This is a genomic window from Aquidulcibacter sp., assembly GCF_044346625.1.
In the GTDB taxonomy this organism is placed as follows: Bacteria; Pseudomonadota; Alphaproteobacteria; order Caulobacterales; family Aquidulcibacteraceae; genus Aquidulcibacter.
In genome coordinates this window covers 1-84,992 of record NZ_JBIIYV010000004.1, presented here as the reverse complement: position 1 = coordinate 84,992, position 84,992 = coordinate 1, and the positions used below count along the sequence as shown (strand labels likewise).

The 84,992-nt window shown below is 56.3% G+C and carries 77 protein-coding genes, 2 pseudogenes and 1 riboswitch; of the genes and pseudogenes, 43 read left to right on the top strand and 36 right to left on the bottom strand.

The features are described 5' to 3' along the window. The 5 genes and pseudogenes from ACIQ20_RS02800 to der all read left to right on the top strand — a co-directional run. Positions 1-226, top strand: a pseudogene (locus tag ACIQ20_RS02800) (dihydrolipoyl dehydrogenase); the annotation flags it as partial. Between the two features lie 96 nt (positions 227-322). Beyond that, positions 323-1,150 carry a 3-methyl-2-oxobutanoate hydroxymethyltransferase gene (gene panB, locus ACIQ20_RS02795; RefSeq protein ID WP_395630315.1) on the top strand — a complete coding sequence of 276 codons (828 nt, stop codon included), beginning with the start codon at positions 323-325 and terminating at the stop codon, positions 1,148-1,150. A gap of 136 nt (positions 1,151-1,286) precedes the next feature. Beyond that, positions 1,287-2,378 carry a tetratricopeptide repeat protein gene (locus tag ACIQ20_RS02790; protein ID WP_395777209.1) on the top strand — a complete coding sequence of 364 codons (1,092 nt, stop codon included), beginning with the start codon at positions 1,287-1,289 and terminating at the stop codon, positions 2,376-2,378. Beyond that, on the top strand, positions 2,375-3,775 hold the full coding sequence (locus ACIQ20_RS02785; RefSeq protein WP_395777207.1) for a PQQ-binding-like beta-propeller repeat protein: 1,401 nt from the start codon (positions 2,375-2,377) through the stop codon (positions 3,773-3,775). Before ACIQ20_RS02790 ends, ACIQ20_RS02785 begins: the two co-directional genes overlap by 4 nt. 3 nt (positions 3,776-3,778) lie before the next feature. After that, positions 3,779-5,434 (top strand): ribosome biogenesis GTPase Der, encoded by a 1,656-nt coding sequence (gene der, locus ACIQ20_RS02780; RefSeq protein ID WP_395777205.1) that lies wholly within the window; start codon positions 3,779-3,781, stop codon positions 5,432-5,434. A gap of 49 nt (positions 5,435-5,483) precedes the next feature. On the opposite strand, the gene ACIQ20_RS02775 is transcribed toward der, so the two are convergent. From ACIQ20_RS02775 to rpsF, 10 genes are all read right to left on the bottom strand, one after another. Further along, positions 5,484-6,233, bottom strand: a complete 750-nt coding sequence (locus ACIQ20_RS02775; protein WP_395777203.1) for an SDR family NAD(P)-dependent oxidoreductase — start codon at positions 6,231-6,233, stop codon at positions 5,484-5,486. A gap of 21 nt (positions 6,234-6,254) precedes the next feature. Next, positions 6,255-7,772, bottom strand: coding sequence for an amidophosphoribosyltransferase (gene purF, locus ACIQ20_RS02770; protein WP_395777201.1), 1,518 nt, complete (start codon positions 7,770-7,772; stop codon positions 6,255-6,257). Then, positions 7,769-8,434 (bottom strand): CvpA family protein, encoded by a 666-nt coding sequence (locus ACIQ20_RS02765; protein ID WP_395777199.1) that lies wholly within the window; start codon positions 8,432-8,434, stop codon positions 7,769-7,771. The genes purF and ACIQ20_RS02765 overlap by 4 nt, the downstream gene beginning before the upstream one ends. 20 nt (positions 8,435-8,454) lie before the next feature. After that, positions 8,455-9,882 carry a DNA repair protein RadA gene (gene radA / locus ACIQ20_RS02760; RefSeq protein WP_395777197.1) on the bottom strand — a complete coding sequence of 476 codons (1,428 nt, stop codon included), beginning with the start codon at positions 9,880-9,882 and terminating at the stop codon, positions 8,455-8,457. 6 nt (positions 9,883-9,888) lie between these two features. Further along, on the bottom strand, positions 9,889-10,977 hold the full coding sequence (gene alr / locus ACIQ20_RS02755) for an alanine racemase (RefSeq protein WP_395777194.1): 1,089 nt from the start codon (positions 10,975-10,977) through the stop codon (positions 9,889-9,891). After that, on the bottom strand, positions 10,970-12,460 hold the full coding sequence (locus tag ACIQ20_RS02750) for a replicative DNA helicase (RefSeq protein ID WP_395777192.1): 1,491 nt from the start codon (positions 12,458-12,460) through the stop codon (positions 10,970-10,972). Before ACIQ20_RS02750 ends, alr begins: the two co-directional genes overlap by 8 nt. A gap of 54 nt (positions 12,461-12,514) precedes the next feature. Continuing rightward, positions 12,515-14,377, bottom strand: a complete 1,863-nt coding sequence (locus ACIQ20_RS02745) for an ATP-binding protein (protein WP_395777190.1) — start codon at positions 14,375-14,377, stop codon at positions 12,515-12,517. A 136-nt stretch (positions 14,378-14,513) separates the two neighbouring features. Then, positions 14,514-15,089: a 50S ribosomal protein L9 gene (rplI, locus tag ACIQ20_RS02740; RefSeq protein ID WP_395777188.1), complete on the bottom strand. Its 576-nt coding sequence runs from the start codon at positions 15,087-15,089 to the stop codon at positions 14,514-14,516. A gap of 12 nt (positions 15,090-15,101) precedes the next feature. Beyond that, on the bottom strand, positions 15,102-15,359 hold the full coding sequence (gene rpsR / locus ACIQ20_RS02735) for a 30S ribosomal protein S18 (protein WP_395777186.1): 258 nt from the start codon (positions 15,357-15,359) through the stop codon (positions 15,102-15,104). Positions 15,360-15,361: 2 nt separating this feature from the next. Continuing rightward, positions 15,362-15,739, bottom strand: a complete 378-nt coding sequence (rpsF, locus tag ACIQ20_RS02730; RefSeq protein ID WP_313587367.1) for a 30S ribosomal protein S6 — start codon at positions 15,737-15,739, stop codon at positions 15,362-15,364. Positions 15,740-16,026: 287 nt separating this feature from the next. On the opposite strand from rpsF, the gene ACIQ20_RS02725 reads away from it, so the two are divergent. The 8 genes from ACIQ20_RS02725 (at position 16,027) to gmk (ending at position 22,664) form a co-directional block, all read left to right on the top strand. After that, entirely contained in the window at positions 16,027-16,671 is a 645-nt protein-coding gene (locus tag ACIQ20_RS02725; RefSeq protein ID WP_395777184.1) for a LysE family translocator, read from the top strand. A 51-nt stretch (positions 16,672-16,722) separates the two neighbouring features. Then, positions 16,723-17,667 (top strand): ACP S-malonyltransferase, encoded by a 945-nt coding sequence (gene fabD / locus ACIQ20_RS02720; RefSeq protein WP_395777215.1) that lies wholly within the window; start codon positions 16,723-16,725, stop codon positions 17,665-17,667. A gap of 20 nt (positions 17,668-17,687) precedes the next feature. Next, positions 17,688-18,422, top strand: coding sequence for a 3-oxoacyl-[acyl-carrier-protein] reductase (gene fabG, locus ACIQ20_RS02715; protein WP_395777182.1), 735 nt, complete (start codon positions 17,688-17,690; stop codon positions 18,420-18,422). A gap of 126 nt (positions 18,423-18,548) precedes the next feature. Beyond that, positions 18,549-18,785 carry an acyl carrier protein gene (locus tag ACIQ20_RS02710; protein ID WP_290806760.1) on the top strand — a complete coding sequence of 79 codons (237 nt, stop codon included), beginning with the start codon at positions 18,549-18,551 and terminating at the stop codon, positions 18,783-18,785. A 7-nt stretch (positions 18,786-18,792) separates the two neighbouring features. Then, positions 18,793-20,073 (top strand): beta-ketoacyl-ACP synthase II, encoded by a 1,281-nt coding sequence (gene fabF / locus ACIQ20_RS02705; protein WP_395777179.1) that lies wholly within the window; start codon positions 18,793-18,795, stop codon positions 20,071-20,073. Further along, positions 20,073-21,128 carry an endolytic transglycosylase MltG gene (gene mltG, locus ACIQ20_RS02700; protein WP_395777177.1) on the top strand — a complete coding sequence of 352 codons (1,056 nt, stop codon included), beginning with the start codon at positions 20,073-20,075 and terminating at the stop codon, positions 21,126-21,128. The genes fabF and mltG overlap by 1 nt, the downstream gene beginning before the upstream one ends. Next, positions 21,125-22,027 (top strand): YicC/YloC family endoribonuclease, encoded by a 903-nt coding sequence (locus tag ACIQ20_RS02695; protein ID WP_395777175.1) that lies wholly within the window; start codon positions 21,125-21,127, stop codon positions 22,025-22,027. The genes mltG and ACIQ20_RS02695 overlap by 4 nt, the downstream gene beginning before the upstream one ends. Continuing rightward, positions 22,017-22,664, top strand: coding sequence for a guanylate kinase (gene gmk / locus ACIQ20_RS02690; RefSeq protein ID WP_395777173.1), 648 nt, complete (start codon positions 22,017-22,019; stop codon positions 22,662-22,664). The genes ACIQ20_RS02695 and gmk overlap by 11 nt, the downstream gene beginning before the upstream one ends. An 86-nt stretch (positions 22,665-22,750) precedes the next feature. Here gmk and ACIQ20_RS02685 read toward each other — a convergent pair whose 3' ends face one another. The 4 genes from ACIQ20_RS02685 to ACIQ20_RS02670 all read right to left on the bottom strand — a co-directional run bounded on the left by ACIQ20_RS02685 (position 22,751) and on the right by ACIQ20_RS02670 (position 27,254). Next, a complete protein-coding gene (locus ACIQ20_RS02685) occupies positions 22,751-23,056 on the bottom strand; it encodes a TM2 domain-containing protein (protein WP_395777171.1) in 306 nt (101 codons plus the stop codon). 30 nt (positions 23,057-23,086) lie between these two features. Beyond that, positions 23,087-23,887 carry a pentapeptide repeat-containing protein gene (locus ACIQ20_RS02680; protein ID WP_395777169.1) on the bottom strand — a complete coding sequence of 267 codons (801 nt, stop codon included), beginning with the start codon at positions 23,885-23,887 and terminating at the stop codon, positions 23,087-23,089. An 84-nt stretch (positions 23,888-23,971) separates the two neighbouring features. After that, positions 23,972-24,460, bottom strand: coding sequence for a pentapeptide repeat-containing protein (locus ACIQ20_RS02675; protein ID WP_395777167.1), 489 nt, complete (start codon positions 24,458-24,460; stop codon positions 23,972-23,974). A gap of 76 nt (positions 24,461-24,536) precedes the next feature. Further along, complete coding sequence (locus ACIQ20_RS02670) at positions 24,537-27,254, bottom strand: hypothetical protein (protein WP_395777165.1); 2,718 nt, start codon at positions 27,252-27,254, stop codon at positions 24,537-24,539. 214 nt (positions 27,255-27,468) lie between these two features. Between ACIQ20_RS02670 and ACIQ20_RS02665 the strand changes: the two genes are divergently transcribed. Together ACIQ20_RS02665 and ACIQ20_RS02660 are read left to right on the top strand one after the other, a co-directional pair. After that, positions 27,469-27,858 (top strand): NADH:ubiquinone oxidoreductase subunit NDUFA12, encoded by a 390-nt coding sequence (locus tag ACIQ20_RS02665; RefSeq protein WP_395777163.1) that lies wholly within the window; start codon positions 27,469-27,471, stop codon positions 27,856-27,858. Beyond that, the gene (locus tag ACIQ20_RS02660; protein ID WP_395777161.1) at positions 27,858-28,901 is read left to right on the top strand and encodes a DUF2155 domain-containing protein; all 1,044 of its coding nucleotides are present in this window, start codon (positions 27,858-27,860) and stop codon (positions 28,899-28,901) included. Before ACIQ20_RS02665 ends, ACIQ20_RS02660 begins: the two co-directional genes overlap by 1 nt. Here the strand turns inward: ACIQ20_RS02660 and aat are convergent. From aat to aroQ, 4 genes and pseudogenes are all read right to left on the bottom strand, one after another. Further along, positions 28,882-29,472: pseudogene (gene aat, locus ACIQ20_RS02655) on the bottom strand (leucyl/phenylalanyl-tRNA--protein transferase); the annotation flags it as partial. The gene ACIQ20_RS02660 and the pseudogene aat sit on opposite strands and share 20 nt — an antisense overlap. Continuing rightward, on the bottom strand, positions 29,469-30,836 hold the full coding sequence (accC, locus tag ACIQ20_RS02650; RefSeq protein ID WP_395777159.1) for an acetyl-CoA carboxylase biotin carboxylase subunit: 1,368 nt from the start codon (positions 30,834-30,836) through the stop codon (positions 29,469-29,471). The pseudogene aat and the gene accC, both read right to left, overlap by 4 nt. A 15-nt stretch (positions 30,837-30,851) precedes the next feature. After that, the gene (gene accB / locus ACIQ20_RS02645; protein ID WP_395777157.1) at positions 30,852-31,337 is read right to left on the bottom strand and encodes an acetyl-CoA carboxylase biotin carboxyl carrier protein; all 486 of its coding nucleotides are present in this window, start codon (positions 31,335-31,337) and stop codon (positions 30,852-30,854) included. 51 nt (positions 31,338-31,388) lie between these two features. Next, a complete protein-coding gene (aroQ, locus tag ACIQ20_RS02640) occupies positions 31,389-31,835 on the bottom strand; it encodes a type II 3-dehydroquinate dehydratase (protein WP_395777155.1) in 447 nt (148 codons plus the stop codon). A gap of 137 nt (positions 31,836-31,972) precedes the next feature. Between aroQ and thiS the strand changes: the two genes are divergently transcribed. From thiS to ACIQ20_RS02610, 6 genes are all read left to right on the top strand, one after another. Beyond that, positions 31,973-32,173 (top strand): sulfur carrier protein ThiS, encoded by a 201-nt coding sequence (gene thiS / locus ACIQ20_RS02635; RefSeq protein WP_395777153.1) that lies wholly within the window; start codon positions 31,973-31,975, stop codon positions 32,171-32,173. A gap of 4 nt (positions 32,174-32,177) precedes the next feature. Beyond that, entirely contained in the window at positions 32,178-32,975 is a 798-nt protein-coding gene (locus ACIQ20_RS02630) for a thiazole synthase (protein WP_395777151.1), read from the top strand. A 51-nt stretch (positions 32,976-33,026) separates the two neighbouring features. Beyond that, positions 33,027-33,155: riboswitch (TPP riboswitch) on the top strand. Continuing rightward, entirely contained in the window at positions 33,147-35,264 is a 2,118-nt protein-coding gene (locus tag ACIQ20_RS02625; protein ID WP_395777149.1) for a TonB-dependent receptor, read from the top strand. (Overlaps the previous riboswitch by 9 nt.) A gap of 3 nt (positions 35,265-35,267) precedes the next feature. Continuing rightward, the gene (gene tenA, locus ACIQ20_RS02620) at positions 35,268-35,936 is read left to right on the top strand and encodes a thiaminase II (RefSeq protein WP_395777147.1); all 669 of its coding nucleotides are present in this window, start codon (positions 35,268-35,270) and stop codon (positions 35,934-35,936) included. Positions 35,937-36,062: 126 nt separating this feature from the next. After that, on the top strand, positions 36,063-37,856 hold the full coding sequence (locus ACIQ20_RS02615) for a long-chain-acyl-CoA synthetase (protein ID WP_395777145.1): 1,794 nt from the start codon (positions 36,063-36,065) through the stop codon (positions 37,854-37,856). A 46-nt stretch (positions 37,857-37,902) separates the two neighbouring features. Then, the gene (locus ACIQ20_RS02610) at positions 37,903-38,403 is read left to right on the top strand and encodes a hypothetical protein (RefSeq protein ID WP_395777143.1); all 501 of its coding nucleotides are present in this window, start codon (positions 37,903-37,905) and stop codon (positions 38,401-38,403) included. Positions 38,404-38,427: 24 nt separating this feature from the next. On the opposite strand, the gene ACIQ20_RS02605 is transcribed toward ACIQ20_RS02610, so the two are convergent. Continuing rightward, positions 38,428-39,363, bottom strand: coding sequence for a glutathione S-transferase family protein (locus tag ACIQ20_RS02605; protein ID WP_395777141.1), 936 nt, complete (start codon positions 39,361-39,363; stop codon positions 38,428-38,430). A gap of 168 nt (positions 39,364-39,531) precedes the next feature. On the opposite strand from ACIQ20_RS02605, the gene ACIQ20_RS02600 reads away from it, so the two are divergent. After that, complete coding sequence (locus ACIQ20_RS02600) at positions 39,532-41,100, top strand: long-chain-fatty-acid--CoA ligase (protein WP_395777139.1); 1,569 nt, start codon at positions 39,532-39,534, stop codon at positions 41,098-41,100. Positions 41,101-41,120: 20 nt separating this feature from the next. On the opposite strand, the gene ACIQ20_RS02595 is transcribed toward ACIQ20_RS02600, so the two are convergent. Together ACIQ20_RS02595 and pepN are read right to left on the bottom strand one after the other, a co-directional pair. Further along, a complete protein-coding gene (locus tag ACIQ20_RS02595; RefSeq protein WP_395777137.1) occupies positions 41,121-43,538 on the bottom strand; it encodes an ATP-binding protein in 2,418 nt (805 codons plus the stop codon). Between the two features lie 188 nt (positions 43,539-43,726). After that, positions 43,727-46,381 carry an aminopeptidase N gene (pepN, locus tag ACIQ20_RS02590; RefSeq protein WP_395777135.1) on the bottom strand — a complete coding sequence of 885 codons (2,655 nt, stop codon included), beginning with the start codon at positions 46,379-46,381 and terminating at the stop codon, positions 43,727-43,729. A 298-nt stretch (positions 46,382-46,679) separates the two neighbouring features. Here pepN and ACIQ20_RS02585 point away from each other — a divergent pair, with 298 nt between their 5' ends. From ACIQ20_RS02585 to ACIQ20_RS02560, 6 genes are all read left to right on the top strand, one after another. Next, on the top strand, positions 46,680-48,584 hold the full coding sequence (locus tag ACIQ20_RS02585) for an ATP-binding protein (protein ID WP_395777133.1): 1,905 nt from the start codon (positions 46,680-46,682) through the stop codon (positions 48,582-48,584). 142 nt (positions 48,585-48,726) lie between these two features. Next, positions 48,727-49,842 (top strand): acyl-CoA dehydrogenase family protein, encoded by a 1,116-nt coding sequence (locus ACIQ20_RS02580; protein WP_395777131.1) that lies wholly within the window; start codon positions 48,727-48,729, stop codon positions 49,840-49,842. 23 nt (positions 49,843-49,865) lie between these two features. Then, positions 49,866-51,098, top strand: a complete 1,233-nt coding sequence (locus ACIQ20_RS02575) for an acyl-CoA dehydrogenase family protein (RefSeq protein WP_395777129.1) — start codon at positions 49,866-49,868, stop codon at positions 51,096-51,098. Positions 51,099-51,221: 123 nt separating this feature from the next. Further along, a complete protein-coding gene (gene guaB / locus ACIQ20_RS02570) occupies positions 51,222-52,730 on the top strand; it encodes an IMP dehydrogenase (protein ID WP_395777127.1) in 1,509 nt (502 codons plus the stop codon). Positions 52,731-52,735: 5 nt separating this feature from the next. Continuing rightward, entirely contained in the window at positions 52,736-53,215 is a 480-nt protein-coding gene (locus tag ACIQ20_RS02565; RefSeq protein ID WP_395777125.1) for a GNAT family N-acetyltransferase, read from the top strand. 4 nt (positions 53,216-53,219) lie between these two features. Further along, positions 53,220-54,545 carry an RsmB/NOP family class I SAM-dependent RNA methyltransferase gene (locus ACIQ20_RS02560; protein WP_395777123.1) on the top strand — a complete coding sequence of 442 codons (1,326 nt, stop codon included), beginning with the start codon at positions 53,220-53,222 and terminating at the stop codon, positions 54,543-54,545. On the opposite strand, the gene ACIQ20_RS02555 is transcribed toward ACIQ20_RS02560, so the two are convergent. Further along, positions 54,517-55,761 (bottom strand): FAD-dependent oxidoreductase, encoded by a 1,245-nt coding sequence (locus ACIQ20_RS02555; RefSeq protein WP_395777121.1) that lies wholly within the window; start codon positions 55,759-55,761, stop codon positions 54,517-54,519. The genes ACIQ20_RS02560 and ACIQ20_RS02555 overlap by 29 nt on opposite strands. A 115-nt stretch (positions 55,762-55,876) precedes the next feature. On the opposite strand from ACIQ20_RS02555, the gene ACIQ20_RS02550 reads away from it, so the two are divergent. From ACIQ20_RS02550 to guaA, 3 genes are all read left to right on the top strand, one after another. Further along, positions 55,877-56,767, top strand: a complete 891-nt coding sequence (locus ACIQ20_RS02550) for a helix-turn-helix domain-containing protein (protein WP_395777119.1) — start codon at positions 55,877-55,879, stop codon at positions 56,765-56,767. 89 nt (positions 56,768-56,856) lie between these two features. Beyond that, the gene (locus ACIQ20_RS02545) at positions 56,857-57,348 is read left to right on the top strand and encodes an SgcJ/EcaC family oxidoreductase (protein WP_395777117.1); all 492 of its coding nucleotides are present in this window, start codon (positions 56,857-56,859) and stop codon (positions 57,346-57,348) included. Positions 57,349-57,410: 62 nt separating this feature from the next. Continuing rightward, on the top strand, positions 57,411-58,973 hold the full coding sequence (gene guaA, locus ACIQ20_RS02540; protein WP_395777115.1) for a glutamine-hydrolyzing GMP synthase: 1,563 nt from the start codon (positions 57,411-57,413) through the stop codon (positions 58,971-58,973). Positions 58,974-59,001: 28 nt separating this feature from the next. Here guaA and ACIQ20_RS02535 read toward each other — a convergent pair whose 3' ends face one another. Both ACIQ20_RS02535 and ACIQ20_RS02530 read right to left on the bottom strand, forming a co-directional pair. After that, the gene (locus tag ACIQ20_RS02535; RefSeq protein WP_395777113.1) at positions 59,002-60,735 is read right to left on the bottom strand and encodes a D-alanyl-D-alanine carboxypeptidase; all 1,734 of its coding nucleotides are present in this window, start codon (positions 60,733-60,735) and stop codon (positions 59,002-59,004) included. Between the two features lie 147 nt (positions 60,736-60,882). Then, a complete protein-coding gene (locus ACIQ20_RS02530; protein ID WP_395777111.1) occupies positions 60,883-61,257 on the bottom strand; it encodes a hypothetical protein in 375 nt (124 codons plus the stop codon). Positions 61,258-61,288: 31 nt separating this feature from the next. Between ACIQ20_RS02530 and ACIQ20_RS02525 the strand changes: the two genes are divergently transcribed. From ACIQ20_RS02525 to clpA, 3 genes are all read left to right on the top strand, one after another. After that, positions 61,289-61,705, top strand: coding sequence for a phasin family protein (locus ACIQ20_RS02525; protein ID WP_395777109.1), 417 nt, complete (start codon positions 61,289-61,291; stop codon positions 61,703-61,705). Positions 61,706-61,950: 245 nt separating this feature from the next. Further along, a complete protein-coding gene (clpS, locus tag ACIQ20_RS02520; RefSeq protein ID WP_346381923.1) occupies positions 61,951-62,292 on the top strand; it encodes an ATP-dependent Clp protease adapter ClpS in 342 nt (113 codons plus the stop codon). 3 nt (positions 62,293-62,295) lie between these two features. Continuing rightward, complete coding sequence (gene clpA, locus ACIQ20_RS02515) at positions 62,296-64,641, top strand: ATP-dependent Clp protease ATP-binding subunit ClpA (protein ID WP_395777107.1); 2,346 nt, start codon at positions 62,296-62,298, stop codon at positions 64,639-64,641. A 10-nt stretch (positions 64,642-64,651) separates the two neighbouring features. Here clpA and ACIQ20_RS02510 read toward each other — a convergent pair whose 3' ends face one another. The 5 genes from ACIQ20_RS02510 to ACIQ20_RS02490 all read right to left on the bottom strand — a co-directional run bounded on the left by ACIQ20_RS02510 (position 64,652) and on the right by ACIQ20_RS02490 (position 68,333). Next, positions 64,652-65,512, bottom strand: coding sequence for a hypothetical protein (locus ACIQ20_RS02510; protein ID WP_395777105.1), 861 nt, complete (start codon positions 65,510-65,512; stop codon positions 64,652-64,654). A gap of 99 nt (positions 65,513-65,611) precedes the next feature. Beyond that, positions 65,612-66,316 (bottom strand): hypothetical protein, encoded by a 705-nt coding sequence (locus ACIQ20_RS02505; protein ID WP_395777103.1) that lies wholly within the window; start codon positions 66,314-66,316, stop codon positions 65,612-65,614. An 11-nt stretch (positions 66,317-66,327) separates the two neighbouring features. Then, positions 66,328-66,759 (bottom strand): HIT family protein, encoded by a 432-nt coding sequence (locus tag ACIQ20_RS02500; RefSeq protein WP_395777101.1) that lies wholly within the window; start codon positions 66,757-66,759, stop codon positions 66,328-66,330. A gap of 80 nt (positions 66,760-66,839) precedes the next feature. Then, positions 66,840-67,040, bottom strand: coding sequence for a YdeI/OmpD-associated family protein (locus ACIQ20_RS02495; RefSeq protein WP_395777099.1), 201 nt, complete (start codon positions 67,038-67,040; stop codon positions 66,840-66,842). A gap of 87 nt (positions 67,041-67,127) precedes the next feature. After that, positions 67,128-68,333: a GNAT family N-acetyltransferase gene (locus ACIQ20_RS02490; RefSeq protein WP_395777097.1), complete on the bottom strand. Its 1,206-nt coding sequence runs from the start codon at positions 68,331-68,333 to the stop codon at positions 67,128-67,130. 104 nt (positions 68,334-68,437) lie between these two features. On the opposite strand from ACIQ20_RS02490, the gene ACIQ20_RS02485 reads away from it, so the two are divergent. Further along, positions 68,438-68,908, top strand: a complete 471-nt coding sequence (locus tag ACIQ20_RS02485) for a DUF2721 domain-containing protein (RefSeq protein ID WP_395777095.1) — start codon at positions 68,438-68,440, stop codon at positions 68,906-68,908. Between the two features lie 24 nt (positions 68,909-68,932). On the opposite strand, the gene ACIQ20_RS02480 is transcribed toward ACIQ20_RS02485, so the two are convergent. Together ACIQ20_RS02480 and ACIQ20_RS02475 are read right to left on the bottom strand one after the other, a co-directional pair. Then, positions 68,933-69,400: a RidA family protein gene (locus ACIQ20_RS02480; RefSeq protein WP_395777093.1), complete on the bottom strand. Its 468-nt coding sequence runs from the start codon at positions 69,398-69,400 to the stop codon at positions 68,933-68,935. A 112-nt stretch (positions 69,401-69,512) separates the two neighbouring features. Then, the gene (locus ACIQ20_RS02475; protein WP_346381847.1) at positions 69,513-69,962 is read right to left on the bottom strand and encodes a MaoC family dehydratase; all 450 of its coding nucleotides are present in this window, start codon (positions 69,960-69,962) and stop codon (positions 69,513-69,515) included. A gap of 80 nt (positions 69,963-70,042) precedes the next feature. Here ACIQ20_RS02475 and ACIQ20_RS02470 point away from each other — a divergent pair, with 80 nt between their 5' ends. After that, positions 70,043-70,492 carry a GNAT family N-acetyltransferase gene (locus ACIQ20_RS02470; RefSeq protein WP_395777090.1) on the top strand — a complete coding sequence of 150 codons (450 nt, stop codon included), beginning with the start codon at positions 70,043-70,045 and terminating at the stop codon, positions 70,490-70,492. Positions 70,493-71,360: 868 nt separating this feature from the next. On the opposite strand, the gene trpC is transcribed toward ACIQ20_RS02470, so the two are convergent. The 5 genes from trpC to ACIQ20_RS02445 are packed head-to-tail and all read right to left on the bottom strand — an operon-like array spanning position 71,361 to position 77,249. Beyond that, positions 71,361-72,152, bottom strand: coding sequence for an indole-3-glycerol phosphate synthase TrpC (gene trpC / locus ACIQ20_RS02465; RefSeq protein WP_395777088.1), 792 nt, complete (start codon positions 72,150-72,152; stop codon positions 71,361-71,363). Further along, positions 72,149-73,174, bottom strand: a complete 1,026-nt coding sequence (gene trpD / locus ACIQ20_RS02460) for an anthranilate phosphoribosyltransferase (protein ID WP_395777086.1) — start codon at positions 73,172-73,174, stop codon at positions 72,149-72,151. Before trpD ends, trpC begins: the two co-directional genes overlap by 4 nt. Then, positions 73,171-73,755, bottom strand: coding sequence for an anthranilate synthase component II (locus tag ACIQ20_RS02455; protein WP_395777084.1), 585 nt, complete (start codon positions 73,753-73,755; stop codon positions 73,171-73,173). Before ACIQ20_RS02455 ends, trpD begins: the two co-directional genes overlap by 4 nt. Beyond that, complete coding sequence (gene trpE, locus ACIQ20_RS02450; RefSeq protein WP_395777082.1) at positions 73,752-75,314, bottom strand: anthranilate synthase component I; 1,563 nt, start codon at positions 75,312-75,314, stop codon at positions 73,752-73,754. The genes ACIQ20_RS02455 and trpE overlap by 4 nt, the downstream gene beginning before the upstream one ends. Before the next feature lie 6 nt (positions 75,315-75,320). Next, positions 75,321-77,249 carry a SurA N-terminal domain-containing protein gene (locus tag ACIQ20_RS02445; protein WP_395777080.1) on the bottom strand — a complete coding sequence of 643 codons (1,929 nt, stop codon included), beginning with the start codon at positions 77,247-77,249 and terminating at the stop codon, positions 75,321-75,323. Between the two features lie 171 nt (positions 77,250-77,420). On the opposite strand from ACIQ20_RS02445, the gene tpiA reads away from it, so the two are divergent. The 7 genes from tpiA (at position 77,421) to ACIQ20_RS02410 (ending at position 84,948) form a co-directional block, all read left to right on the top strand. Continuing rightward, the gene (gene tpiA / locus ACIQ20_RS02440; protein ID WP_395777212.1) at positions 77,421-78,191 is read left to right on the top strand and encodes a triose-phosphate isomerase; all 771 of its coding nucleotides are present in this window, start codon (positions 77,421-77,423) and stop codon (positions 78,189-78,191) included. 71 nt (positions 78,192-78,262) lie between these two features. Continuing rightward, positions 78,263-79,243 carry a hypothetical protein gene (locus ACIQ20_RS02435; protein ID WP_395777078.1) on the top strand — a complete coding sequence of 327 codons (981 nt, stop codon included), beginning with the start codon at positions 78,263-78,265 and terminating at the stop codon, positions 79,241-79,243. A gap of 79 nt (positions 79,244-79,322) precedes the next feature. Beyond that, complete coding sequence (gene secG, locus ACIQ20_RS02430) at positions 79,323-79,781, top strand: preprotein translocase subunit SecG (RefSeq protein ID WP_395777076.1); 459 nt, start codon at positions 79,323-79,325, stop codon at positions 79,779-79,781. A 72-nt stretch (positions 79,782-79,853) separates the two neighbouring features. Further along, entirely contained in the window at positions 79,854-81,491 is a 1,638-nt protein-coding gene (locus ACIQ20_RS02425) for a CTP synthase (RefSeq protein WP_395777074.1), read from the top strand. A gap of 148 nt (positions 81,492-81,639) precedes the next feature. Further along, entirely contained in the window at positions 81,640-82,440 is an 801-nt protein-coding gene (locus ACIQ20_RS02420; RefSeq protein WP_395777072.1) for a hypothetical protein, read from the top strand. A 129-nt stretch (positions 82,441-82,569) separates the two neighbouring features. Beyond that, positions 82,570-82,752, top strand: a complete 183-nt coding sequence (rpmF, locus tag ACIQ20_RS02415) for a 50S ribosomal protein L32 (RefSeq protein ID WP_085340090.1) — start codon at positions 82,570-82,572, stop codon at positions 82,750-82,752. 132 nt (positions 82,753-82,884) lie between these two features. Beyond that, on the top strand, positions 82,885-84,948 hold the full coding sequence (locus ACIQ20_RS02410) for a prolyl oligopeptidase family serine peptidase (RefSeq protein ID WP_395777069.1): 2,064 nt from the start codon (positions 82,885-82,887) through the stop codon (positions 84,946-84,948). Positions 84,949-84,992: the final 44 nt, after the last annotated feature.

Here is an 84,992-nt window from a genome sequence, read left to right as displayed (position 1 = left end):
GCAGGAAGGCATGGTCAAAACCGTGTTTGACAAGAAAACCGGTGAGCTCTTGGGCGCGCACATGGTCGGCACAGAGGTGACAGAATTGATCCAAGGCTATGGCATTGCCATGACACTGGAGACCACCGAAGCCCAATTGATGGAAACCGTCTTCCCGCATCCAACCTTGTCGGAAATGATGCACGAGGCGGTGCTGGATGCCTATGGGCGTGTGATTCACGTCTAAATTGCACGCGGGCAGCTTTGGCGGCCTTCATGACAAATGCAGCAGATTAGGCGTGGCCCCTTTAGCCTGCGCGCGCCTCGGTGTAGAGACACGGCCATGAGTGCTCAAACCGAAACCACCAAACGCAAAACTGTGCGCGACATCGCAGGCAGCAAGGGCAAGGCTCCTGTCGTCTGTTTGACGGCCTATACGGCCCCGATGGCGCGCCTGCTTGACCCGCATGCTGATGTCCTTTTGGTTGGCGATAGTCTGGGCATGGTTGTGCACGGTCTAAGCTCCACGGTTGGGGTTACGCTGGATATGATGATCCTGCACGGCCGAGCCGTGATGCGCGGTTCCAATCAGGCACTGGTCGTCGTCGATTTGCCGTTTGGTTCTTACGAAGAAAGCCATGAAGTGGCGTGGCGGTCGGCCAGCCGCGTGATGATGGAGACCGGCTGTCAAGCTGTGAAAGTTGAGAGTGGCGAAGGCATTGCAGACACGATTGCTTTCTTGGTCGACCGTGGCGTCCCTGTCATGGGGCATGTCGGCTTGCGACCTCAAGCAATGAATGTCGATGGCGGGTTTCGCGCCAAAGGCCGCACAAAGGCAGAGCGGGACCGCGTGCTGCGCGAAGCCTTAGCGGCAGATCGGGCAGGGGCTTTTGCCATCGTGGTAGAAGGCGTCGCTGAAGATATCGCTGCTGAGGTCAGCTCGCTGGTTCGGGCACCGACAATCGGAATTGGCGCTTCTGCCCGATGTGACGGTCAGATCCTTGTAACCGATGACATGTTGGGCATGTTTCCTTGGACACCCAAGTTTGTGCGCCGCTATGCGGATCTTGGAACCGTCATTGATCAGGCTGCGGCCCATTATGCGCAAGATGTGCGGGAGCGGACATTTCCTGCCGAAGCGGAGACTTATGTGCTAAAACGCGCACCGTGAGTGCTTTTGCCCTCAAATCGTCGCAGTTTCGCGCGAGCCCAAACCTTGCCCTGTGTGACCACCACCTTTAGCGTCAACAGGTTATCCCACTAAGTCTCATGTCTGAGACGCCTTTAGAATCGATGGAGAAGTGAGCGTGTCTGATTTATTTCGCGAAGCCGAAGATGAGCTACGCAAAGAGACCGCAGAAAATCTCGCGAAGCGGGCAGCCCCGTTTGTGATTGGGGCCATTGTTTTGGGACTGGCTGGCAGTGCTGGTTGGCAATTCTGGCAGAGCGAGCAGGCCAAAGGCATTGATAAGGCAGGAATTGCCTATGATGCAGCGATGGCAAAACTGCAGGCTGGCGATTTGAACGGTGGCGCGCAGAGCCTCGCTGAGATTGGCAAAACAGGCCCAAGTGGCTTTGCTGCCCAAGCTTTGTTGCAGCGTGCGGCCGTGTTGCAAGAACAGTCAAAATCCGCTGAAGCACGGGTTGCTTACGAAGATGCAGCCAAAAAGATCGCCGATGTTGATTTGGCGGATCTGGCGCGTCTGCGCGCAGCCTATATCGCCGCAGATAGCGAAACGAAGGATCAGATGAATGCGCGCCTAAAGCCGATCATCGACCGCAAAGGCGCGTTTGCACCTTTGGCGCGTGAATTGGCTGCCGCGATTGCCTGGTCAGCGGGTGATGCCGCAGGTGCGCGCTCTAGCTACGCGTTGTTGCAGATGGACCCGCTAGCGCCCCAAGGCGTGCGCGCGCGTGCTGGGCAGGCGCTTGCTGTGATTGATGCCAAGGCAACTTCTTCCAAGATTCCGATGGTTATTCCTGAAGAAGCCGGCCAAGGCCAAGGTGGCATGACGCCAGAGCAAATGGCGCAAATGCAGGCCGCTCAAGCGCAAGCTCAAGCGGCACAAGGTCAAGCGCAAGGCGAAGGCACCCCTGAAAACCCGCGCATCGTTCGCTTGCCTCCCGGCGTAAAACTGCCACCCGGCACAAAGATTCCACCGAATGTTCGCGTCATCGAAACGCCTTTGCCAGCAGGCCAAGAGGCCGGTGGGGCGGTTTCCCCAGAAGTATTGGCGCAGATCGAGCGTGAGCGGCAGGCCAGCATGGCGCGCCAAAAAGCGATCACAGAAGCCCAACAGCGCCAGATCAAAGAAATTGAAAAGAACCGTGCAGCACCAGCGGCTGAACCTGCTGCACCGGCACCTAGCGAACAGCCTAAGTCTGGAGATGGACAATGACCTTTATGTCGCGCCGTCTACGCACCCTCGGCCTCGCCACCACCAGCGCGTTGGTGTTGGTTTCGGGCTGTGCCTCATTACAAGACCGGGCCTCAAGCCTGTGGCCATTTGGTGGAGATCGGGAAAAAACCGCCATTGCCGAAGATAAAGAGCGTATCTCGGTTCTGGGCCTTGAAGAACAACTCACCAAGGACCCCGCGCTCGAAAGCGTGGCTGTTACTGTGCCAGAGGCGCAGGACCTGCAGTCTTGGCCAAATGCAGGCGGTGTCGCCAGCAATGCGCCTCAAAACGTAGCTGGCAGTGGTCCATTGGCGATTGTCTGGCGCAAGAAAATTGGCCAAGGCGCTGGTGCCCGTGGTGCGATCACCGCGACGCCAATCGTCGCCGATGGTAAGCTATTTGTGTTCGATTCTAAAAGCACGGTCCATGCAGTGGATCAGGCCAATGGTCGCGAGCTTTGGCGCAAGTCGCTCGTGCCAGTTTCGAAGGCACGCGGTCGTTTCTTTAACCGCGATGAAAGCACCGCCATTGGCGGCGGCATCGCGTTTGGTGATGGCAAGGTCTTTGCGGCAACAGGGTTTGGCAATCTTGTCGCCCTTGATGCCAACACAGGCCAAGAAGCGTGGCGCATTGATGCGGGTTCCCCAATTCACGCCTCACCCTTGGTGGGTGGTGGCCGGGTATTTGTAACCAGCAACGACAGTGAGTTATTTGGTGTTGAAGCAGCGACAGGTCGCGTTCAATGGACTCAGTCGGCGATTGCAGAGCCTGCTCGCATGCTCTCAAGCCCAAGCCCAGCCTTGGTCGGTGAAACCCTTGTCGCGCCTTTTGCTTCGGGCGAAGTGATTGCTTATCTGGCAGCCAATGGCCGCAGACTTTGGTCTGAGGCCCTAACTCGCGCGGGCTCGTCCAACTCGCTTTCCACCATCAACGACATTGCTGGTCGGCCAGTTGTGGCAGGCGGCATCGTGTTTGCTGCTAGCCAATCGGGTACCTTTGCGGCCATCGAATTGCGCACAGGCACGCGGGTCTGGGAAAAGCCAATCGCCTCCATCCAAACGCCTTGGGTTGCTGGGGACTTCGTTTATGTCGTCTCAACGACGGGCGAATTGGTCGCGATGGATGTTAAAACGGGCGGGATCAAATGGACCCGCCAACTGCCCAGCTACCGGAATGAAAAGAGGAAAAAGAACCTGATCTCGTGGACCGGCCCTGTCATGGTGGGTGGACGTTTGGTTCTTGCCTCTTCTATGGGCAAGATTGAAGTGGTGAAGCCTGAAGACGGCACAACCCTGTTAACACGCGATGCCAAAGCTCCGATCTTTGTGCCGCCTGCCATCGCCAATGGGACTTTGTATTTCTATTCCCATGACGGCGTTGTCGTGGCTGTTAGATAAGTCGTGGCAGCACCCCTTAAAATAGCGGTCGTTGGTCGACCTAATGTTGGCAAGTCCACCCTGTTCAATCGCTTGGCAGGGCGCAAGCTAGCCATTGTCGATGATACACCAGGTGTCACACGCGATCGTCGCGAAGCAAGCGGACGGCTAGGCGATCTCGACCTGACTTTGATCGATACGGCCGGCTTTGAAACTGCGGCGGATGAAAGCCTTGAAGCGCGCATGCGACTTCAAACGGAAGCGGGTATTCAAGAGTCTGACTTGTGTTTGTTCCTGATCGACGCGCGGGCAGGGATCACGCCAATCGATGAAGTCTTTGCTGACATTTTGCGTCGATCTGGCAAGCCAGTCATTTTGGCGGCTAATAAGGCTGAGGGCAAACTGGCGGACGCGGGCGTGATCGAGGCCTATGGTCTGGGTCTGGGTGAGCCGATCCCCATCTCTGGCGAGCATGGCGAGGGTATGTCTGATCTTTATTCCGCAATCCTCGCCCTCATGGGAGATCGGGCCGCTGCGCCTGTGGTGCCTGATGAGTTTGAGGATGAGGAAGTGGCTGAAGACGAAATCCCCCATACGGGTGAATTTGTCGAAGATGATGAAGACCTGGAAGGCTTACGCTTTACCGATGTCGCAGCGAGCGAGAATAATCTGCCGCTCCGCATCGCAGTCATTGGTCGGCCTAATGCCGGTAAGTCTACTCTGGTCAATGCGCTGATTGGCGAAGAGCGCCTGTTGACGGGCCCAGAGGCCGGGATCACGCGCGACTCCATTGGTGTGGACTGGGTGTGGGACGGGCGGCCCGTGCGCTTGGTTGATACCGCCGGGATGCGGCGTAAGGCCAAAGTACAGGAAAAGCTTGAGACCCTTTCGGTCGCCGATACGCTGCGCGCCATTCGTTTTGCCGAGATCTGCCTCTTGGTGATGGATTCCGACGAGGCTTTTGAGAAGCAAGACTTGCAGATTGCCGATCTGGTCGCGCGCGAAGGCCGTGGCCTTGTCTATGTGTTGGCGAAATGGGACCGGGTTGAAGACACCCAAGCCCGCTTGGCCGTGTTGCAAGAGCGCGCTGATAAAGTCCTCCCACAAACGCGTGGGGCGCCACTGGTACCAATCTCGTCCTTATCCGGTCGCGGGCTTGAGAAGCTGATGCCCGCCGTGCTGGACGTGCATGAAGACTGGAATGCCCGTGTGAAGACACGCGACCTCAATGACTGGCTGAAGGAAGTGGTGACCAAACAACCGCCGCCCGCAGTCGACGGTCGGCGTGTGAAGCCGCGCTATATTGCCCAGATCAAGGCCCGCCCACCGACTTTTGTCTTGCTGGCAAGCCGCGCTGCGCAATTGCCCGATACCTATGTGCGCTATTTGGTCAATGGCATTCGCAAAGCGTTTGATATGCCAGCGGTACCCATCCGCTTCATGGTGCGCGCGCCGAAGAACCCGTATGCGGGTGATGAGAGCGGGCGGCCTAATTTGTCGCGCAAAAATCGTGAAGCTGCTTCTAAGCACGCCCAACAGTCTGACCGCACACCAAAGGCAGCTGAAAAGCCAAAACCAGCCAAGCCCAGAAGCGCTACCTTTGCACCAAAAGCCCGCATCCCGACCGGCGGTAAGAAGCTAGGCAAGAATGCCTCGCGGGCCAATAAGAAGACGCGCTAGCGCCGCGCGCACAAAATCTGAAATAGATTTTCGCGGCACGTTTTCTTCTCTAAGCGTTTGGCTGATGGGCCGCTTGCCAAGCCTTAAAGTGCTCCGTCTCACGGAAATGCACGGTGGTCCCGGTTTGGGTATGGCTTTCGCTCATCAATTCCAAAATCAAGCTGGAGAGATGTTCGGGCTGGGGAAGGGTGGCTTGATCCTCGCCCGGGAACGCATTCTTGCGCATCATGGTTGCCACGCCACCTGGATTGAGGACGGTGACGACCACCTTCTTAAACTCAATCTCATCTGCCCAGCACTTAGCCATTGCCTCGACACCGGCTTTGGTTGCCGCGTAAAGGCCCCAATGGGCGCGTGGGTTATGGGCAACGCCTGAGGTAAAGAAAATCACGCGTGAGGCAGGCGCTTGGATCAACAAGGGCTCCATCGAACGGATCAAGCGCCAACTTGCCGTCAGATTGGTTGCGATCATTTGCTCACCCATGCGCGGTGTCGCATGGGCGACAAGGGTCAGCTCGCCCAAATGGGCCGCAGCGTGGATCATGCCATCCAAGCGGCCAAAACGCTGGAACAACGCCCCGCCTAGACGGTCGATGGCGTCAAAGTCGGTCAAATCCATTGGCACGATGGTGGCGGGCAGGCCCCCTACACGGCGAATTTCGTCATCCAAATCTTCCAGTGCTTTTTGTGCACGGCCTGTGGCGATGACTTGCATGCCCGCCCGCGCGCACGCCAAGGCTGCGGCGCGGCCGATGCCCCGGCTTGCCCCGGTTACAAGAACGACTTTCGTATCGGTCATAGATGTTCTCGCTATGGGTGCTTAAGCTTCAACCAAGAAGGACAATTGATGGTCCTTATCTGATTGCGAGCGTTCGAAATCCACCAATCGTGTTGGATAGTCGCCTGTGAAGCAATGGTCAGAATAACGGGGTGCATGAGGGTTACGTGTAGCTTCACCGAGCGCCCAATACAGCCCGTCAACCGACAAGAAGCCCAAGGAATCCACACCCAAGATCTCAGCCATTTCAGCAACACTCTTGTGGCCAGCGATCAATTGGTCGCGGTCTGGCATATCAATGCCATAGAAGTCCGGCCATTGGATCGCAGGAGAGGCAGAGCGCAAATGCACTTCTTTTGCCCCGGCATCGCGTACCATTTGCACGATCTTACGCGATGTGGTGCCGCGCACGATGGAATCATCCACCAGCACAACACGCTTACCTTCTAGAACGCCCCGGTTCGCCGAATGCTTGCGCCGCACGCCAAGCGTCCGGATTTGTTGGGTAGGCTCGATAAAGGTTCGCCCGACATAATGGTTGCGGATGATCCCAAGCTCGTAAGGGATGCCTGAGGCTTCTGAATAGCCTAGAGCCGCCGGTACACCGGAATCTGGCACGGGCACAACAACATCGGCTTCAACCTTGGTCTCTTGCGCCAAACGCATGCCCATGCGCTTACGAACGGCATAAACGGACTTACTGTCGACCATGGAATCCGGGCGCGAGAAATAGACAAATTCAAACACGCAAGGCCGTGGCGCACGCTGGCCAAACGGCTTGATGCTTTCCACGCCGTTTTCAGAGCAGACGACCACTTCGCCATTTTCAATTTCGCGCACAAAAGTCGCGCCAACCATATCCAGCGCACAGGTTTCTGACGCCAATACAGGCGAGCCATTGAGGTCACCCAGCACCAACGGACGGATGCCCAAAGGATCGCGCGCGCCAATCAGCTTTTTATTGGTCAAAGCAACCAGTGCATACGCGCCTTCGATTTGGTGCAACGCATCGACAAACCGCTCAATCATGCGGGGCGCACGAGACCGCGCGATCAATTGCAAGATGACTTCGGTATCGGAGGTTGATTGAAAAATCGCGCCGTTTTCAACCAATTGCTCGCGCAGCTTACGCGCATTGGTCAAATTGCCATTGTGGGCCACACCGATACCGCCGCCAGACAGGTCTGCGAACAGAGGCTGGATATTGCGCAGGATCGTCCCGCCCTGTGTCGCGTAGCGCACGTGGCCAATCGCATTTTGTCCGGGTAGACGCTTCATCAGGTCTGGGCCTGTGAAGTGGTCGCCCACCAGTCCCATGTGGCGTTCGTTGTGGAAGAGGGCTCCGTCAAAGGTAACGATGCCGCAGCCTTCTTGACCCCGGTGTTGCAAAGCATGCAGGCCCAGTGCGGTCAAAACGGCCGCTTCGGCATTATGGGCGATGCCAAAGACGCCACACTCTTCACGTAACCGATCTTCATGCGGGTCCAGCCAAACTTCAATGTCACCGTCCACGCCGGTTGCACCGGCTTGCGCGTCTTGCCCATAGCACTGAGGGTTCATTTTTCGCTCTCCGGGTCAGGGGTCGTTGAATTGGATGGACTAAGCGTCCAAGTGGGGGCCTTTTGGGCCTTTACGGGCTCGCCGTCTACGGATGAATCCAGCACATTTGCTGTATCACCTTTGCGCGAATGAGCTAGGTCTTCCCCGGCTGAAGCAGCACCACGGGCCATATTGGTGGCGGCTTGTCCGGCCTGCGGTGCTAAGTGTTTGAGGGCGTCTGCAGTCAGCATCACCAAGGGATAGAATTTCGCTTCCTGAAACGACTTTGGCAACATGCTAGGCGGCGCAATCGAGATCACGATCAAGCAAGCTACACCAACCAGCGCAAATCCCCGCGCGACGCCAAATAGCAGGCCCGCTGTCCGGTCCAATATCCCCAAAGGCTCAGAATCGTGAATCCATTCATGAATACGCCCGGTCGCGACGCGCACGGCTATGTAGACGAGAATGAAGATACCGCCGACGGTGGCTGCATCCGCCAGCCAACCCGTATCAATGAAAGCGCGCATGGGTTCGCGGAACACCGGGAACCCCCAGAGGACCGCCAAAATAGCGATGAACATGGCGGCCATCGATAAGGCTTCGCGGACAAAACCACGAGCAAACGCCAAAAGAGCTGAAATCGCCACAATTCCAAGAATGACGATATCAAATCCGTTCATACAAACTGCTCCAAAAGAGACTAAGGTGTCTCGGGATATTCTTGTCCGGTGATGGTCGCCACCAAGTCAGCTGCCGTGGCGATTACACGATGCTTCACACCTGATTGCCCTGCCACGAGTCGGCGGGTTTGGCTCGAAGTGGTTGCGGTGGTGTTAGACGAAGAAGCGCGCGGAAGGAAGGCTTGAGTAAAGCCCAACTTCTCGGCTTCTTTAAGGCGAGCATCAGCGCGGCTGACAGGGCGTACATCGCCCGACAGCGCTATCTCGCCAAAGACGACGCAATCCTCTGGCAAGGCCTGATCAAACAAGGCCGAAACCAAAGCCGCGGCGACCGCTAGGTCAGCGGCTGGCTCGCTGATCTTCAGGCCACCGGCGACATTCAGATAGACATCGCGACCGCCAAAGGCCAATCCACAACGGGTCTCAAGCACGGCGAGGATCATGGCAAGGCGCGTGGTGTCCCAGCCCACCACAGCCCGCCTTGGTGCCCCAAACGCGGTGGGCGAGGCGAGGGCTTGGATTTCAACCAGAACCGGACGCGTGCCCTCAATCCCCGCAAAGACGACACTGCCGGGGCGGGCATGGCCGCGATTGTCCAAGAATAGCTGACTGGGATTGGTGACTTCGCGCAGGCCTGCGTCACCCATCTCAAACACGCCAATTTCGTCGGTGGGTCCAAAACGATTCTTAAGCCCGCGCAGGATGCGGAAATGATGGCCGCGCTCACCCTCAAACTGCAGGACGGCGTCGACCAGATGTTCGACCACGCGGGGTCCAGCGATCTGACCATCCTTCGTCACATGGCCAACCAGAATGATCGCGGTGCCAGCCTTTTTGGCGTGTCGCACTAATTCATGCGCACAGGCACGAACTTGGGCCACGGTGCCGGGGGCAGCGGTTAGCGTGTCGGTCCAAACCGTCTGAATGGAGTCGATAATGGCAAGCTGCGGCTTTTCATGCTTCAGCGCTTCGAGGATGGTCTCAAGGCGGGTTTCGGCGGCCAGCTGCACTGGGGCCTTCTCAATCCCCATCCGTCGTGCCCGGTCTTGGATTTGCGCAATCGCTTCTTCACCGGAGACATAGACGGACTTGATGCCACGCGAGGCAGCACCGGCTACGGCTTGTAACAGCAAGGTCGATTTGCCGATGCCGGGATCACCACCTACCAGAATGGCGGAGGCTTCTACCAAGCCACCACCACACACACGGTCAAATTCGCCAATACCGGTCGCGAGCCGGGGCGGGGCTTGCGCGACGCCGTCTAAGGCTTGAAACGCAAGACCCGGGCCTTTACCGCGTGCCCGAGCGGAGGGGCTAACCGCTTGTGGGCTTTCTTGGGCTTCTTCGACGATGGTATTCCAAGCCCCACAGGCCTCGCAGCGGCCTTGCCAGCGTGCATGGACGGCCCCGCAGGACTGACAGACAAAAACGGATTGCGACTTTGCCATCGCTAATCAATCTTCCAAATAGGAGCGCTCAAAACGATCTCCCAGCCGGGTCAGAATTTCATAGGGAATGGTGTCGAGCGCTTGGGCTTGGGCGTCGAGAGGCGCGGCGCGGCCGAGAAATTGTGCCATCGCACCGATTTTGGCAGCCGCGCCGGCACCCGACACGTCCAGCGTGATCAAGTCCATCGAGACCCGCCCGACAATTGGGCAGACCGCCCCACCCAAAATGGCAAACCCTCGGTTAGACCCTGACCGCAGAAACCCGTCTGCATAGCCCAAAGTCACCGTTGCAATGCTGCGACGACGATCAGCCTGCCAAGTCGCGCCATAGCCAATGGTGTCACCCGGCCCGACACTGCGCAGTTGAATGATGGGCGCTTCTAAGGTGGCAACAGGCTCCAAAGGGACTGGGTCTTGGTCAAACGGGCCACCGCCATACAGGCCGATGCCGGGCCGAACCAAATCAAAGCAAAAATCGCCGTCCAACAAAATCCCTGCTGAAGCGGCAAGGGACAGTGGGGCTGTGGGCAGGCGGGCAGCGAGCGACACAAAGGCATCGCGCTGCATGCCATTCTTGGGGTGCTGAGGGTCGGAGGCACAAGCTAAATGGCTCATGATCAAGGCGAGGTTTAACGAAAAGATCGTCTCCTCAGCACGGTCGACATCTTCTTCGCTAAGGCCCAACCGGTTCATGCCGGTGTCGATATGCAAAGCCGCAGGCTGTCCTAAGCCAGCTTCTGTCCACAAGTGGACTTGATCTAAATCGTTCAAAACAGGGCGTAAGTTGCCTGCCAAGAACGCCGAAACCTCGTCAGCCATCACGCCATTAAGGACATAGATAACCGGATCAGGGCCCAACGCTTGGCGGGCTTTATCCCCTTCGAACGCATGGGCGACAAAGAAGGTTTTGCAGCCTGCGTCCGCGAGGCTTTGGGCAACTTTAGCCAGCCCCAAGCCATAGCCATTGGCTTTGACCACAGCCGCACATTCTGCCCCTTGGGCATTTTCGGCAAAGAAAGCCCAATTGCGGGCCAAAGCCGCCAAATCAATCGTCAGCTTACTGCGGCGAAGGAGCCCTGAGACTGGATCAGTCATCCAAGCTCTCGTAACGCCCGGTGGAATCTAGGTTGGTGAATTTGGTCAGTTCAGCTTGGAAGCCGACACGGACTTTGCCAATCGGGCCGTGGCGTTGTTTGCCGATAATGACTTCTGCAATATTGCGCATCTCACTGACTTCTTCCTGCCACTGGAAATGCTCCGTCGTGCCGGGCTTGGGTTCTTGGCGTTCGAGGTAATAGGCATGGCGATACACGAACATAACCACGTCCGCGTCTTGCTCGATTGAGCCCGATTCCCGCAAGTCGGCCAATTGAGGGCGCTTATCTTCCCGGTTTTCCACCTGACGCGATAACTGTGAGAGCGCGATGACCGGCACCTGAAGCTCTTTGGCGAGGGCCTTCAGACCTTGGGTGATTTCACTGACTTCTTGCACCCGGTTTTCGGAGCGTTTGGAGCCACTGGTGGTTACAAGCTGGAGATAGTCCACCACGATGAGGTCGAGGCCATGCTGGCGCTGTAGCCTTCGGGCCCGCGCTGCAAGCGCCGAAATCGACAGACCGCCTGTATCATCAATATAGAGCGGCAGACTTTGCAGATCGATGGCCGCTTCGCGCAGCTTGGCATATTCGTCCTTGTCGAGGTCGCCGCGCCGCATGCGGTCAGAGCCGATGGCGGTGTAATCGGCCAGAAGTCGCATGGTCAGCTGTTCGGCGGACATTTCGAGCGAGTAGAAAGCCACGACACCGCCATCAATCGTCTGGAACGATCCATCGGGCCGCGCCTCCCGCTTGAAGCGCTTGGCCGCATTAAAAGCGATGTTGGTAGCCAACGCCGTTTTACCCATCGAAGGCCGTCCAGCTAGGATCAACAAGTCGGACTTGTGCAAGCCACCCAACATCCGGTCAATTTCATTCAGGCCGGTTGGCACCCCGATCAGCTGACCGTCCCGCTTGAAGGCCGCTGCGGTGATGTCGATGGTTGCCGCGAGCGAAGCAGCAAAGCTCTTGAAGCCTTGGTTGAGTTGGCCGGTCTCGGCCAAAGAATAGAGCTTCTTTTCCGCCGTTTCGATCAGACGAGCCCCGCCCTCCATCCCGTCTTCATGATCTGTGGCGTCGGCCATCATCTCCGAGCCGATGCGGATCAAATCGCGACGAACGGCCAGGTCGAAGATCAATTTGCCATAGTCAGCAGCGGCAGCAGGATCGGCGGCGGCATCGACCAGGGTTGCAAGATAGGCTGCGCCACCAATGTCTTTTAAAGCACCGTCTTGGCTGAACTTGGCGTGGAGGGTAATGCCATCAGCCAGCGAGCCCTTTTGGATCATCCGGCTGATTGTCTCATAGATCCGGCCATGGACCGGATCATAGAAGTGCAATGGCTTCAGCATGTCGCCGATACGACTGGTGACTTGGTTGTCGACCAGAATAGCCCCGATCAGGGCTTGTTCAGCGTCCAAATTATGCGGGGCCGTGCGCAACACACGTGCCGGATCGAGCGGGGTAAGGTTTCCATCAGCCATGTCGCACTCTTTCAGGTGTCGCGCAGCGAATCACCTATGCGACGCAGAACGAGGCTAGAACATCCCCAGCATTTTTTCATCTGTGGATAGATGTGTTGGGCTATTTGTTTCGACCGCTTTTGACGTACCGCCGTCCGTATCGTTAGACACGTCCGCTTCGGCAAGCGCTGCTTCGATCGCATCCATCAGGGAAGCTGGCGTGAAAGGCTTGGCCAAATGGCTGTTGGCACCCGCTTCAATCGCCTGATCGCGATGTTGGCGCATCGCATTGGCTGTAACCATCACAATCGGCGTCGCCGGCAGATGATGCGCTTTTTCATGCTCGCGAATGGCCTGAGTTGCCGACAAACCATCCATGACAGGCATTTGCATATCCATCAAAATAATGTCGAACCGGCTTGATTGATAAGCTTTGAGCGCCGCCATCCCATCATCGCACATGGTCAGGTCGATACCCAAGGGCTCTAGGATCAGACGCAGCACTTTTTGGTTCGTTGGGTGATCTTCAGCCGCCAAAATCCGCAGGGGTGCGTCAGGGGCTGACGCAACAGGGTCTGGTAAGGCGTCGGGCGAGGCTATCAGGCTTGGGGCCATTTCGCGCTCTAGTGGAATGCGAACAATAAAGGTCGAACCTTCACCGGGCTCTGACTCCCAATTCATGCCCCCGCCCATGGCCTCGATAAGCCCGCGACAAATGGCGAGGCCGAGGCCCGTGCCACCAAAGCGACGGGTAATGGAGGTATCTGCTTGGATAAAGCGCTGGAACAGCCGTCGACCGGTTTCTTTGTCAAAGCCAATGCCCGTGTCGCAGACTTTAATCTCGAGGATTTCGGAAGCTTCAGACCAATCAATGAAGACTTGGACTTCACCTTGGTCGGTAAATTTGACGGCATTGGAAACTAAATTGGCGACAATCTGTTTGATCCGCGTCGCATCGCCAAAGAACCAGCCGCGCGCATGCTCGCCATAAGTCACGCCAAATTGCAACTTCTTGTCGGCGGCATAGGTTTGAAGCAGAAGTGCCGAGGCATCGAGTTCAGCGCGTAAATCAAAGGCTACCCGCTCAATCTCAACTTTACCAGCTTCGATTTTCGAGAAGTCGAGAATATCGGACAAGAGGCGTGCCAAGGTCCGGCCGGACGCGTCGATCAGGTCGACCATTTCCTTTTGCTGACCATCAAGCTTTGTGGCTGCCAACGTGTTGGCAATGCCGACTACCCCATTCAAGGGGGTCCGCAATTCATGGCTCATATTGGCCAGAAAATCCGTTTTGGCACGATTGGCGAAGTCGGCTTCATCCGCCATGTTCTGAGCCCGCATCCGCTCACGCTCAACGATCTCAAGTAAGTCGCTAGACTGGACACGGAAATCAACTTGTGACCGTACCATGCGATGCAGAAAGAGGGATGCTGCAAAACTACCTGCGACCGCCGTCAGCCCAGTGAAAACCTTGTTCACGATCATTGCTTCGGAGCCGGTAAAGATCAGGAAAACCACCGATATCGCTACGAGCGAAAGAGTGGCACCGACCACACGAAGGGAAGGACCCAGAATTGCGCTGGCAAAGGCAATCATCAACAAGTAGACGAATTGTGCCTCGTCGCTTGCATAACTCGTGTGCGTGACCACATTGGTGACGGCGAGAAGATTTATGAGAAAAACACTCAGACCTAAAAGGCTGAGGTCTTTGACCGCTCGCAGCAACGTAAAGCGCAATGTCAGGATTAAAACGCCAGAGGTCGCTGCCAAGCACGCCATCACAATGGCGAGATCCCCTTTCAGCACCAAAAGGTGACCTGCGGTCAGCAGAACATAATAAACACCTAAAATCAATGCATAAGCACGCGCCATCGGGGCATAGATCGCTACCAGTTCGGCAGATTCAAAATCTTTGGCGGATGCGCGCGGATCAATCATACGCAAATGATATGCGAATTGTCTTAAATTCTCCTTATGATCGTTGTTCTAGTGAGCTGTGTCTCGACCAAACAAAAGCCCCACAGGCGAACCTGCAGGGCTTTTAAATCAGTTTAGAAGCCCAAAGGGCGATCTATTAGACTTCGTAGCCGTCCAATTGCACAGCGTTCTCGGCGATCTCAGCGGCTTGTTCGGCTGCTGCGACGCGATCTTCGTCAAATTGTGAATTGATGACGTTTTCGCCCTTGGCTTGACGTTCAGCTTCATCTGGTGTGCGAGCCACGTTGATGAAGACTTCAACTTCGACTTCAGGGTGAAGACGGATCTTCACAGTCTGATAGCCGATCGCCTTGATTGGCGTGTCAAGCTGGACTTGGTTGCGTGCAACGTGGAAGCCGACCGCATTGGCTGCTTCTGCGATGTCACGAGCGGCAACCGAACCGTACAATTGACCGCTTTCGCCAGCAGCACGGATCAGCAAGAAAGCCTGACCGGCCAAGCCTTCAGAAGCAGCTTCCGCTGCTGCACGGGCGTCTGCGTTGCGGGTCTCAAGAACCGAGCGCTGCAGTTCAAACAGTTTTTTGTTGGATTCAGTAGCGCGAAGGGCTTTCTTTTGCGGCAACAAATAGTTGCGCGCATAGCCTGGCTTTACCGATACGATGTCGCCAATACCGCCAAGGCGGCCGACGCGTTCGAGCAGGATGATGTCCATGTCGGCGTCTCCTTAAACGACGTGATAGGGAAGAAGAGCCAAGACGCGAGCACGCTTGATCGCCTTAGCGAGTTCGCGTTGCTTCTTTTGGCTCACGGCGGTGATGCGCGATGGCACGATCTTGCCCTTTTCGGACAAGTAACGCTGCAACAGCTTCACATCTTTGAAGTCGATCTTTGGCGCTTGATCGCCAGAGAACGGGCAAACCTTACGGCGGCGTGCAAACGGCCGACGCGATGGCAGGTTGGAGATGGTGAATTTGGTCGTCATGATCAGTAATCCATCCCATTGGTTTCAGTGCGTGCGCGCTGTTTCTTTTCGTCGCGTTCACGACGGGCCAAAATAGGCGAAGGACCTTCTTCAAGCTCTTCAACGGCGATAGTCATGTAGCGCATGACATTTTCGTTGATGCGCTGCAGGCGTTCCATTTCATGGACTGCTGCGGCTGGTGCATCGATGTTGATCAACGAATAGTGGCCCTTGCGGGTTTTGTTGATCCGGTAAGCCAAGTTGCGCAGACCCCAATATTCGACTTTACCAACTTTGCCGCCCTTTTCGGCGATCAAAGTGGAGATGCCTTCAACCAGCTCGTCAACTTGCTGCGGCGAGATATCTGGCCGCGAAATAATGATATGTTCGTAGAACGGCATGAGAATCCATTTCCGTTAGATGCGCCCCATGAGAATTGCGGCAAATGGTTCAGCGGGGACCAAACCACCTGATGGTTCCGCGTCGCAGCTTCCTTGTGCTGATATGCTTATTAGGCACACAAAGTCGCTCATGCGGGCGGACCGCAATCAGTGAAGCGGGGCGTAAAGCACTTATCTGTGGAAAAGGGAAGGGGTAGCGCGCAGTAATGCCGCTAAAACCGGCCTTGCACAAAGGATTTATGACAGCGAGACTGGTCGTTCGACGATCAAAATAGGAAGCGGTTCGCGTGACACTTAGCTGGATGGAGTTTTTGCTCGTCGTCGCTCTATTAGAGCTGACGCCTGGGCCCAACATGGCTTGGCTGGCGACTTTGACACTGGATAAGGGCAGGGCAGCAGGACTCCAAGCGGTTTTGGGCATTGCCCTTGGCCTAGGCCTTTATTTGATCGCAGCGATTGCGGGTCTAGGTGCCCTGATGGCCACCCAACCCCAGTTGTTGGCGGGGCTGCGCTGGTTGGGCGTGCTTTATCTGGTCTATCTGGCGTTTGAGCCTTGGATTGAGCGGGCCAGACAAGGCGCAGAAACAGGTTTGGTTGATGCAGAACACGCGTCGGGCCAAGCTGGACGGCACTTCATGCGCGGCCTAACCCTCAATATCTTGAACCCAAAAGCAGCACTTTTCTATGTGACGCTGTTGCCGCGCTTTGTCGACGAAAGTGGCGGGCAGGTTTGGGTGCAAAGCCTGTGGCTGGGGCTTACCCATATTGGGGTCGCAACAGGCGTACATTTGGCCATTGTTCTAGCAGCGGGCGGCCTGCGCCCGTGGTTGAGCGCTGGCAAACGGCGCACCTATTTGAATATCTTTTTTACCCTAGCCCTTTTGGGCATTGCCGCTTGGCTGGGTTGGGATGGTTTGGCCCATCCTGTCTAAGCCCTTTTCTACTGCCCACTTGCCTAATCGGGCCTGCAACGCTAACGCCAAATCATGCTGATTTTCCAATTTCCCGGCCAAGGTAGCCAAAGCGTCGGTATGGGTGTTGCCCTTGCCGAAGCATTCCCCGCCGCAAAGCAGGTCTTTGCAGAGATTGATGACGCGCTTGGGCAAAAGCTCTCAAGCCTAATGGCAGAAGGTCCGATTGAGACGCTGACGCTAACCGAAAATGCCCAGCCCGCTTTGATGGCTGTGAGCATGGCAGTCGTGACCGTCTTGCGAACAGACTTTGGCATCGGTGTTGACCGGGCGGCGTTTGTCGCTGGTCATTCCCTAGGCGAATATTCGGCGCTTACAGCCGCAGGGGCGTTTTCGATTGGCGATGCAGCTCGCCTGTTGCGTCTGCGCGGTCAAGCGATGCAGCGCGCGGTTGCGCCGGGTCTTGGCGCGATGGCGAGTTTGATTGGCCCGAAAGTGGATTTGGCCTTGGCAGAAGCCGCCGCTGCTGCGGGTGCCAAAGTTGGCGTTTGTGTCGTGGCCAATGACAATAATGCAGGCAACATCGTTATTTCCGGCACGAAAGAGGGCGTGGATGCGGCCATTGCAGCCGCGAAAGAGATGGGTGCTCGCGCAATCCCATTGTCTGTTTCCGCCCCCTTCCATTGCTCGTTGATGGCCCCAGCAGCCGAAGAAATGGCCGCAGCGCTTGCTGCAACCACCATCCACAAGCCTATCGTCCCTGTGCTGTCCAATGTCACGGTGAAGCCGACGCAAGATCCTGACACCATCGCCAAATTGCTGGTGGAGCAAGTGACCGGACGCGTTAGATGGCGGGAATCGATTGGCTGGTTCGCCGCCCAAGGTGCCGCTCAGTTCGTGGAATTGGGTGCCGGCAGTGTGCTGACCGGCATGTCCAAGCGCATCGCCCCAGACGCGACCTCTCTTGCGCTTACCGGTGCTGATGAAATTGCGGCCTTCGCCGCTTCCTTGACTTAAAGACGAAAGAGGCAACGCACATGTTTGATCTAACAGGCAAAAAGGCGCTCGTAACTGGCGCAACCGGGGGCATTGGCGGGGCCATTGCGCGTGCTTTACACGCTGCTGGCGCACAAGTTGCCTTGTCGGGTACCCGCCAAGAAGCGTTAGATGCCCTAAGTGCAGAATTGCCGGGCAGCGTGGCGCTGGCCTGCAATTTGTCTGACCCCGCAGAGACTGACGGTTTGATTGGTCGGGCTGAAGAAGCGCTGGGTGGCTTGGATATTTTGGTTGCAAATGCCGGGATCACCAAAGACGGTTTGCTTTTGCGCATGAAGGATGAGGATTTTGAGCGCGTGCTCGATGTTAATCTGGGGTCTTATTTCCGCTTAGCGCGCGCAGCCTCGAAGGGCATGATGAAGCGGCGCTTTGGCCGGATCATTGCGATCACATCGGTTGTGGGTGTCACAGGCAATCCGGGCCAGGCCAATTATGCAGCGTCAAAAGCAGGCATGATCGGCTTTACAAAATCCATTGCACAAGAACTGGCTTCTCGCGGCATTACAGCCAATTGTATCGCGCCAGGATTTATCGTCTCGCCGATGACAGATGCGCTGAATGAGGCGCAAAAGGAGGCCATTACTAAGTCTATTCCTGCCGCTCGACTTGGTCAGCCTGATGACATTGCTGCAGCGGTTGTCTATCTAGCATCCGATCAAGCCAGCTATGTTACCGGGCAGACTTTGCACGTAAATGGCGGAATGGCGATGATTTAGGTACTGTTTTGGCGCTAGCGGCCTCAAGCCAAAGGTGCTAATTCGTTGAACTCCCGTGGCGCTATGTTGGCAAAACGGTAACTATAACAACGCCGAAGAGACTTCGGCAGGATTCGAGGACCAACAATGTCTGACGTTTTCGACCGCGTAAAAAAGATCGTAATTGAACACTTGGACGCTGATGCGGAAAAAGTCGTTGAAAATGCGAGCTTCATTGATGATCTGGGCGCAGACAGCCTCGATACAGTGGAACTTGTCATGGCTTTTGAAGAAGAGTTTGGCGTTGAGATTCCAGATGATGCTGCTGAAAAGATCCAAACCGTCGGCGACGCGGTGAAGTTCATTTCGGCCAACGCTGGCTGATCAGAACATGCGTCGCGTTGTCGTGACGGGAATCGGCCTCGTCACCCCAATCGGGGTCGGGGCCGATTTCGTTTGGAAAAGCCTGTTGTCCGGTGCAAACGGGGCAGGCACCATTTCTGCGTTTGATGCATCTGACCTGCCAGTCCACTATGCCTGTGAAGTCCCTTGGACGACTGGGCGCGGTGGTGGCGGAGCGGATGTGGCAGGGTCGTTCGATCCTGAAACCGCGATGTCCTCGCGGGACCGTCGGCGCGTCGATGAGTTTATTTTGTACGGGGTCGCAGCTGCTAATGAGGCGATTGCCGATTCTGGCTGGGTTGCGGAAACCGAAGAACAGCAAGAGCGCACTGGCGTCATGATTGGCTCTGGCATTGGTGGTCTTTCCACCATTGCAAACAATGCGCTGCTTCTTGAGAAGGAAGGGCACCGAAAGATCAGCCCCTTCTTCGTGCCCTCGGCGCTGATCAATCTGACTTCTGGCCACGTGTCGATCAAGCACGGTTTTAAAGGCCCTAACCATTCTGTGGTGACCGCTTGTGCGACCGGGGCACATGCCATTGGTGACGCCGCCCGCATCATCAAATATGGCGACGCCGATGTGATGGTTGCAGGTGGCTGTGAGGCTGCGGTTTGTAAGATCGGCATTGCCGGCTTTGCCGCAGCGCGCGCGCTGTCGAGTGGCTTTAACGAGGACCCAACTTCGGCTTCTCGCCCCTATGACAAGGACCGCGACGGCTTTGTGTTAGGCGAAGGCGCAGGCGTTGTCGTCTTGGAAGAATATGAGCATGCCAAAGCACGCGGTGCCAAGATTTATGGCGAAGTGGCAGGCTATGGCATGTCGGGTGATGCCTATCACATCACAGCGCCTTCTGAAGATGGCAATGGCGGCTTCCGGGCCATGCGCTCTGCGTTGAAAGACGCAGGTCTTGCGACTTCAGACATCGGCTATGTCAACGCGCACGGCACCTCGACCCCCTTGGGTGACGAGATTGAGTTGCGGGCGGTAGAGCGTTTGTTTGGCGCGGACACCCAAGGCTTGACCATGTCTTCAACTAAGTCCGCAATCGGCCATCTATTGGGAGCCGCAGGCTCGGTTGAAGCAATCTTCTCGCTTCTAGTGTTACGGGATCAAATCGCCCCACCGACACTCAATCTGCGCAATCCATCTGTGGAGACCCAGATTGATTTGGTTCCGCTGGAGGCCAAGAAAGTGGTTGCTAAGGCTGTGTTGTCCAATTCCTTTGGCTTTGGCGGCACCAACGCGGCGCTTATCCTGAAAGCGGTCTAATGACCGATCCCGTCGCCAAAGTGCGTGGCAAAAAGGCGGCTCAGGCAAAGGCCATGTGGCAGCGGATTTGGATCGGGCTTGGCCTCGCGTCGATTTTATTCGTTCTCGGCACGGGCTGGTTCCTTTTGGGACCGGGCCCGAAGGCCAAAGAGGGTGAGTCGAGCTTTTTCATCGTAGAAGATGGGGATTCAGCCAGTATTGTTGGCCGTCGTCTTCAAAAGGAAGGCTTGGTGCGATCCGCACTGGGGTTCCGCTTGGCGGTCGCGATCAATGGCTCTGCGGCCGACTTGAAGATTGCGGAATATGAAATCCCCTCTGGTGCCACCCCCATCAGCATTGCCAAAATCCTCGCCAGCGGTGAGGGGGTCAGGCGCGCGATTGTATTGCCGGAGGGCTGGAGCGTCAGCCAAATCTATAAACGTCTGGAAGCAAGCCGGTTTTTGGCAGGCGAGTTGCCGCCAGCGCCGCCTGAAGGGACGCTCAACCCTGACACCTATCCGATCCAACGTGGCGATACGCGCGCAAGTGTGGTGAAGCGGATGCAGGACAGCCATCAAGCCCTCATTAACGACTTATGGCTAAAGCGCGCGCCAGACCTGCCGATTGCCACGAAGCAAGAGGCGATCATTTTGGCCTCCATTGTGGAAAAAGAAACCGGTATTGCTGAAGAGCGGCCCCGTGTGGCGGCGGTCTTTGTCAACCGCCTACGCCTTGGCATGAAGCTGCAGTCTGACCCAACAATCATTTACGGCATCACTAAGGGTGCGCCCTTGCGCCGGAAAATCTTCCGTAGCGACCTCGAAAACCCCCATCCTTGGAACACTTATGTGATCCAAGGCTTGCCCCCTACGCCGATTGCCAATCCGGGCAAGGATGCTTTGGCGGCTGTTCTGAACCCGCCCCGGACCCGCGAAATCTTCTTTGTGGCGGACGGCACGGGCGGGCACGTCTTTGCCGAGACCTATGCCGAGCATAATCGCAACGTCCTGCGCTGGCGTGCATGGCGAGCGGAACAAGAGAAAAAGGGCCAAAGCCTGATGGGTGGTGGCCAATGAAGCCTGTGACACCGCTCTTGGGCATGACGGGCTTTGGCCGCGCCGAAGGTCAAGCTGGCGATGTCGCTTGGGCGTGGGAAGCGCGCAGCGTCAATGGCCGCAATCTCGACGTGAAGTTCAAACTGCCGCCCGGCTATGAAGCCTTTGAGACCAAGATCCGCGAAGGCTGCGCCAAGCGCTTTAAGCGCGGGTCGATCCAGATTTCGCTTGCGACCAAGCGTGACAGCACCAGCATTGGCCCGATGGTACGGGTCAATCAGGACATGATTGCGTTTTATCTCGCAGAGGGGCAAGCGTTGATCGAGCAGGGCAAGGTAGGCCGACCAAGCCTCGATGGCCTGCTGCAACTGCGCGGCGTGCTGGAAAGTGCAGATTTTGTTGAGCCTGACGAGGTGAAGGCCGCACGCGAAGCTGCTTTGATTATTGGCCTAGATACCTCGCTCGACGCCCTTCTGGCCGCTCGGCACCGTGAGGGTGAGGGGCTGTTCACGCTGTTTGAAACCTTGCTGTCGCGGATCGAGGCCACGACGCATCAAGCCGAAGCCGCTGCAGAAGCGCAAGTCTTGGCCATTCGTGACCGCGTGCAAAAGCGCACGGCAGAGCTTTTGGGCGATGTGCCCTATGATCAACAACGCCTGTTGCAAGAGGCCGCCGCGCTCGCCCTAAAGGCGGATGTGCGCGAGGAACTGGACCGCTTGCGGGCCCATAGCGGTGAGGCGCGCGCGCTGCTTCAGCAAGGTGGGGATATCGGCCGCAAGCTGGATTTCTTGGCTCAGGAATTTCACCGCGAATCCAATACATTGACGGCCAAAGCTGCGGCCTTGGAACTCACCCGCGCAGGCCTCGACCTCAAGGCCAGCGTGGATCAATTGAAAGAACAGGCAGCCAATGTCGAGTGAGCCCCATCTCTACAAACGTCGCGGTCTGATGTTGGCCTTGGTCAGCCCGTCAGGGGCAGGCAAAACCACTTTATCCCGACGACTAGTGGACGAGGACCCAGACATTGCTTTGTCGGTTTCCTGGACTACACGCGCACCCCGCCCGGGTGAGAGCGATGGGGTACATTACCACTTTGTCGACAAGGACCAATTCCGCGCCCATCGCGCCCAAGATGGCTTTCTCGAATGGGCCGAAGTCCATGACCACTATTACGGCAGCCCGCGTGAAAGCGCGTTCGCTACCCTTCAATCGGGTCGCGACTTGATGTTTGACGTCGATTGGCAAGGCGCGCTGCAACTGCGCACCTCGGCCCCAGAAGAAGTGGTGAAAGTCTTCATCCTGCCGCCCAGCATGGCTGAGCTTAAGCGCCGCCTGATCTCGCGCGGGCAGGATACACCCGAAGTCATCAAGAAACGCATGACCAATGCCTATGGCGAGATTAGCCGCTGGGAAAACTTTGATTATGTGCTGGTCAATGAAGACCTCGACCAGAGCTTTGCGCGCCTAAAAACGATCCTCGAAGCCGAACGCATGCGTCGCGCGCGCCAGCCTTGGATGGGTGGCTTTGTACAGGGGTTGTTGCGCGAGGATACGTGAGGGGGGCAGCGATTCAAGCCCCTCGCCCTCTGGGAGAGGCCTTTGTGTTTAGAAGCGCTTTGGTGCCCATTCTGGTCCACCAAACCCTAATATAACTCTTTCAACTCCAACGTCTCGCGCGCAATTCGGTCGCGCACCAAGTCGCGCTTTTCTTGTAGGAGACCACCGAGCCGTATGGCATCGGTAAGCCACCAGACGAAGGTGATAGGAAAGCCGACCATGCTGAGGGTCAAAATCAACATGGCGAGGCCCGTTTTCGTCTCGCCGATAAAAAAGCGATGCGCACCGAGCCAGCCTAGGAAGAACCAAAGTGCATAAGCGGGAAAGGGATCTTTCGCCTCTCTGTCGGTACGAAGTTCAATGGCGATCAAATCTTCTCGGCTTATTTCCAAGATCCCGTGCCCCTGAATTACAACAAACCCCTAGCGCGGGCGGCGCGTCTTACAAGCGCGAATGGTTACGCCGGCGGGCAGGGCCGTGGCTTCATCGCCGCAGGCATCTTCAAGCTGGCGGGTGGTAAGGCCTGTGGCCGTCGATAAATCAGCGCCTGAGAGGTTGGCACCTGTGAAATCAGCGCCTTGCAAGCGCGTGCGGCTGATACGCGCATCACGCAGAACAACGCCCGTTAGATCTGCACGGGAAAAATCAGCGCCTTCAATATTGGCGCGTGTCATGATGGCCCCGGTAAAGTCCGCATTGACGAAGACTGCGCCCATGACCATGACACCGGTCATATTGGCACCACTGAAGTCGGGATTGGTGCCGCGCGTACCACCAAATTTTGCGCCGGTTAGGTTGGCACCAATTAACTCGGCATTGGAAAGGTCTGATCCGGCGAAGTCAGAGCCGCTGAAATTAGCGCCAGCAGCTTCGATGGAACGCAGACCTGTGCCAACAAAGCTGGCCCCGCGAAAATTTGAGCCGTTCATTTCAGCACTGCTGAGGTCGCCACGGTCAAAGCGCGTACCGGCAAAATTGCCAGCGGTCATTTCGGCGCTGCGTAGAACGGAGCCTGAGAAGTTTGACCCTGCGAAGTTGCCTGATGACATATGAGCATTGTCCATCCGCCGATTGGACATGTCACAGCCCGCGCACAATCCGGAAAAGCGACCCGTAAAGGTCACTGTGGACGGCTTACCGCGTTGATCCCATGTAAAAGCCATAACGGGCTGAGCAATAGGGGCGAGGGCGAAAGCAATCAGAAAGGGCAAAGCTTTTGACATGATGCATGCCTTATACCGCTTCAGCGCTTAACTTCCACTTAAATGGTTGTAACAATCTGCCAAGAGGCAGCTGTGGGCAGGCGCTTACTTGCAGGCAGGTACCGTCAAGCCGCGTGGCAAAGTGGTTTCTGCATCGCCGCAAGCCTTGCTCAATTGGGCTTGGGTTAGGCCACGTGCGCCAGCAAGTTCTGCACCTGACAAATTGGCATCGACCAGATTAGCACCTGCAAAATTGGAGCTAGAGAAATAGCCACCGACCAAAATGGCGCGCTCAAGAATGGCACCACCAAAGTTGGCACCGGTTGCCCGCACACCGTAAAGGTTGGCAATCGAAAGATCGGTACGGGCGAAATTGGTGCCATCAGCTGTTGCCAAGGACATGTCGGACTGACGCAAGCGCGCACCGGCAAAAGTCTTGCCTGATACGTCCGAATAGCTCAAATCGGCTTGAAACAGATTGCATTTTGCGCACGACTTACCGGCTTTGACCGACGCAATTTGGCCCGCATTTTGGGCAAAAGCAGAGGTGCCGCAAGCTGCTGCGACGAGGATGGCAATGGCGAGACGTTTCATTTTCGGACGCTCCAGCGGTCTAAACACAAGTTCAGACGGCTCCTTGCAGGAATGGTGCCGTGATTTGAAACCGGTTTTAGGCGTTGCCTTCAGCTTGGCGTGGCCCGGCCCACCCGCAAGCATCACAGGCATAGCCAAACGCGTCCGCCTTCACTGTGAAGTGGCCGCAGTCGGGGCAGGGGTCGCCTTCATAGCGGGCGCTGGGGGCAGCAGTCTGGGGCTGAATCAGGGTCGCTTGGATGGTGCGCTCTTGAGGTGAATTAGAGCCACGGCTAGCCCGTTCTGCTGCGCTGGGCAGGCGCACCAAATTGTCTGGGAAGCTGCCGCGCGAAAAACCTTTGGAGATAAAACGCACGGGGTCAGCAGCTTCAGGTGCGCCAGCATCCGTCACCGCTTCATCAAATCGGTCTTCAGACAATTCCGCCAAATCATCGCGGCCTAAATAAGAAACGGCCAGTTCGCGGAACAAATAGTCGAGGATGGACGTCGCGCGCAGAATGGAATCATTGCCCTCAACATCGCCCGCAGGCTCAAAGCGCGTGCCGACAAAGGCGTCGACAAACTCCTCCAGCGGCACACCATATTGCAGGCCAATGGACGTCGCGATGGCGAAATTGTTCATCAAGGACCGGAAGGCCGCGCCTTCCTTATGCATGTCGATGAAGATTTCCCCGATCTCGCCATCATCAAATTCGCCGGTATGTAGATAGACCTTATGGCCTCCAACCGAAGCTTTTTGGATATAGCCTTTGCGCCGATCTGGCAGACGGCGTCGCGCAGCGGGTTGAGGGATCAAGCGCTCAACGACACGCTCAACCACCACTTCGACACGTTCGACTTTGACTTCTTCGGCCACATTTTCATAACGGCTCAGATCAAAATTGGGCGCGCCAAAGCCAGGCTCTGACAATTTGAGCTTAAAGCCTGCAAAGCCTGCTTGGCCGAGAATTTTAGCAAGCTCTGTTGCCATCACCCGCACATTCTCGGTGCGCGAGACGGGCAGGCTCAACGTCACATATTGACGGATAGCTTCATCTTGTGCCGCAGCAAATCGGACGACGTTTTCGCGCGTCGCCGGGCCAAACACATCCGAATTGGGCAGCACGCCCCACTGGTCGGGTTGGCCCAAGGCCCATTTTTGGGCTGCAGCAATATCTTGCGAGGTAAAGCCTAGCTCTTTCAGCACATCAAAGCCCGGCTGTAAGACCTTATCTAAGCTGCATCCGCACCAGTGTGCGGTTTCTTCTGGCCCTAAAAGCCAAGGGGTGATGGTTTGGCGCAGCGAGCGGGCGCTGATCAAGGCCTCTGCAATTGCGGCTAGGCCGTCTTCATCAACGCCACGGCTGGCCAGCGCGTCATAGGAAACACCGGGCGCGCCAATCAAAGTGCGGGTGCCCAGTAATTGGCGGGTAGCATCTTGGTCATCGAGCCCCAGCGCCTTTAGGCCACGGACCACACACGGGCGCACTGAAAAGCCGGTTTCTTCTCCCGATAGGGCCGTCTCAATCGCCGGGCTGGAGATAGGCGCGAGACCTGGCGCATCAGCCCCAAGTGCCACCAGAACCAATCCATGCTCTTGCGGCTTTAAGGCCGTCTCAAAGCTTGGCGGGTTGTCGGTGTCAGCAGAAATCTTGGCCAAGATGCTGCTGGCCTCGGCAGCGCCAGTCGCGATCGCGCCAAGCGCACGGCGCACCACGTCTTGATCGTCAGGCGCGGCATAGGACTTCCCAAGCGCCATCAAGAGGCCCGCACCGTCACAATACCGAATAACCGCCGCGCGCTGATTGGCCCAGTTTTGAGCCGCCGATTTGGTCGGAAACGCTGTGGCAGCGCCGAGGCAATCAAGGGCTATCCGCCAAGTTGCAGCAACGCGTTCAAGCTGATTGAAGTCTATATCTTCATAAAAGGCAGACAATGAGATCACGGCAGCCGGGCCAAGAGCCGCAAAAGCCGCATCGTCAAATGCAAAGCCACAACCGGTACGCGCGGCCCGCAAAAGCAAGTCACCGTCTAGGGCTTGTGCGGCAGGGATGAGAAGGGTGGTCGGTTCCAGCAAAGGCGCGTCGAGCAGGCCGCCATGGGCTGTGGCGTCAAAAATGCCTTGTTTGGCATCCTCAATCGCTTCTAAAATCGCCCCAGCGGGGGCCCCAATGCGAAATGCTGCCGCTACAGCTTGGGCTAGTACGGGATTGTCCCGTGGGTCGTCATGGCCGACGCCTTCGGCGCGACCAACGGCTTCGCTGACGCGCGCCAAGGCGTCGCGCAGTTGAATACGCCCCATCGACAAGGCAGATGAGTCAAACTGACTTTGGCGGCGCTGATGCACGACCGCCTCTGCCTGTGCCCAAGGCACGATCCGGCTTTGGAAGTCTTCATCCAGCCAAACCGCTGGCAGCCCGGTTTCAATCTCGGTCGACCGATCTTTCAGGTTCAAGACAAAGCCGCGCGTCGCCGTTCTTGTTTGGCCCAAAGCGCGCAGATAGCCTGCATCAAGCATAACTTGGCGGTTTAACAGGCTATTGGCCAATACGGCTTCAAAATGGTCACGCGCTTGCGCGTCAGCCAAAATGCCTGCCGTCCAAGCCGAGCTGCCAATACGACCGGCTAAATCAAGGATGGCATCGGAAATGGAGGACTCGTCAGGTAGGTCTGCGGCTTCGCCGAAGGCCAGCACATTGTCCAAACTCCAACTCGCCGGGGCATAGAATGGGCCAGAGTCAGCGCCGATCTCGCGCAACATATCAGGCTGCGCGACGAAGCGTTCATGACCAAAAAAGGCGGAATTAAAGCTCACAGCAGCCCCATCGCGAATCACTGCGCTGATCATCTGCCTGAAGTCGGCAATCGCCTAGTCCTGATTGGGGAAAAACTGCATCAGTAGTCCTGCTTTCTGCTGAAGAATGCGTATGGCCGCAAGTAATCGGTGTTTCGTCCTGTTCAGGCATGCCGCACCGACTTGAAGCTAGCAGCGGTGCGGGGCATAATGGGTGTTGAAGAGGAATAATCTCGTGCTCACAAAAATCTTTACGTGGTGGAATGGTGCAACAATTGGTGCGCTATTTGATATCGCAAAGCGTGCAACCTTGGTGGGCGAAGATGACCAAGGCAATCGCTATTTTGAAGAGCGTAAGGCCACCCTCGAAGGGCGTAAGCGTCGGTATGTGCTTTACAATGGCTATGCCGAGCCTTCACGCGTGCCAGTAGATTGGCACGGCTGGCTGCACCATACGTTTGAGCAACCCCCAACGATTGAGCCTTTCGTGCTGAAGTCATGGGAAAAGCCGCATCTACCTAATTTGACTGGGACTGTCTTTGCCTATCGGCCAAAGGGCAGCTTGGCCGGGGCAGGAGAGCGCGCGAAATCTTCCAGCGACTATGAGTCTTGGTCGCCCGAGTAATGAAACGGGCCGACGGCACAGCCATGTTCGACGTAAAGAAACTAAGCTGGCTGGCGTTGGGTTCCGCCTTCATTGCGCTTGGTAGCGGTGCTGTGATCGCACAGACGGCAAATCCAGAAGCCAATGCGACTGGCCTGCGTCCTGGTTCAACCAGCGGCGCAGCCAGTGATCCAGCTAAGGCTACGAAGGCGACGCCACCTGCGGCAACGAGTGGCGGTATTGATCCAGAGCTCGGGCCCATCGAAGAGCCTGAAGAAGGCGATGTTGCGCCTGCTTTCCGTCAGAACGGCACCGGCACGTGGATGACCCCTGAGGAGGAGATGCGCGCGCGCATCCGCCGGGAAGCCCTAAGCCAAGCAGAGGCCGAGCAACAAGCCTTGGCAGCCAGCGGCTTAGTCCTGCCTCGTTTGGTTGGACCAAATATTCCCCTTGTCCCGCTTGAACTTTTGTTTCCGCCAGAAGCTCTCGAAACTGGGCCGAAGCCTGTGCGTGAAACGCGCGGCACCGGGGTTATGATTGGGGCCTTGGATCGCGAAAAGGGAACCAATGTCCGTGTGCGCGTCCCCGTAGGCAGCCAAGTTACCTATGGATCTTTGCGGCTGAAGCTTTCGGCTTGTTATGCGTCCAATCCTGAGGACCCGTTTGAATCTTGGGCCTTTGTCGAAGTCTTGGATATGGGCCGGCAGAATACCAATCAATTGGCCGTTTTGCCCCAGCGCAACCGTCGCGACATGCGTGAGGCCAATAAGGAACGCGTTATACGCAAAGGCTGGATCATTGCTTCCAGCCCGGCGGTTACGCCCATTGACCATCCAACTTACGATATGTGGTTGGTCAGTTGTGAGGGGGCAATTGCATTGCCAAGTGCTGCTCCATCGTCTCCAAACAAAGCGCGCCCACGCTCTGCGGCCAAAGCTGGCGCGGCGAATCCAGATGCAGCGGCATCGGTGCCAGTTGCGCCGGAGGCGGATCCAGGTGAGTCAGAGCCTCGGACGGGTCCAGCGCCAACAAATCCAGCACAGGAAAAGTTGAAGGGCACGTAATCGCTTCAGCCAAAAGCGCGTGATAGGTCTTACGATTGACCTCAATGGTGCCAAACTGCGTCAAATGATCGGTGAGAAACTGGGTGTCTAACAGGCGAAATCCGCCTGCGATGAGGTGCGCGACCAGATGGACGAGGGCGATCTTGCTGGCATCCCGCGCGCGCGAAAACATGCTTTCGCCAAAAAATGCCGCGCCAAGGCGAACCCCATAGAGACCACCGACCAAATTGCCTTCGTGCCAGGTTTCAACGCTAAAAGCGTGACCGCGGCGATGTAATCCGTCGTAGAGTTCCAAGATCGGCTGATTGATCCATGTCTCGGTCCGCTCGCCAATCGGTGCCGCGCACAATTCCACCACCTCACGGAAAGCTTGGTTGATTGTCACGATGAACGGGGTGGTGCGAACTGTACGCTTGAGGCGTCGTGGGATGTGGAATTGATCAAGCGGCAGAACGCCCCGCTGGTCTGGATCAACTAGAAACAGGCGGGGATCATCCCGCCCGTCTGCCATCGGGAAAGTCCCGCGCGCATAGCATGCCAAAAGCTCGTCCGGGCCAAAGCCCTTGCTCATGCACGCGGTTCCTCAGCTTGTTCGGCTTGTTCGGCCAGCCACTTTTCGAGCCAGTGGATGTTGTAATCGCCATCGATGATGTCGCGCTCTTGCACCAAACGCAGGAACAGCGGGATCGTGGTCTTCACGCCACCAACCACCATTTCAGACAGCGAGCGTCGCAAACGCATCAGGCATTCATTGCGGTTGCGCCCATGCACGATCAACTTACCAATCAAGCTGTCGTAATAAGGTGGGATTTTATAGCCGGTATAAATGGCTGAATCCAAGCGCACACCCAAGCCACCGGGGGCATGGAAGTCCGTGATGGTGCCAGGTGAAGGTGCAAAGGTGACGGGGTCTTCGGCATTGACGCGGCATTCAATCGCCACGCCTTCAAATACCACTTCTTCTTGGGTGAAGGAGAGCGGCATCCCAGCTGCGATCCGAATTTGCTCACGCACCAAATCCACGCCTGTGATCATCTCGGTGACGGGATGTTCGACCTGAAGTCGGGTGTTCATTTCGATGAAATAGAAGCGACCCTCTTCATAGAGGAATTCAATGGTGCCAACGCCCAGATAGCCCAGCGACTTGATGGCCTTCACCACGATGTCGCCGATCTCGGCGCGTTCCTCTGCGTTCAAGGCAGGTGAGGGCGCTTCTTCCCAGACTTTTTGGTGGCGACGCTGGAGTGAGCAATCACGTTCGCCCAAATGGACCACATTGCCAAACTCATCGGCGATCACTTGGATTTCGATGTGGCGTGGCTTGCCGAGGTATTTTTCGAGGTAAACCGTGTCATCGCCGAACGCATTCTTGGCTTCGGTGCGGGCCATCGACAAAGCGACCGACAACTCATCCTTGGAATGGGCGACCTTCATGCCGCGACCACCACCACCGGCGGAGGCTTTTACCAGAACGGGATAGCCAATTTCTTCGGCAACCGCCAAGGCGGTCTCGTCATCCGTAATGCCACCGTCAGAGCCCGGCACTACAGGGATGCCGGCAGCCTTAACCGCAGCTTTGGCGGCAATCTTATCCCCCATCATGCGGATATGTTCAGCGCGCGGGCCGATAAAGACTAAGCCATGCGCATCGATGATTTCTGCAAAGCGGGCATTTTCAGACAAGAAGCCATAGCCCGGATGGATGGCCTGCGCGCCAGTAATCTCGCAAGCCGCGATTAAGGCTGGGATATTCAAGTAAGACTTCGCAGCAGCTGGCGGGCCCAAACAGACACTTTCGTCAGCCAAGCGCACATGCATCGCGTCGGCGTCCGCCGTAGAATGGACCGCCACGGTGGTTATGCCCATTTCTTTGCAGGCGCGGTGAATCCGCAGGGCAATCTCGCCGCGGTTGGCGATCAGAACTTTATCAAACACCTGTGTGTCTCCTGATTATTCGATCACGCAGAGCGCTTCGCCATATTCAACGGGTTGAGCATCATGGACAAGAATAGCCGTTACTGTCCCAGAGCGTGGCGAAGGCACAGGGTTCATGGTCTTCATCGCTTCGATGATGAACAGCTGTTGGCCTTCCTTCACCGTATCGCCGACCTTGATAAAGGCTGAAGCGCCGGGTTCTGGCTGGGTATAGACCGTGCCGACCATAGGCGAGGGAACCGCGCCGGGGTGTTTGGCAGGATCAGCCGCTGGGGCTGGCGCAGCGGGTGCCGACGCAGAATTTGCCGCCGCAGGGGCCATCGCCGTGGGGGCTTGGGCCATTGGCACATGCGCTTGGACCATTTGAGGCGCGATATTGGCTTGACGCGCAACACGCACGCGAACCCCTTCGTTTTCTACTTCAATCTCGCTCAGGTCCGTATCGCGCAGGATACGCGCCAGATCCTTGACCAATTTTGTGTCGAATCCTGACTGGCTCATTCGTCTCTCCTATAGGTCTGACTTAGGACCTTCGTTTTTGGGGCAAAAGGGTCAGCTTTTGACCGATAGTTTCTTGGATAGGGCTTCTAGGCCCAATACGTAAGAGTGCAGGCCAAAGCCCGCGATTGTCCCAATTGCTGCCATCCCAACATAGGAGTGATGACGAAACGCTTCGCGCCGCAACGGGTTGGACAAATGGATCTCGATCACAGGAATGCTCATGGCCTTAATCGCATCATAGATCGCAAGCGATGTGTGGGTCAGTGCCCCGGCATTGAGTAAGACGCCTGCGCCATGGTCACGGGCTTCTTGCAGCCAATCCACCAATTGGCCTTCACTATTGGACTGACGGAAGACAAGCTTCATCCCCAAGCGTTCGGCCAGCGCGGAGCATGCGGCTTCCACATCCGCCAGCGTATCGGTCCCGTAAATCTCAGGTTCGCGCGTGCCTAACAGGTTGAGGTTTGGCCCATTGAGCACAAAAATCGCTTTTTCCATGGACAAGGTGTAACCTTGCTTTGCCGAAAGGGAAAGGTGGCCATGCTGAAATGGTTGCATCTTATGGCCGCTTTCCTGCACAACCGCCTTGATCAAACCAACCAAGCCCGCCCATATCTGCGACCAATGAGGGCGCGATGATTATTTATCTCAATGGTGAAGAGCATCAGGTTGAACCGGGGACAAGTTTGACGACTTTGGTCGGCCGCCTTGTCGCCGATCCGCGCGGCGTGGCGATTGAGCGCAACCGGGTGATCGTCATGAAGTCGCAATGGGATCAAACCATATTGGCTGACGGTGACCAGTTAGAATTTGTGCAATTTGTAGGCGGGGGATGAGGGTTTGACCGAAACAACTAAAGACCTCAACCAAGATGATAGCTGGACTGTTGCCGGGCGCACCTTCTCATCGCGCTTAATCATCGGCACAGGTAAATACCGCGACTATGCCCAGAATGCTGCGGCGGCAGAGGCGGCTGGCGTGGAAATCGTCACCGTTGCCGTGCGGCGGGTCAATTTATCGGACCCCACCCAGCCGCGCTTGACGGACTTTGTCGACCCCAAGCGCTATACTTTTCTGCCCAACACGGCGGGATGTTTCACCGCCGAAGATGCGCTGCGGACGCTGCGGCTTGCCCGCGAGGCAGGTGGCTGGAGCTTGGTGAAGCTGGAAGTGCTGTCAGACCAGAAAACGCTTTATCCAGATATGATTGAAACACTCGAGGCCACCAAAGTTTTGGTGAAAGAGGGCTTCGACGTTATGGTCTATTGCACCGATGACCCGGTGTTTGCGCGTCGCTTAGAAGATGCCGGCGCGTGCGCCATTATGCCATTGGGGGCACCGATTGGCTCGGGCCTTGGCATTCAAAACCCCGTGAACATCCGCTTGATCGTCGAAGCCGCCCGCGTTCCAGTCTTGGTCGATGCAGGCGTTGGCACCGCTTCAGAGGCCGCAATTGCTATGGAGCTCGGTTGCGATGGGGTTTTGATGAATACCGCCATTGCCGAAGCCAAGGACCCCATCCGCATGGCGCGCGCCATGAAGCATGCCGTCCTAGCCGGTCGTGACGCTTATTTGGCTGGCCGCATGGGGCGCAAGCGTTATGCTGATCCATCCAGCCCCTTGGCAGGCCTGATCTAGCCGCACCTTCTGCGTCATATGCTTGACGCTTTTACAGGGCGGGCCTACCCCGCCCACACACCGGGGAGCCCCACGATGAGGGGCTGAGAGGCCATAAACGATCCTTGAGGATTGTCGTGTGGCGACCCGTAGAACCTGCTCCGGATCATGCCGGCGAAGGGAGGGGCCACTATGACGTTATCACTCGTTATTCTCGCTGTGGCGCAAGCTGCGCAACCTGTCGACTTAGAACACCACGCAAGTATTGCTGCTTCGCCGCCGATTACTGAGGTAATCACCGTACGTGGACGGAGAGAATCTAGGTTCGACACAGCAGCCACTGCGGTCATCATATCAGATGAGGGGATTGCAAGTATCGACGATGTGGCCACCGCAGTTCCCGGCGTCTGGATGGTCAATGATCAAGACCCAGGTACCAATATCCTGTCCATCCGGGGTGCGACAACGGATCGCTTGCAACAGGCCTCCGTCGCCATGGTGCTGGACGGTGTGCCTTTGGCCGATACTGAATTGTTCACGCCACGCCTCTATGATATCGGCACCATAGAAGTTTTAAAGGGACCTCAAGGGGCGCTATTCGGGAAGAATGCCTCAGGCGGCGTGATTGGTATTCGCACCGGGCAAAGCATCTCTTATCTTGAAGCCACCGCAGGCAATGGCGGCTTGGACGAAATTGAGGCCGCCCATAGCTTCGAACTCGGCGCTGACTGGAAGTTGCGGGCTTCTGGCCTGTGGTCGTCTGCCGATGGCTGGATTAAGAATACCACGCTCAATCGCTTGGTCGATGCGGTTGAAACCCGCAGCGCGCGTCTGCGCCTGACGGGACCTGCCTTAGGCTGGGAATTGGATTTCAAGTTTCAGTATTTGGAAGATGAGGGCGGGGCCGCTTGGGCGAGCTCCAACAATGTCACCGGCAAGAATGCAGGCCGTCTTTCTGGCAAAGTTCTGATCAATCCAATCGGCGATTATCCGGGCCAATCCAAGCGGCGTTGGGGGCAGGGGGTGGCGAAGGCTTCGCGCCCAATCGCAGGGGGCACTTTGACTGCCTATGTCGCCCGGGATTCCTATGCCAAGCGCTGGGATGAGGAACTGGACTATCGCCCAGGGCCGTTGACCTTCTTTGGCTTTCCAGCTTTCCCAACTGGTATTCAGCCTATTCGCCAGCCCATTGATCTGCGCGCCACCACGGCCGAAGTGCGTTGGATTTCGGATGATAATCAAAACTTCAGCCATCAATGGGGGCTGTTTGTTCAGGACACCGACAAAGATCGCACTGACGATTTTGGCCCCTTGCTATTCGGTGGACCAGCGCCGCGCTATCTAACCCGGTCTCATCAGACATCTGTCTTTGGCGGCCTTGGCTATTGGGTGACGGATGCAATTAAGCTGGAAGCACAGGGTCGGCTGGACCGCGATGAGCGGTCGCAGACGATTTTAAGCCAAGTTGGTGGGCCTGTGATCTCCCGTCGTGACGGCACGTTTGAGCGCTTTCAGCCACGCGTCACCGCGCAGTGGCTAAGCGGGGATACCAATCTCTTCCTCACTTATGGAGACGCCTATCGCCCGGGTGGTTTCAACCCGACCCCAGCTGCCAGTTCGATCTGGAAAGCCACTTATCGACCCGAGATCACCAACTCATTGGAATTGGGCTGGAAGCAAAAAATGCCTGTTGCATCGGGGCGCTTAGAGCTCAATATCTTTTCCAACAAGGTTGAGGATTATCAAAACTATACGTTCATCGACAATCAGTCGGTGACCTTGAACGTGGACGAAGTGACGGTGAGGGGCCTAGAGGCCAGCATCTTCCTAGAGCCCTTGGACGGCCTCGACCTGTCGGCCAGCTATGCTTTGGCCGATACCAAGATTGAGCGCTTTATCGCCACCGATCCGCTTTTGGGTTCCCCCGCCACGCGAGACTATAGCGGCAAGGCCATCCCCAATGCGCCCAAGGACACGGGCAAAGTGTCGGCAACCTATAGAGTTAGCCTTGATGAGTTATCTCTAACGGGCCGCATCGACGCCAATTATGCCGGTAAGACTTTTTATGAGATCGACAATGTGCTCTATTCGCCAGGCCGTTGGTGGACAGACCTGACGCTCAGCGCCAGGCGCGACGCTTGGACGGCAACCCTGCAAGCTCAAAACCTCACCAATGAGCGCTGGGCTATTTCCGCCTTTGGCCAAGGGATGACAGGCCTATTGGCAGGCCTTGGCCCCGGTGGCCCGTTTGACACGTTCACCATCAACCGCGGGCGCAAAGTCATCTTCAGCCTACGTAGGGAGTTTTAAGTCATGGCTTTTACCGACGATGTCTGGGCTGCGGCCACCAAGCTGCGCGAAGCCGTGCACGCCCATCCTTTCAATACGGAATTGTCGGCAGGCACCTTATCGCGGGATGCCTTTGCCCATTATATGATCCAAGACAGCCTCTATCTCCAGGGCTACGCGCGTGTTCTGGCTTTGGGTGCGGCCAAAGCGCCAGCGGCGGATGAAATCTTGGAATTCTCCAAAGCTGCCGAAGTTGCCATCATTGTCGAGCGCGCGCTGCATGCCGGTTACCTTGAGCAATTTGGCATTGATCCCCGCGCGGCTGAAACTGCTGCGGCGACACCGGCTTGCGAGGCTTATGTGAACTTCATGCTGGCTACCGCGGTAACCGATAGTTTTGCGGTGCTGGCAGCGGCCGTTCTGCCTTGCTTTTGGCTCTATCAAGATGTCGGCACCACCATCGCTAAGCAGGGGGCACCCAATAATTTCTATCAGGCGTGGATTGATACCTATGCGGATGAAGGTTTCGCCGAGGCAACAGAGCGCATGAAGGCCATCGTCAATGCAGCAGCCGAGGCCGCAGGGCCCGCAGAGCGCGCCCGCATGGAGGCCGCTTTCCTGCGCTGTGCTCAACATGAGTGGTTGTTTTGGGATAGTGCCTACCACCAAAAAGACTGGCCCGTTCGCCCTTAAAGCCAAGCCTGATGCATTTGTGTATCAGTGCGTTCAACTTATTGCGAAAACCGCTTCTCTTGTCAGCTTGACCGCTTGAAGCAAGTTCAAGTCAGTCCATAAAGGAGAAAAGAGGAAACGCACTCCATGGGCCTAATCGACAGCATCAAGCGCGAGGTAAAATTCTTTTCGGCTTTAAGTCGCACCAATAATTGGATGAAGGACTTAAGCCCAGATAGCCAAGTCTTGTTGCCGGACAATTGGGAAGCTATTTGCGACCAATTCAATTCTAAACCCGCTATTGTGTTTGAGGGCAAGACTTGGACCTACGGGCAATTTGATGGCCGCGCGAACCTTTATGCGCATTGGGCGGTCTCGATTGGTTTGAAAGCTGGCGACGTGGTGTCGCTCTTCATGCAAAACCGACCTGATTACTTGGCGGCTTGGTACGGCCTGACCAAGATCGGGGTGATCGTGGCTTTGATCAACCACAATCTACAAGGTCCATCACTCCTGCATTGCGTCACGATTGCAAAGTCAAAGGCCGCTATTGTCGGGGTGGAACAGGCCGATTTGTGGGCCACAATCGATGGTCAGCTAGAGGGCGTCTCAGTTTGGGCCGCGGGGGGTTTGATCCCCAATGCCAATGACTTGGATCGCGCCTTGAACGCGCAGAGCAATAAGCGGCCTTCGCGCGCCTATCGCGAAATGCTGACAGCCAAAGACCCCTGCCTTTATGTCTATACCTCGGGCACAACCGGTAATCCCAAAGCGGCAACCTTATCGCATTTACGGACCCAAGGCATGAGCCGATCCTTTATTGCGGCGACCAATACCGGGCCAGGAGACCGGGTCTATTGCCCGCTGCCGCTCTATCACGGCACAGGCGGCATCTGTGGTGTTGGTCTTGTCTTGAATACGGGTGCAACTTTAGTGTTGCGCCGTAAGTTTTCCGCCACCCAATTCTGGGACGATATTGTCGATCAGGAATGCACAGTCTTTGCCTATATTGGCGAATTGTTCCGTTATCTGGTCAGCGTACCGCCGCATCCAAAAGAACAGGCGCACAAGCTTAAGTCCTGCTTTGGGAACGGCTTGCGGCCTGACGTCTGGGCGCGTGCCGAAGAGCGCTTTAAAATCCCGCTCATTTGTGAGTTCTACGGCTCCACCGAAGGCAATGTCAGCTTCATCAATGTGGAAGGCAAGCTGGGCGCGGTTGGCCGCATTCCGGGTTATCTGAAAAAGCGTTTCAATGTAGAGCTGGTTCGCTTTGATATTGAAGAAGAAAAGCCGATCCGCAATGAAGAGGGCTTGTGTGAGAAGTGCGCCTTTGACGAGGTGGGTGAGGCCATCGGCAAGATCGATACAACCAATGTGAGGGCTCGCTTCGACGGCTATGCGAACGACAAGGTGGCATCTGAGAAGAAGCTTTTGCGCGACGTCTTTGAAAAGGGCGATTTATGGTTCCGCACCGGCGACCTCTTGAAGCAAGACAAACTCGGCTATTTTTACTTCGTGGACCGGATCGGCGATACCTATCGCTGGAAGTCTGAAAATGTCTCGACCAATGAAGTGGGCGAGGCCTTGTGTATCTATCCTGGCGTTGAGCAAGCCAATGTTTATGGCGTGGATGTACCCCACGCCGATGGCCGAGCTGGCATGGCCGTGATTGTCTCGCCGAAGCCGATTGATTTGGCAGCCCTGTCGGCCCATGTGCGGACTGAATTGCCTAGCTATGCCATTCCGTTATTCTTACGCTTCCAAACGGAAATGGAGGTTACGGGCACCTTCAAGTACCGTAAGGTCGATTTGGTCAAGGCCGGTTTTGACCCGGCGCAGATTTCCGACCCTATGGTTTGGATGAACCCTGCAACCCGCCTCTATGAGCCTTTGACTCCTGAGGTTTTTGAAGCATTTCAACTCGGGCAGATCAGATATTGATCGCTTGGAAAGTAAATATTGACAAATGTAGAGTAAACACACGCGCATGTTTGATGTGCGTGATCGTGGTGCAGAAGTAGTAGAGCTTGCTTGGTGGGACCCTGAGGTCCTCATCGCAGCCAATATCATGCCCGCGACAGGCCTTGCGACTGACTATTTGAATGTCTTTAACGAGGCCGTCATGTTGTTTGGTCTGTTGGGCGATATGCCTGATATGATTGAAGAACTGCGCAATTGGGAACCCTTGAGCTATGAGCAGCATTTTGCGCGCTCTGGCTTTCAGGCCAAGGATTTGGCGATTCTAGCGTATCAAAATGCAGACCCCGCCATTAAAGGCCCGTTTGATGCCCTCAGCCACGAGACGTGCGACTTGCTGCAGCAGGCTATCGCGCAGGCAGAAGGGCTTATCCAGCAAGGTGCGCCGTTGGACGACTTCATCGCTGAAACCACGATGGCGCTGCAATCGTCCATCATGATGCTCGATGGCATGGTACATGGTGGTGCGGCGGGCGGTGCTCAAGACGATATTGACGCCTTGTTCGACTAAGCCCCGCCCTTAACCCGCGACGTTTTAGCTGCGCCGCGCGGTATAGCCAACGCGCGGGAAGTGAACCACTAAAGTCCCAAGACCCGGCACATCACGCTCTAACGCAATCTCGCTGGCGTCGGAAAACACCAGCTTACCTGTAACGGGGTCGCGCCCGTAATCGTCTGGCGAGACTGAGACGAAATCTCCTTCGCGCAAACCTTGTGGCTCCTGCTCATCGACGCCAGTGCGGGCGATGGGCGTACACTGTCCGGCAAGGGCCACCGCTTCTTGCGACGTCATCTTCTCAATCGTGCCATGACCAATGTCATCGACCCGCTCAACCCAGTCGCGCGCGGTTTCAAATGGGGCCATCAGGCTGTCATAGCCCGGGCGGTAGGCGTTACGAAGGAACCAAAAATTCATATAGGCAGAGATGTCGCCGAGGCCCGGTTTATCACCAAAAAGCCAGTCGCCCTTAGACGCTTCAAGGGCTTCTTCCACCCAAGCTACATGGCCGCGCCACTGGTCGCGCATCATGGGTGAGGCGGCGCGCATTTGCTCGGTGTCAAAGGGTCTACCCGACAATTGTTCGCGGTCGCGCTTAAACGCTTCAGGCACATTGAAGCCCTCGGCACCAAAAATAATAGGCACGCTTGCCTGAAAGAAGGCCCGATCCGCCCACATGGCGATCATCCATGAAAGCCCGGCTTCGCCATTGGGGTAGAGCGTTGGGGTTGGATGACGGCGTTCAATCTCGCGCAGGATCAACTGCGTGTCGCAATAAATGTCGGCCCCGATCTGCAGCACAGGCGTGCGACGATAGCCACCTGTGAGCGGGGTCAAATCTGGCTTGGGCATGATGGAGGGGATATTCACCGAGACCCAAGTCAACCCCTTGAGGCCCAAGACCAAACGAATTTTCTCAGAAAATGGCGAGGCGTTGAAATGGTGTAAAATCAGACTATCGGCATCGGCCATGAGAACATCCTTCGACAAGCGACTCGCGCATGAGTTGGTTTCCTTTTAACGAGCCAAATGTATTCGACCAGTCCTTCACCAAAATGCGACGCGACAAATACAGTTAGGCGCGTTACATCAGGCAATATCCAGAAATAGGCGCGGTATCAAACCGTGTTAGGGGGAAATATGTTTGACTTTGAAGCCACAAAATCGGTTGCGGACATCACCCGCGTACAGGCTGCGGCCCGTCCAGACGGCATTGCCATCTCGTTCAAGGATCGCACGACGACATTTGCCCGCTTGGACACAATCGCTAACCAAATCGCACAGGCACTAATCAATCTGGGCGTAAAGCCGGATGATCGGGTGGCTGTTTATGGCGCAAATTCCGATCATTACCTCGCCTTATTCTTTGGTTGCGTGAAGGCTCGCGCAACCCTTGTCGGCGTCAACGCGCGCTTGGCCCCGCCGGAAGTGGCTTACGTGCTTGACGATAGTCAGGCCAAAGTTTTTTTAGTTGGTAGTCATTTTTATGAAATTGCCGCAGCAGCTCTAGATCATGCCACCAATAAGCCGATGACCCTGGCCCTTGATGGTGGCCATGCAAGCTGGGCCAGCTATCAGGATTGGCATGAAGCTGCTTCGTCAGAGGATCCCGGCCTGCCGTGCTTGCCCAATGATGATGTCATTCAACTTTACACCTCTGGCACCACAGGCTTACCCAAAGGCGTGCAGATCACCAACCAAAACTATATGTCCTTCTTTGAGTTTGGCATTGGCGCGGAATGGGCGAAATATGAGGCGGGTGAAGCTGTTCTGATCGCCATGCCGATGTTCCATGTCGCCGGGATCAACAGCGCCATCTTATGCGTTGCCCAAGGTGCGAAGGCTGTCGTGTTGGAGCAGGTCGACCCGGTTGAAATCCTGCGTTTGATCGCGGTTGAAAAGATCGCCCACGCCTTCGTCGTTCCTGCTGTGATCAATATTCTGATCCAGGTCAATTCCAAGATACCAACCGACTTCTCGGCCCTGAAGCGGATGTATTACGGTGCTTCCCCGATTGCGGAGGATTTGTTGTTGCAGGCCCAAGCGACGTTTGGCTGCTCCTTCACCCAATTGTACGGCATGACGGAAAGCTTAGGCGCTGGCACTTATCTGCCGCCAGAAGCACATGATCCGGCGCGCGGCAAGTTGCGCTCGTGCGGCATTGCTTGGCCCGGGTTTGAGATTGAATGCCGTCGTGATGATGGCAGTGCTTGTGAGGTGGGCGAAGTAGGTGAGATTGCCATGCGTTCTACCACCATCATGAAAGGCTATTTCAACCGGCCTGACGCGACCGCTGCGACCGTCAAAGATGGCTGGCTTTATACGGGTGACGCAGGCTTCTTTGACGATGAAGGCTATCTCTATATCCACGACCGTGTGAAGGACATGATCGTGACCGGGAGCGAGAATGTGTATCCAGCCGAAGTCGAAAACGCGGTATTCGGCCATCCGGCCGTTGCCGATGTCGCGGTTGTCGGCGTGCCAGACGAGAAATGGGGCGAGGCAGTCAAGGCCATTATCGTGTTGAAGCCCGGCGAAACGGCAGAGCCTTCCGATATCATCGCTTGGACCAAAGCGCGGATCGCAGGATATAAAGTGCCGAAAAGCGTGGACTTCATCTCCGAGCTCCCACGTAACCCTTCTGGCAAAATTCTCCGGCGTGAATTGCGTGAACCTTACTGGGTTGGCCATTCAAGACGGGTGGCTTAAAGCGCACGTTCTGTGACGCGCTAGGCAGCTTCTTGCTGCGCGACGGCCAAGCGGGGGAGGGACACAATCACCATGGTCCCGACCCCGACTTCAGATGCAATGGTCAAAGTGCCGCCATGCATCTCTGCAAATGAACGCGACAAGGCAAGGCCTAAGCCACTGCCTTGATTGGACCTAGCATGTTCGTTTTCAACTTGCTCAAACGGTCGAGCCAAGCGTGGCAAGTCCTCGGCTTTGATGCCGATCCCATTGTCGATTACGCGAATGATCACCGAATCCAGATTGTTCTTTACCTGTACCAGAACTTTACCATTTTCCGGCGTGAACTTAATCGCATTGGACAGCAAGTTGATCATAATCTGCTTGATCGCCCGTGCGTCGCCGGTCACATCGCCGGCCTCTGCAAGCTCGCCAACGAGGGCGATACCTTTTTCCTCTGACCGGCCGCGTACCAAACGCATCGCTTGCTCAATCGTTTCCTGCAAATCCATCGGCTTGGGATAGATCTTAAACTTGCCAGCTTCGACTTTTGCCATGTCGAGCACATCGTTGATCAGCTCAAGCAAGTGCTTTCCACTGTTGAGAATGTCGGTCGCATAGGTGAGGTAACGGCGGTCACCCAAGGGGCCATAGAGCTGTTGGACCATAATCTCTGAGAAGCCATTGATCGCGTTAAGCGGCGTGCGCAGCTCATGGCTCATATTGGCCAAGAAGCCACTCTTGGCATTTGACGCTTCTTCAGCGCGTTGCCGCTCGGTCCGATACTTCTCAGCCAGTTCAGAAGCCTTGTGCTCAGAGCGCTCCAGCTCAACCACGACCGAACGCATCTGCCGCTCAGAGCGCATGATGCTTTCTTCGGTTTCCTTTAGCGGCGAGATATCAATACCGATGGAAACTAACCCACCGTCGGAGGTTTCCCGTTCAACCAGCTGAATCCAAACGCCATTGTCCAGTTCAATTTCTTGTGCCAATTCGTCATATCGATCTGGCCGTTGCGATTTTACGCGTTTGGCGGCCGCTGCAGAAACCGCAGTATAGGACGCCCCGGTCTGCAGGATTGTTCCGTCTAGGCCAAAGGTCTTGGCGAAGCCGCCATTCCACAGAATCAAGCGCCGATCCTTGGACCAGAGCGCAAAGGGACCCGAGATGGAATCGATCGCATCGCGAAGGCGGCGCTCGGCCGCGGCGACACGGGCCTCTGAGTTACGTTCTTCTGAAACATCAATCGACACGCCAATCGCCCGAATGCTGCCAGGTCGTTGTCGATCGACCGCCGCGCGCCCGCGCAATTGGACGTGTGTTACGCCTGTGGTCCGAGTGATTTTGACCACAATATCCAAAATACCAATTTGGGCGGCTGAAGCTAAGGCCGCACGAAGCCGCGCTTGATCCTCGGCGCTCAACGCCTGCAAGACTTCTTGGGTATCAAATCGCCCGGCACCTGAGAGACCAAAGCTCTGAGCCAGACGTTGGGTCAAATAGACGCGGTCGTTGGTGATGTCCCAATCCCAGACGCCACATCGGGCCCCTTCAATCGCGACTCGTAAGCGCCGCTCTGCATCGCGCATTTGGACGCGCGCCGAGGCAAAACGTTCTGACTGTCCTTGAACCAAGAACCAGATCCCGGCGGCTGCCAATACTGGCCCTAAGAACAAGAGGCCGAACATGATGGCACTGCGCAGCCAAGCTGCTTCAATGGGACCACGGTCTCGCGAGACGAAAGCAGTCAGGCCGTTTTCCGCCACGGCCGTTCCTACAACGATGTTTTGGCCATCCACATCTCTGACATAGAAGCCTAAAGCGGCGCCCGCCGCTGGTGGCGATTTGAGGCCGAAGGCAGGTAAGGCTCCTTGAGTCGAAACAGCCTTAAAGGCGGGCTGGACAGAGATTAGGTTGCCGCCGGGTTCACCAACGCCGACACGCCGGCCGGGGCCAAGGGCATCGAGCCCTTTGAAGGTTACGAAAGCTGCCAATGCGCCGCCATCGACGGTGCGGACGGAAATGGCTGGAGAATAGCGACCCCCGCCTAATGCGACTGCTCCACTCCAACCATCGGTCTGGGCCATTTGGGCAGCGGCGGCCAACGCCCCAATATCGCTGGACGAAGCAGAGCCTTGCGAGACCAAGACACCTTTGCTGTCAAAGCTTGCAACCGCTTGTAGCCCCGGTGCAGTAGCAGCTACGGTCGCTCCATTGGCCATCCCAAGACCACTTGCCGCCACTAAGCTGGCCCGCGCTTCTCGAATAGCAGCGTCGATTTGTGACGTAATTAGACGGGCTTCAGAAGCAGCCTCATGGGTGGCGTCGCGGTGAAAGCGATCATAATCGCGCTTGGCCAGAAGCAAGATAACCGCAGCAAAAAGTGCGCATAAGACAAGCGTGATGGCAACCGGCCATTGGCCGCTCATCTCGTCGTCTTTAGGTGCCGCTTTGGCCATTTACTTACCCGAATCAGAGGGATCTCACCCTCATTTGCCGAAAGGGTAAAGGAGTTCTTAACGCGACGTCTAGGGCGGGGGCTCAGCTTCCTGTGAACCTTTCGCACAATTTACAGGCCACCGCGCACAACAGGCTGTTCGCCCCCAACAAAATTGGCCGGCGTCTCGGGGCTAAACCTGGCTGAAAGTCAGGCGATCAAACCGTCATAGACTTTCGACAAAATTTCGCGGGTATTGGCAGAAAGGGAATTGCGGTCCAACAAGGCTTGCAAAGCCTGCTTTGCCAAGCTCTGTCGGGGCTCGTTCACGCGTGAACAGGATTCAAACACGGTCCCCAACCGGGCGGCGAGGGCACCATTGGTGCCATCGACATCGGCTATGAGGTCCGCAATGGCTTGATAACCTGCCCCATCCGGGTGGTGGAACGCGGCAGGATTACCGCTCGCAAATGCCCCACCAAGTGCGCGCACCCGGTTGGGATTCAACAAAGTGAAACCGGGGTCCGCACGCAAGGTTTGAAAGGTCGCCAGCGGGTCTTCACATAGGGCCATCGCTTGCACGCGGAACCATTTGTCCATCACCAATGCATTGTCTGAAAACCGCTCTTTAAATGCAACCAAAGCAGCGTGATAACGCGGCCCACCAAATTGGGAGAGACCATCGAGCGCGCTCATCATGTCCGTCATATTGCGGGCAGCAAAGAAGGTGTTTTCGGCGCGCATGGCCGCACGGTCGGTTCCGCTTGCGCTCAAAAGGTCGAGACAAGCGGCCATTAAAGCCCGTTGGCCTGCCGCTTGCGCGCTAGCCGAAAAGGCTTGCGCCGGATCGTAGAGTGCAAAACAAGCATCTAGTTCGGCGTCGAGTTGTTCTGCCAAGAGTCGCCGCACAAAGTTGCGGGCAGCCAATAGATTGGATGGGTCACATAGTGGCTCTAATTGCATCAATTCACTTACATCCGGCAATCGCAACAAAAGAGCGGCGAAAGCTGGGTCATGCGTCGCATCGGCCAAGGCACCTTGGAACGCGCGCGCGAGGTCTTGCGCTACCTCCGGCTCCTGACCCGCCCGAAGGCTTTTGGCCGCCGAAAGCAACGTGTTGCGTGCAATGGTTTGTGTCGATTCCCACCGAACAAAGGGGTCAGTGTCACACGCGGCTAAGAGCGCCAAATCGGCATCGCTGTGGTTTGTGATCAAGCGAACAGGGGACGAGAAGCCCCGCATATAGGACACCACAGGGCGATCCATCACCCTGTCAAAATGAAGGTCCAAAGCGTTGCTCGCCATCGGGATCAACCAATCATCGGCTGCCACGTCCGTATCGGCCAAATGGAGTTGCAAGGGTGCGCCATCGGGGCCGAAAAATGCCATAGAGATCGGCAGAGGCACCCAAGACTTCGAGGATTGCCCCGGGGTGTCCGGTGTCGATTGTTTGAAGCGGACTGTTAGCTTTTGGTTCGCCGCATCATAGTCGCTGATCGCCTCCAAACAGGGGGTGCCTGCCTGATCATACCAACGCTCTATCCCATGAAGCTGGTTGCCAGTTGCGGTCCGCATGGCGTGCAGCCAGTCTTCAATCGTCGCAGCTGTGCCGTCGTTTTCTGCAAAATAGAGGTTCGCCCCTTCCAAAAAGGCATCTCGGCCCACCAACGTCTGCAAGACCCGAATGATCTCCGCGCCCTTTTCATAAATGGTCGCGGTATAGAAATTGTCGATTTTGACATAGCTTTTCGGGCGGACCGGATGGGCGAGGGGCCCTGAATCCTCTGGGAATTGCCGCGCTCGAAGTGCCTTTACATCTTTAATGCGCTTAACGGCACGAGAGCGTTGATCGGCAGAAAACTCTTGATCCCGGAATACTGTGAAGCCCTCTTTGAGGGACAATTGGAACCAGTCGCGGCACGTGACTCGGTTGCCGGACCAATTGTGGAAATATTCATGCGCGACAACCGCTTCAATGGCTTCGTAATCGGCATCGGTCGCGGTCGTCTCATCTGCCAATAAAAGCGCAGAATTGAAGATATTGAGGCCTTTATTTTCCATCGCCCCGAAATTGAAGTCCGAGACGGCTACAATGTTGAACACGTCCAAATCATATTCGCGACCGAAGACGTCCTCGTCCCATTTCATGGATCTCTTCAGCGCGTCCATGGCATAGATTGCCCGTGAGGCCGCGCCCTTATCGACATAGATGCAAAGCTCAACATTTCTGCCCGAGCGGGTCACAAACTGATCTTCGAGCGTGTCAAAGCCACCTGCAACCAAGGCAAACAAATAGGATGGTTTCGGATGGGGATCATCCCAAGCCGCCCAATGGCGGCCGTCGTCATAGGTGCCTATGGCAACGCGATTTCCGTTGGACAAGAGGGAGGGAAAGTCAGTCTCTGGTGCTTCAACCCGCACGTGGAAGCGGCTCATCACATCGGGGCGATCGGGCCAAAAGGTGATGTGCCGGAAGCCTTCTGCCTCGCACTGTGTGCAAAAGCGTCCAGCAGACATGTAGAGTCCTGACAAAGCCGTATTAGCCGCAGGATTGATGGCAACTTTTGTCTCTAGCTTGAAAGAATCCGGCACGCTTTTCAGGGTCAGCCCATTTTCGTCGATTTGATACTCGTGTGCCGATAACGGCTGGCCATTGAGTTCGACGGATAAGAGTTCAAGTCCCACACCATCTAATTTTAGCGCTTCGCCTTTGGCCCATTCATGGGGTTTGCGATCAATGATCAGGCGCGATGTCACAATTGTTCGCGTGGGGTGGAGGTCAAACACCAGCGATGCGTGCGAAATCGAAAAAGGGTACGGGCGATAGTCTTGGAGACGGACGGGGATGTGTTCTTGAGTGCGCATTTGAGGGGCTTAGCCCGCCAATGGTCACCTTGTCCAAACTTTTTTGTTGAATTTGAGCCACCGCGCAACCCTTCAGGTCTTCGGAAATTCAAGCGACTCTATAAAACTATAAGCCAGAGAAATACGCCAAATTAACTTTGGGACGATAAAAGTGGCTCATGTTGGCATGAAATGCACCAGTGAGGTTATTATGGCGCTCGATCACGACCCTAGGCTATCAACAGACTCACCCAGTCCTGCTACCAACGGTCCGCGCCCTCAATCTACGCCGCCCTCGCTTGCTCAGATGCCGACGAATGTGAGCTCACGCTCGCTCAATCCCACCAGTGCAGCTGAACTCATTGCGCAGGTACAGGGCGGGTTGGTTGCTGCTGGCTTAAACCGCGACGACGCGGAGGCCCAGCGCAAAGTGTTCGAACGTCGCGCCATGGAACAGCCGACGGAGCGCATGATTGGTCGGGTGACCTTTTGTAACGGTGCCCGCGCGACCATCTCCACCATGGCTGACAATTTGAGTGAATCATCCTCAGACTTTTGGGCTGTCGGGCGCTTGATTTCGATCACGGTTGGCAAGATTCGCGTTGTTGCGCTGGTTTATGAGATGCGCACGGATAGTTCCGTCTGGGACATGAATGCCCAAAATTCGGTCAGCGTCCAAGTTGAGCTCATGGGCGAGATTTCTGAGGATGCTCATGGCCGGACGCGCTTTCAGCGCGGCGTGTCGCGCTACCCTCAGGTCGGTGCCGTCGCGCACAAAATCCGTGCACGCGACCTTGAAGTTATGCACGACCTCGGCGACCGCAAATCCGTCGAAGTTGGCCGCTTGTCGCAAAATGCCGAGATTCCTGCCACCATCAGCGTGAATGACCTTTTAACACGCCACTTCGCTGTTGTGGGGACCACGGGGGTCGGTAAGTCATGCTCTCTGACTTTATTGGTACGCCAATGTTTGAGCGTGAAGCCTGATTTACGTGTGATGCTCTTGGATCCGCACAATGAATTCGCGGGTGCCTTTGGGCCGCTTGGGCAAGTCTTGGACGCCGCGACACTCGAATTGCCCTTCTGGTTGTTCCGGTTTGAAGAGTTGGAAGATGTGATCTTCCGCAGTAAACCCGTTCCAGAAGAGGCGGAAATTCTGAGAGAAGTTTTGGCGCAAGCTAAAACCAATTTCCAGAATGAGAAGACAGGTGCAACGGCTGCTGGGCTCGTGCGGAAGGCTTTAGATGTTGGCGGCTTGAATGCCGACAGCCCAATGCCCTATCGCATGTCGGAATTGTTCAAGCTCATCGATGAGAACATTGGTCTATTAAGCCCCCGTCATGAACGTCACCATTTGAAGTCCTTGCGCGTTCGTCTAGACGCTTTGGTCAATGATCCCCGCTATGGCTTTATGTTTACTAGAGGGGGCGCGGAGGACAATTTTGCGCCACTTCTGGCGCGCTTGTTCCGTCTGCCTGCTGAAGGCCAGCCAGTTTCGATCATAAACTTGTCGGGGCTACCGTCGGATGTGACCAATGCTGTGGTGTCAGTTTTGGCGCGCCTATGCTTTGATGTTGCTTATGCTAGCGAAGGCCAGTTGCACGTCTTGTTGGTTTGCGAAGAAGCCCACCGCTATGTACCGCAAGACCCGAACGCAGGCTTTATCCCAACCCGACGCGCCATTGCTCGGATTGCGAAAGAAGGTCGGAAGTACGGCTGCTCCATCGCGGTAGTATCCCAGCGACCCGGTGAACTTGATCCGACCATCCTGTCGCAATGTTCGACCGTTTTTGCGATGCGTTTGGCCAATGACCGCGACCAAGAGATCATCCGCTCTGCCATCGCCGATTCCAGCGGCTCAACAATTTCCTTTTTGTCGGCATTGGATAATGCGGAAGCGATCGTGTTCGGCGAAGCGGTTGCGACGACCATGCGCTTCAAGTTCACCTACCAAGAACCTTCAAAACTGCCACGCGCGGCGGGGACAGACATTACCGACCCGAATTCCAATGCGCGCAAGACTGGAGAAGCCGATCCACGCCTAATTGCGACGCGTTTGCGCGGCATGCGTGAGTTGGAGAAGCCATTACAGACAACCATGCTGTCTGAAGCCTCGTCTCAGCAAAAGCTAGCTGCTGCGGCCGGTGCTTCCGCTGGCCTGCGACAGCCGACGTCTACGGCTGGCTCGCCACTGCCCCGCCCGACAACTGGGTTTCGCAACTAAGCGGGCTGCAGATACTGCGCACAAATACGCGATCTTCCCTAAGGTGACGGCTTTCCGTTCACGTAAACTTGCTTATGCTGCTCCCAAACAAACAGGCGGCGGCGCCTAAGCCGTTACCGCGACCTTGGGAGGCACACGTCACATGAATTTCGATTTTTCTGACGATCAAAAATATCTGAAAGAACAAGCGCGTAAGTTCTTGTCTGAACAGTCCAGCATGACGGTCGTTCGCGCGGTGCTGAATGATGAGCAAAAATCCCACGATGCTGGTTTATGGAAAGCCATTGCTGAGATGGGATGGCTGGGTGCTGCCATTCCGGAAGAATTCGGTGGTTTGGGCCTTGGCGAACTTGAGCTTTGCGTTTTGGCAGAGGAAATGGGCCGTTCATTGGCCCCTGTGCCGTGGGCATCTACGGTTTACTTCTTCGCTGAAGCCATCAAAATTGCTGGCACGGACGCACAAAAAGCTGCAATTCTGCCTAAGCTGGCCGAAGGTGGCGTGATCGGTAGTGTTGCCGCTTCTGAAGGCCCTGGCGAGCCGCGGGCATCCAATCTCAAAACAATTTTTGACGGCAACAGCGTCACGGGCATGAAAGTGCCGGTGACCGATGGCGATTGTGCCACCCACGCTTTGGTACTTGCCAAGCATCAAGACGGCACGTCTCTCGTGATTGTCGATCTGACCGGGGCAGGAGTCGAGGCCAAGGCAATTAAGACGTTCGATCCAACTCGCTCGCATGCGACCCTAACATTCACCAAAGCCCCAGCCCAACTCCTCGGGGAAGCTGGTGACGGCGAAGCGCTCTTGCAGCGCATTTACGACCGCGCGGCGGTTCTTCTCGCGTTTGAGCAAATCGGCGGCAGCCAAGCCTGTCTAGATATGGCCACTGATTACGCCAAGGGCCGATATGCTTTCTCGCGCCAAATCGGTAGCTTCCAAGCGATCAAGCACAAGTTAGCCGACATGTATGTCGCGCTCGAAATCGCTCGCTCTAACGCATTTTATGGTGCTTGGGCGCTGAGCAGCGATGCACCAGAATTGCCCTTAGCGGCCGCTGCCGCTCGTATTGCCGCCTGTGACGCCTATTATCTGGCGTCTAAGGAGAACATCCAAACCCATGGCGGTATGGGCTTTACGTGGGAAGTCGATTGCCACCTGTATTATCGACGCGCCAAGCTCTTGGCAGTGCAGGCCGGTGCGCCATCTTTGTGGAAAGAAAAACTTGTTCGCCGCCTTGAAATGCGTAACGCGGCCTAACTCTTGGATGGATGGAGATACTTATGGACTTCAATGATACCCCAGAAGAAGCAGCCTTCCGTCAACGTGCTCAGGGCTTCTTGGCCGCTCAACTAGAACCCAGAGCCGGCCAGACGGAGAGCTTACAGAAGCGCTTGTCTGACAAGGAATATATGCTGGCAGCTAAGGCCTATCAAAAGGCCAAAGCCGAAAACGGCTTTGCCGGGATTACTTGGCCGAAAGAGCAAGGCGGGCAGGGCCTCGCGCCAATTTTCTCGGTCATCTTTGGCCAAGAAGAGGGCAAGTTTGACGCCCCCGCAGGGCCATTCACCATTGGCCTTGGCATGTGCGTGCCCACCGTGATCGCCTTTGCGACCGACGCCCAGAAAGAGCGGCACGTCGGCCCGGCATTGCGCGGGGAAGAGATCTGGTGCCAATTATTCTCAGAACCCTCTGCCGGGTCTGACGTCGCAGGCCTTAAAACCAAGGCCGTACGCGATGGTGATGATTGGGTGATCAATGGTCAGAAAGTGTGGACCTCTGGTGCGCACTATTCCGATTGGGGGATCGTTTTGGTACGCACCAATGCAGACAAGGCCAAGCACAAGGGCTTGTCGATGTTCTTCATCGACATGAAGAGCCCCGGCATTGAAGTTCGCCCCATTCACCAAATGTCGGGCGGGTCAAACTTCAACGAAGTCTATTTCACCGATGTGCGTGTGCCAAACAGTCAGATGTTAGGCGGGGAAGGCAATGGCTGGTCCGTCGCTCTGGTCACCTTGATGAACGAGCGCTTGGCCGTCGGCGGCAGCCCCGGCCCGGACTACAAAGAGATCTTTGAGTGGGCAAAAACCATGCCCGGCCAAGATGGTGGCACTTTGGCTGAAGATCAAAGCTTCCGTCAAAAAGTGGCTGATTGGTTTGTGCGGGCTGAAGGCTACAAGTTGGCCAAATTCCGCACCATGACGGCTTTGTCCAAGGGGCAGACACCGGGTCCTGAGAGCTCGATTGGCAAAATCATCACCGCCAATCAGCTCCAAGACATCACCCATAACGCCATGGAATCGATGGACCATTTCGGCATCATCACCGATGCGGCTTATGCCCCATCTGAAGGCGTATTCCAGCAAAGCCATATGTGGGCTGCCGGCTTACGGATTGCTGGCGGGACAGATGAAATCCTGAAGAACATCATTGCGGAGCGTATCTTGGGCCTGCCCGGCGATGTCCGCGTCGACAAGGATGTCGCGTTCAAGGATTTGCCGAGCGGCCGCTAAGGCCTCTGGCCCAAAGTTCTTTTGTGAAAGCCTGCTGTCTCCCTTGGGCCGGCAGGCTTTTTTCGTTTGTGAACCTACAGCAACAGCGTTGACAGATTGGCCAACCTTACTCTATCAGCCGCCATGTCCAATCCTATTGCTAAACCACCCCGCGTCGCCCCGCCGATCAGAGATGCCGTAACGTTTGACGACGTGCTGCTGGAGCCGGGGGCCTCCGAGGTGATGCCAGGACAAGTGGATGTTCGCACGCAACTGACGCGTGAAATCGCGCTAAATATCCCCCTCATTTCCTCTGCCATGGATACGGTCACCGAAGCGCGCCTCGCCATTGCAATGGCCCAAGCAGGCGGTCTCGGCATTATCCATCGCAATTTGTCGAACGAAGAACAGGCCGAGCAAGTCCGTCAGGTAAAGCGCTTTGAAAGCGGCATGGTGATCAATCCGATTACCGTCTATCCCGATATCTCGGTCGGCGAAGTAAAAGCCATTAAAGCTGCCCGTGGCGTGTCTGGATTTCCGGTGGTTGAGCGCGGGCCAGAAGGCAAGCCCGGTCGCCTTGTTGGCATCGTCACCAATCGCGATGTCCGCTTCGCCGAGGACACCGAAAAAGTCTATGAAGTGATGACGCGCGAGAATTTGCATACGGTGCGCGAGGGCACCGACAAAGACACCGCCCGCCAGCTCTTGCATAAGCACCGAGTTGAACGCTTGATCGTTGTTGATGATGACGGTCGCTGCGTCGGTCTTGTAACGGTCAAGGACATGGAGAAGGCGCAAGCCTTCCCAAGTGCGTGCAAGGATGACCAAGGTCGGTTGCGCGTTGGTGCTGCTACGACGGTGGGTGATGCGGGCTATGAGCGGTCAGAGTTTTTGCTGGATGCTGGCTGCGATGTGATTGTGGTCGATACCGCCCATGGTCACTCCCGTTCGGTGCTGGACGCTGTGGAACGCATCAAGCGCCTGTCCAATCGGGTGCAAGTGATTGCTGGCAATGTCGCCACGCGCGAAGCGACCATGGCGTTGATCGACGCTGGGGCGGACGCGATCAAAGTGGGCATTGGCCCCGGTTCCATCTGCACCACGCGCATTGTCGCAGGTGTTGGTGTGCCGCAATTGACCGCGATTATGGATTGCGTCGATGCGGCTTATGCCACCGGGACGCCCGTTATCGCCGATGGCGGGATCAAGTTCTCAGGCGATTTGGCCAAAGCGATTGCGGGTGGTGCCAATGTCGCGATGTTGGGCGGCCTGTTTGCGGGTACCGACGAAGCCCCGGGCGAGGTTTTCCTCTACCAAGGCCGGTCTTACAAATCCTATCGCGGCATGGGGTCGCTGGGTGCCATGGCACGCGGCTCTGCCGATCGTTACTTCCAAAAGGACGTCAGCGATGCGCTAAAGCTGGTTCCTGAAGGTGTTGAAGGCCAAGTGCCGTATAAGGGCTCGGTCGCGCCGATCTTGCATCAATTGGTCGGCGGCCTGCGCGCGGCCATGGGCTATACGGGGGCAGCCACCATTGCAGACTTCCAGTCCAAAGCCCGGTTCGTCAAATTGACCAGCGCAGGCTTGCGCGAAAGCCATGTCCACGACGTTTCCATCACGCGCGAAGCTCCAAACTATCCAGTCGGGGGTTAAGCCTCGTGACGATTGAAGTCCTGTCACGGGCGGATTTTGCGTGGGTAATTGCCCTTGGCAATGCCAATCAAGTGGAAACCGGGCCTTTAGATGAAGACCGTTTGAGCAATTTGGTAGAGGCTTCCTACCTCAGCCAAGTTGCGCGGCCCGATCTTGGTTTTCTCATCACCTTTATTCCAACCTCGGCTTATGACAGCCCGAACTTTGTCTGGTTTGTTGAGCGGATGGACAAGTTTGTCTATGTCGACCGGATTGTGGTGGCAGCACACGCGCGCGGGCAAGGGATTGCACGACGCTTCTATGAAGGCTTGTTTGCAAGTGCGCGGGCTGACGGGTATGAGCAGGTTGTCTGCGAGGTCAATTCTGATCCGCCGAACCCAGTTTCTGATCAATTCCATGCCGCTCTTGGCTTTACTCCCGTCGGGCAAGCGACTTTGTCCAACGGCAAAAGCGTGACCTATCTGTCGCGCACCCTGAAAGATTGAAGTTATGCGCCCCGGTGCCCGTGCCCAAGCCGCCATTGAAGTTTTGACAGATGTCGAAGCCCGCAAACGCCCGCCCGCGGACGTTCTGAAAGAATGGGGCTTGAGCCACCGGTTTGCTGGCTCTGGCGACCGGGCACAAATTGGTGACATCGTGTTCGGTGCCCTGCGCTGGAAGGCGTCGAGCGCCTTTCGCATGGGCCTGGATGATCCCCGGGCTTGGGTCTTAGGCGCATTACGTTGGGGCTTTGGACGCACCGCTGAGAGCCTTGAAAAAGATGCCTATGAAGAAACCCACGCCTATAGCCCACTGACCGAGGCAGAACGCACAGCCCTTGCTCAGGCGACCTTGGACGGCGCGCCCGACCATGTGCGCGGCGATTATCCCGAATGGCTGGATGCAAGCTTTGCCCGCGTCTTGGGTGATGAACGTGCTGCTGAAGCGGCCGCTTTGGCAGCACCTGCGCCACTCGACCTGCGCGTCAATCGTCTGAAAGCGAAACCAGAAACCGTGTTGGAAGATTTATTGTCATCCACCCAGCTTAAAGTGCGCGAGGACGGCAGCCCGTCCGCCTTTATCACCCCATGGTCGCCGGATGGCATTCGCATTCCGTGGCAACAAGGGCGTACCTTTCCTTGGGCTAAGGAAGAGGCCTTTGTGAAGGGTGGCTTTGAGGTTCAAGATGAAGGCAGCCAACTGGCCGCGCGTCTGTCAGGGGCAAAGCCCGGTATGCAGATTGCCGATGTGTGCGCTGGCGGTGGCGGTAAAACCTTGGCGCTTGCCGCGCTTATGGAGAATAAAGGCCAGCTTTACGCCTATGATGTCGATAGCCGACGGCTGTCCAATTGCCACGAGCGGATTGAGCGGGCAGGGGTGCGCAATTGCCAAGTCCGTACGCCCAAGCGGGATCAGGATGTGCTTAGCGATCTCCATGACCTGATGGATATCGTTTTCATCGATGCGCCCTGTACGGGTTCTGGCACGTGGCGTCGCGCACCCGATTCCAAATGGCGTTTGCGGCCCGGCGCTTTGGAAAAGCGTCAACAAGAACAGGCGCTGGCACTGGCATTGGGCGCGCCCTTGGTAAAGCCCGGCGGCCGTCTCATGTATGTGACCTGTTCAATTCTACCCGAAGAGAATGAGGACACCATTAAGACCTTTCTTGCCGCCAATCCAACCTTTGCGGCAGTCAATCCGACGACTTTGGTATCCGAGGCTGGTTTGAGCGGGCTGTTAGCCCATTGCCATAGGGCAGGGCCCGGCTTGCAGATGACGCCATTAGCGACGGGTACGGATGGTTTCTTTATTTGTGGTCTGCAACGGGCAGCTTGAGCTGTTCGTTTGATGCCAAGCGAGCCAATGTTTCGGGCGCAGAGCTCGTGAGAAGGCCTGTCTTGATGCCAGCAAAGGTCTTGGTCATTTCCGTGCGGAAATAGGGGATGGCTGCAAGTGGCTGAAACATCAGGTCACGCAAAAGGGCCAGAAAATGGACGTCCGACTGGAAGAAGGGCGTAAGCAGCCAGCTTGCCGCCTGATAAAATTGAATCGGCGCGCGACGTGCTTTGGCAAATCGCGCACCGACATCGTCCAACCCGCTAAGCGCTATCGAGTCTGCCAAGATGGCCGCGTCTAACAAAGCGGAGTTGGCTCCTTGCCCTAATTGCGGGCTCGTCTGATGGGCCGCGTCGCCAATGTGCACGAGACCCGGCGCGAACGGTCGCTTCAAAGTGCGTTGTCCATAGCGCGCCAATGTCAGGTCGCTTGGCGCTGAAAATTGAGCAACAATCTCCTTGGTTTCAGGCCAAAGTGCCACGACATCCTTTTTCCAGACCTCAAATTGAGCCACCCAAGTCGCATAAAGCTCGGGCTTTAAACTCCAGAAAAAAGCGACGCGCGGGCGAGGATCGCCCGGCACTTGGCCAATGGGCAAAAGCCCAACCATCGTATGGGCGTTCACATAGCGCTGGGAAAGCGTGTTTTTAATCCCGCTGGTATTGAGTGGACTTGCCCAAACAGCGCCATAGGCAAATGGTTTCGGGCTTTTGGCACCAAGGCTATTGGCCAGATCAGAATGGCTGCCCGACGCATCCACTACCAAATCAAACGGACCAAAGCGTTCGCCAGCTTGATCGATCAGGAAGCTTTGGTGACCCTCAAATGCGCGCGACACCAAATGGGTGTTGACGATAACCTTGATCCCAACATCGCCGACCTTTTGCCAAAGCGCTTGAAAGAGACTGGCGCGGTGCACACCTATCCCGAAACGATCTGACCCTAATCGGTCATAGGTAAGATCGAAAATCGTTCTGCCATGAGGCGCTGCGGTCCCAAACAGGCGATCGATGCGCGCGCCATTGGCTAGAACCACATCAAGAAGCCCCAGCCGGGCAAGGACTGCTTGCCCAGTTGGTTGCAGTAACAGGCCAGAACCCAGCGGGCTTGGCTGTTGAAAGCGTTCAAACAAGCAAACATCATGGCCTTGGTCGTGAAGAAAGAGTGCCGTGGCGAGCCCACCAATGCCGCACCCCGCAATGCCAATCCGTGCCACTGATTTTTGCCCCGTTCGCTCGGCGAATCCTATCTTCCGCAGACTAACTTAAGCCCTTTGCTTGACCAATAGCGTCGATATGCGACAAATTAGGCCACTCAAAGAAAGAATGCTTATGGGCCTTCGTAACCCGCAGAGTTTGGCAAAGCCGCCCTCAGCGATTCAGATAAGGCAGGTTTCGCCGCACCCCAGTTTGCGTCGCATCGTCGTATCCTTTGGGGAACGCCGGGCTGACTTCAAATCCATCAATGTCATTCGCGCCTTAAATGCCCGTCCTGATCAATTCATTGAGTTCTATTTCCGCGAACCTTATTTGGTGCGTGAGAATGGCGCTGGGTTCAGCGCCACGCCGGCGAGTGTTCTTGTAGGGGTCACCAGCGTACCTGGAAAAGATCTTGGCTTTGTGGGGGAGATTGAGACCTTCACGATCCGCTTCCAGCCTACGGGCCTCGCCCGGCTATTTGGCGTGCAGATGACCGAGACGGTCGATGAAGGCTTGTCGCTGGCCGATGAGCTGAAAAGGCAAACAGCGCAATTGGAAGCCGATTTAGCCCAAAGCGTGACGTTTGAGCAAAGGGTTGCACTCGCGCAAGCTTGGATTGCTGGCTGGCTCGATCATGCGAGGCCCTTTGACGAGATTGACCATATTGCCCGCCTCGTCGCGAAAACGGGCGGTAGGGTTAGTGTCCGCCAGTTGGCAGATCGGGCGGGTTTGAGTGCGAGACAGCTTCAGCGTCGGTTTTTGAGCGATGTTGGGGTGACGCCAAAGCTTTACGGTCGGCTTACTCGCTTTGAGGCTGCTTTGGCGGCGCAAAGAAAAAACCCAAGTCAAGCTTGGGCACAGATTGCCGCGGAAGCTGGCTATGCCGATGAAGCGCACCTGTCGCGCGAAGCCCGGGCGTTAAGCGGGATGACACCGCAAACCTTTGCCGCAAAGATGCAGGCTATTTCAACGCTTGCTGTTGTTGGCCCTGAAATGTCCGATTTGTTCAAGTGCGCCATCTGACAGGCGTTTAAACAGGTGCCACGATTTGGAGGCACATCATGCTTAGACGAAATCTTTTGGCACTTATGGGCGCAGTTGGAGGAATGGCGATGACACAAACAGCACTGGCCGCATCGCAGGGTTTAGCTGCAAGTGATGAGACGGCGATCCGTGCAGCGATTAAGGACTATGAGCACCTGTGGAATATCAGCGATCTGGACGCCATGGGCAGGCTCTATGCGCCCAATGTGCATTGGGTCAATGTGAAAGCCATGCATTGGCAGGGCTTTGAAGAAGTGGACCGTGCCCACCGGGTCTATTTCTACCTCATGTTCAATGGCGTCCAGCAAAAGCTGCTAGCGGTGGAATCGCTTACTCCGATTGCCCCGACGGTTGTGGTCGCAGTCGTGCATTGGCACATGGATGCGTTCAAGACGCCCAGTGGCGACGTGGCCCCACCGCATGAGAGCCGTATGAGCTTGGTTTATGTCAAACTGGCGGAGGGTTGGAAGATCGCGCACGGGGCCAATATCGATGTCGATGCCCAGGCCGCCCGCTTTGATCCGATCCGCGGGGCGGCCATGCAAGGGGCCAAGCCATAAGAACTGTTGGCGTGTGGCGCGGGGGTCTTTCCCCTGCGCCCGCATCCCGCTAAACCGCCTCGATGACGCAAGCGACCCACGAACACATCCTCATCATCGATTTCGGCTCTCAAGTGACACAACTGATCGCACGGCGCGTGCGAGAGGCGGGCGTCTATTGCGAAGTCCATCCCTATAATCGCGCCCAAGCGGTGCTGGATGCCGGGTTTGATCCCAAAGCGATAATCTTATCCGGCGGGCCGGCCAGCGTGTGTGATGCGGGCTCGCCGCGTGCACCCCAAGCCGTGTTTGAGCTGGGCGTGCCCATTCTAGCAATTTGCTATGGCCAACAGACTTTGGCGACCCAATTGGGCGGGGTGGTTGAAAGTGGTCATGCGGCTGAGTTTGGTCGCGCTGATGTTGAAATTCTGGCCCCTAGCGCTTTGTTCGAGGGCGTCTGGGAAATTGGTAGCCGCTATCCGGTTTGGATGAGCCATGGCGACCGCGTCACCCAATTGCCGGACGGCTTCAGCGTCAAAGCAACCAGCGAGAACGCGCCCTTTGCGGTGGCCACCGATGAAGCACGCCGCTTCTACACCGTGATGTTCCACCCAGAAGTGGTTCATACGCCAGATGGCGCTAAGCTGATCCATAACTTCGTCCGCAAGATCGCAGGCATGCGTGGTGATTGGACCATGGCGGCGTTCCGCGAAGAGGCCATTGAGCGCATCCGCGCGCAAGTCGGCACCAGCAAAGTCATTTGCGGTCTCTCCGGCGGGGTTGATAGCTCTGTCGCCGCTGTGCTGATCCATGAGGCGATTGGCGATCAATTGACCTGCGTCTATGTCGATCATGGGCTCATGCGGGCAGGGGAAAGCGACCAAGTCGTTTCGCTTTTCCGGGACCATTACAATATCCCGCTCATCCATGCTGACGAAAGCGCGCGCTTCTTAGGTGCGCTCTCAGGGGTTAGCGATCCTGAAACCAAGCGCAAGACGATTGGCAAGCTCTTCATCGACGTCTTTGAGGAAAAGGCGCGCATGGTTGGGGGCGCAGGGTTCTTGGCGCAAGGCACGCTTTATCCAGACGTGATCGAGAGCGTCTCTTTCGATGGCGGCCCATCTGTCACGATCAAGAGCCACCACAATGTCGGCGGTCTGCCAGAGCGGATGAATTTGAAACTGGTTGAGCCCTTGCGCGAATTGTTCAAGGATGAAGTGCGCGCATTGGGCCAGGAACTCGGCCTGAACGAAGCCTTTGTTGGCCGCCATCCATTCCCCGGGCCGGGCCTTGCCATCCGCATTCCTGGCGAGATCACGCAGGAGAAGGCGGATATCTTGCGTAAGGCCGATGCCATCTATCTGGAAGAATTACGCAATAATGGCCTTTATGACACCATCTGGCAGGCGTTCGCCGTGCTCTTGCCAGTCAAGACCGTTGGCGTCATGGGCGATCATCGCACCTACGACCATGTCTGCGCTTTGCGCGCCGTTACCTCAACCGACGGCATGACGGCAGACTTCTTCCCGTTTGACATGGCATTCTTGGGCCGGGTCGCGACCCGCATTGTCAATGAAGTCAAAGGCATCAATCGCGTGGTTTATGACGTGACGTCTAAGCCACCGGGCACGATTGAGTGGGAGTAGGGCGCGTTAGCCGCTAACGCGCGACGTTTTAGTCTGCGATAATCTGACAGGCACCACCGCGCCCCGACACGATGCGGCAGGCTTCGCGCGCTACGCTGGACCCCAGCCCAGAGAAGCGGGCGCGATACCAGACGCCGTCTGAGCGCTTCACGCTGCTGACCTCGCCGCTGGCGAAGGACGGGAAGTGGCGGGAGAATTGGGCCAATGCCGCTTTTGCATCGCTCTGGCTGCGGAACGCCCCGACTTGCACAATCGCATCACCACGGGCACGTCCGGCGATCAATTGCCGGTCCTTTTCCTTCTTAGCTGCTAAAGCGCGCGCGGCCTGTTGACGCGTGCGCTCCTCGCGCTCTGCCGTGGCCTTTGCGCGGGCATCTGCTGCGGCACGCTCAGCGACGCGCTTTTCGTTGGCGAGCCGCACTGCTTGGGCACGGGCTTCTTGCAGGCGGATCTGTTCCTCAGCCACTTCGGCCACTTCAACCGTTTTAGCATCTTGCGCGCTCGGCTCTGAAGGAGCGCCAGTACCCAGTGTCGGACGAAGTGCGGCCGCCTGCATCGCAGATGATGCAATGTAGTGCGTGGTGGCGCGCGGGAGACTTGGCGCTTTGGTCGCGGTGACTGACTGTGGGCTCACAGCTTCAGCCTGATCTTCATCGTCGCCATGCTGTTGGTCGAGTGAAGCGGTTTGCACCCCGCCCGTGGCCAAACGGGAAGATTGATTTAGCCGTGCAGTTGCATCCGCCATCAACACTGAAGGCCTGCCTTGGTCGAACCCACGGGTCCGTTCGGTCCGCACAAGCGCCAGATTGGTCGCCCCAGTTGGCTGCATGGCCTTGCCAGCGATCGACATCACCAGCGCCTCTGCATCGGCACCGTCACGGGGGTCTTTGAAGGTAAATTGGTAGGGTGTGGCCTGGTCGGCAACCAGATTTGCGCCAGTGCCCAATTCTTTGAAGGCAGACTCGGTCAGCAATTCAACAAAGTCATCCCGCGAAAAGCGTGTCCGACCACCCAAAACAACAGTCACGATACGTCGCCCGCTGCGTTCCGTCGTGGCGGCTAGATTGAAGCCAGAGCTACGCGTGAAGCCCGTCTTCAGACCATCCATGCCTTCCATGCGGGCCATCAAATGGTTGTGGTTCTTGCTGACTTTGCCATTGAAAACCATTTGGGGGGTCGAGAACCAATGGTACTGATCGGGAAAGTCGCGGCGAATGGCGATGGCTAGACGAGCAAGATCTTCGGCGGTCGTCCATTGACGGTCACTCGGCAGGCCAGAAGCGTTGGCAAATGTTGTATTGACCATGCCGAGGTCGCGGGCCTTTGCGGTCATCATCACCGCAAAATTGGCTTCTGATCCGCCCAAGGTTTCTGCGACCGCTGCAGCAACATCGTTTGCTGAGCGAACAACCAAAGCTTCAACGGCCGTCTGCACCGAAATCGAATTGCCCGCCGCAATCCCTAATTTGGTTGGCGCTTGGCCACTGGCATAACGGGAGAAAACGATCTGATCATTCCAAGAGAGTTTCCCCGACTGTAACGCATCAAACAAAAGATAGAGCGTCATGACTTTGGTGATCGAGGCAGGACGGCGCAGGGCTTGCGCGTTCTCTTCAAAGATCACTTCATGGGTATCTGCATCCACAACGATCTGAGCAAATCTTTGGTTCGCTTGGGCCGTGGCCGAGGTTGATGCCAAAGAAACCGCTGCCACCAGTGCCGATGCAGTGAGTAGCCTGAGCGAAAAAACGTGACTTGCCATGTTGGTCTCCGAGCACATGAAGCTAGCCTAGGAACCTTATGGTTTACTTAGGCTTAACGCAGCAGACCAACGCAAGGCTGGACTACGTTTTGGGGCGGGCACATTGAAAGCCGCCGCTTTTTTGAGCATTCTTTTGATCTATGTCAATTAAACTCTCCCACACGAACGTGTCATCCTAGCTTCTGAGGCTCCTAGCACGTCCCCACGGGGAACAAAGATTGCAGGTTTCCCGTCGACATTTGGCTTGGGCGCAAACAGCCGATCGACGGCTTTAATTGCGAAGAATTTGCGCAAAAACCATGCAATCTGCTCAAGAAACGCTTGACGCTGCAAGTGCGAAGGTGCATGCTGCAAATGCGAGATAGAGCGGTGAGGAGCTAAGAAGTTGGCCTCATTTGCACTGTCATTCTTATCGCGGAGAGTCACGATGACGACCACAAAGAAACGTGCTGCGAGGCCTAGCGTGTCCAAACCAGCGGTGGCTGAAACCTCCCCATCTGTAATTTCAGAAACTGTAAGCATCCCCGAACCCATCCAAGAGGAGAGACTGACCATGTCCGACAAGATCGAATCCGTGATCACCCCAACTGCCGAAGCTTTCCAAGCCGGTTACGAAAAGCTGCAAGCCAGCTTTGGCGATGCCGCAGTGCACGCCAAGGCAAATATGGAAGCTATGACCACTTCGGCAAAGATTGCCGCTGAAGGCATGAAGCAAGCGTCTGAAATCTCTATGGCCTATCTGCAGTCTTCTGCCGCACTTGCGACCGAAACAGCAAAGTCGTTGGGCGGCGTAAAGTCGTTGCAAGAAGCCGTTGAAATTCAAGCTGATTACGCAAAATCAGCAATGAGCACCTATTTTGCAGAATTCACCAAAGTGTCTGACGTGATGTTGGGTGCGATGAAAGAGTCGGTCAAGCCAATCAGCGAGCGCACCAGCGCAGCGTGGTCTTCGATTCAATCTGCCCGCTAAGCGGATAGCCTCCAGAATTAAAGGGGTCCGAGCATGCCTCGGGCCCTTTTTTGTGCCTTAATGCCCGGGAGCCAAGGGCTGCTGCGATCTTATCCAGCCCTTGCACATGTTTTAGGCTTCCAGAACGTCGCGAAGCACTTATCTATAAAGAGTGATTGAGTTTCCCGAAGAAGCCCAAGCATAGTGTCTGCAAGCGCAGACGTCATGAAATGGTAGATCAGATGAGCGACGAACGCGGTAACGATATGGACGATGATGGTTTTGGCACCGATGGGGACATCCCTGGTGGCGGACGCAGTACGGCCGTTGTTGCGCGTGCGAAACCAAAGACTAAAAAGCCTTCCCTCTATCGGGTGTTGGTTTTGAATGATGACTACACGCCGATGGAGTTTGTGGTTTATGTTTTAGAGCGCTTCTTCAACAAAACCCGTGAGAGTGCGACACGTATCATGTTGCATGTGCATCAATCGGGGGTCGGTGTGTGCGGCATTTATTCCTACGAAGTTGCTGAGACCAAAGTAGCCCAAGTCCTAGATTTGGCGCGGCGCAATCAGCATCCCCTGCAATGTACCATGGAAAAGGAGTAGAACGTGCCCTCATTCTCCCGCGGCCTAGAACAATCGCTCCACCGTGCTATCGCTTTCGCTAATGAGCATAAGCATGAATATGCAACCCTCGAACATTTGCTGGTCGCCTTGATCGAGGATGAAGACGCAGCCCATGTGCTAAAGGCCTGTAATGTCGATCTAGATCGGCTCAAAACAGATTTGAACGGCTATATCGATGGCGAACTTAAGAATCTGATCGTCTCGGGTGAAAGCGAAGCGCGGCCGACGGCTGGCTTCCAACGCGTTATCCAGCGCGCAGTCATCCATGTCGAAAGTTCAGGTCGTACGGAAGTAACCGGGGCCAATGTGTTGGTTGCCTTGTTCTCGGAGCGGGAGAGCCATGCGGCTTACTTCCTGCAAGAACAGGACATGACCCGCTATGATGCGGTGAACTTCATCTCCCATGGCGTGGCCAAGCGCCCCGGCATGACGGAGCAGAAGCGCGTCAAAGGGGCTTCTGAAGAGCGCCAAGAAGAGAGCGCGACCACAAAGGAAAAGCCCAGCACCGGTGAGGCCTTGGCCACCTATTGCGTCGATCTTAATGAAAAGTCGCGCAAAGGGCGGGTCGATCCCTTGATTGGTCGCGTCGACGAAGTTGAGCGCGCTATCCAAATCTTGTGCCGCCGTCAGAAGAACAATCCGCTGTTGGTTGGCGATCCTGGCGTGGGCAAAACCGCGATTGCTGAAGGCTTGGCCCGTCGCATCGTTGAAGGCGATGTGCCAGATATTCTTTTAGAATCCACAATCTTCTCGCTCGACATGGGCGCGCTTCTGGCTGGCACACGCTATCGCGGTGACTTTGAGGAGCGCTTGAAGCAAGTGGTGAAGGAATTGGAAGCCCATCCCAACGCCATCCTCTTCATCGACGAAATCCACACGGTCATCGGGGCAGGTGCTACTAGTGGTGGGGCGATGGATGCTTCAAACCTTCTAAAGCCCGCGCTTCAGTCCGGCACCATGCGCTGTATGGGTTCGACGACCTATAAGGAGTATCGTCAGCATTTTGAAAAAGATCGCGCTCTGGTGCGTCGCTTCCAAAAGATTGACGTGGTTGAGCCTTCGATCCCGGACACCGTGAAAATCCTTTTGGGTCTGAAGTCGGCTTATGAAGAACATCACAAAGTGCGCTACACCGCCGAAGCGATCAAAGCCGCTGTGGAATTGTCGGCCAAATATATTGGCGATCGCAAATTGCCGGACAAAGCGATTGATGTGATCGATGAAACCGGCGCAAGCCAAATGTTGCTGCCTGAAAGCAAACGGAAAAAGACAATTGGCGTCAAGGAGATCGAGGCGGTTGTTGCCAAAATTGCCCGCATTCCATCCAAATCTGTCACCAAGTCTGACACTGAAGCGCTACGCACTTTGGAAACTGATTTGCGTCGGGTCGTGTTTGGTCAGGATGCAGCTTTGACGGCTTTGGCGGCGTCGATCAAGCTAGCCCGTGCAGGTCTGCGTGATCCCAACAAGCCTATCGGCTCTTATCTGTTCTCTGGCCCGACCGGGGTTGGTAAAACAGAGGCGGCTAAGCAATTGGCCAATACGATGGGCGTCGAAATGCTGCGGTTTGACATGTCCGAATATATGGAACGTCACTCTGTTAGCCGTTTGATTGGCGCGCCTCCAGGCTATGTTGGCTTTGACCAAGGCGGTCTTTTGACCGACGGCATCGACCAGCATCCCCATTGCGTCTTGTTGTTGGATGAAATCGAAAAAGCTCACCCAGACCTCTACAACATCTTGTTGCAGGTCATGGATCACGGCTCGCTGACCGATGCCAATGGCAAGAAGGTCGACTTCCGCAATGTGGTTGTGATCATGACAACCAATGCGGGTGCGTCTGATGCGGCTAAGGATGGCATTGGCTTTGGGCGCGGGAAGAAGGATGATGAAGAGAGCGAAGCGATCAAACGCTTGTTCACGCCTGAATTCCGCAACCGGCTCGACGCTGTCATTCACTTCAAAGCTCTGACGCCAGAGATTGTTGCCAATGTGGTCGATAAGTTCGTCCTACAATTGGAAGCACAATTGGCGGATCGTCAAGTTGAGATTGAATTGACCGATGCAGCCCGCAGTTGGCTCGCCGTCCGCGGCTATGATCCCGCCATGGGCGCGCGTCCGCTGGGTCGCTTGATCCAAGAGCATATCAAGAAGCCGCTGGCGGACGAATTGCTGTTTGGCAAGTTGAAGAAGGGTGGCCTTGTCCGCGTCGACGTGGATAGCGAGCAGGCAGAACAACTCACCTTCTTCTTCGAACCAGCACTGCCCAAGCCCGGCAAAAAGGGTGCAGCTCAGCCCGAAGCTGAGGATGCCGATTCAGGCAACTAAGGCGCTGGCGTTAGGCGTGTGAACCGACTTCGGCCGCAAGGAAGGCTTCTAAAGCCTTTGTTGCGGCCGTTGGTCCGTGGCCTAGCTTCTCATTAAGCCAAAGGCGCTCTTGTCCGTCGACGCGTCCTGGGGTGCCACTTGCGAACAAGAGATGGTTGCCAATTCCCTGTGCAAATAAGGTTGCCCAACTCGGGTCCTTTTGGCTGTCGGCGACGGCTTGGTCGAGCGCGCACAACATGTCTGCCTCAACGCGGTCCACCGCGATGCCAGACTGGCTGGCGGGGCCCATCACCATAGACCGGATCAGATTGACCTCATGGGCTTGGATGGTCTTGTCTGCCAAGACGCTGGCTTGCACGGTTTGCCAAGCGAAGGTGCGCAGGTTTGCTGGATAGACATTGGCGCGGGCAAACAAGGCGGAAAGTACCCGCATTTCCGTAGCGTCCAACACCATGCCATCGGCCACAAAGGCATCGATCAATACTTGGGCATCTTCCTCCGACACGCCCAAAGCGGCAAGGCGTTCGTTATAGGTCGGCCCTGCGGCAACATCAGGTAGCGTATCAAATGCCAAAGCGTCGAGCGTGCGCTTGATGGCGTGACACCAATTTGGATTGAGCTCTTCTTCGCGGTAATGCGGCACTTCACGCGTCAAAGCGTAATAGTCGGTCATCGCTTCAACAAAGAGGTCTGCCCAACCTGCATCGCCTGAAGGGCGCCTGCCAGAGCGGTGGATGGCGATTAAGGTCTGCGCTTCGGCCTGCTGGATCACACCGTCCTTCATCATGGCAGCCCGAAGCGCTGCAACGCCAGACGCATTGTCTGTCTGTGATTCTATGTCAGCCAACGCACGACTTACCCAATTCGCCATAACTAACACTCCTGCGACCGGTGCTCTATGGCACGGGTGTCGTTACAATTACCTAAATGCGGTTGGTAATAGGTGGGGCGAGGCTCAATCCAAGCGCTGTTAGGCCGACATGGCATTACCGCTCGCTTGGACAATCGTGATCTTTTGCCAGACTTTTTGCGATAGATTGGTTGCCAATTGCTCAATGTCTGAAGCTGCCTCGATCACATCAGGGTCATTGAAGTCTTGCGCATAGAGTGCGGCGAGCTTGCCAGAAAGCGATAACATCTCAGAACAATAATCAAGATAACGCACGAGTTCGAACGGCGAGAGCTTGTGATCGGGGCTTGCTTTGGTGCGCTTGGCCCCAAACATGACGGGGTCTTTGGTCAACTGGTGCATGTCGATGACATGGATGATGGAGCGCAACTCATGCAGCGCGCCCATGGCTGTGTGGCGCTTTAGCCGTGCTTCAAGGCTGGTCAGTGAGAATACCCCCGCACCAACCACCAGCAAAAGGTTGACCGCTGATTCAAGCGCCGAGACGAGGGACAGCATCTCGGTCTCGCCCGACTTAAAGCCGATGGTGTGGATGCCGTAAGCAGCAAGACCTGCGCCCGCCGCCAAAACCAAGCCAACGCCGGCCCTGATCCAAATCCTTGGCTTAGCAAGCTCTGTGACGCGGTTTTGGGTATCGGTCGCTAAGAGCGCAAGCTCGGCACAAACGCTTCCGAGGCCTGCTTTGGGAAAACGCTCCCCAATGCGCAGACTTAATTTTTCAAGCGTCTGTAGAACAAGATCAGCGTCAATGGTGCGGTAAGGCATCGAGCAGGGACCTAAAAGGCCGCTAGGATGGCTGCCTGATGCGAGATGAGGTCTTCTTCAGACGCTTTGCCAGCCTGCCCATGCCCGATGAGGCCAACCCCTTCTCGCCTGGGTATCAGGTGGAAATGTAGGTGAAAAACGGTCTGCCCACCCGCGGCCCCATTAAATTGAAGTACGGTCAGGCCTTCGGCTTGAAAGGCTTTCTGGACCGCCCGCGCGACTTTCTGCACGCTCGCCATATAGGGCCCAAGTGCATCAGTTGGCAGGGTCAACAGATTGGTTGCGGCGACTTTGGGGACCACCAACGTGTGGCCCGGGCCTTGCGGGAAAATGTCGAGAAAGGCCAGACAAACCTCATCCTCATAGACTTTCAAGCAGGGCATTTCGCCGCGCAAAATCTTCGCAAAGATGTTTTGGGGATCATAGGGTGTCGACAGATGCATGGGAATGACCTTTCCCTAAACCCTTCGCGTGATTCCAATCAAATCCGAAATGGGTCCATCGCGATTGGGCCGTTCAAAATCTAGTTTCGGCGAACGACTTCTCGCCCGGCCAAGATATCAACCGCTGCCTGAATGCGACTAAGCCGATCGCGCTCTGCCGCGGCGGCATCAATCCAACTAACAAAGTCATGGCGGTGGCTGGGGGCAAGCCAGCTAAACGTCTGCCGAGCCAGCTCATCGCCGGCAAGCGCCGTTTCGAAATCTTGGTGACATTCTCCCATTTTTGCTCGCGATCTTTGTTATGTTTTATCAAAAGTAAGTAAAGCTAACACGCGTCGATCGTTTTAAAAGCAAAACAAAAGTATAACCTAGGGGCTGTCCACCTGTTGAACGACGTGCCGGAATGGCGTTCTTTCTTTTAGCCAATGGGTATCATCGGCAATCGAGGCGCGCTCATGCTTCAAATAGTCCGCAATGGCCGAGCGCAGGCCACGATCAGCAATCCAGCTCGCTTGCCACGTCGAGACCGGCACATAGCCGCGCGCCAGTTTGTGGCCACCTTGTGCGCCTGCCTCAACCCGGGCGAGGCCGCGTTCGATGGCCTCATCAATCGCTTGGTAATAGCATAGCTCAAAATGGAGAAAGGGGCGGTCCTCGAGGCGTCCCCACCAGCGGCCAAAAATCGTATCCGAGCCCAAGAAGTTGAGGGCTGAGGCGATAAAGCGGTCACCCTCCTTGGCCAGTATCAGCACCAGCCGATCTGCCATGCGTTCGCCAAGCAGCGAGAAGAAACGGCGGTTCAGATAGGGTGTGCCCCATTTGCGCGCACCGGTATCCTGATAGCACTCAAAGAAATGGTCCCAATGCACTTCCAAGATTTCTGAACCAGTAAGGCGTACAATCTCAATGCCTTCTTTGGCTTTAGCGCGTTCCTTGCGCAAATTCTTGCGTTTGTCTGAAGAGAGCTCAGCGAGAAAATCATCAAAGCTCTGATAACCCGGATTGAAGAAATGAAACTGGCGATCTTCGCGCAACAGCCACTTGCAAGAGTCCAAAGCGGCTAGGTCTTCATCCTTGGCGAAATTCACTTGCACGGTTGCAAGCCCACTCTGGGCACCAATTTGCTCAAGCGCAGAGATTAGGGCGACCCGGATCAGGCCTGCATTTTCGTCTGGCTTCACCAGAAGCCTGCGGCCGGGAACGGGGGTAAAGGGCACGGCACTGGTCAATTTGGGGTACCAGCGCCCGCCGGCGCGCTGCCACGCGTCGGCAAAATTATGGTCGAAAATATATTCGCCTTGCGAATGCGATTTAAGCCACAGCGGTACTAGGCCAACTACATTCTGCGCGCCATCTAAACACAATAAATGCCGCCCGCCCCAGCCGGTAAAGCTGGTGGCACAGCCGCTTTCTTCCAACGCTTGCAGAAAGTCCCAAGACAGGAAGGGGTCAAACGGAACCCCCGCTGGATTGGCCAAACCATCCCAAGTCTCGCGCGCCACGTCTGCGATTGAATTCACGATCTTGATCGTAAACTCCGGCTCGCTGTTAGGGGACTCAGTCTCTTGTGTCATGATGACCTTTAGCTAGTCGAGGAAGATGGCGGTGCAAAGGCCAATTGCTGTGTGATCCAAGCGAATACCATCGACTTTTGGTGATTGAGGCCTAGACTAACCATATGCCTTTTGCTTCCTCCCACGACATAGTTCAGATCATCCAACTGTCCATTGCGCCGGTCTTCCTGATCGCAGGCATTGGGACCTTGCTAAACGTCCTAACGTCGCGCTTGGCCCGCGTGGTTGACCGAGGCCGCGCCATTGAACTTGACCTTGATTCACCGATGGGTTCGGGGCAGCACACCAATCGACATCTTGCGGAGCTTAGGGTTCTCGATCAGCGCATGAATTGGATTCATAATGCCATCATGTTGTCGACAATGGCGATCCTCTTGGTCTGCTTGTTGATCGTCGCTTTGTTTTCGGTGGAGCTGATCACGATTGATCTGTCGCGCGTCGTAGCAATTTTGTTCATTGCCACCATGGCCTCGCTTATTGGCGGGCTGATCTCATTCTTGATTGAGATTTCCTATGCCCGAAAGTCCCTCCGGGTGCGGGCAGAATTATTGGCCAGCAGGGCACCCCATCACTGAGGCACGCTGCTGGCCAGTATCGGCTTAGGCAGAGGCGATTTCGAACACGCCGTCGACTTCTACGGCAAAGCCCATCGGCAGATTGGCAACGCCTACGGCAGAGCGGGCGTGCTTGCCCGCGTCACCTAAGACTTCAACCATCAGGTCCGAACAGCCGTTCATCACTTGCGGGATGGGATTGAAGTCTGGCGTCACATTCACAAAGCCGTTGAGCTTCACGACTTGAACCAGCCGGTCCAAGTCACCGTCACAGGCGGCCTTCAATTGCGCAAGCAAGTTAAGGCCACAGACACGGGCAGCAGCTTGACCCTGCTCCAAGATCAGATCGCCGCCCAGCCGACCCAAATGATCGCCATCGGCCGCGCGCGAGACTTGGCCCGAGATATGAACCAAGCCGCCCACGCGGGTGAACGGCACATAGCTGGCCACCGGGGCAGGTGGGTTTGGCAATGTGATGCCGAGTTCCTGCAGGCGAGCTTCAATGCGAGACATCGTAAGTCCTTTGTACAAGAGCGCGTTTTGATCCACTTGGATCAAAGTTGCGCGCAAAATCAAAATTAGAGCAAAGCCCACTCTATCTGTTTAAGTTAGAGTGGGATTTGCTCTATGCGAATAACATGCTGACGGTTTCAGCCACGCATGCAGGGCGCGCTTCACCTTCGATTTCAATCGTCACTTCGCTGGTCAGCATCAAGCCGCCCGACTTAGGCTCCACGCTCAACAGCTTTTGGACGGCGCGGACCTTCGAGCCAACGCGGACCATATTGGTGAAGCGGACTTTGTTAAGGCCGTAATTGATGCCGCGGCTGACGCCTTCGACTTTCAAGATGTCTTTGCCCAAAAATGGAATCAACGACAGAGTCAAAAATCCATGAGCAATCGGGCCACCCATTTCGGCGGTGGCGCGGGGCACATCGACATGGATCCATTGATGATCGCCAGTTGCGTCGGCAAACAGATTGACGCGGTCTTGATCGATCAGCAGCCAGTCTGACGCGCCAACTTCTTGGCCGGCAAGGTCTGCAATCGTGGCAAATGTGGTGGTCTTGGTCATGCTAAGGGCTCCCTCATATTGATTTTAGGGGGCAGGTCTAACGCGCTCGTGGGGCCATGTCGAGGTGGGGATTTGAATTGATGCAAGTCGAGAGGATTGAACATTGGGATGGCCCACGCTGTATTGCGCAGGCAGATGATTTGGCGGCCTTCTTGGATGTGGTACTGCCCGATGACTGGTCGAACTTTGCTGAGAAACTGGCAGGGCGGCGCAGCCTTTCCGCCCATGTTGCTTTGAACTTTGATGGCAAGTTGATCGGCCTCAAGCTGGGCTATGAGCGTAATCGCGGCGTGTTTAACTCTTGGATGGGCGGCGTCGCGCCAGAGGCCCGCGGGCAGGGCATCGCCGCAGCTTTGATGGCCGCCCAACATGATTGGGCCAAGGAAGCAGGCTTTCGCGGATTAGAGACCGCCACCCGCCAACCCAACCAAGCCATGGCCATCCTCAATCTCAAAGCCGGTTTTGTGGTCGCAGGCCTTGATGTGACACCGGGAGAGCCGACGAAGATCGTGTTTTATAAGGGGTTGTGAGGGGGGGAAGATACCCCTTCAGTCCCTCCGGGACACATCGGCGCATGCGCCGACACCCCACAAGTGGGGAAGCGGCTACGCCCCAGCTGCTTCCGTTGCCGCTTCCCCGTTTACGGGGAAGCTCTGCCGAAGGCAGTGAAGGGGTGCTTCAGCAGGGACAAATAAAAACTTATCCCCATCCCATCAAACCCCGGATATCCTAGTCCCATCTCCGACGAGAGGGCGTTGTTGCTGCAGCGGCGACACCGGTTGGGGATGGGTAAGCGGGGTTAATCGGGGTGGACGTGGCTGCCTCGTGTTTTCATAAGGATTAGCTCGTCCTTATGCCCGGTGTGCTCGAGCCCGACTGCCGTGTGAAGCCGGAGGTCAGGTCTTTCAATAGGCTTGGTCCAACCTCTCGGGTAGCCTCAAGTGTGTTTAGGCCTTTACGTACTAGGCGGGGGAAATGTCACCACCGAGGAGGGCTCATGATCCTCCCTTGGGCACACAGACTTATTTCAGCCGGGGCGCATGGTTTGCGTCGTTTTCCGGGCCAGTCCGTTAATCTGGCCCACCCCCTATTTGGCGCGCACCACGCGCCCCGGCCCCTCTGCTTTCGGGCAACAAGGTGCACCCCCGGTGGTTTTCCGCGCGGGGCTATGGGTGTTGGTAGAGCAAAATGGAGTGCGCAGCACTAGCTGCGCATCTGGACGCGTTGACGTGCGCAGCTAGTGCTGCGCGGTCCTTTAGGCGCGCCCTTGCGCAAAGACCCCCTCACCCCCGACCCCTCTCCCGCTTGGGGGGCGAGGGGAGAGCGCATGACTAATCGAGGTCCCCGCTCTGCGCTTCGCTTCGGCGGGGATGACAAGCGCGGTTCGTGGCGCGCAGTTTAGCCGACAGCCAAAATATCCCGCGTCGCCGCGCCAACATCATCCTGCCGCATCAGGCTTTCGCCGATCAGAAACGCCTTGGCCCCGGTCGCTTGTAATTCCGCGATGTCGGCGCGGGTGTTGATGCCGCTTTCGGCGACAAGGAGCCGCGAAGGCGGGATCATGGTCGAAAGGCGGGCGGTGGTGGACAGGTCTGTAACGAAGGTCTTGAGGTTGCGATTATTGACGCCAATCAGTTCCGCATCGAGCTTCAGGGCGCGTTCCATTTCGGCTTCATCATGGGTCTCGATCAGGGCATCCATGCCGTAATGCTTGGCAGCGGCGACCAGATCGGCGGCGCGTTTATCGTCCAGAGCGGCCATGATGACAAGGATCGCGTCGGCACCATAAGCGCGGCTTTCGGCGATCTGCCAAGTGTCGACCATGAAGTCCTTGCGCAGGCAGGGCAGGTTGGTGGCGGCTCGCGCAGCGACCAGAAAGCTCTCATGGCCTTGGAAGCTGGGTGCATCGGTGAGGACGGAGAGGCAAGCCGCACCGCCTTGCTCGTAAGCTTGAGCCAATTGCGCAGGTACGAAATCGGCGCGGATCAGGCCCTTTGACGGGCTGGCCTTTTTGATCTCGGCGATCAGGGCGGGGCGGGTCTCAGCGGCCTTCTTGAGGGCGGCGGTAAAGCCACGTGGCGCGCTTTGCTCGGACGCTAAAGCCTCCAGTGCCGCGATGGATTGGAGGGGCTTACGGGCGGCCACTTCGTCGCGTTTATAGGCGATGATTTTGGAGAGGGTGTCGCTCATGATGGCGTCCGATTGGTAAAGGCGATCAGCTGATCCAACTTGGTGAGCGCAGCTTGGGAGTCGAGACTAGTTTTGGCGTGCGCCAAGCCCTCTGTGAGGTCCGACGCCGCTGCTGTGGCCACCAGCGCTGCTGCGGCATTCAGCAGCACCACATCGCGATAAGGGCCAGTCTCGCCTTGCAACAGCGCACGCAGCGCCAACGCATTGTGCGCCGCATCGCCACCCTTGAGGGCCTCAAGCGGCGCAGTGGCGAGACCGAGGTCACCTGGACCGATCTCAAGCTCGGACAGGGTCTTGTCCTTCAGAGCGGTAACTTGCGTGGGGCCAGATAGCGACAGTTCATCCAAGCCGCCATGGCCATGGACGACCCAAGCGCTCTCACAGCCAAGGCTCATCAGGGCTTGCGCCATCGGACGGCGCTTGTCATCGGCGAAGACGCCCACCAATTGGCGCTGTGCGCCTGCTGGATTAGAAAGGGGGCCTAATAGATTGAAAATGGTGCGGAAACCCAGTTCACGCCGAGCAGGGCCAACATGACGCATGGCGGGGTGATGGGCTTGGGCAAAGAGGAACACAAGGCCGACCTCATCGAGGGCCGCGGCGCATTGCTCAGGCGAGAGTTCCAGCTTGACGCCCAAAGCCTCCAAGACGTCGGCTGCCCCTGATTTGGAGCTCATGGCGCGATTGCCATGCTTGGCAACCTTCTGCCCGCAGCCCGCCAGAACAAAGGACACGGCGGTCGAGATGTTAAGGGTGTGAGAGCCATCGCCACCTGTGCCGCAGACATCTACGCAAGCATGGGAAGTGTCGACGCGTGTCATGGCCCCACGCATCGCTTGCGCGCCTGAGGCGATCATGTCGCTGGTCAAAGTCAGCCGCTCAAGGCCCATCAAGAAGGCCCCGATTTGGGCTTGGGTCGCTTCTCCGCTCAAGATTGCGGCAAAGGCTTGGTCGAGCATGGCAGGCGAGGGCGCGTCGCCATCGCGCAAGAGCGCCAAAGCTGGTTTGATCGCCTCACTCACGACTGGCTGGCTTTGGTTGATTGCAAGAAGCGCTGGATTAGCGCATGGCCGTGTTCTGACGCGATGCTTTCAGGATGGAATTGCACGCCAAAGATCGGCTTGGCCACATGGCTCATGCCCATGATCTCGCCATCGGCGGTCCAAGCATCAACGCGCAACGAATTGGGTAGGCTTTCGCGCTCTACTGATAAAGAGTGATAGCGGGTTACCTCAAACTGCTCGGGCAGGCCTTCAAACAGACCCGTATTGGCGTGCGTGATGGTGGAGGTCTTGCCGTGCATGATGGTCTTGGCGCGCAAGACGGTACCGCCATAAGCTTGACCAATTGCTTGGTGTCCAAGGCAGACGCCCAGAAGCGGAATGTCGTCGGGCAGGGCTTTGACGAGGTCGAGGCAAATGCCCGCTTCATTGGGGGTGCAAGGACCCGGCGAAATGATGATGCCGTCCCCAGCTTGGGCGATCGCATCGTCCACGCTGATGCGGTCATTACGGACCACGTGCGTTTCTGCGCCCAATTCCTCGACATAATGGACGAGATTGTAGGTAAAGCTGTCGTAATTATCGATGAGCAGGATTTTCATGCTTGGGCATCCTTCTCGCCATAGCGACCTGCATCTTCGGCAGCACGCAGCAAGGCCTTCGCCTTATTGACGCACTCATTGTGCTCACTCAGCGGAATGGAGTCGAGGACAACCCCAGCGCCGGCTTGAGCATGGAGAACGCCGTCTTTCAAAACGCCCGTTCGAAGCGCAATGCACAAGTCCATGTCGCCACCGGCGGAGAAATAGCCGACGCCGCCCGCATAGACGCCACGACCATGGGGCTCAAGCTCGGCAATGATCTCCATTGCCCGCACTTTCGGGGCACCAGAAACCGTGCCTGCTGGAAAGCCTGCGAGCAAAGCATCGAGGGCATCAAGGCCCGGCTTCAAGCTGCCTTCCACATTGGAAACAATGTGCATGACATGGCTATAACGCTCGACCTTGAAACTCTCTGTGACGCGGACCCCGCCACGGCCAATACCGACAGGGCCATCATTGCCACCGGGTTTCGAGCGCGAGACGCGACCAACATCATTGCGACCGAGGTCGAGCAGCATGAGATGTTCGGCCCGCTCTTTGGGGTCATTCAATAGCTCTTCCGCCAAAGCTTCATCGAGGGCAGGGGTGGCCCCGCGCGGTTTGGTTCCAGCTATCGGGCGCATCGTCACCGTGCCGTCGCGCAAACGGACCAAGATTTCTGGGCTGGAGCCCACAATATCAAAGCCGTCCATCCGCAATAGAAACAAGAAGGGCGATGGGTTGGTTCGCCGCAAAGACCGGTAGAGCGAAATCGCCGAACCCGAGAAGGGGGCGGAAAAGCGCTGGCTCGGCACCACTTGGAAGATATCACCGGCGCGAATGTAGTCCTTGGCCGTCTCCACCTTCGCCATATAGGCTTCAGGGCTCATGTTCGGGATTGCTTCGCCTAAGGGGCTGGGCTTGGCGGCATAGGAAGGCACGCGTAAGGGCGAGGGGCCGTCCAATGTGGCCCAAGCTTGTTCTAGGCGCGTCCGGCCCTGTTCATAGGCGTCCCTGGCAGAGACACCCGCCCGGGGCCGCACAGGCGTCACCAAAAGCAATTCCTGCTTTACCCCGTCAAACACGATCACAAGGCGCGGGCGAACTAGAAGCGCCTCGGGCACACCAATTGGGTCAGGCGCTGTCTCGGGTAGTCGCTCGACCCGGCGCACGGTTTCATAGGCGAGGTAGCCGAAAAGGCCTGCTGCAGGTGGCGGCAAATCAGTTGGGAAGTCGAGGGCGCTTTCTGCGATCAAGGTACGCAACGCCGCCAGAGGCTCTTCGCCACAAGGGACATAGTCCCCGACTTGGCCAGCTTCATCAATCACAGCTTTGGCCGCACCGGATTGATCGACCCGATAGATGAGGTCGGGGTCACAGGCGACAATTGAATAGCGCCCCCGTGTCTCCCCGCCTTCCACACTCTCAAACAAGCAGGAACCCAGTCGGTCTGCGCCTAATTTGGCGATGGCCGAAACAGGTGTCTCTAGATCATCGATCCGCTTGGCACGTAGAGGCGTACCGCGCCCTTGCAGATAGGAAGCTTCGAACAGCTCAAAACTAGGTTCAATCGATAGCACGTTCGCCTACGGCTGTTTGGCCGGCACTGCGGCTTTGCTGGCGGCGGCGGTTTCTTCGGTGTCACCCAAGGCGCGGCCCATCATTTTGGTGAAGAGCTGGGCTTTTGCGCGATCCCGGGCAACCCGTTCTAAGGACGCAATCAGGTCGCGCTGAACTGAGGCACGCACCGCAGTCTCGGCCTGAACCAAACGATCAGGAACCGTGCCTTCATCGTCCTTCAAGATGTCGTCGATCCGCACAACGGTGTACTCAACTCCATTGGCTGTTGGCGCTAGGACGAGTTCACCTTTCTTCGCGGCAAACACAGCTTGGCTTAATTCTTGGCCACCTTGGCCGCGCAATAGCGGTTGGGTCTGTTTGGCGACGGGCAATTTATATTTCGCAGCCGCAGCTTCCATGCTGGTCTTCTTAGCATCGGCCAAAATTTCCTTGGCTTTGGCTTCTGCTCGGGCACGAATATCGCGACGAATCCACTCGGTCGTCAATTCGTTGCGGATTGCGGCGAATGGCGGCGGTGCGGCAACATTAATCGCATCAATACGGACCGCGACATAACGATCACCGGGAACCGGGGCCAAGTCCGACGTGTCGCCTTTGCCGCCTGCAAATGCATCTTTCAGGACCGTCGGCGCTTCCACGAATTCAAGGGCAGGCTGTCCGGTAGCGGCCAGATTACCATCCGCCATCACGTCTTTGATCTGGACCAGTTGGAAGCCTGCTTTAGCGGCGGCGGCTTCGAGCGTTGCCCCTTCCGTGATCGCCTTATCATAAGCCTCGGTCGCATCGGTCAGAAGTTCGCCAGCGGCGGTTTGGCGTAGCTGCGTGCGGATTTCGACCGCAGAATCTTCAAACTTAGCCTCTTTGGCTGCCACAGCCTCGGTGACCTTGAACGCTGCGAAGGGTTGCAGCTTGGCTGCCACAACTTGCACGTCGCCCTGCTTCATATCGAAGGCGGCTTTGGCCACATTTTGATCGGGAATGCCGCCAATGGTCACGTTTGACAACACGACTGGTGAGGACAGACCGAGTGATTTTGCAATGGCTGCCGGGTCTTCACCAGCACGCAAGCGCGCGGCAGCTTGATCGGCCTTCGCACGATCAGAGGCAACCAATTGAACCAAACCGCGCTTGGCTGGCGTTGAAAGACGTTCCTTGTTGCGGCCAAAAATCTCTTGGGCTTGGGCTTCATCAACCTTCACTTTGGTTTCGAAGTCAGCAAGACTTGCGACAACCATCGTCAGTGTGCGCGTTTCGGGGCGCATCAATTGGGTCCGGCTCTCATCATAGAGCGCTTTCAATTGAGCGTCATTTGGTTGGCGCGGACCACCGACAAAGCCAGCAGGAACTGGAATAATAGTCACCATCCTGCGTTCTGTGCCATAGGCCAATGTTTGGCTGGCAAAGACGCGAGGCGCGCGGAAACCAGAGCTAACGGCCAAAGTCAGACCTTGACGGGTCAAGTCGGAACGCACGCTGCTTTCGAACTCAACGGGGGTAAAGCCATTATCGCGCAAGGCCATCTGATAGGTATCTTGGCTAAAGCGGCGGGTGATTTGGTCTTGGAAGGCAGGGATTTTTGCAATCTCCGCCTGAACCACCGCGTTCGCCGCCTTAATGCCAAGGCCGTCGGTCATCGCTGCGAAAGCACGGCTTGCGACCATTTGCTCCAGTACTGCGCTATCAAGACCTTGGGCGCGCGCCTCTTCGGTTGAGATATCGCGCTTCGCATCAACTTGTGCGCGCTTCAACAGGCGATCAAACTCTTTGCGGTACTCGTCCTGCGTGATCGACTTGCCAGCCACCTTGGCAACCGCATCCGGACTGCCCCCGGTGAAGATGTCATTGACCCCCCAAATCCCGAACGAGATTACCAAAAGGCCAATGATGATACCGGAGACCCATGAACGGGCAAATTTTCGAAACGCGGTGAGCATGGAAGATCCTGATGAAAACTTACCTTAGCATAAGGATCGTTGGGAGAGGGGGCAAGGCAAGGCCTGCACAGCGCGGGCCTTGGACTGCAGGTCTCTATCCGGTGATTTGCAAAGTTTGAATCACCTGCCTATGCCAGACCAGAAATGACACCTGAAAGATGGCGTCTACCCTTGCCTATGATGGAGAGAACTGTGGCAAAACTATTGGTCGGAAACTGGAAAATGAATGGGGTTAAGGCAGATCTAGAAGAGGCGGGCCTGATTGCCGCTTCTGCTAAGGCTGCTCAGAGTCAAGCAATCCAATTGGCCATTTGCCCGCCAGCCACGTTGTTATCGCAATTAAGTGAAATGACCGCAGGCACGGGGCTTTTGACCGGAGCGCAAGATTGCCATGCAAAAGTCTCTGGTGCCCATACTGGCGATATCTCTGCAGCCATGATCAAGGATGCAGGCGGGCATTTTGTCATTGTTGGCCATTCGGAGCGCCGCGCTGACCATGGTGAGACCAGCGAGCACGTCCGGGCCAAAGCCCACGCCGCGTTGGAGGCTGGCTTAATTCCCATTATTTGCGTCGGCGAAACCCGTGTCGAACGCGAAGTAGGCCAAGCCGAATCCGTGGTTTTGGCCCAAGTGGAAGGTTCAGTGCCAGAGAGTTTCCCAGAAGGTGGGCTTGTTATTGCCTATGAGCCCGTCTGGGCAATTGGGACTGGCTTGGTCCCTAGTGCTGCTGATGTCTTGGCTATGCATGGTGCGATTCAGAAGACACTCGTTGGTCGCTTTGGGGCTTTGGGGGCAAGCATCCCGCTACTTTATGGCGGCTCGGTCAATGGGCAGAACGCCAGCGACTTGCTGCACCTCGCCCATGTTGATGGCGCTTTGATAGGTGGCGCGAGCCTCACTGCGGCTGGATTTTTGAAAATTTTGCACGCGATTCAAGAATGAAGCAATCATCGTAACCACTTAGCAACAACCCTGTGTCAAAGGTTATATCCGGATGAAGGGGTGAAAGTCCTTTGGACAAGCAAAGACTCTCAGCGGCGACCGTGCTGATTTATGATCCTGTGCGCGGCAACATGCTGATGACACGTTCAGTTTTGCATGGGATTGGGTTCCGCCGCATCGAGGGGATGACCTCGCTGCGCGAATTGACCCGCCGTTTGCGCGACGTCGACATTTCTCTTTTGGTCATTGAGGCAACTGAATATCATAGCGATGTGGTAGAGCTGTTGCGTGCTCAGCGCCTTGGCGAGTTGGGCGTAAATCCCTTCATTCCTGTTATTGCGACGCTTTGGGCTGGCTCAACTGATTTAGTCGCCGATTTGATGAATGTTGGCTGCGATGATGTGCTTCTACGGCCATTTTCTCAAATTCAAGCGCTAGAGCGGGTCCGGGCCATCATTTCGGGGCGCAAACAATTTGTTGTGACCTCTGATTATGTCGGGCCTGATCGCGGTCGCTCTTCTGGGAATCAAATGGCACCGGAGACGTTTGACCCGCCAAACACGCTGCGCGACCGCGTCTTGATGAGCAATTATGATCCGGTGACCCAATCGGAGATCTTGGCTACTGCGCGCCGTAAGGTCGACCAAGATCGGTTGGCAAAGCTTGCCCGTCGGATTGCCATGGCGGCCGAAGTTATCATCCAAGCTCAAGGGCGAGGGGATGCAAACGCAGGTTTTGTCGTTGATTTGCTGGAAAGTTCTGCCGAACTTGTCCGTGCTGCTAAGCGTCTTGATATTGATGAAGTGCAAGAGATTGCCATGGTGCTCGAAAATGTTGCTGCGCGCACCAGCGCACCAGGGCCAGAGCGAGTCGAAAATGCCAATCTAACCCGTCAACTCGCGCTGGCGCTCTACGTCGCTTATGCAGTTGAGGGCGGAGAGGCCTTTAAGGCGGAATTGGAGGCGACTTTGGACAAGGTTCGAGGTCGGTTGGACAAGGCGAAAGAGCGCGCGAAACGCCGCCATGAGTTGGCGCTGTCGTTGGTCTCTTGAAGTTCGGCCTCGAAAGAGCGACATAGCAGCCCTAAGCGCAGGGTTTTGCGCCCCATCCAGTCACCTTTAGGCCCGTTTCATGTTCATCCAAGCTATTCTCATTCTCCACCTGCTGATTTGTTTGGCGCTGATCGGTGCCATTTTGCTGCAGCGTTCGGAAGGCGGCGGGGCCTTGGGAATGGGCGGGGGTCCTTCCTCCATGATGTCAGGGCGTTCAGCCGCGAACTTTATGACGCGCACGACGACTTTGTTGGGTGCGGCGTTTTTGGTAACCAGCGTCACTTTGACTATTATGAACAAATCCGCGACTAAGCCTGCAGATTCCTTGATGCAAGATGGCCGCACCAAGGACGGTATTCCGACAAAGGGCATTGATCTGTCTGTACCAGCGGCACCGACTAATGCCATCGCGCCTGTTCCTGCAGCGCCGGCTGGCGGCATTCCTGCGTCCGCACCATCTGCACCCCAGCCAGCGCCCTTATTCCCGGCTACACCAGTGGCACCTGCCACCGAGCCAGCACCGGCAGAAAAAAAATAAGCGGCTAACCCCCATTTCTTTCCAGTTGCGCCTCTTCCCTTTTGCAGGCGTTGCGGCTTAGAACGACCTCCCATGACCCGATATGTGTTCATCACTGGGGGCGTGGTTTCCTCGCTCGGAAAAGGCATTGCATCAGCCGCGTTAGGCGCGCTGCTGCAAGCTCGTGGCTATAAAGTGAGGCTGCGTAAACTCGATCCTTATCTCAATGTCGATCCCGGCACGATGAGCCCGTATCAACACGGCGAAGTCTTTGTGACCGATGACGGCGCAGAGACAGACTTGGATTTGGGCCATTATGAACGCTTTACCGGCGTTTCTGCTGCCAAAGCTGACAATATCACGACTGGGCGCATCTATCAGGAAATCATCGCCAAAGAGCGCAAGGGTGAGTTCTTGGGGGCGACCATCCAAGTCATTCCCCACGTCACCAATGCGATCAAAGACTTTGTCTTGTCCGATGCAGGCGACGCAGACTTTGTCTTGTGTGAAATTGGCGGCACGGTTGGCGACATTGAGGGGTTGCCGTTTTTTGAAGCCATCCGTCAACTTGGCCAGCAATTAGATCCTCAGCAGGCGGTATATATTCACCTCACGCTACTGCCCTATATTCACACGGCTGGCGAAATGAAAACCAAGCCAACCCAGCACAGCGTGAAGGAATTGCGCTCGATCGGCATTCAGCCCGACATCCTGATTTGTCGAGCCGACCGCCCGATTCCAGAAGATGAAAAGCGCAAGATCGCACTCTTCACCAATGTGCGCGCCAGTGCCGTGATTCAGGCTCTTGATTCCGCGCACATTTACGAAGTGCCGATGGATTATCATGCCGAGGGCTTAGACCGCGAGGTTTTGCGACGTTTCGGGATTTTGGACGCGCCCGAGCCTGATTTGTCGAAGTGGGAAGCGATTTCTAAGCGCCTGCGTGCGCCAGATGGCGATGTGACCATCGCTGTGGTTGGCAAATATACCGCCATGAAGGACGCCTATAAGTCTTTGATCGAGGCCCTGCATCACGGCGGTCTCGCCAATGATGTAAAGGTCAATATCAACTGGGTTGATGCGCGCGCTTTTGACGCCGACCAAGAGTTGCTGACAGCAGAGCTTGAAGGCGTGGATGCGATTCTGGTCCCGGGTGCCTTTGGCGATTCCGGCGCTGAAGGCAAGATCAAGGCGGTCCAGTTTGCCCGCGAACGCCAGATCCCCTTCTTTGGCATTTGCTTCGGGATGCAGATGGCTTGCGTAGAGGCTGCTCGTAATCTGGCTGGCATTTCGGGTGCCTCATCGACCGAGTTTGGTCCCACCGCTGAGCCTGTGGTCGGATTGATGACCGAATGGGTAAAAGGCAATGAGCGCCAATTGCGCGGTGAAGAGACCGATCTAGGCGGCACCATGCGTCTGGGTGCCTATCCCGCCGTATTGAAGCCCGATTCCGTCGTCTCGCGTGCTTATGGCGGAGCTTTGAGCATTCAAGAGCGTCACCGGCACCGCTATGAAGTCAATATGGACTATAGAGCCACACTTGAAGCTCAGGGGCTCATTTTCTCCGGGGTTTCACCCGATGGCGTGTTGCCGGAGATTGTTGAGCGAGCCGACCATCCTTGGTTTGTCGGCGTGCAATATCACCCCGAACTCAAGTCCCGTCCATTCGAACCCCATCCTTTGTTTGCGGACTTTGTGCGCGCCGCTTTGGTTCAGAACCGGTTGGTTTAGGTCTGCCGTCCGCCATTTGGCATTCTCGCGCTCACACAGAAGTGTTGGTGCATCAGGATTCTGCGCCCTAGGCGTTTCCGGCAAGTCCGATTTCGCTTTACATCGCCCAATATAGACTTATGATTGCGCGATTAATGCGAGGTTTTTGATGTCTGCGAATAAGATTGAACCATTGGCAGATCATGAGTGGGGCCTTCGGGCGGCTTTGCGGCTGATCGTGAGCCATCGGTCGGTTTTGGTGCCACTGGCGCTGATAACGGTCGTTTTCTATCTAGTGGTGGCACCGCTTGAAGGCGTGATGGCGATCCAATTGCCCGTTTCTTTGCCGCGTATCGGGGAGTTCGATCTGAAGGACATCCTCGAGACCCTTGTCGGTGCTTCTTTCTTCGTTGCGATAACAATAGTTTTTCTCAAGTCAGCGGGCGTGGAGACAAGTTGGCGGACGCGAGCGCTTGCGGCTTTTGGGATTATCGCGATTAACCTTCCAGCCTATCTGGGGTTTTTAATCCTGAATATGGGCAATGATTCGGTAGAGCATCCAGCCCTGAAAGCCATAATCTGGCTGACTGCTTTCGCAGCTTTTATCGCTTATGTGAACTACACTTTCTGCTTCGCAGTTCAGATTTTAGTCGATAGCAAGGTGAATCTATCTCGTTCGTATAAGGGTGTGGCGCGTCGAGAATGGCGTCTTTGGTTATCCACTGCCTTACTGTTCGTCGCCTTATACCCTGTCTCCCTCTTACAATCCGGGATGGAAATGATCGGCGAAAGTTATACGCTGTTCCAGACCATCTTGCCTCACTTAGAAACCATCATTGACGCCTGTTCCAGTATCATAATTACTTTAACCTGTGGCGCACTTAGCACGATCTGGTTTCTCCATCCCCGTGTTCGGCCGCCAGAGGAATCAACCACGTGGGAAGTGCCGTCCTTACCCCAAGCGCAGTGACCTAGATTAAGTTCTTTTCCCACTGACCTAGTGTCTTGCAATTGGGGAAGAGCGCGCGTAGATACGCGCTTCAGTTTTACTGGCGGCTCTTACCGGGGCCGCCTTATCTTTTGAAATGGAACCTGCATCATGGCAGTGCCTAAGCGCAAAACTACTCCTTCTCGCCGCGGTATGCGTCGTTCGCACGATGCGTTGGGCGTGAACTCCTATGTCGAAGACAAGGATTCGGGCGAACTGCGTCGTCCACACCATATCGACCTGAAGACCGGCATGTATCGTGGCCGTCAGGTTCTGACCCCTAAGGAAGACTAAGTCTTTCCGTTCTTTTCTTGTGGAAAAGCCCTGCCAACTGGCGGGGCTTTTTTCGTTTACGGCTTCAGCCCGCTCGACTTCCCTGCATCTCTTGTTACATCTGCGGCTAGGTAGTTTTCGGCGGGGGATGTCATGCGGGTTTATTCTGGATTGATTGGGCTAGCGCTCGTGTTGGCAGGCCCCGCGTGGGCGGAAGCGCCAAAGCCGGTTGAAGCGCTTGACCTTTACCGGCTTGAGCAGCCGATTCACCCGCAATTGTCGCCTGATGGCAAACAGGTCGCTGTTTTGCGCCAAACCCGCGATATTCAGACCGACCGTGTGCAGACCGACCTTTGGCTCGTTCCCGTGCCCGGAAGCGGTGCATCCGATGTACGACGTCTCTTGGTTGGGGCGGATCGCGCTCCATCCACCGTACGCTGGTCGCCCGACGGCAGTGCACTTGCCTTCGTTGGCAAGGACGGCACTAAGTCGCAAATCTTTGCGCTCGATTTGAAGTATGGCATCGCCAAGCCACTCACCACACTGAAATTTTCACCCAGCGCTTTGTCTTGGTCGCCAGACGGCAAAAGAATCGCCTTTGTAAATCTGGTCGAGGAAAAGCCTGAGGCGATCTACAAGCTTCCTGAGAAGCCCGAAGGCGCGACTTGGGCGGCCCCTGCGCGTGTGGTGCGCACCTTTCCGTACCGCACCGATCCAGAAGGCTGGCTGACGCCGGGTAACTATCAGGTCTTTGCCCTCGAAGTGGCGACTGGGGCCGTTACCCAAGTTACCAGTGGCAGTGGTGATTGGGGCCGCGAAGATGGCCAGCCCGCTTGGACCCCGGATGGGCAATTCGTGGTCGTCAGCGGGAACCCCGCCCCAGATGCGCATTTAAAGCCTGTCCAGTCTGACCTTTATGCCTGGCCCGCAGCCGGCGGCGGTATACCGCGCCAATTAACAACCGATGACGGATTTGAAAACAGTCCAGCCATAAGCCCAGATGGCAAAACTTTGGCCTATGTCGGCTGGCGCAATCGGCAGACCTCCTTTCAGCGCACGGATGTCTTTGCAGCCACCCTTCCTGCCACGGGTCCTGTTGCCCAATCGCGCAATCTGACCTTGAAGCTCGACCGCCCTGCGAGCCAGATTAGCTGGCGCAAGGATGGGCGTGGCGTGAATTTCATTTATCAGGATGTCGGCATCAGCCGCGTTGGCTTTGCGCCTTTAGAGGGTGCCGTCAGTGTCGCCACGCCTGAAGTCGGCAATACACGTCTTCTTCTGCCGTCTTCGGGTGGCAGCTATTCCACCGATGGCACCAAGACAGTTTATCCGAGCGTGGAAGCCGACCGCCCCGCCAATTTGGCGCTCTGGTCGCAAGGCAAAGAGACCATCCTGTGGGATATGAATGCGGCTTGGCGGGCAGGGAAATCTATTGGCAAGCTGGAAGAAATTTGGACGCCGTCATCTGCAGATGGGCGCAAAGTGCATGGCTGGATCCTCTATCCACCTAATTTCGACCCCAGCAAGAAATACCCCCTTGCCATGGATATTCATGGCGGGCCTCATACCGATTACGGCCCGATGTTTTCGATTACCCATCATCTCTATGCAGCAGCTGGCTATGTGACCATTTTCACCAATCCACGTGGCTCGATTGGTTATGGCGAAGAGTTCGCGAACCTGATCAACCTCTGTTACCCTTGTCAGGACCATGATGATCTGATGAGCAGTGTTGATGCCGTCATCGCGCGCGGCTTTATAGATACCAACCGCCTCTATATTGGCGGTGGATCCGGCGGTGGCGTCTTGTCTTCTTGGGCTATTGGCAAGACCAACCGTTTTGCCGCAGCTTCCGTTAAGCGCCCGGTGATCAACTGGACTTCAGAAGCTTTGACCAGCGATATTGGCGCGGTTGTCACCAGCTATTGGTTTGAAAAGAAGCCTTGGGAAGAGCCAGAAAAATACTGGGCCCGCTCGCCTTTGTCGCTGGTCGGTAAAGTTCGTACCCCTACGATCATCATTACTGGCGAAAGCGACTACCGCACGCCGATGAGTGACAGCGAGCAATATTTCCAATCCCTCCAATTACAAGGCGTCGAAAGCGCCTTGGTGCGCCTGCCGGATGCAGGCCACGGCTTTGGTCGTCCCAGCCAGTGGCTGGCGGCAATCTTGAGTACCATTGGCTGGTACGATAGCCATTCTAAGAAGGCGGAGTAGGGGGGAGCTTTCATCGTGTCATCCCCGCCGAAGCGGTAGCGCAG

Coding starts and splice junctions, on each gene's coding strand:
- panB (WP_395630315.1), top strand. CDS start 323: ATGAGTGCTCAAACCGAAACCACCAAACGCAAAACTGTGCGCGACATC.
- ACIQ20_RS02785 (WP_395777207.1), top strand. CDS start 2,375: ATGACCTTTATGTCGCGCCGTCTACGCACCCTCGGCCTCGCCACCACC.
- ACIQ20_RS02775 (WP_395777203.1), bottom strand. CDS start 6,233: ATGACCGATACGAAAGTCGTTCTTGTAACCGGGGCAAGCCGGGGCATC.
- purF (WP_395777201.1), bottom strand. CDS start 7,772: ATGAACCCTCAGTGCTATGGGCAAGACGCGCAAGCCGGTGCAACCGGC.
- ACIQ20_RS02765 (WP_395777199.1), bottom strand. CDS start 8,434: ATGAACGGATTTGATATCGTCATTCTTGGAATTGTGGCGATTTCAGCT.
- radA (WP_395777197.1), bottom strand. CDS start 9,882: ATGGCAAAGTCGCAATCCGTTTTTGTCTGTCAGTCCTGCGGGGCCGTC.
- alr (WP_395777194.1), bottom strand. CDS start 10,977: ATGACTGATCCAGTCTCAGGGCTCCTTCGCCGCAGTAAGCTGACGATT.
- ACIQ20_RS02750 (WP_395777192.1), bottom strand. CDS start 12,460: ATGGCTGATGGAAACCTTACCCCGCTCGATCCGGCACGTGTGTTGCGC.
- ACIQ20_RS02745 (WP_395777190.1), bottom strand. CDS start 14,377: ATGATTGATCCGCGCGCATCCGCCAAAGATTTTGAATCTGCCGAACTG.
- rplI (WP_395777188.1), bottom strand. CDS start 15,089: ATGGACATCATCCTGCTCGAACGCGTCGGCCGCCTTGGCGGTATTGGC.
- rpsR (WP_395777186.1), bottom strand. CDS start 15,359: ATGACGACCAAATTCACCATCTCCAACCTGCCATCGCGTCGGCCGTTT.
- rpsF (WP_313587367.1), bottom strand. CDS start 15,739: ATGCCGTTCTACGAACATATCATTATTTCGCGGCCAGATATCTCGCCG.
- fabG (WP_395777182.1), top strand. CDS start 17,688: ATGTTTGATCTAACAGGCAAAAAGGCGCTCGTAACTGGCGCAACCGGG.
- ACIQ20_RS02710 (WP_290806760.1), top strand. CDS start 18,549: ATGTCTGACGTTTTCGACCGCGTAAAAAAGATCGTAATTGAACACTTG.
- fabF (WP_395777179.1), top strand. CDS start 18,793: ATGCGTCGCGTTGTCGTGACGGGAATCGGCCTCGTCACCCCAATCGGG.
- mltG (WP_395777177.1), top strand. CDS start 20,073: ATGACCGATCCCGTCGCCAAAGTGCGTGGCAAAAAGGCGGCTCAGGCA.
- ACIQ20_RS02695 (WP_395777175.1), top strand. CDS start 21,125: ATGAAGCCTGTGACACCGCTCTTGGGCATGACGGGCTTTGGCCGCGCC.
- gmk (WP_395777173.1), top strand. CDS start 22,017: ATGTCGAGTGAGCCCCATCTCTACAAACGTCGCGGTCTGATGTTGGCC.
- ACIQ20_RS02680 (WP_395777169.1), bottom strand. CDS start 23,887: ATGTCAAAAGCTTTGCCCTTTCTGATTGCTTTCGCCCTCGCCCCTATT.
- ACIQ20_RS02675 (WP_395777167.1), bottom strand. CDS start 24,460: ATGAAACGTCTCGCCATTGCCATCCTCGTCGCAGCAGCTTGCGGCACC.
- ACIQ20_RS02660 (WP_395777161.1), top strand. CDS start 27,858: ATGAAACGGGCCGACGGCACAGCCATGTTCGACGTAAAGAAACTAAGC.
- accB (WP_395777157.1), bottom strand. CDS start 31,337: ATGAGCCAGTCAGGATTCGACACAAAATTGGTCAAGGATCTGGCGCGT.
- aroQ (WP_395777155.1), bottom strand. CDS start 31,835: ATGGAAAAAGCGATTTTTGTGCTCAATGGGCCAAACCTCAACCTGTTA.
- thiS (WP_395777153.1), top strand. CDS start 31,973: ATGATTATTTATCTCAATGGTGAAGAGCATCAGGTTGAACCGGGGACA.
- ACIQ20_RS02625 (WP_395777149.1), top strand. CDS start 33,147: ATGACGTTATCACTCGTTATTCTCGCTGTGGCGCAAGCTGCGCAACCT.
- tenA (WP_395777147.1), top strand. CDS start 35,268: ATGGCTTTTACCGACGATGTCTGGGCTGCGGCCACCAAGCTGCGCGAA.
- ACIQ20_RS02615 (WP_395777145.1), top strand. CDS start 36,063: ATGGGCCTAATCGACAGCATCAAGCGCGAGGTAAAATTCTTTTCGGCT.
- ACIQ20_RS02610 (WP_395777143.1), top strand. CDS start 37,903: ATGTTTGATGTGCGTGATCGTGGTGCAGAAGTAGTAGAGCTTGCTTGG.
- ACIQ20_RS02605 (WP_395777141.1), bottom strand. CDS start 39,363: ATGGCCGATGCCGATAGTCTGATTTTACACCATTTCAACGCCTCGCCA.
- ACIQ20_RS02600 (WP_395777139.1), top strand. CDS start 39,532: ATGTTTGACTTTGAAGCCACAAAATCGGTTGCGGACATCACCCGCGTA.
- ACIQ20_RS02595 (WP_395777137.1), bottom strand. CDS start 43,538: ATGGCCAAAGCGGCACCTAAAGACGACGAGATGAGCGGCCAATGGCCG.
- pepN (WP_395777135.1), bottom strand. CDS start 46,381: ATGCGCACTCAAGAACACATCCCCGTCCGTCTCCAAGACTATCGCCCG.
- ACIQ20_RS02580 (WP_395777131.1), top strand. CDS start 48,727: ATGAATTTCGATTTTTCTGACGATCAAAAATATCTGAAAGAACAAGCG.
- ACIQ20_RS02575 (WP_395777129.1), top strand. CDS start 49,866: ATGGACTTCAATGATACCCCAGAAGAAGCAGCCTTCCGTCAACGTGCT.
- guaB (WP_395777127.1), top strand. CDS start 51,222: ATGTCCAATCCTATTGCTAAACCACCCCGCGTCGCCCCGCCGATCAGA.
- ACIQ20_RS02560 (WP_395777123.1), top strand. CDS start 53,220: ATGCGCCCCGGTGCCCGTGCCCAAGCCGCCATTGAAGTTTTGACAGAT.
- ACIQ20_RS02550 (WP_395777119.1), top strand. CDS start 55,877: ATGGGCCTTCGTAACCCGCAGAGTTTGGCAAAGCCGCCCTCAGCGATT.
- ACIQ20_RS02545 (WP_395777117.1), top strand. CDS start 56,857: ATGACACAAACAGCACTGGCCGCATCGCAGGGTTTAGCTGCAAGTGAT.
- guaA (WP_395777115.1), top strand. CDS start 57,411: ATGACGCAAGCGACCCACGAACACATCCTCATCATCGATTTCGGCTCT.
- ACIQ20_RS02535 (WP_395777113.1), bottom strand. CDS start 60,735: ATGGCAAGTCACGTTTTTTCGCTCAGGCTACTCACTGCATCGGCACTG.
- ACIQ20_RS02530 (WP_395777111.1), bottom strand. CDS start 61,257: ATGCTTACAGTTTCTGAAATTACAGATGGGGAGGTTTCAGCCACCGCT.
- ACIQ20_RS02525 (WP_395777109.1), top strand. CDS start 61,289: ATGTCCGACAAGATCGAATCCGTGATCACCCCAACTGCCGAAGCTTTC.
- clpS (WP_346381923.1), top strand. CDS start 61,951: ATGGACGATGATGGTTTTGGCACCGATGGGGACATCCCTGGTGGCGGA.
- ACIQ20_RS02510 (WP_395777105.1), bottom strand. CDS start 65,512: ATGGCGAATTGGGTAAGTCGTGCGTTGGCTGACATAGAATCACAGACA.
- ACIQ20_RS02505 (WP_395777103.1), bottom strand. CDS start 66,316: ATGCCTTACCGCACCATTGACGCTGATCTTGTTCTACAGACGCTTGAA.
- ACIQ20_RS02500 (WP_395777101.1), bottom strand. CDS start 66,759: ATGCATCTGTCGACACCCTATGATCCCCAAAACATCTTTGCGAAGATT.
- ACIQ20_RS02495 (WP_395777099.1), bottom strand. CDS start 67,040: ATGGGAGAATGTCACCAAGATTTCGAAACGGCGCTTGCCGGCGATGAG.
- ACIQ20_RS02490 (WP_395777097.1), bottom strand. CDS start 68,333: ATGACACAAGAGACTGAGTCCCCTAACAGCGAGCCGGAGTTTACGATC.
- ACIQ20_RS02485 (WP_395777095.1), top strand. CDS start 68,438: ATGCCTTTTGCTTCCTCCCACGACATAGTTCAGATCATCCAACTGTCC.
- ACIQ20_RS02480 (WP_395777093.1), bottom strand. CDS start 69,400: ATGTCTCGCATTGAAGCTCGCCTGCAGGAACTCGGCATCACATTGCCA.
- ACIQ20_RS02475 (WP_346381847.1), bottom strand. CDS start 69,962: ATGACCAAGACCACCACATTTGCCACGATTGCAGACCTTGCCGGCCAA.
- ACIQ20_RS02470 (WP_395777090.1), top strand. CDS start 70,043: ATGCAAGTCGAGAGGATTGAACATTGGGATGGCCCACGCTGTATTGCG.
- trpC (WP_395777088.1), bottom strand. CDS start 72,152: ATGAGCGACACCCTCTCCAAAATCATCGCCTATAAACGCGACGAAGTG.
- ACIQ20_RS02455 (WP_395777084.1), bottom strand. CDS start 73,755: ATGAAAATCCTGCTCATCGATAATTACGACAGCTTTACCTACAATCTC.
- ACIQ20_RS02445 (WP_395777080.1), bottom strand. CDS start 77,249: ATGCTCACCGCGTTTCGAAAATTTGCCCGTTCATGGGTCTCCGGTATC.
- secG (WP_395777076.1), top strand. CDS start 79,323: ATGTTCATCCAAGCTATTCTCATTCTCCACCTGCTGATTTGTTTGGCG.
- ACIQ20_RS02425 (WP_395777074.1), top strand. CDS start 79,854: ATGACCCGATATGTGTTCATCACTGGGGGCGTGGTTTCCTCGCTCGGA.
- ACIQ20_RS02420 (WP_395777072.1), top strand. CDS start 81,640: ATGTCTGCGAATAAGATTGAACCATTGGCAGATCATGAGTGGGGCCTT.
- rpmF (WP_085340090.1), top strand. CDS start 82,570: ATGGCAGTGCCTAAGCGCAAAACTACTCCTTCTCGCCGCGGTATGCGT.
- ACIQ20_RS02410 (WP_395777069.1), top strand. CDS start 82,885: ATGCGGGTTTATTCTGGATTGATTGGGCTAGCGCTCGTGTTGGCAGGC.